The organism is Pseudanabaena sp. PCC 9330, from assembly GCF_055795045.1.
The window spans coordinates 1-87,042 of record NZ_JAYFES010000100.1; the positions used below are offsets into that span (position 1 = coordinate 1).

Sequence of the window (87,042 nt, forward strand, 5' to 3'; positions counted from 1 at the left end):
TGGCGGTGTTAGAGACCGATGAGGCCTCCGGCACCGCTGAAACCGGGCTGTATTTCCGCATGTGCGTTCGCAACCTGTTTGTGGACTTGGGCTGCACCCCCTACTTCATCGGCCCCATTCCCTGGCTGCCGGTGCAGGAAGAGGGCATGATTTTCTTGGGTCAAATCAAGGAAGGCCTTTCGACCACCGATTCAGCCGCAGCCGCTACGGCGAAAGGGATTGACCCGCAGACCGGAGAACCCAAACCCACCCCAGTCCCAGCCCCAGCGACCAGGGCTTCAGGCTCTCCAGGTACTTCCACGGGACGATTCATTTACCCCGCACCTGGCTATGGCATCACCAGCAGTTTTGGCTATCGCACTCACCCAATCCATGGCGATCGCCGTCTCCATAGCGGCACCGATTTTGGCACCCCCACCGGCACCATTATTCGAGCAACTGACGGCGGGCAGGTCACCTTCGCGGGCATCAGCGGCTCCCTCACCAGCGGCTACGGCAGGCTCGTCATCGTCAACCACGGCGGTGGCGTAGAGAGCTACTACGCCCATCTTCAAGGCTTTTTTGTGCAAGCGGGCGACATCATCGCCCAGGGAGATCCGGTCGGTCGTGCCAACAGTAGCGGCTGGTCAACAGGGCCACATTTGCACTTTGAGGTGCGCCAGAACGGTCAGCCCCAGAACCCTATGAACTATCTCAGTTAAGGAGTGTAGCGATGAGACTTAACCGTACTGTCTTCGCTGGTTTAGCAGGCCTCTGCCTCCTGCTTATCGGTCTAATCTCTGTCGTGGGCCTCAATCTGGCTCGGGCGTCAGACCCCATTCCAGAGGCGGTCTACGACTGCCTGCCTCTCCAGACCCAAGCTACAAAACTCTGGGGCCTGGTTGAGACAGCCTCCGGCAGCTACCTCCTGATCGGGGCCGGTGAAGGCGAGACCTACCAGGAAGTACTGATTTACCTGGACGATCAAGCCGCCTGCCGGTCTCTACTGCCGGAGGATGACCCGGTGCTCAGTCACTATATCCCCCTGAACTTGGCCCGTGAGTTAGCCCTCCAGCGCTACACCCAAGTGCTGCAAGAACAGGGCGGACGCGACGCTTACCAGCAGCAGTTGACCGAGTATCTGACGGCGGCACCCGAGGGCACCCGCAGTCAGTTTCCTGAGGAATACCTCTGGGCGCTGGAGCAACTGGGCATTGAGCTACCGCCCAATAGCTATGAGGTGCTGCGCTGATGCGTTACACCACCGAACAATCCTCAATTCTGGGGCAGGCGGATTCCACCTCTACTCAGTCAATCTCTCAGCTGGTGACCTCGCTCCAGTCTCGCCAGGGGCTCACCCTGCTGGGCTGTGCGGTACTGATTGCTGCCTTCTCCCTCATGAGCCAAGGCAAGAAAGGTAAGCTCGCCACCAGTCGCTTTGGTGGCAGCCCAGAAAAATCCGCCGCCCGCAAGCGAGCGGTACGGCAGATTCAGGAGCGCAAACGCAACGCAGTTTCCCTCTACATTGGCAAGCCTACCCGCAAGCAAGATGCCCGATCCCTATACCTGCCTGACCTTCAACGGGGCATCGCCGTTTGTGGTGGGCCAGGCTCCGGCAAAACCTTTAGCGTCATTGACCCACTGATTCGCTCGGCTCTCGACCAGGGTCTACCGGTGGCGATGTACGACTTCAAGTACCCGACTCAAAGTGCTCGCCATGCCGCCTACGCCGCCAAGCTGGGCTACGACGTGCGGGTGCTGGCCCCCGGCTTTCCCGAGTCCGAGGTGTGCAACCCCATCGACTTTCTGCGCAGCGAGTCCGATGCCGAGATGGCGCGGCAAATAGCTACGGTGCTCAACAAAAACTTTCGGCTGATGACCCAGAGCAGCGAAGACGGCTTCTTCGCCGCCGCAGGCGATCAGCTGACAGAGGCCCTGCTGATGCTGGCCAAGTCCACCCCGTACCCCGACATCATGACCGCCCAGGCGGTGCTTGGGCTGACCAACCTGGGCAATCGGGTAGCAGCGGCTCAAGGCATGAACAGCTGGATTCGAGTGTCTTTCAACCAGTTGATTGGGGTGAAAGATGCCGAGAAAACCGCCAGCGGCATTGTTGGCAGCGCCAGCGAGACCTTTACCCGCTTTATGAAAGAAGGGGTGTTGGGGGCCTTCTGTGGTCAAACCTCTATCCCCCTCGATTTAACCGGCAAGCAGCTGCTGATTCTGGGGATGGATCGGGAGCGACGGGATGTGGTGGGGCCGCTGGTAGCAACGGTGCTGCACATGCTGGTCACCCGCAATGTGGCCCAGCGTCGCCAAGATCCGCTGATTGTCGCCATTGACGAGTTGCCCACCCTTTACTTACCCACCCTGGTGCAGTGGCTGAATGAGAACCGGGAGGACGGGCTGGCGGTCATCCTTGGCTTTCAAAACCTGGTGCAGCTAGAGAAAACCTACGGTCGCGAGCTGGCTCGCGCCATCTTGGGAGCCTGTGCCACCAAGGCGGTCTTCAACCCCCAAGAATACGAAGCGGCCCGCATGTTCTCAGACTTTCTGGGGGATGAGGAAATCAAGCACAAGCAAAAGTCGCGCAATCGGGGCGGCGGCAAATCCAGCACCACCATCTCTGACCAGGAGCGCACCCGCAAGCTGTTTGAGCCCAGCCAGTTTCTCCGCCTGCCGCCGGGGAAATGCATCTTGATCAATCCCGGCTTTACCTCCCGAGGGGAAGCCGCGATTCCTATCCAGCAGGCGATCAAGATTCCTAAGGCCGATGTGCAGGCCAGCGAAGGCAGCGAAGCCCTGTGGGCCAAAATTCACGCTCGACTGGTGCGCCGCAGCCCGCAGCGGATGCCCACTGCCGCTGATTTAGAAAAGCGACGACAGATGGTAGAAGCGATGTTGCCGGAGCCCCAGGCCCCGGTCAATTCGGCCTACCCCGACCCCGCTGGCCTAATCGATAAGTACAGCAGTTTGCTCTAGGAGAAACCCGATGACAACAACGATTCAATCCCCCGATCTCATGCTGGCCCAAACTCTGCGAGCCAAGCTGCCCGTGGATACGGTTACCGCCCTACTGGCTTACCCCAACATCGCCGCTGATCTGGCGTTGGTGCTGGATCAGCCGCCTTTGGGTGTGGACTACGTGCCCCGCGAGATTGAGGTGCTGTACGACGATGTGACGGTTTTGCATTGGCGGGATGGCCGGATTCAAGCTCAGTGCGCCGATGTAGAGATCGACTACACGCCAACCCTGGTGGAGTGGCTAATCGATGGCGACACCGCCTACTTTTCGGTTCAAGGGCTGGAGGTGATTAACCGCATCAAAACCCTGCCCCTGATGGAGTTAGAAAGCCTAGACCCCCTCAAGGAGGAATCATGCAAGCTGTAGTGAACCCCGGAGAAGCCAAACAGATCGAGCAGGATTATGCTCACACTACCCTGGCCTCTAGTGAAATGGCAGCGGCCACGGCTCAATCGACCGCCGAGGCCGTACAGGCCTTTATTCAGATGCTGCGCGAGCGACTCCAGGCGGCTCGGCAAAAGGAGCAAGACTCTGAGAGTAATACCCCGGATGCTCAACTCGATGATGTTGTGGATCTGCCCCAATCCGCCGCTGAGCCCATCGAGATTAAGATGGGCCGCGAGATTGTCTACCGTGAGGGCTATGCCGATAAAGACCCCGTCAATAAGCTCAACGCCAATACGCTAAAGCTGCTCCAGGCGGCGGTAGATGCGCCCCCGCAGGCGGGCGCTGAGGCAACAACCGGAGCCAAAGGGACGATCAATATCAAGGCTGGAGATGAACTGGTTTATCGGATGAGCAAGGGGGCGGTTGAGACCAACCGGCTAGAGCCTGAGCCAGTTGATCAAGCGGAAGTGTCTTTCCCTGGGGGCGTCCGGGAGGCGTCAACGGTAGAAGATTCCAAAGCAGAAGCCGCTACAAAACCTGAACCCAAGGAAACCCCGGCCCTTGCCATAGCTGAGGATTCCCGATCAGCAGATGAGACCGTGCCCTCTGTCTCTGTCCCTGTCCCTGTGTCTGTGTCCCTCGCAAAAGCAGCCACGGAACCTGAGTTCGAAGAAACTCCAGCCCTTGTGACGGCTGTAGTGCCAGAGCAACAACCACCCGCTAGCCAGCCTGCACCCACCCGAGTTGCAGCTCATCTGGCCATGGCCTCACCCAAGGTGGTTTCCATCCTCGACGTGATGGAGCGCCAGAACCAGCAGGTGGTGGAAAAAGCCACCCAGAAATGGATGCAGCAGACCACTCGGGTGATGCGGCGCTCGTCTCAGCAGTTGACTGAACGAGTGGTGGCCCTGGCGGCGAATATCCGCAGTCGGCAGGTCGCCTCTACGGCGGTGGATTTGCTTCAGAAGTACGGTACTGCCTACAGCCCTGGTCGAGGCTTCTACGTGGCTGAGAACTACGTGGTCAGCTCTAAGGGCCGCATGGTCAACGTCTCAGACCGCGAAGGCATCGAGTTAATGACGGCTCGAAAAACTCGCTGGGGGTTGGACATCCTCAAAAACGACATGGTGGCCTCCCAAGAGGCCGACTTCATGAAAGCCCGCCAGCAAATTCAGATTCAGGGGGTGGATGGTCTGTCCCCAGAGCCCCCCATGCGGGTACGGCAACTGGGCAACCTCGCGCCAGCGGGCGACATGGGCATAACCCGCGATCTCACTGCCCTGGCCCTGGCGAAAACCGCCCGCAAACTGCTCGATGTCACCGGCAGTCGCCCCAACGTGCAGGGCAAGCGAGTCTTCCAAGGGGGCAGTCAGTATCGGATTGAGGAGACCCCCAACAGCCTGAAAATTCAGGCGGGTGAGAGGGGGCAGATTCTCAGCATTGACAACGGCAAAATCAAGTCTGATCTCACGTCTAAGGATGTGGCCTATTTCCGGTTCATTGACCGGGAACTCAGCCAGGATTTACAGCGGCACCAACCGGCGACAGTGACACCTCTGAACAGCCGACAACGCAGCCGCGCCGTGGGCATGGCCATGGGTGAGTAGGAATGGCAGAAGACGCCCAACAGCAGCTGGTGAACCATTTCACTACCCACTTTCTGGAGGGTGAAGGGTTTACGACGATTACCGCCGCCCGGCAACAGGCGGCGCTGGTGTTGGGCACACCGGTCAACCCCGGCACGGCGCTGGCGAAGCAGGTGGATGAAGCGGTGGAGGGGGCGGTGGTGCGAGCGGCCCAGGGGATCCTCCAAGCCTCGGCGACAACTCACGACACCTATGATCGGCTGATCGATCTACATGATCGCCAGCCAGCCCTGAATGTCCGCTCCTCCACCAGCGTGTTGCAGCAGGCCTACAGCACGCCGATTCCCCTCGCGTTTTTGGCCTCTACCCTGGCGGGCATTACCCCTGACACCACCGTCTACGAACCCTCGGCTGGGCACGGCGCATTGCTGGTGGGAACTGACCCCATCCAGGTCACCGTCAATGAACTCAATCCAGATCGCGCCGCTGACCTGCGGGCTCAGGGGTACCGCGTCACGGAGCATGACGCGGCGGAGTATCAGCCAGAGCGTCTGCATGACGTGGTGATTGCCAACCCACCCTTTGGCGTGGTGCGAGATGCTCAGGGGCAGCGTAAGCGATTCAGGTTGCCCGGCAACCTGCGGGGGACAACCCAGATTGATCAGGCGATCTCGTTCCAAGCTCTAGGGGCGATGAAGGACGATGGTCGCGCCGTGCTAATTCTGGGCGGCAAGCTGGGGGTGGATGAAGAGCTGCGGTCTGAGCGCTACAACACCCTGGAAAGTCGAGGCTTCTTTTATGCCCTGTACCAGCAGTACGCCGTTACCCAACACATTTCCATTTGGGGTGACCTGTACCGCAAACAGGGCGCGGGTTTTCCGATTGATCTGATTGTGATCGAAGGTCGGGGACGGTCTGAACGTCCGTTACCGGCTGCTGATGTCCCGGTTATCTACAAGTCGTTTGCTGAACTTAAGGAGTTGATTCCCCATGAACCTACCCACCACGCCCGTTTCACCCTGGACGTACCCGTTCATGAGCAGCCAGTATCCCAGCTTTCCCAACCTCTGGACGCTGGAGGGCCTGGGAACGCTATTCATCGTCAAAGTGCCACCAGCGCTAGAGCAGCTGAGCAAATCGACTTACCTACAGCTGATTCAAACTCGGTTGGACAGAATGATTCAGACCTCCGTCTCGGAAACCTCCCAAATCGAGACGCAACAAGGGCTGGCCACCACCCTCAGCGAATTGGACTGGGCTCAGGAGATTCCGATACTGGAGCCGGACGACGACCCAGACTTCGCTCTAGAGTATTGGCGGCAGCAGTGGGCAGAGACCTTGATTCGGAGCAACTGGCGGTTTCAGGAACGACTCGGCTATTACGGGGGGATCTTTCCGGTAACGCCCGTCACCCCCAGCTATCCGGACTATCTGGATTGGATCAGCCTCCACGACGAGACCACGCTAGAGGCGTGGCTGGCCGAACTGAGCCTGTAAAACCTCACTCAGAACTCACCATGAATACTCCTCTTTCAACCGGCGAGGCTGTGGCACCGTCGGCAGACACGTATGATGTCCAGCCCCGGCAAGTGGCCTATGTGCCCAAAAGTAACGGCTTTTCAACTCAGACCCTGATTCCCTTCAATATGGCCAGTGCGGCCCAGCAGGCGCTGGAGCACTTCGAGCATCACCACGGCGACATTGATGAGTACCTGTCCACCCGACTGGGCTATGGTTCTGTGTCCGAACTCCACGGCTACTTCAGCGCTGAACAGGTCGATGCCTCGGCCCTGGCGATCAGCAACATTGAGCGGGGGGCGGGGTTCATCACGGGCGACCAGACCGGCATCGGCAAGGGCCGCATCTGTGCCAGCATCATGCGTTACGCCCAGCAGCAGGGCAAGATTGCGCTGTTCATCACCAAGGACAAACCGCTCTATGCCGACATGATGCGGGATGTGGGGGATATCGGGATGCGGCGGTTTACGCCCTTCATTACCGATAGCGGCACCGAGATTCCCTTGGCCAATGGCGCGGCATTGAAGACCGCTGGGGCTGCCAAGCAGCAGGCGGAAATGCAGGGGATGATTCAGCAGGGCAATCTGGGCCGCTACAGTGCCGTGTTTACCACCTACAGCCAGCTTCAGACGGTAGGAAAGAAAGAACCTCTGCGCCGCACCTTCCTGAGGCGGATGGCTCCCAATGCCATCTTGATTCTCGATGAGGCCCACCAGGCGGGGGGCAGCAAGGGCGGATGGAAAGAGGCAGGGCCACCGGATCGGGCGGATTTTGTGCGGGAGTTAATCGATCTGTCGTCCGGGGTGTTCTATTCCTCGGCCACTTACGCTAAACGGGCCGATGTGATGGATCTCTATGCCCGGCGCACCGACCTGAGGCTAGGGGTCAGCAGTATGACGGCGCTGGAGAACATCCTGACGCGGGGTGGGGTGCCACTCCAGCAGATTGTCGCCAGTAAGTTTGTCGCCTCCGGGCAAATGCTGCGGCGGGAGCGCTCCTATGAGGGGATTTCGTTTCAGGCTAAGACTGTGCCGGTAGATCGGATGGTGGCGGACGACTTCTCGGCAGCGATGCGGGCCATTAAGGATTTTGACCGGGCCAAGCAGAAGGCGGTCAAGGCGATCAGTAATGAGGCCAAGGCGGAAGCGAAGGCCCTGAAGCAGGATGGGGCGATTGGCGAGGTGGGAGCCAGGAGTACCAACTTCACCTCGCTGATGCACAACTGCATTGAGCAGGGATTGCTGGCCCAAAAGGCGGATGCGACGGTGGAGGAAGCTATTGCGGCGCTGAACCGAGGTGAAAAGCCCGTAATTACGGTGGCTAACACCATGGGCAGCTTCATCGAGGCCTATGCCGAGTCTCAGGACTTGTCGCCGGGGGATGTGATGAGCCTCTCCTTTGGGGATCTACTGGAACGGTATTTGGAGCGATCCAGGGACGTGGTGGTGACAGACTACCGGGGCCACTCCACTCGGCTACGCCTCAGCGATGATCAACTCGGAGCCGATGCCGTTCTGGCCTACGAGGAAGCCTTGGACTGTATTCGCGAGTCCGACTTCAGCGGCATTCCCATTAGCCCGATTGACTACATTGAGCAGCAGCTAGAGCGGGCAGGCTACCAGGTTACCGAAGTCACTGGGCGGACGGCGGGCATTGAGTATGGGGCTGATGGCACCATGGCCTACAAGGTTCGACTGGGGGAGGAAACCACAGCCAAGGGCAGGATCGATGCGGTGGCCCGCTTCAACGCCGGGGATGCTGATGTTATTCTGCTCAACTGCTCGGGCTCGACCGGCATCTCGCTGCACGCCTCGGAGAAGTTTGCTGACCAGCGGCCTCGCCACATGATTGTGGCCCAGGCGGAGCGGGACATCAATGTGTTCATGCAGATGCTGGGACGGGTGCATCGTACCGGGCAGGTAGCGCTGCCCGCCTACACGCTGTTGATGGGCGACCTTCCAGCTGAAAAACGACCGGGGGCGATCCTCTGTCGCAAGATGGCTAGTCTGAATGCCAACACCACGGCGGCGCGGGAAACCGATATCTCGCTGAACACGGTAGTGGATTTTATGAATCCCTACGGGGAGCAGGTGGTGACGGAGTTGCTGGCCGATGACCCAGAACTCAATGCCAAGCTAGATTTTCCTGCTGCCAAGGCCGAAAACGATGCCTCCGATATTGCCCTAATCAAGAGGGTGACGGGTCGGATTCCGCTGTTGCCCATTGCTGAACAAGAGGCGGTCTACAGCCTGATCGAGTCGGAGTACTGCGACCTGGTGGATCAGGCGCGGGCGATGGGGGAGAACATTCTGGAGGCAGATCAGCTAGATTTGGACGCTCGGCCCTTGGCGCGGATGGAGGTGATGGCCGATGACAGTGAGACCGCGAGCGAGTTCACGGGGCCAGTGTATCTGGAGCTGGTGGAGGCCAAGAGTGAGAGCAAGCCGCTGACCCAGCTCCAGGCGATCAATGTGGTGCGGGAGTCGGTGGGGTTGGCAGAGGTGAATTCGGTAGAAGCCCACGACTCAGATACTCTGGCCACCCAGGCGAGGCAGCAGGTGGCGGTGACCATTACCGAGTTGGAAACGCAGACGAACCAGTATCGGCAGGCGGCAGTGGCCCAAAAGCAAGACAGCAAGGCGATTGAGAAGCTGAATGACCGCATTGAGCAGCAGTTCACGCATGTCTCCAGTGTGCTGGAAACCTTTGTACCAGGGACACCACTGCGGTTGGTGACTCCGGCCAGTAAGACGATTCTCTATGGCGTGGTTGCCGGGGCCGATGCCAAGAAGCGAGCCGGAAGTCCAGCGGCACCGAACCGTTGGAAACTCAGGATTCTGGTTGCCGATTCGGCGCGACAGATTACGGTGCCTTTTTCCAAGTTCAACACGGGGAGAAGCGGATCACTCGATGCCACGGTGCAAACCGAGGACTGGTTCGGCAATAGCGTCTACTCGCTGTTCGACATGCAGCAGGAGGCAGGGCGGGTCAACCGGCAGATTTTCACGGGCAACCTGATCAAGGCGTTTGAGAAATACTCTAACGGCAAGTTGGTGAACTACACCGACTACCGGGGCGAGGTCTGCCAGGGGCTGATCATGCCCAAGGGCTTTGATATTGAGTCGGAGCTGACTAAGGAGCCGGTAGCCTTCAAGGAGCCGCAGCAAGTGTTTAGGTTCCTGACAGATTTGACCAACCGACAGGGGACGGTGAAGACCCTCGATGAGTTGTTGCTGCTGAAGCCTCAGCAGGCGGGGGACGGGTTTATTTTGCAAGCGCCGAAATCGAAAGAGTCGGGCGGGCGGTACTACCTGGATGAGGAACTAATTGCGGCGGCGGGGTCGGATTTTTATTCGGTAGCCGATCGCATGGAAGTCGTCATTCCCCCAGAACGGCTGGAGCGGGTGCTGGGAGTGGTGATGCAGCAGCGGAATTACACGCTGGCGGCGTTTGAGTTTAAGGACGTGGCGCGGCAGTTGATGGGGGTGTCGCTACCAACCTTGGAGAAGGTGGAGGTGGAAGTAGTGAAACCCCCGGTTGTTGCTCAGCCGGTTGCGCCCGCGATCTCAAATCAACCCAGGCCAGAGCCCGCCGTGGAAAGGCCTACGGTTAAAACTTCGGTGTCCCCAACCGTACCCAATCAACCCCCAATGGGCCAACTGGAGAAGCGGATTCTACGCTTTTTGAGGAATGCGGGGATTGAGCAAGAGGTAATGACCTCCCAAGAGTTTCACCTGCGGATCGAGAATGAGCCCTTCATTCCCCTGGTGGTGGAGCGGCAGGGGGATGAGTTGTACCTGACCCACTACTTGATCCAAAACGGGGATATGTTCATCGACTCGGAGATGGTATTTCGGGTGCGGGGCGAGGGGCAGATTGAGTTTAAGGAGACGGCGGTGCAGAGCCTGCGGGGTGGGGAATCGCGGCTGCCCGACCGCGCCTTTGCCCAAGTCTTTTCCAAAAACATTGTGCAGCAGGGATTTGCAGAAGCCGCTAAGGCCCAGCTTCAGGCGCAAGCAGCGCCCGAGGTAGAGGGGGTGTCTCCGCAAGAACCGGAGGATGAGCGATCGCGGATGCCGAGTGATATGAGGCAATATTTGGAGGTAAAAGAGCAGTATCCCGATGCGATCGTGCTGGTGAAGTCGCCAGATGACCGGTTTTATGAGGCGTTTTTTGAGGGGGCTCGGCCCCTGATCGAGCATCTGGAGATGATTGGCACCAGCATGGAGTCTGGGGTGAAGGAACTCGGACGGGTACGAGTGGCAGGGTTCCCGGTCGAGAGTTTGCACAAGTACTTGGACAGGTTGACCCGGCAGGGGGAGGTGGTTATTGCCGAAGGGGAGGGGGCGATCGCCCTTCACCCCCATCAACTCCCCGAACCAACAGCCATAGAAGAACCAGCTCAAGCTCCAGTTGAGCCGATTCCCCAACCCCAGATCCAACCACCAGCGTCTAAGGAGCCTGAATTTCAGATACAAAATCTGTTTGATCTCGACCAGTTCAATGGAGCACACCAAAATGGACATAGGGAGCGGCAGACCACCGATCCAGCCTGGACTGACTCGGCGGAAGAACCTCAACCAACTGCCCCATCATCCGAGGTGAATGTAGATCCGCCGACACAACCCTTGCCTACCCCTACGGTTCAAGAAGTAGCTGACCAGGGGCAACAGGTAAATGAGGTAGTGCCAGAGTCACCCGAACCGTTGCCGCATACCGCTCTAGACACCTTGCGTGACTGGTACCGTGCTGCCCGCGATTTAGGCTATGACCCGCTGCACCTGGAGCAGATCAAGCAACTAGGCCTTTCGGCCAAGCAAGCCAATGGCAACGGTTTTGGCCTCGCGCCAAACCTCCAGCAAAAGATGGCTCAAGATCTAGCCCAATATCAGGCGTTGCAGCAACGGGGAGAATACGTGGCTCAAGCTTCCCAAAAAATCTTGTCGGTGATCGGGCAGACCCGAGGCCCCCATACTCAATTTCGCGGCAAGGTTTATGAATTGAAGCAGACCGCCGACCGACTGACCGTCCGCCGAGTGACTCCTCAGCCCCAGACCATTTTGGAAATCGCCCAGGGGAAAATTCAGCGCACAGTGGTGACGGCTGAAGACTGTCAGCGGTTTCAGCGATTTGTGCAGCGCCTAGAATCAGACCGTGTTCCCACCCCGACCTCAGCAGGACTTGAACGATGATGACCCTGACCCCCTTACCCGCAGACTATCGCCCCCAGTCCATCGTGATTTTGTGCGATGGGCAAAAAGCCGTGCATGTAGAAGGCAATGAAATGCAGCTCGATGTGGAGTGGACGGCGGAGCGCGAACCCGAGCGCCTGGAGATGTTTTGGGATGGGATATTGGTCTACGCCCTGGTGAACCAGCAGCTCACAGTCAACCGTCTGGAACTGGTCACGGGCGCTGTCCACCCCATGGAATGGATCTTTCAAACCCCAGGGGGTCAAGTCGATGAACCCAGCCCTTCGCGCCACACTTGATTGGCTCCAGGGTCTTGGGCTGCCGCCGCTGCCCGTTGCCCCAGCCCAAGACCCGACGCGCTACCCAGCCCGAGATCGCGGTGGTAGTCTGAAGCGCGATAAAGACGGAGTTCTGATGCCTGCCTTCACCGGCAAGAACCCCAGCTATGTGGACAGCCGTGGGATTCCCCATCTGATCCGGCATACCCAGTATCAAAATCGGATGCCGACTCAGGCTGAGCTTCAGACCTGGTTCGCACACCCCGATAACGGTATTGGTACTCTGGGCGGCTGGCACAACATTGTTTGGGTCGATGTGGATGTGAAGCAGTTTGAGTCGCAGCAGGCCTGCGAGCAGCGGATCACCGCTTGGCTGAGCCATTCCCCGCTCTTACAGCAGACCTTTACTGAACGTACCCATAGCGGTGGCTGGCGGCTGGCGGTGCGAGTCCACGAAAAGACATTTACCAATTTCTCGCTGAATGGGGTGGGTGGCCACCACATGGGGGAGGCTCTGGGCCAGGGGCGCTTCACGGTGCTCGCGCCGACGATTGGCCCGAGTGGCAACGCTTACGTCAATTTGCAACGGGTACCGCCGGTTTGGGTGGAGCGGTTGGATTCGATCGGGCTGTATCCGGCGAGTGGTCGAAGAGAGCAGAAGCCATCCAGTCAGGCTCGCCCCCTAATTCAGTCTCAACCTGCTCAACCGGGAGTCTTGCGGCTGGAGAATCTGGCCACAGCAAAGGCTCAGTCGGTGCTGCATGGGGATAGTCCGTTGAAATCGCGATCGCACTCTTTGACCTATGCCCTGCGGGAATTCTATGGCTGGGAGAACTGGGCTGCCCAGAACCGTGTACCTATTAGCGGCAATGCCGAGGAGTTGGCGCGAGCGGCGGGGGCTGCGTTGGGAATTGACGCGGAGCGGGTTGAGCGAATTATGGAGAGCATTCCTGATCCGGGCAGTTGCACCCCGGCGGCGGTTTTTGCTAAGGGCGAAACCAGCGCTTGGAAGCGCGTATGGAAGCTAGACCGGCAGGTATATGAAGAGCTGTGTCCTAGTGGTATCGGTCAGTCTATCCAAGATACCGCTAGGAGGAACCATCACGTTCTGGCAGTTAGCAAACCTCAAAAGAAGCGAAACGCAGTCATCCATAGTTCAGCAGTCCATCATCCTGCAATCTCAGCGACTCAGATTCAAACGTTTGTACACCAGGCCCGAGAAATTCTGGCCTATGCCCATCAGACAGAGCGAGGAAAGGTAACTGGTGAGCGCTCGGCGGTAGATCCCAAAGTTTGGGTGCAGGGGCAAATTTATCGAATAGCTGCCGAGGGGGCGCAGCTGACTATAGAGGCCCGTGACCGGGGCGCTATTTTGCAAGCCCAGGGTGATACTGTCACCTTGGAAAACCTGACTGTAGTTGATCTGAAGCGGTTTCAGGCTGAGATGTTGCGGCTTCAGCAACGCCATCGTCCTTGTGCAACGGCTCCAGCGATTTCTCGTCAAGGTCAGGAGCGTTGAGACTACGTTATTGCTTGGTTAAGCAGGCCATGAACGTCTGTCGTAGGTTGGTCGGGTAGGAGGGCATACGTCGCCGCATCCCTCCCCCCAAAGAACCGGACTTGACAGTTACCCATCATCCGGCTCAAGCCTTCGCCCATGTACATGTCTGTGATTGTGACAGGCTTTGTGAATCAGCTCTAGATTGAGTAGATCATCGCCGCCGCCTTCTTTCACAGGCTGCTTGTGATGCGTTTGCAGCGTTTCGCCATTAAACAGATGCTCACCACACACCTGGCACTTCCATCGCTGGCTCTGAGCTACATGATGGAGTTTCGAGCCACGAGCCAGTAGGACTTTTCCCATTCCGGTGCGGCGCTTGCGCCAGTAATCGGAGAGGGTTGGATCATCGGGGGAGAAGGTGCCCTTGACCCGAATATGGCGGCTAATCGGCGTATCGTAGACCTGGGTAAGCGCGAACGTATGTTCTTTGCCATCTCGGTCTTGTGCCTTGGTTGCAAAGATCCAGCTCCGACCCCGAAGGGTATGGAAGTATTTCTTCGCAATCCACCGCTTGCCCTTATTGCGGTGTCGCTTGTAAGACCATCTCCAGAGTGCTTTCCAGATTTGGTATTCCACATAGCTAAACACCCGCTTACTGGCCACATGACGATAGAAGTTACACCACCCCTTGAGTCTCGGGTTCAGGTACCGAATTACATCCACTTGTTTGATGTCTTTGTGACGTTTCAGCCACGATCTGATGTCATTTAGGAACGCTAGAACCTTATCCTTTTGGGGGCGAATGATGCAGTGTCCGTTAAAGTGGCGAATCGTAAACCCTAAGAAGTTGAACCCTTTGGTCACAGGGACGATTTGGGTCTTCTCAGGGTTGAGTTGGAGTCCTCGTTGCTGTAACCACTCCTGAATCTCAGGGAGGATAGCCTCGAGATCTTCCTGACTCCTAGCGGTCACGACGAAATCATCCGCATAGCGGATGAATCCGTACTTTGGGAGTTTGCGCTGGTACGTGCTACCTTTGGCACTCGGCAAGGGTGTCCTCGGCGATACCTTACGGTGCTTATCCAGCATTGCTCCTAGCCCGTCTAGAGCGATGTTCGCCAAGAGGGGCGAAATCACCCCTCCTTGAGGAACGCCGTTAGGAGTCTCATAGAAGACATCTGACTCAACGTAACCTGCTTTGAGCCACTGCTTAATCAGTTCTCTGCCAGGGATTGCTCCGATAGCGTCAAGGATATAGCGGTGGCTGATATGGTCGAATGCCCCTTTGATATCGGCATCGAGCACCCATAAGTCATGCCCTTTCCGTAGCCGGCTATGGCATTGGGTAATGGCATCATGGACACTTCTGCCAGGACGAAAACCGAAGCTGTTCGCCTCAAAGCGGGCTTCCCAGCTAGGTTCTAGGGCATTCTTGACCACTGCCTGTAACACTCTGTCTTGGACTGTGGGAATGCCCAATGGGCGTTGTTTCCCATTGGCTTTAGGAATATAGACTCGCCGGGCAGGTTTAGCTATCCAGGGAGTATATATCTGCATTGTTCGCCACAGCCACTCCCGCTCTTCCGTGCTGCGGAACGTCAGACCGTCAACGCCTGCCGTCTCTTTGCCACGATTGATTTGGGTGACTCGTTTTATCGACAGCAGCAAGTTAGCTTGACTGCGTAGCATCAGCTTCATCAGGCTTCTCACCCGATTCCACTGGTGTTGTTGGGTCGCACGATAGATGCGTTGTCTCAGGTTCTTAACCCGTTTTTGAATGAGCTTCCAGTTGATGTCTGCCCACTGCTGTCCGGTTCCCTTCGCTCCGATGTCATTTCTGACTCTATCTTTCACGTCGGTTCAGTTCCTTTACATTGGCTCTATTCGTGGAAGACTCGCTGGAAGTCTGCCCGCTTTCACGGTGGGGCAAAGCTTGAACCCCTATCCTGGGCGTTACCCCAGACATTCGCTTTCTCCAGCATCCTTTACCCGCTAGGTAATTCCGCTTCCCTTGCGGTCGGCCTACTGCGGCGGCATTGATGCTCCCGCAGAACCTATCGGGCTTACCGTGTTCCGTCCGTTCGAGATGCGACTCAGTAAGGTTCCGCCTACTACTCCGGTGGGACTTCTGTCCTTCGCTATCAGTCCATACACCCTGATAGCCACCCACGTACCTTTTGGTTAGAGTGTGTCAGCCTGATTTCACTCTCTACAAGTATTACGAAGCTTATAGCGATTCGCTGTCGCTAACCTATCTGAGTCTTCCTCTTGCAGTCTCTACAAAATTGGGCTTTCTGTAGGTACCGCTTTCGTGCCTTGCATTCCAGTGGGTTCATTACTTACTGCCACCGTAGGCGGAGTCAGTGACTCTGTTACGTGAGGACAAAGAGAAGGAGTCTTTGGAGAGGACGGCCTCTCGCTCGGAACGGGCAACTTTCACGTCGCACACATGGATCCTTCAATAGCAGGTCGTTGGGCCAGGTTAACTAAAAGCTTTTCATGCGGGGGTAGGCAGGGTGGGCTAGGGATCAGGTAAAACCATGCAGCACGCTAGGATGAGAACAACGTCTGCGGGGAAAAGGCTATGACCCAGGCTAAGGTAAAGTTCGCTTCCTTTGAGGAGTATCTTGCCTACAGTGATAAGACGCCGCTAGAGGGGCGTTTTGAATTAGTGCGTGGGGAGTTAGTCGAATTGCCACCCGAGTCAGAACCGAATAATTGGTTGGCTAATTACCTGCAATTTCTGCTGGTCGCGGCCAACGTCGCTCCCCTGCGGTTAATCAAAATCCACGCGTTAGAACTGCAAGTGCCGGTCTTGCAACCGAACGATGCGGCCAACCGCTACCCCGACTTGGTGGTGCTCCGTCCTGAGCATCTGGAACTAACCCAGAGGCGGTTAACAATCACCCGCAATATGCCACCCCCTCGGTTGGTGGTTGAGATTGTCAGCCCTGGCAAAACCAATCGAGACCGCGATTATGTCTCTAAACGGGCTCAGTACGCAGGCATTGGAGTGCCGGAGTACTGGCTAGTTGACCCCGCAGCACAAACCGTCATGGTGCTGTCGCTAGCCGGTGAGACCTATCAAGAGGTTGGAGTATTTGGTTTGCAAAGGGCCATTGCTTCAGTCGAGTTTCCAGATCTCACTTTGAAAGCAAGCCAGATTTTTGAGGCTGACCAATAGCTTTGGCCAATCCCCTATCGTTCCAAGCCTGTATCTTGTCTGTTGGAACTGTTGTTATGCATTGTGTGGGCCAGGTTTGCCTGTTGGCTGGCCATAGCAACTAAATTGTCCAAATTGGTCGGTAGTGGCACATCAGTGGGCTGAGATCGGCCACTACTGATACCTGTAACCTCCCCAGGATTTTCCTTCGCCCTAGATCGCTCCACCCGCTCAATCAGCCGATCCAGGTCTTCCGACGCATACAGCCGCAGCTCCCGCTTCACCCGGCTCACCGCCACATAAAAGCTCTCCCGCGCCACGTAGCGATCCAACGCCCCAATTACCCGCTCCGCCGACTTGCCCTGGGCCGCATAGGTAGTGCTGACCAGCGCGTAATCCAGATGCGCCTGCTCCGAACTCTCGAAGCACCCTGCCTCTCTCCGCCCCCAACGAATTAGTACCTGTCCATCCTCCAAGCCCATCACCTCAAATTCCTGACCATTGCGCCGCCCCAGGGCATGGTCATTGCGCGTCCACCGCAGGCGATCGCCCACTGCAATTTCCATCTCCTCCACCTCATACACCGACTTCCGCTTGATCTGAACTGGATCCACCTGCAACGCTGCTCCCGATTGACCCCGCAGCATCAGCCCATTGCTGTGGCTATCCGTCGCCAGCACCTCATAGCGCTGCCCCTTCTCTAACCCCAGCCGCTTGTAGCTGGCCTGGGGAATCAGCAGATTTCCCGGCTGAAAATGGTGGGCATAGCCCGCCTGGGTCTCCGTCAAATCTCTCGCCTTCAGCCGCTTTACCGTTAAGCTTTGGCCCAGGGTGCCTTCTGCCTTCAGGCCCTCTCGCACTAGCTGGGTGATCGATAACCGCTCTTGGTTGGTGCCCGCCAAGAGCAGGGTCTTTCGACGCTCATCTGGAGCCAAGGCCAGATAGTCGCGGGCGATCGCCGCCGCCCTCGCCTCCTGACTACTCACCTGCTGAATGTACGGCTTCAACTGTCGCACCCCCGCCGCAATCTCCCCAGCGGCAATCAGGTCTACCCCCGCCTTGATCTGCTGATTTTTCTGCCGCAAGGACTGGGTGAGGTAGGCCGTCGCCATCCCCGCCTGCTGCAAACTCTTGAACGGGTTGCCCGCCTCCACCGCCGACAGCTGCCGGGTATCTCCCACCAAAACCACTCGCGCCTGTTGCGCCTGGGCTTTGGTCACCAGGGCCAGCGCATCCTTGGCACTCAAGAGCCCCGCCTCATCTACCACCCAGATCTCAGGTTGAGCTGGGTTGGGTCCCACCGGTTGAGCACACAGCAACGCCGCCACCGTTTCCACCGGCTGAATCTGAGCTGAGTCGCCCAACGACTTTGCCGCCTCCGCACTGGGGGCAAAGCCCCGCACGGTGTAGCCCTGGGCCTCCACAATCTGGCGGAAGTGATTTAGGGCATAGCTCTTCCCTGCCCCAGCCACCCCCTGCCAAGCAATGACGCGATCACGAGTCGTGGCTGCCAACATCACCCCCTGCACCTGGCCCTCGGTCAGACCCTGATCGCGCAGGTGCTCTGCCACTAAAACTGGAGAGGCAATACTCCCCACATCTCCCCGGCCATCCAACACTGTGCGAATGGTCTCCAACTCCCGCAGCACCGCCGTCTGAGTGGTCAGCCGCTGGTCGTGGGTGTGAATCACTTCTGGATCGGTATCCAAGGTCTGCTGCACCTCACCAAAGCACTGCTGCCCCAGATGATTCTCCAGGGCAAACCGCTCCACCTGCTCGCGATGGAACACCGCCTCTCGCTCAGCGCAGTGGGTCAGCCCGGCTTGGGTGGCCCGCTTCGGCTGGCTCTGCCAATCCATCGGTTGGGGTTGAGGGTGTTCCAGCTTCAGCACCTGGGCCTGCTGCTGCCAGTAGGTGCGCAGCTCTTCTCTGGGAATTTCCTTTCCCTTTGGGGCTCGGGTCATCAACGTCGCTAGCTCTCGCTCCTGGGCCGTCGCATTCTCCTCAACCGCCGCCAGAATCTGCTCCCGCCGCTTTGAGAATGTTTGGAGGTCTTCGAGCTGATACCCCTTGAGTTCAAACTGACCATTGACCCTGGGCTCAATGCCGTAGCCCAGCCGCTGCACCTCCACCGCTAGCTCGTTCTGGTAAATCATCCCCAATAGCTTTTGCTGTTTGAAGAGAATGTCGTTGTGAAGCGACTGCCAGCGACCATTGTTCAACTGCGTGGCATTGATTACCACACAATGGGTGTGCAGCTGCGGATCCTTCTCGCGGGAGGTGTCGTGATGGAACTGGGCGACGATTAGGTTGCCGGTGCCAATGGCCTGCCGTCCCTCTGGTGTCCGCACCCGTGTTTGGGCATAGCGCTCCTCAATGATGGCCAGGGTGCGAGTGACGGCGGTGCGATGGGCCTGCTCTATCGCGTCATTTCCTCCCACTAAAGCCGCCAGGCTGATGCTTTTGGGCGCACTAAAGGTCAAATCCAGCCCGGCTCGATGGCGCTCTGGGTCAATCTTCCGACCTGATAGGGTTTGGTGTCCTTGAGGATGGGAGCCATGGAGCAGATTCTTGAAGTCGCCTCCCTGCACCTGGCCCGATAGCCCCAGGCTCTTGGCCCCCTGGCCCCACCAACTGGAGTGAGCCTGGTTCTCTTCGCTGGTGTAGTAGTTCTCGGCGGTGTAGTAGGTTTCGCCTTGGTTGGCGCTGATCACTGTCAGGCTGAGCATGGCTGACCTCCTAGCCTTCTACCAGGCCCTGGCGCTTGCGGATTTCCTGAATCAGCGCCTTGCGATTTTCCAGCGCCTGCGGTCCTCGGGCATTGGCCTGCTCTAAGGCAATGGTCTCTAGCAAAATCTGGAGCCCTTGAAACTGCACTTGCAGCAGCTCCATCCGGGCCTTGAGGTCATCCACCTGCCGCTCTAGTTCACGGCGCTGCTGGCCATCGCGCATCATCAGGCGAATGATGCTGGCAGCGGGCAGACCTAGCCGATTGGCCTCTTTTTCGACGATCGCTGCCTCTTCGAGGGGCAGCGAGACGCTAAATCCTTTACCCATGAGCTTTTCCGTGAATTCGTCAGTGATTCGTAAACGACTGGCCATTGGCTCCCATGCCTGGAACCCCTGATACTGCTGGGTTTCAGCAACCCCCTGGCCCAGGGCTGGGCGTGGTGTGTGAAACGCGGAGCTACGAAACGCAGTGGAGTGGCGTAGCCCCCAGGGCAGCCCATCAGGCTTCTGCCGGGGCATTTCTCAAGGGAGTTCATGGAAGCAATAGTCTCTGTTTTAACCCACAGAAAATGTCAGTTCTTTTCAGCTAAGAGAGCTGAAAAGTTTGTTTTTATTCATCAATTCATTGATTGGAATCTGAACCTTAACCAAGGGCAAGTCGTGATTAAGTCGTTATCAAGTCGTGAATGATTGGGTGATTCCAGGTTTGTCTTGGATTCTATCTAGAAAAGTCGTTGTCAAGTCGTGAATAAGTCGTGAATGAAATTCACCAGCCATCAAAACGATGATGAATTTTGCTGAAGATAACAATTCAGTCGTTATTAAGTCGTGAATAAAAACGACAACCCAGAATACAAATATCGATCAACCAGCTTGAAGACATTCTTTGCTTCTCAAGCTGTTGATTAAACGCTGTCATTGGCATTTAAACTATGACCCCAATCATCCAGACCTACATCGACATGGGCAGCTCTGCCACCAAGTGTCTCTACTGGCAGGGCCAGCCCTACCTGCTGCACCTCGACCCCCAGGTGGCTCGACTGAACCCCGCTCGACTCGACCGGCTAATGCTGGGCGGGCTAACCAGCCAAGAACCGGAGGACAGTGCCTATGTGATGGTGGGCAATAGTGCCTATGCCATTGGGGCGTTAGCGATCGCCCAAAAAGGTGACTCGGGTCTGGCTCTGCCAAAGCGCGATCGCGCCGTCTACAAAATCTTGGCTACCCTAGGCGTCATTGCTGAGAAGACTTTGACTCAACAGAATTCCGAGACCTCAGGTTGTGAGTTCACCGCTCAACTGGGTCTGCTGCTGCCGCTGGAAGAATACTGGCAAGACCGCAAGGAGTTGAAAGCCCAGATTCTGGGGGCGATCTCAGACTTCAGCTTTCGAGGACGATCTTTATTTGGGCAACTGGAGCGCATTGAGATGCAGCCAGAGGGGGCCGGTCTCTACCTAGCCAAGGGGTTGCAGCTGGCGAGGGCTGGGGTGGGCATTCGCGACTCCACTGTCGTCGTCTTGATGTTTGGCCACCGCAATCTCTCCATCCTCACCTTTGAGAAGGGCAGCACGCCCCAGGAAACCAACAGCACCTCCCAGGGGCCAGGGTTCGTGGAATACCTGAAGCAGTGTGCCACTGAGCTACCGGGTGTCGCGCCAGATGATCCGGCTCTGCTGGGAGCAATCCTTCAGGGGCACCTCACTTTCCATATCCCAGGCCGCAAGGAAGCCCTGGATCTGACCAGAGCCTGTAGCTATGCCCGAGAGTTTTATCTGGATCGGGTGAATCAGTTTCTGGTGCAGTGGCTGCCCTCGGCTGAAGTAGAGGTAATTGTCGGCGGGGGTGCCGCTTATTTCATTCGGCCAGAGCTGGAGCAGTTTTTTGACCAGCGCGGGCTCGCTCAACAGATCACCTGGGCCGAGGCCCTGCGACAGGAGATGACTGACGTGCTGCGGGGACAGGATGGCACAGCTGAACCCGACTTGATCACCAGCGTCCGTTGGGCCGATGTCTATGGGTTGTTCAAGACGTTCATGTACAGCGCCAAGCCAACCCAGGCTTGTTAGCATTCCGGCCATCCCAAACACAACCGAGACAAGGAATCAGAGGAATGACCCAAACGTCAGAAACAAAGGCCCGGATTCAGTACTCCAGCCGAGATGAGCTGGATGTGGCGGTGATCGGTTATTGCCGTGGGCGATCGCGCCATGACCTCCATGCTCGTATGCGATCGGCATTGAATGGCTGCTATGGGCCATTTGCTATGGCAGCACTTCAGGCCCCCAAGGATGAGATCCAGCGGCAGGCAATGCGATCAATTCAGCAGTTGACGACTCAGATTCTAGAGATCAAGGAGAGGTTCCTGCCGGAGTTGGAAGCCTTCGATGATTTGATTACGCCACCCAAGATAGATCTCCCACTGGTTAAGCCATACCTACGACATCTACCATCGGCCAATGGCTCCATGGCATCTACCCCAGCAGCATCCATCAAAACGGTGACTGATCCAGGGCCGATGGATCAGCCACTGCGAGAGTTCTTGGGTGACGATGCCGCCATCATGGCGGGGCTCAACCCTTTCATCAATGACTTAACGTGACTCCGCCGCGTCCCAGAACACCTATCCCCGTTGACAGACAGACCCAAGAGCAGATTGCGGGGACGGCGGTGCTGCTCCTGGAGCGGTTTTGCCGCGACCAAGCTCGGGGGCAGCGGGTGTTTGAGGGCAAGCAGTTCTACACAGTTGTGGAGCGGGGGCGCGATTTGAATATTGAATTCAAGGGCAATGCTAACCACCTGCCGGAGACCATACTTGTGTTGAAGACGCACCGGCAGGGTGGGCAAACGTTCTACGAAATTGAGTCTTGGTTGACTCAGGCAGATGTGCAGCGGTTTGCCCTCATTCGCCAGGAACTACGCAAGGATTTGCAGGCCCTAGCATCAGAACAGATAACTCAAGGCTAATTACTCGGCATGATGCTAGTCGACAAGAAATAAGCAATTTGGGGTTGGGGTACAGAGGCTTTAATTTTTATATCTTCTAACGCGGAATCTAGCAGTACCTTTGACGGCTACACGATTCCCACTTAGATTCAAGCGGAGTGGTTCTTTGGCACCGATTCCCCACTGGGAACGCTTCGCGATCGCTTTGAGACCGAGGGCGATTTTTTCCGCTGTACCATCGGATGATGGCCCGGTGGGTGTGGCTTACTGCGAACCAGAGCGCTTGGCGGACAACACCTGGAACCTGCAATTAATTGCAATCTACCCCGATCGTCAGGGGCAAGGTCGGGGAACTCAGCTTCTCCACGCTGTAGAACAGGCCCTGAAGCAGCGCGGCGGTCGCCTCCTGCTGGTAGAAACCTCAGGTCTGCCAGAGCTGGCTGGCACCCGAACCTTTTACGAAAAGTATGGCTTTGAGGCCGAGGCCCGCATTCGCGATTTCTATGCCCAGGGCGATGATAAAGTCGTGTTCTGCAAGCAATTGACTGTCAGCTAGGGCTCTACCCCATGCTCACCAACGACGGGCTGCACTGCACCGATCGCGTTCAAGGAACCCTGTCTTGACTCTCCAGTCGTCTGGAGAGTTTAGGATGGATTTAATCCTTACGAGGTCAGCCATGCTCACCGAAGCTCCTCCCAAACTCATTGGTGCTGTCGCTAAGAAAAGCGGCCTACCCGTTAAAACCATCCGCTACTACGATGAGATCGGCCTGCTCAAAACCGCCGGACGCACCGAGGGCGGCTATCGAGTGTTTGCGGAAGATGTCTTTACCCGGTTGGGTTTTATCCGGCGTGCCCAGGGTCTTGGCCTCACCCTGACCGAAATCAAAGAGTTTCTGGAAGTGCATGATCAAGGGGACTTACCCTGCTCCCATATCCAGGTCAAGCTAGAAGACAAGCTGACAGAGATCGAAGACAAAATTCAGCAGCTTCAACTGCTGAAGCATGAGCTATCTGGGCTTCTGTCTGGGTGGCAGAGCACAGCCGCCAAAACAGACGAAGCCATCTGTCCGATTATTGAAAGCTAGTAAATCTATCTTTCCTTCAATAAGTAACTAATGTCGAACTGGGTCTATTGAATAGGCCCAGTTTTTTGTTTAAAGATCTTCTCTTGACACTCCAGCTAGGGGGAAACCCTAGAGTGAGACTATGCCTAGTAAGTCGGGAATGAAAATCCTGCAAAGGGCTATGGAATACACCAGAATTCACGCTTGCAACTAACTGAGAGGAAAATTATGACGACTCAAGTGAATACTGAAATCAGTCTGCCAGTTGTTTTTGAGGATATTTGCCAGCTCGTACTCAAAGGCAGCGCGATGGGAGCCTTTGAGAAATACTATGCTGACACGGTAGTTATGCAGGAAAATGACGAGCCTGCCACCGTAGGCAAAGAGGCTAACCGCCGCCGAGAGGAAGATTTCTTTGCCAAGATTCTTGATATTCATGAGGCCAAGCTCGCGAATGTAGCCTTCACCGAGAACACGATTTTCTCGGAGTGGTATCTGGACTATACCCATGCTGAATGGGGGCGACGCACCTACCATCAGGTTTCGGTACAGCAATGGCAAGATGGCCAGGTTGTTCACGAGCGCTTCTACTATGGGTCTTAGCTAACCTGGGTCTGAAAGGCTATTGAATAGGTCTATTTTTCCAGCATCAGCTGGGTTAAAAGGTCTGCGATTGCAGACCTTTTTTATTGCCAAAAATTTCTTCAAATTAGCTATTGACTGTCCAGCTGACTGGAAACTGTATGGTTTACCCATGATTGATTTGACCGCCTTTGAGGAACTTCTAATGACTACTAACACCAACGACATACAGCCGGATCATGGGTTTTCCCATGACTGGTTCGAAGTGATTGATGAAAGCTCTAGGCGATGGAGCTTCAAACAGGTCATTAACCGGATCTGGAATAGCGTAACTGAGCTATTCGCACCATCCAGTGAGCTGAGAATTTTCACGGGTCGCGATCGCTACGGCAATACCTATTACCGAGTCTATGACGTGTTGACTCAAGGTTTCCATCGATTTGAGTCTGAGGATGAGGTGCGCATTTGGCTAGAGCAACGCTATTACCACTGAATGAGATACCTGATTGATTTTCCAAGTCCGAGCCGATGTCCTATCTAGTATTTCCATTAAAAAAGGAGTCTGTTATGCATGAAATTCCACCTGATAGCCCTAATGCCTATCGTGATCTGGAATGGATTGAGTCATCCCTAGGCAACGGCCCAAAATCACCGATTGGAGCATTATTTAGCTGGCTTTCACGTACATCTAGAGAGTTCTCTTTCGCGCTGTTTGGGGAAATGGAGCCGCGAGTTTGGGAGTACGTCGATCGCACCGGTCAGAGCTGGTGGATGATTCAAGACTCCTTGGCAGACGAGCCATTTCGATCGCTCTCAGTTAACGACGCTCGGGTTTGGCTAGAGCAGCAATATTTGGCTAGCCCCGACGATATTTAGGCGGCTTTGTAACCTGCCCCGACAAAGACCTATTACTCCCCAATTAGCTATGGATGCCTTTGATTTTCCTATTTCTGAAGCCCAGACAGAGCCAGCGACAAGCCCCCCGAAACGATCGCGATGGAAGCGCCTCTGGCTGCTCTTTGCCCTAATCTGGCTCACTGGCGGCAGCTTTGAACTGTGGCGCTGGTGGCACAAGCAGGACGTGGTGCCTGTAGCCCAGGCGCAGCAGCCCGCTATGCCCGTGCAAACCCTGACGGTGCAGGCCGTAAGTCTGGCGGAAACAACGGAGTTTGTGGCCAGTCTGCGATCGCACCAATCCGTCCTCCTGCGACCTCAAGTGCAGGGGCAGATCGCGCAAATTCGGGTGCAGTCGGGCGATCGCGTCACCGCTGGCACGGTGCTGATTGAGATCAACCCGCAGCAACAGCAGGCATTAGTGAGTGGGGCCGCTGCCGCCGCCGAGTCGGCCCAGGCCAGTATTGCCAATGCCAGGGCTGGTCTGCAAGCCCTGCAAGCCCAACGGTTGGCTAAGCTCACCGAAGTGCAGTACGCCCAGCAGGAGTACAACCGCTTTGCCACCCTGGCTGAGGCCGGAGCGGTTTCTCGACAAATGCGCGACCAGTACGCCCAGCAGCTCGAAGTGGCCCGCGCCCTGCTGAACGCCATGGATGAGCAGATCCGCGCCCAGCAGGCCACCATTGCCCAGGCCGAGCAGTCTTGGCAGGCGGCGCAGGCCCAAACCCAGGCTCAGACATCCCAGCTGGCCTATTTTCAAATCACCGCGCCCTTTACCGGGGTGGTGGGCGATATTCCCGTCAAGGTGGGCGAGGTGATAAGTCCGGGCACGGCGCTGATTGGGCTGGCCAAGAACGACTCCCTGGAGGTGAATTTCTCCGTCCCGGCGGAGCGGGCGGCGCTGCTGCAACCCGGTAGCTCCGTGGAGCTGGTGGATGGCCAGGGGCAAACCCTGGGCACCAGTCAGGTTTCCTTCATTGCCCCCAATGCCGACCCCGCGACTCAACTGGTACTGGTAAAGGCGCTATTGCCCAACCCGAAAGGCAAGCTGCGGGCCGACCAGTTTGTGCAGGCGCGGATCACTTGGAGCCAGCGCCAGGGTACCCGAGTGCCCGCCAGTGCTGTAACCCATTTGGGCAGTGAATCCTTTGTGTTTGTGGCGGAGTCTGGGCCAGAGGGCATGGTGGCGCGTCAGCGATCGGTGCAGCTCGGCGAAATCGAAGAGAACCAGTACCAGGTGATCGAAGGGCTACAGCCCGGCGAAGCGGTAATCACCACCGGGGTGCTGATGCTGCGCGACGGTGCGCCCGTCAGCCCCATTGAGAATTGATTGATTTTCCAGAAGGCACTCCACTACACCCAGGGCATTGCCCACCACCCTTAAATCAACGGATTCTTGGGCAAACAGTCTGCTCGTCCCCTCCTGGGAGGGGCAGGGGTGGGTTCATCTGGGATCAGCAGCCCTTTTTCCGTCTTCAGAAGCTTATTTTATGCCGCCATTTTGACCCACCCCGCCCTCCGGGCACCCCTCCCAGGAGGGGATGTGGCCACCTTTCCTGCTGCATAGCAGCCCATCGAGCTGACGTTAAATCAATACTTCTTCGGAAAACCTTACAGGCACACCCCCACTACATCCAGAGGTGACCCCAATGTTTACGGATTTCTTTATCAAAAAGCCCGTGTTTGCCATTGTCTGTGCGCTGGTCACCCTGGTGGTGGGGTTGATCAGCCTGCCGCTGCTGCCCATTGAGCAATACCCCGACATCAGCCCGGTGCAGGTTACCGTCACCGCCAACGCTGTCGGGGCCAATGCCCAGGTGGTGGAAGAAACGGTAACCAACGTGCTGGAGCGCCAGATCAACGGTGTGGCCGGGATGCGCTACATCAGCTCCACCAGCAGCAACGACGGCACCAGCACCATTGTCGTCACCTTTCGCCAGGGGTACAACATTGATGTGGCCGCCTCGGATGTGCAGAACCGGGTGTTGCAGGTGGAACCCCAGCTGCCGGAGGCGGTGCGCCAAACGGGGGTGCAGGTGTCGAAGCAGTCTAGCTCCATTGTGCTGGCGATGGCGCTCTACAGCGAGGACGATCGCTACGACGACACCTTCATCAGCAACTACGCCGATCTCTATGTGCTCGATGCTCTGCGGCGGATTCCTGGCGTGGGTACCCTCGTTCCCTTTGGTGAACGGCGCTATGCCATGCGCCTCTGGCTCGACCCCAATCGCCTCGCTAGCCGCCAGCTCACCGCCCAGGATGTGATGACCGCATTGCAGCAGCAGAATGTGCAGCTGGGGGTAGGCAGCATTGGTCAACCCCCGAATGACGACGGGCAGCTCTACCAGCTCGATCTGCAAACCCTGGGACGGCTGAGCAGCCCAGCGGAGTTTGAGGAAGTGGTTCTCAAGGCAGGGGCAGCGGGCGATCTGGTCAAACTTAAGGATGTGGGGCGGGCAGAACTTGGAGCCGAGCGCTACAGCACCTTTGCCCGTTACAGCGGCCATCCGGCAGTGGGATACCAAATTTTGCAAACCCCCGGCAGCAACTCTCTGGCCATTGCCAAGGCCGTGAAGGCGGAGATGGCGCGGCTGGCAGAACGCTTTCCCCCAGGGCTGATCTATGAGATTCCCTACGACTCGTCGCGGTTTGTGGAGGCGTCGTTTCGAGAAGTGATTATCACGCTGTTGCAGGCGGTGGGGTTGGTGGTGCTGGTGATTTTTGTGTTTCTGCAAGACTGGCGCACCACGGTGATTCCAGCGATCACCATTCCGGTGTCGCTGGTGGGCACCTTCGCCTTTGTCAAACTCTTTGGCTTTTCTCTCAACAGCCTGACGCTGTTTGGCCTGACGCTGGCGACGGGTATGGTGGTGGATGACGCGATTGTGATTGTGGAAGACATCAGCCGCCTGATTCAAAGGGAGGGGCTGTCGCCGATGCAGGCTGCGATCGCATCGATGCGCAACCTGGTGGGTGCGGTGATTGCCACCTCGCTGGTGCTGATGGCGGTGTTTGTGCCGGTGGGCTTTTTCCCCGGTACGGCGGGGCAGCTCTACCAGCAGTTTGCGTTGACGATTGCCTTTGCGATCGCACTTTCTACCTTCAATGCCCTCACCCTTACCCCGGCGCTCTCCGCGCTGCTGCTGCGGGCACAGCCCCGCCAAACCGGCTGGCTGGGCTGGGGGTTCCGCCGCATCAATAGCTTTTTAACCTGGCTAGAGCGCCGCTACTCTTGGAGCCTGGGACGATTGACGCGATGGCAGAGCCTTGTGCTGGTCGGGTTTGTGGGGCTGCTGGTGGCGACGGGGTGGCTCTACACCCAGGTACCCCAGGCGTTTCTGCCAGAAGAAGACCAGGGTTATTTCATCAGCATTTTGCAGGGGCCAGATGGCACCTCCCTCAACTACACCGAGCAGGTGGTGGCCCAGGCCGAGCAGCAGTTGCTGGCAGTGCCCGAGCTAGAGGGCACCTTTGCCATGGGCGGGGTGGGCTTTAACGGCAACACCCCCAACCGGGGCATTCTGTTTGCGCCGCTCAAATCTTGGCAGGAGCGGCGGCAGCCGGAGCAGTCGGTGACGGGCATTCTCAACCGGGTGCGGCTGCCGCTGATGGGCATTCCCCAAGCGCCCGTGATTGCGGTAAACCCGCCCACCATTCCCAGCTTGGGCAGCGTCGGTGGCTTTGTGTTCCAGCTTCAGGATCGGGACAGCAGCACCTCGGATATTAACGCGCTGGATCAGATGAAAGGGGCGATTTTGGCGAAGGCCAACCAGACCCCCGGCTTGCAGGGGGTGTTTAGCCTCTACACGGCCAATGCGCCCCAGCTTCAGGTGGAGGTCAACCGCGATCGCGCTGAAGCTCTGCAAGTCCCCGTCGAGGACATTTTCAGCACCCTGCAAACCTACCTGGGCTCTCGCTACGTCAACGATTTCAACGCCTTTGGCCGCACCTATCGGGTCTATGTGCAGGCCGATGCCGCCTTCCGCGCCGACCCCGACAGCATTGGGCAGCTGTATGTGCGATCGAGATCGGGCGACATGATTCCCCTCAGCGCCCTGGTCACGGTCACCCGCACCACCGGCCCGCAGATCATCAACCACTACAACCTGCACCGCGCCATTGAAATCAACGGTTCAGCGGCTCCCGGCACCAGCTCTGGTGAGGCCATGCAGACCATGGAAGCCTTGGCGAAAGACCTGCTGCCCCCCAACCTGGGCTTTGAGTGGTCGGGCATTTCCCTCGAAGAACTGGAATCAGGCGGCAAAGCGCCGATCATCTTTGGCCTGGGAATTTTCTTTGTGTTTTTGGTGCTGGCGGCGCAGTACAACAGTTTTGTCGATCCGCTGACGATTATGCTGGCGGTGCCCCTGGCGGTGTTGGGGGCGCTGGCGGCCCAGTCGATGCGCGGGCTGTACAACGACGTGTACTGCCAGGTGGGGCTGGTAATGCTGATTGGTTTGGCCAGCAAAAATGCCATTTTGATTGTGGAGTTTGCCAACCAGCTGCGGGACGAAGGGCGATCCCTCACCCAATCGGCGGTGCAGGCTTCCCAAGAACGGCTGCGACCGATTTTGATGACGGCGATTTCGACCCTGCTTGGCATTTATCCGCTGATGGTGGCCACGGGGGCAGGCTCGGCCAGTCGCCAATCGCTGGGGACGGCGATCTTTGGCGGCATGTTAGTGGCGACGGTGCTCTCGCTGTTTGTGGTGCCGGTGCTCTATATTGCGATCGGCAGCGTGCAGCAGCGGGTTATAAAGATATTTCGCTAATTCAAGCCTGGTCGGAAGAACCAATGAGTCTCAGAAGAAATACACCGCCAAAATATTCGCTCCGAGAAACAGGCAATTGTCTATCAGAAATAGTCTTTTTCAATAAGCAATTGTCCTGCTTGAGCAAGAATTCACTCAATAAAACCATGATGATTGAATCTTAAGAATTGTTCTAACGGTGTCCTTTATGGGCAGTAAGTAGCCTTTGGATCACCATTACAATCTCAGACTGCCTGCTGCAAGGAAATTTTTGGAATTTGCTAACTCTGTATTGTTGTCTTGAGTAGCCTCTGGAATCACCTTAAGTAACAGAAACTTCTTCCAATACATCCGATACCCAAGACAAATACATTACGGAAGCTATCTGTTGAGCCGCAGACAAGCGGTCTGCCCAGGCAGTCATCTCTTCAAAATTCATGGATATTTGTTGAATATTACCTCCGTCAGCAAAATTTTCTGTTGGCAGTAATTGCTCACACAAGCCTGAAAAAACTTGCATCGAATTCACTAGATAAGAACGATTCGCCAGTTCTTCTGTGTTTGTTAGGCTGTTATAATATCCCCAAATTTTACCCATGCTATCTATAAGCAATTGGAAAGATTCACTTAAAATTGGTGAGAGTTCCTGAAGATATTGCTGAAATAATTCTTTCCCTTGATCGTCTAACTCAGGCATTCTGTCAAAATCTTTTATGTGTGCGGTTAAAAGCGATAATTGAAAGATCACGCCCATGAACTTATGGATTAACGATAGTCGTGGCTGTTCCCAAGTTTGTAAAGCTAGCTGTGAAAATGTATCAGGCGGAATTGCAACTCGCACAAAGCTAGCTTGATTAAATTCTCGTGTAGGATCAGCAGAAAATAAGATTGAAGATAACTTCCAAGCTGTTGAATCTAAAGACTTGCCTCGAACTAACGGTACAATTACTATGTTTGACCATGTCAGATCAATTGCATAACGCCTCAGTTCATCATTATGCACCGAATTAATTGCTTCTTGAATTGACGCTATGATAGCTTGGATAGCTCCGTAAACCTCAAGTGGATCTTCTCCATCAACACTAATCCAAAGAGACTTATTCCCTTCCCATTCCTCTTTCTCAGAAAGTATTGTGAGTTTTGTGAAGTCTGAGGATATGCGGTCAAGTCCCTGTTGAATACATCTTTTAATTTCTCTTGTTTTCTGACTGAACAATTGTATAAATTCTCGAATAGAATCTTGAACTGTATGTTCTGGTTGAAATGCAAAAAAGTACCATGAACACCACGTCAATTTAAAGATTCTCTTTTCATTTTTTTCCAGCTCTGTGAGTTCTGTCTCATCCACGAATTGTATCAACAATTTTCGAAATTCTATTTGAAAGCTAGGTAATAATTTCCAGGCATCTGCCAAATTAATAACTGAAAGGCGCGATTGATGCGCTACGTCTACTCCAGAGTCTCGAAGAACATTCTCGATTCTAAAATCCAGACCGTTTCTAGTATATGGATGAATATTCAAAGGCCACTCAGCTTGCCTAAAAAAGTTGGCAAGTGTCCGAACGTATTCGCCATACAGATTTAAATATTCACTATATTTGTCAAATGCTAATTTTTGACGTTGAGCTATTCTTTGCTGAGGTTCATACTCGTTTGTCATATCATTAGCATCAGGCTTTTTTATTTTTTCAGTAATAAAACCCCAGTCATCTAAAGTGCATTGAGGTAATGAGGGTGAGAAATCTAAAAGCTGCCGAACATGCCTCCATAGTTCAGGCTCAAGATGATTGCCTAAGATTCGAGTTCTTTCTTGTCTTGTGAAGAAAACTGCCATGCCCTGGCTAATTTTCTCTAGTGCTCTCAAGACAGTTTGACGCAATTGCATGACAGTCTGAGAGTAATCTTCCCAGGTCATGGGTCTCAAGCTCTTTTCTCCCAATGCACGAAAGATAGCATTTAATTTCACTAATTTAGGGAGAGGGAAATTTTGGTGGGCAATATTTTTTTGAGTTTCATCAGGCACTTCAGCATTGAGCCAGACTAAATGGCCATAGCCATTACTACAAAACATTGCGCGATCTGGGAAAAGTCTTCTCAATAGATCTAAACGTTCCATCGAGGCACTTAAATAAGCTTTTGGTGTAAACGAATTCTTCTCTGACGTATTAGAAAAAGACTCACCTGTCTGAAAAAGCTTGATAGCATAGTGTGTATGAATACTCTGATCCCCATCTTCCCATGCAAAAGTTTGTGTTTCCTGCCTAAATCTTTTAATTAAAGTATTGTAATTCGTATTAATAAAAGAACGATAAATAGATTCGCTTGTATAAAACAACCCTAATAGTAGATCAGCTAAAATTCCTAAAGACAAATCATCAACAGTTCTAGAAATATCAATTCGTTCCAACCAATCAGCTATAGGCGAAGCTGCTTGTAATCTGCCTTTCCAAAATAAACTATCGGATAGTCCTGCCCAATCCAGATCAGATTGGGGAGTAGAAGGCTCATGAGCCAAATTAGATATCCATTTAGAGGCACGAGTGAATATTCTTTCTTTAGCTGTTTGACGATTCCGAAAAGAAGTAATACGAGCTAACCCCTCTTCAGACAACAAATTTGATAAACTCGATGCCCAAATATCATTTGCATCTGGATTGACATCAGCAATGTCAAAATCAAGCACAAATGCCCATGCGTGATTAACTTCTTCATAAACTTCTAAAATCAATGAATAATTCTCTTCAATATATTCCTTGATTCCAAGCCAAATTAAGGCACGTACGCTTCCACTAACTGCGACCCAACTATGAGGCTGATACCTGTCAAGTGCAGACAGTAAAGGTTCAAGTTCGTGTGTAGGTCGTAAGAATGAATAAAGTAGAAAGCTACTAACATCTTGCTCGAAAATGAAAGGTAGACAGGTGCTCGCAGTATTAGACAATGGGTAGAACATTTTGTCGGTTAAAATATCAGTCAAAATTGCAGAGCGTATAGGATGCAGACCTTCTACTAAAGTCCCTCCTTCGCTAGTTCTCAGCAAATATTCCTCTTCGAGAAGTCCCAATGTCCGTTGTGGTGATGGTAGTTTAAGAAAGCTTACTAGTTCTCTAAGCTTCAGGCGAGCTTCAAATGAAGAAGCTACAGCAACCAGTCTCAGTAAATGAAGTTCGGCATCAGAAGAGCGACCACTTCTAATCTCATCTTGAATCCTTCTAACCTGTTGATGCAGTCTTTCTCTTAGAGAATTTCCCTGAGTAACGAGGTAGACAAATTCCATGAGTGGCCCGTTACCACCAAATCTACTCCAAGCGTCATCAAAATCTAAAAATCGATTTGGCATTTCCGATTGAGCTAAAAATTGATAAATCTCTTCTGCTTCTTCTTGCTCAAATTTTAATTCAATCTCAGCGAACTGAAGCTCAGCACCAGAAATACTGGCTCTGCGAAAGTCTTCTTCACGAACCGTAACTAGGACGCTAATATTTTTTTGTAGGGTTAGCTGCTTTACAAGTTCATCCCAACCTACATCATTCGGGGATACATCAAGATATACAGCTATTGGAATACCAATTGCTTTTGCTTGTCCCGCAAGTGCAGCGGCAATATTCAAAGCTTGTCGCCTATTTTCAACAAATTTTATCTGGAAACGCCATAGATCAGGGAAAAAATTATGCAAATAGCGATATGCAATCGTTGTTTTACCTTGGCCAGAAGCCCCATGAATAATTACGACTTGTTTTTCCCGAAACTTATTAGAAATCTCATTGAGTTTGTTCAAACGTGGTTTATCAACTTCAGCGACAATATGTTCATATCTTGCCGAAATTCCACGATAGAATTCGTTTTCTAAATGTGCTTGCTCTTGAATATCTATTTCATGATTGACTATTGGAAGGATTGATCTAAACCATTCACTATGAAAAGCCTCTCGCTCGGCAATGAATTGTCCGACATCATTGATGCGTTGGATTAAATCTCCTTGCGTAATCTGAGTCTGATTCTCTGAACAAAGATATAACCAAAAATTGAGCAATTCAAATGCTGAATTTGGATCTACACCAGTACATAGATTCCCAAGAGCAGTAAAAACAGTTTCTTCTAGTGCAGATTCTACAACTGGAACTATTTGCAATCGATCAAGTAGCTGCTCAGCATCTGTTCTAGATATAAACCCGTAATTAGAAATTTTTTGTGCAACCGTTTGTCTTGTGGTTCCATTTTCTTGAATGGCACCGAGTAACTCCGGGCCAATGTTGCCAAAACTAGCTATTGCGACTTCTAGATTAGGGTGCTGAGTAAGCAGGCGATTCACTCTGTAAAAGAAAGAATCTGGCTTGCTTGGCTTGAATATCGAAAGAGATAAATCACTACTATATGCTTTGACTTGTATGATTTCTGTCAAGGTATTACTTGTTTCCCAAATTGCAAGATCCTCTGCGCCTTCAGGACTAAAAATTCGGTTATATCCCCCTTCAGGGTCAAGGATACGAGCAAGAGTGTACAGCGTTTGAAGCCGATAGCCACGATAGGCAGGTGTTGCATCAGACATACAGTAGTAAGTACGTTTATTTAGTACAACTTAGGAGTGAAGGGATTGGATTAGTGCCATTGTACTCGTTTGGCAAATTGAAGAGTTGTGTGTTCTGTTGTAGCTGAAAACGAAGCGCCCCCACTATATATTCAACGTTAGATCCGACTAATAACAAACACCCTGGCACACCGCAGTTATCCGTCAAATATGCTGCATAATATCTTGTTTTCCAGAGTTTAGGGTGTTTCCATCAACTACGATGCTTAATTCTGGAGATACAGGGGATTATCTATTAAAAATGCCGGATAAATTCCCTCTGCCGAACTTATTCGGCACCTAGCGCCCTCTCACAGCCTCATCTCCTTGATTGAGATTGCCTCAAACGGGCAAACGAGTTTTTGTTTGTGAACTTATCAACACCCCCTTGACACTCCAGCACACTGGAATCCCTAGCATAGAGTCATCAAACCTTTTACTCCCTGTCACGCTGCATTGACGGGCATTTCAACCAATCATTACCCTTCCCCAGGGAAAAGGAAAAGACCATGCATCGTCGTCATTTTATCGCCCTCGGAGCCGCTGGCCTCGGCAGTGCGGCCACCCTCCACTGGCTCAGGAATAGATCGCTAGCCCAAGAGCTTGCGTCTACCGCTGTCGCTCCCCTCTACACCAGCCAAAACGGCCTGCTAGAGGTCGATTTGACCGCTACGGTGAGCCCAGTACAGGTTGGCAACCGCACCGCCAACCTGCTCAGCTACAACGGCCAAAGCCCCGGCCCCCGGCTAGAGGCCCGCCCCGGCGATACCGTCCGCATTCGCCTGCACAACCAGCTCGATCAGCCCACCAACTTGCACTACCACGGGCTACACATCACCCCCCAGGGCACGGGCGATAACGTGTTTGTCAGCGTGGCACCGGGCGACACCTTCACCTACGAATTCACCATTCCGGCGGATCATCCAGCGGGGACGTTTTGGTACCATCCTCACCACCATCACCACTCTGCCGTGCAGCTCTTTGGGGGATTAGCGGGGCTATTCGTCATTCGGGGCGAACTGGATGAGATTCCTGAGGTGAAAGCCGCCCAGGAGGAATTTATTGTTCTCAAAGATTATGAAATTGACCGAGCGGGCAACATCCCACCCGCCGATCACATGGCGCTAATGATGGGGCGCGAAGGGTCGCTGGTGACGGTAAATGGTCAGGTCAATCCGGGATTGAGCCTTCCCCAGGGGGGCTTGCTGCGGCTGCGTTTGCTAAATGCGTCGGCCTCGCGGTTCTATAAGTTGCAGCTAGAAGGGCATCCGTTCCAGTTAATTGCTACGGATGGGGGTGCGATCGCATCCCCCGTCCAACTCCAAGAACTTCTCCTCGCCCCCGGCGAACGGGCAGACGTGCTGGTGCAGGGCAACCAAACATCGGGCACCTACCGCCTGCTCAACCTACCCTATAACCGCAACGGCATCGGCATGATGGGCGGCATGATGGGCGGCGGCCACGGCATGGGCGGCATGATGCACGGTGGCAGAGGCTCCTCCGGGGACGCCCAACCCCTCGCCATCCTGACCTATAGTGGCTCCGTTGCGGTGCTACCGCTACCCCGTCAGCTAGGCACCGTGGAAACGCTGCCAGAACCGACTGTCACCCGCCGCATTGAGCTTTCCATGACTATGGGGCACGGCATGGGTCAGGGGATGGGCATGGAATTTTGGTTTAACGGCCAGCCCTACGACGAAAAGCGCATCGACATTGAAGCCCAGCTCGGCACCGTGGAAGAGTGGGAGCTAGCTAACGTCGATCCTGACCTAATGGATCACCCCTTCCATTTACACGTCAACCCGTTCCAGGTGGTAAGCCGCAGTGGGCAGCCTGAACCCTACCGCGCCTGGAAAGATACGGTACTGGTCAAGGGCGGCGAAACCGTGCGCATTCGCGTTCCCTTCCGCACCTTTGCGGGCAAGACGGTCTACCACTGCCACATCCTCGACCACGAAGACCTGGGCATGATGGGCAACCTGCAAATTTTGGTTTAGGGCACCGGTTCAAAACCCCGGCTTCTCGTCCAAAATCCAGGGTACGCCCTGGGTGCAGCGAAGAAACCGGGGGTTTAGCTCTACTGTGGGAGGGCGATCGCCCTACTGGCCGTACCAGTCTTGCCGCCACTGGGTCATCTGGTCGATTTCCACCTGCTGGCTGGCGATGATGGCTTCCGCCAATTCCTGGACTTCAGGACGACTACTCTTGGCTAGCGCCTCTTGCGCCATCGTCAGCGCCCCCTCATGGTGGGGAATCATGGCATTGATGAAGCGCAGGTCATATTCATCGTCAGCGGCACCCAGATCCATATTCATCATCATGGCTGACATCATATCTTCACTCATGGGCATCATGTGGCCCATTTCAGCGTGATACATAACCGGGTCTGCCGGAGCGTCGGGATACCAGGCTTGCCGCCAGGCCTGCATTTCAGCAATTTCGGTCTGTTGAGCCGTAATGATCTCGCTGGCCAGGGTTTGAATTTCGGGACGGGTAGAGGCTTCCTGGGCGTCCTCTGCCATAACCACCGCGCCCTGGTGGTGCATGATCATGGCGTCGATAAAGCGCAAGTCAAAACTTTCATCAGCGGGGCCAAGATCCATGCTGCCGTGATCCATCATGCCACCACCATCCATCTGGCCCATGCCGCCGTAATCCATCTGGGCGGTTTCGGTAGATGGATCAACTGCCGCGTCTCGGGAGTTAGCGCAGGCGGGTAGGCCGACAGCAGCGCTAAGACTGAGCAGGGCGATCGCAGCTAGTTTCAATGTCATCTCAATACCTCAATCATCTGCGCAGTGTATGTTGTGTTCACTTCGGAAGTGTGCCACGCAAAAATGAAATCAGAATGAAATTCGAGCTGCTGACGGTATGAGATATCTAATTTGGCAATCTCTCTCAATAGCTAGATTCGGCGATTTCTAGTCTCTCTTTAAGTTAGAAAAGACCGAAGTGATCAGGATCTTGAACACTTAGAGAGATAAATTATGCCGATTCAAACCCTCAAATTGCACAACGTAAACGACGAGATGCAGCAGTGCATTCAGAACTGCCTCGATTGCCACAGCATGTGCCTCAACACCATCGCCTACTGCCTAGAGCAGGGCGGTCACCACGCCGAACCATCCCACATTCGGCTGATGATGGACTGCGTGGAGAGCTGCCAAACCAGCGCCAACTTTATGCTGCGCGGCTCCGACCTACATGCTCATTTTTGCGGGGCCTGTGCGGAGGTGTGCGATCGCTGCGCCAAGGACTGCGCCAGTATGGGCGACGATGCCCAAATGCAGGCCTGTGCCGAGATGTGCCGCCGCTGTGCAGAAACCTGTCGCCGCATGAGCATGGCAATGGCCTAACCTATGCTGGCTTAGGAGTTTGTCAACGTAGCACAGGGACAAGCTCATAAAATCTGACCGCTAACGTAATGAGGGGCATAGTTTTTATGCCCTTCATTGTTGTTTCAAGACTTAATAAAAAGAATAATCAACCGCTTCACAAATTGTTTGGCTTACCCCCTTGACTCTCCATCGCACTGGAAGCTCCAAGATAGATTCATAGCAATTTTGGAGGTTATCCATGCCCCTTTCTCTCACTGTTCCTAACCTGGCCTGCTCGGCCTGCGTCGAAACTGTTACCCAGGCCATTCACTCCGTTGATGCCGCGGCTCAGGTCAGCGCTGATACCAAAACCAAAGCGGTCACCGTTGCGACCGAAGCCTCCGAAGCCGATATCAAGAAGGCGATCACCGCCGCAGGCTACACCGTGGCTTAGGCCCCAAGTCACCGACTCCCAAACCCAATGCAATTAGGAAACAAACGATGGAAAATCAACTGTTAAAACTGCGGGGTATGAGCTGTGCCGCCTGCGCCAGTAATATCGAAGAGGCCATTCGTGCCGTGCCTGGCGTGGAGGCATGCAGCGTTAACTTTGGCGCTGAGCAAGCCGCCGTTACCTACGACCCTCATCAAACCAACCTTACCCACATTCAGGCGGCGGTAGATGATGCGGGCTACAGAGCTCAGCCGTTGCAAGACGATGTGCTGGCCCCCGAAGACGACGCCGAACGGCGAGAGCGAGAAGCCGAAAACCGCAAACTCACCCGCAAAGCCGTCTTTAGCCTGGTGGTTGGCGGCATTTTAGTGATCGGCTCGCTGCCAATGATGACGGGTTTGCCCATTCCCTTCATTCCCATGTGGCTGCACAACCCCTGGTTGCAGCTGGTGCTGACCACGCCCGTACTGTTCTGGGCCGGCAATTCCTTTTTCATCAACGCCTGGAAAGCTCTCAAGCGCCACTCGGCCAGCATGGATACCCTGGTGGCGGTGGGCACCGGCACCGCGTTTCTCTATTCGCTGTTTCCCACTATCTATCCCCAGTGGTTCATTGACCAGGGGTTGAACCCAGATGTGTATTTTGAGGCCGCCGCCGTGATCGTCGCCCTGATTTTGCTGGGACGACTGCTGGAAAATCGCGCCAAGGGCCAGACCTCTGAAGCGATTCGTAAGCTGATGGGCTTGCAAGCCAAAACCGCGCGGGTGATTCGCGAGGGCCGAGAGTACGACATTCCCATTGCTGAGGTGGTGCTGGGCGACGTGATTTTGGTGAGGCCTGGGGAGAAAATTCCGGTCGATGGCCAAATTGTCGATGGCGCGTCTACCCTGGATGAGGCGATGGTGACGGGCGAAAGCGTGCCCGTGCAGAAAACCGTGGGCGACGAGGTGATTGGGGCGACGCTGAATAAAACCGGCAGCTTCAAATTTCGTGCTACTCGCGTCGGCAAAGATACGTTCCTAGCGCAGATCGTCAAACTGGTGCAGCAGGCCCAGGGGTCAAAGGCTCCGATTCAGAAATTAGCTGACCAGGTGACGGCCTGGTTTGTGCCAGCGGTGATCGCGATCGCGATTCTCACCTTTATCGTTTGGTACAACATCATGGGCAACGTCACCATGGCGCTGATCACCACCGTGGGCGTGCTGATTATTGCCTGCCCCTGTGCCCTGGGTTTGGCCACGCCCACCTCGATTATGGTAGGCACGGGCAAAGGTGCCGAGAACGGCATTTTGATCAAAGGAGCCGACAGCCTGGAGCTGGCCCACAAAATCCAAACCATTGTGCTGGATAAGACCGGCACCATCACCCAGGGCAAACCCACCGTGACGGATTATGTCACCCTCAACGGCACCGCCACCGAACTGCATCTGCTGAAGCTGGCCGGATCGCTGGAACGCAACTCCGAGCATCCCCTGGCCGAGGCCGTGGCCCAGTATGCCCAGGCCCAGGGCGCTACCCTGAGCGATGCCAAACACTTTGAAGCCGTAGCGGGCAGCGGGGTTCAGGGTGTTGTTGCCGGGCAGCGGGTACAGATTGGCACCCACCGCTGGATGGCGGAACTGGGCATCGACACCGATCGCCTCCAGAGCCAATGGGACAGACTAGAATCCCTGGGCCGCACCGTGGTCTGGCTGGCAGTGGATGGTCAGGTCGAAGCGCTGCTGGCGATCGCCGATGCGGTCAAACCCTCCTCTGCCGCCGCCATTGCTACCCTGCAACGCATGGGTCTGGAGGTGGTGATGCTGACCGGAGACAACCGCCGCACCGCCGAGGCGATCGCCCGCGAAGTCGGCATCCGCCGTATCTTTGCCGAAGTGCGCCCCGACCAAAAAGCCGCCCAGGTCGAACGCCTCCAACAGGAAGGCAAAGTCGTGGCGATGGTGGGCGACGGCATTAACGACGCCCCGGCTTTGGCCCAGGCCGATGTCGGTATGGCGATCGGTACCGGGACAGATGTTGCGATCGCCGCCAGCGACATTACCCTGATCTCCGGCGACCTCCACGGCATTGTCACCGCCATCCAGCTCTCCCGCGCCACCATGTCCAACATTCGCCAAAACCTATTCTTCGCCTTCGTCTACAACGTCGCGGGCATCCCGATCGCCGCAGGCATTCTCTACCCCATCTTTGGCTGGCTGCTCAGCCCCATTATTGCCGGAGCGGCCATGGCCTTTAGTTCGGTTTCCGTCGTAACCAATGCCCTGCGGCTGCGGAACTTTCGCCCCAAGCTGGGGTAGATAAATTGACCTCCCCCCTGTACGGGCGCACCGTAGTGCGCCCCAACATCCCCCCAAGGAGAATCGCCATGAACGCCAAACCCCTTTCCCTCACTACTCTTGCCAGTCTCACCCTCGCCCTCAGTTTTGCTACGGGTGCCCCCGCCCAGGAAGACCACAGCACGATGGATCATCCCCCAGAACCTACCGGACAGTTTCAGCGCATTGAGCAGCCCCTCTGGTCTAAGGTGGCTGTGACCAGTGCTGGGTTGGGGCTAATTGGCCTCGAACTCTGGTGGTTCTTGCTCAGCAAGCCCAAGTCACGCAAGGCCACCACTACGGGTGGCGTGCAGGAGGTCACTGTCACCGTCGATGGCGGCTACGACCCCAGCTATATCGTGGTACAGGGGGGGCAGCCCGTGCGGCTCAACTTCTACCGCAAAGACCCCAGTAGCTGCCTCGAAGAGGTGCGCTTCCCCGACTTTCGCATTGCCCAGGCGCTGCCGGTGAATCAGACCACGGCGATTGAGTTCACCCCCACCCAGCCAGGTCGCTACGAGTTTGCCTGCGGCATGAACATGTTTCGCGGCACCGTCGAAGTGGTAGCCGAGGACGGAGACACAATTTCCTCTGAAGCCATAGCCGAACCTACCTCTCCTCAACACTATTCCCCTGTTGCCCCCACGGTAGCCTCCGATCTATTGTCAGAGGCCACGGAGGCGACGCTCACCCCTGAGGGCATTCAAACGGCTACGGTGATAGCAGCGAAGGGCTATCAACCCAATCGCATTATTGTCGAAGCGGGTCGGCCTGTGCGGCTCGACTTTCGGCGCGATACCCCCAGCGGCTGCTACAGCGAACTGCTGATTCCTGACTTTGGCATTGCGGTGGATCTCCCCGAAGGCAAAACGGTGCCAGTGGAATTCACGCCTACCCAACCAGGCGATTACGAGTTTATGTGCGGCATGAAAATGAACTTTGGCACTATTGAGGTGCGCCCTGGGGCAGGCTCCCTCAATGGCAAAACGCCTGTCCATGCTGCTGCCTAATCTAGAGCAATTATTTTAGAGAACCGGGTTTCTTTAATCGTTCCTTCACTTACTGAAGTAGCAGTATCGTGACCCGGCTTCTCTCCAGGTCTAATATCTCTAAGAAACCCAAGGTAATGCTGAGGATATACAGATGAGTGAATCAACTGTCAGGCAGCAATACAACCAATTGGCATCAGTGTACGATCGCCGCTGGCAGCATTACATCACAACAACGTTGCTGTTCCTAAAGCAATGGGCTAAGATTCCAGCGGCAGCCAGGGTGCTTGATCTAGCCTGCGGGACGGGAGAATTTGAGCGATTGTTATTGCAAGACAACCCAGATCAGCTTATTACTGGAATAGACATTTCCGAGCAGATGCTAGCGATCGCCCATCAAAAGCTCAAATCCTATCCAAATGTTTCCCTGCAACTAGCTACTGCTTCAGACCTACCTTTTGCTGACAGCAGCTTTGATGTAATCGTTTCCGCTAACTCGTTTCACTACTTTGATGCTCCCGAACTTGCCTTAAAAGAAATGAAGCGTGTTGTGAGACCAGGTGGCAGGGTAGTTATTTTGGATTGGTGTAAAGATTATTTTGTTTGTCGGGTATGCGATGTCTTGCTTCAGCGCTTCGACCCAGCCCATCAACAGTGTTACACCCAGGCTGAATTTCATCATTTGCTCAATGCCGCAGGCTTTAGGATTCAGCAAGCAACGAAAGTACGCTTTGGACTGATCTGGGGATTGATGGTAGTAACGGCTATGCCGTGATCAATTTCATTGTGGTTTCATGATCAGGTGGTATTTTCTGGTAGCGATGTGGTGCAGCTACTTGCTGCGATCGCGTCTTCCGGTAGCCTGAGCAACTATGAATGCGTATTCTGTTGGTTGAAGATGAGCCAGATCTAGGGCGAGCAATAAAGCGCACGCTGACCCAAGAAGCCTACGTGGTGGACTGGGTGCAGTCCGGGGATGAAGCGCTGACGTATCTGGAGAGCAGCAGTGTCACCTACGTGCTGGGAGTGCTGGACTGGATGCTGCCAGGGCTAACGGGACTGGAGATCTGTCGCTGGCTACGGGCGCGGCAGAATGCTCTCCCGATTCTTATGCTGACCGCGAACGATCGCATTGAAGATCGCATTGCGGGGCTCGATGCCGGAGCCGACGACTACCTTGTCAAACCCTTTAGCATGGATGAGTTGCTGGCCCGATTGCGGGCCTTGAGACGACGCCCTGCCGACTTCAAGCCAGCCCAAATTCAAGTTGGGCCGCTAACGCTAGACTGCGATCGCAGAATTGCCCTGCTGCACAGCGACTCCGCTTCTGAACAGGCGATCGAACTGACCCAGAAAGAGTTTCAGCTGCTGCAATATTTGATGGAGCACCCCGATCAAATTCTCACCCAAGAGCAGGTGCTCAACCAGCTGTGGGAATTTGGCTCGGAGCCCATCAGCAACGTGGTGGCGGCCCAGGTGCGGCTGCTGCGCCGTAAGCTGGGGCATTATGGCTGTGACTATATGATCGAAACCGTCTATGGCATGGGATACCGGTTCAAAGCTGAATAGACTGTTTCGTCGCAGCCGCTGGCAACTCACCGGTTGGTATACCGGTGTCATGGCCGTTGTGCTGGCGATCAGTGCGTTGGGCATGTATGAGGCGATCGCCCATGCCCATCGAGTGGCCGCCGATCGAGAGCTAAAGTCGGTCGCTGAAGCTGTTCACGACAACCTAGAGAAATCTCTCACGTCTAATGGTCAAATTGATCGAGGGTCATCTGACCTGCTGCCGAGCCTTTGCCTCACAGGAGATCCTTGCCTGGCCCCCTTTGAGCACAGCCAGAACCACTATCACCCCGACGACCTCTACTCCGGCAACTACTATATCCGGGTGCTAGGCACTAGTGGGGCGTTAGTTGCGACCGCTGGAGACTACCCTCCAGGACTACCCAACCCTGACATTTCTACCCTTTGGCAAACCCTGCGCGATGGGTCGGGTCAGCCCTACCGCCAGGTTATTCTGCCCCTGTATGCCCTCGATGATCAGCAACTGGTGGGTCGGGTCGTGGTGGGCCGTTCGCTCAATGACTTTGCCGCCTACCTCGCCACGGTTCGCTGGAACATGGCCCTGGGTTTACCCCTGGCGCTGGCGCTGGTGGCGGTCGCTGGGTGGTGGCTGGCGGGGGTGGCGCTAGAGCCGGTACGAATGTCGTACCGCAATATCCAGCAGTTTACGGCGGATGCCGCCCACGAGTTGAGAACCCCGCTGGCTGCTGTTCAGGCCACCACCGAGTCGGTGATTCGGTTACCAGATATTTCCGATGCCGAGGCCCGCGATACGCTCCAGGTGGTTGCTCGCCAAAACCATCGCCTCACCCTCTTAGTCAGCGATCTACTGCTGCTGTCGCGGCTCGATATTCAAACCTCAACGCCCGGCCTAGCCTGCTGCTTACAGGACGTGCTGAGCGATATTGAGGAAGAGATGGCGGCGTTGTCTATGGCAAAGGGCATTGACCTACTGCTCGATCAGCCTGCAACCCCGCCCCTGGTGGTAATTGGTCACGAAGAGCAGCTCTACCGCCTGGTGCTGAATGTGGTCAGCAATGCCCTACAGCACACCCCTGCCAACGGCAAAGTCATCCTCCGCCTTAGATCCCTGGATAAGTACGCCCTGATTACTGTAGAAGATACTGGGGTGGGCATTCACCCCGACGATCAACCCCGAATTTTTGATCGCTTTTACCGCATCGAAAAAGATCGATCGCGCCAGAGCGGTGGAGCGGGTCTGGGGCTGTCGATTGCGCTGGCGATCGCCCAGGCCCATGGCGGCAGCATTCACGTCAAAAGTGCCGTCTCAAAGGGCAGCACCTTTACCATTAAGCTTCCCCTCACCAGTGCGGGCATGCCCCTAGGCCAGCTTCGCTAGGTTAGGCCTCGACCGCATTATTGTGGTGATTTTTCTGCGCTCTCAAGTTAGCCTTCTCTGGCTATTGAGTCGGAGGGATGTTAGGCATCGCCAGGATCTAAAGAAGTAATACTTTTCATCCTGGTTTCATATTCATTCGTCAGGCTATAGCTATACCAAGTTCAGATCGAGATCTGTGGTTTTCCTACAGACAAAGCTTCATTTCTGAGCTGGGCTGAGCTTTGTAAAGGGATTCCATCCTTCTACTCATAAGGGAAAAGGCCTAGGCACTTCTAATCGATGGCGTATCGCACAATCGAGTATAGAGAGACACAAAATGGCCCACGATCATACGCATCACTCTAAAACACATCATGGCCATGTAGGCCACGGCTCTTCTTCTGTCCATGATAAGCATGCTGGTCATAGCCCTGAGATTTTCCGCAGACGGTTTTTTGTCTGCCTGGTGCTGACCCTACCAGTTCTGTATTTTTCGCCTTCTTTTCAGCAGTGGTTTGGCTATCAGGCCATTCGGTTTACTGGCTCTGAATTAGTGAGCCCTCTTTTAAGTGTGGTGATCTATGGCTATGGTGGCTGGGTATTTTTAAAGGGTGCCTGGATTGAGCTACAGAGCAAAATCGGGATGATGACCCTGGTTGCTTTAGCCATTACAGTTGCATTTGTCTACAGTGTGGCTGTTTCTTTTGGGTTAGAGGGTGAGCCATTCTACTGGGAGCTAGCTACCTTAGTCACCATCATGTTGCTAGGCCATTGGATAGAAATGGCCTCGGTGCAAGGAGCTAGCCGCGCCCTAGAGCACCTAGCAAATCTGGTGCCAACAACAGCCCATCGTTTTAGGGCAGGCAAGCTCGAAGAGGTTTCAGTCGAGAGTTTGCAGCCCAGCGATACCATTCTTGTCAGACCCGGCGAACAAATTCCGATCGATGGCGAGGTGGTTGAAGGAGCCTCTAGCGTTAACGAAGCCTTTTTGACTGGCGAGTCTCGTCCTGTCATCAAACAGGTGGGAGATGAGGCCGTAGGTGGCTCTGTTAATGGCGAAGGAGCACTCACCTTAAAAATCATTCGGACAGGCGAGCAGACGACGCTGAGCCAAATCATGCGTCTGGTAGAAGAGGCACAGTCATCGCGCAGCCGATATCAGGCTCTAGCGGATCAACTGGCCTATTGGCTGACCTTGACTGCGATCGCAGTTGGCGTACTGACCTTTGTCGTTTGGCTGTCGGTAGGCCCATCCTTGACCTTTGCGATTAATCGGGCCGTAACCGTACTCGTTATCACCTGTCCCCATGCCTTAGGCTTGGCCATTCCCCTAGTAATTGTCAATGCCACGTCCCTATCGGCAAAGCATGGCATCTTAGTGCGGAACCGTGAAGCGTTTGAACGAGCGCGTAAGATTCAGGTGATCGCCTTCGATAAAACTGGCACCTTAACCGAGGGTGAATTTGGGGTTCGCCATATTTTCACAGACGCTGTGGACGAACCGAATGCGCTGGCGATCGCAGCCTCCCTAGAAACCTTTTCAGAGCATCCGCTAGGAGCAGCCATTGTGCGGGAAGCCGAAACTAGGCAGATTGGTTTACCTGGCGGCACTGACTTTCGAGCGGTGGCTGGCAAAGGGGTCGAGGGTACAGTAAACGGACATCGCTATCGGGTGGGGCGACCTGAGTGGGCCGAAGAGCTGGCGCTATCGGTGGCAGACTCGCTACAGGCCGGGCTAGTGACCATTGAGCAGCGTGGAGAAAGCGCGATCGCGCTGATGGACGACACGCAGCTCCTTGCACTATTTGGGCTAGCTGATAAAGTCCGTGCTCAATCTCGCCGGGCGATCGAGCAGCTACAGTCCATGGGACTGGAGGTCGTCATGATCACGGGCGATGCTGAAGCCGTCGCTAAATCAGTGGCCGATGAGTTGGGCATCGATCGCTACTATGCCCGAGTCTTACCCCAAGATAAGGCATCTCTCATCCGCAAACTGAAATCAGAAAAGCCCGTTGCGTTTGTCGGCGATGGCATCAATGATGCACCAGCAATGCTTGAAGCCAACTTAGCTCTCGCCATTGGGGCTGGCACCAATGTGGCGATTGAATCTGCCGATCTGGTCTTAATCAAGAGCGATCCAATCGATGCAACCTATGCTTTAAAACTGGCCAAAGCAACTTACGGCAAGATGATCCAAAACTTGTTTTGGGCAACCGGCTACAACGTAGTTGGCATTCCGCTGGCAGCTGGGGTTGCCTATCCCTTCGGCATTCTGCTAACCCCAGCCGTAGGGGCAATTTTTATGAGTGTTTCAACTGTTGTAGTGTCTATCAATGCGATGTTGCTGCGCCGAGTCAAACTATAAATGCATTGTTTACTAAGGTGAATCATTATGCAGATGAGCACGCTCAAAATAGACGGAATGATGTGCAGTGGATGTGGCGAAATTATTGAGAGGGCAGCAGAAAAAATTCCTGGCATTGAGAAATGCACAGTCGAGTTTTCCAAAAGTCAGGCTACGGTTGTTTACGATCCTCAATTGGCGACCATAGAAACTGTGCAGAGGGCTCTGGCAGGGGTTGGATATAGCACCCAGATTGTAGAGAATTCTTCTGTCGCTTAAGTCAATTGACATGCCGAACGACTAAAAAGCAAATTAAGTGAGGCAATAATCAACCTATGACTAACGACTCTTCGACAAGCTTTTGGTGGCGATCTCCGTCTGGCATTGCGCTGCTAGTATTCTTAGGAATTGCCGCATTCTTTCTATTCACCGAGCATCTCGCTCACATTATTCCTGTGTTGCCGTGGCTGTTTCTATTGGCCTGCCCCTTAATGCATGTCTTTATGCACGGTAGCCCCGGAGGACATCACGGGCATAGCCGTCATAATTCGCCTCAAGGAGATGAGAAATGAATAACGCTCCTGCCTATGGTCTTTGGTCGTTGGTGATTATTAATTCTCTAGTATTTATCATTTTTGCGTTTAGCTTTACAAAGCCAAAAAGTGCTCGTGATTGGCGATCGTTTGGGGTATTTTCTGCCTTCATCGTCGCGCTTTTCACTGAAATGTACGGTATTCCTGTCACGGTCTATCTGCTTTCAGGCTGGCTACAGAGCCGCTATCCTAGCTTAGACCCTCTATCTCACGATGCCGGACATCTCTGGTGGACAATTTTGGGATTCGGAGGCAATCCTCACTTTAACCCTATTCACCTACTTAGCAATTTAGTAGTTTTGAGCGGTTTCATTCTGTTATCTTCTGCTTGGAGAGTACTGTATGGGTCTCAGCAAAACCATCAGCTTGCGATCTCCGGCCCCTACTCAAGGGTGCGACATCCTCAATATGATGCATTTGTCTTGATCATGTTTGGCTTCTTGCTGCAATGGCCCACTATTCTGACGCTGCCGATGTTTCCCTTTTTAGTCTGGATGTATGTCCGCTTAGCCCATCAAGAAGAGCGTGAAGCCCTGGCAGAATTTGGCGAGGAATATGCCCAGTATGCAGCTAAGGTGCCTGCCTTTTTCCCACACTTTGGTGCTGCTGACAGGCAAGGTGAAGACTTTCCACATGTGTAATTACAGGAGCAAAAATTATGGAAGGCAACAAGATGGATCGTAAGACATGGCTATCTGGTTCAGTGGGCTTTGTTGCGGGTGTTGCCGCAACTCTGTTGACGGGTGCTCTGTTGATGGGTGGCATGATGGCGATGGTGGGTGGCGGTTTCTGCGGCTCGAATTCTCTGCAAAACCCTGCGGCACAGCCAGCCGCCCAGCGTGAGATTTTGAGCTTGCTCAGTTAGCCAGTGCTACCTCTGTCTGTCTTATCTGGAGAGACGCTAAACGAGGACGGGGGCCTTGGGCGCATCCCAGATCTCTGGTAAAAAGCAAAGGCACCCGTCCCCTGGTAGAGAAGCTTACTTCGAGAAGTTAAAGCGGGCGTTGACCTTTTCGCCCTTGATATCGGTCTGAATGACAGTCTTGTAATCCCCCGCTGCCTGGCTGGGCAAAAAGGCAAAGAAATGCTCACCCTCGGCATCGTACTCCAGCGGTAGCGCTTGCTGGGTGCCATCGGGGAGCTGCACCTGGGCGATCGCCGTGGCATCGGCAATGGCCTCATGGGTATCGCCTGTTTGCAGGTACAGGTCGAGGTGAATGCCATCGGCTTCGGGCACAGGAACCAGTTCAAAGTGATAGGGGCCGCTTTCGACCACTTGCCCACCCTTGGTAGCAGCGGCTGGGGCAGCAGCAGTCTCGGCCTCGGCTGGGCTTTCGGCTACGGGAGTTTCAGCAGCGGTGTCAGGGGCTGTTGCGGTTTCAGCGCCACCACAAGCAGATAACGCCAGCACGCCAGTAATCAACAGAGCTTGAGCAAATTGGGAATGCATGGGAAATACCTTAAAAAAGAAAGCAGCTAAAGCAGGATGGTTGGGTGTTGCCCAACCTAGGGTAGTTGAGTAAAAGGTTGACCAGAGTTAAACCATCGGCACCTTAGCGCCGACGGAGGGTGCCATCTCATCGGCATAATCTGTTGGCGTCATCGGCTTAGGCATCAAGCGTTTGCCAAATAACGAGTAGAGCGCTGGCAGCACCAGCAGAGTCAGCGCCGTCGAGGTGAATAGCCCGCCCAAAACGACCACGGCCAGGGGCTGCAAAATTTCTTTGCCCGCCCCGCTGCCAAGTACCAAGGGCACCATGCCCAGGGCCGAGGTGAGGGCCGTCATTAAAATCGCCACCAAACGCTCTGAGGAGCCTTCGACGATCACCTGGCGCAGTGGCATCCCCTGGGCCAGTTTGGTGTTGTAGTTATCGACTAGCAGTAGGCCGTTGCGGGTGGCCACCCCAAACAGGGTGATAAACCCAACCAGCGACGCCACCGACACCACGCCGCCCCCAAGGGCAATGGAGGCAATACCCCCCACCAGGGCCAGGGGTAGGTTGACCATAATCATCACCACCCCCAGCACTGATTTAACCGCGAAGTACATCAGCACAGAGATGACGACGATCGCCAAGCCCCCAAACACCAGCAGGTTGCGGCTGGCCCGTTGTTCTGACTCAAACTGCCCGCCGTACTGAATGTAGTAGCCCGAGGGCAGTAAGACTGTTTCCCCCACCCGGTCTCGAATCGTATCGACCACCGAGCCCAGATCGCGCCCCGCGACGTTGGCTGACACCACAATTAGGCGCGAGACATTTTCGCGGTTGATGGTGTTTGGCCCGGTGCCGTAGTCAATGCGAGCTACCTGGGCTAAGGGAATTTTTTGGCCTACCGGGGTATCGATTAAGAGATTGCCGATCGCCGTCAAATTACTGCGGGCGTCATCTTTGAGCCAAACCAGTAGGTCAAAGAGCTGCTGCTGCTCTAGCACCTGAGACACCACGCGCCCGTTGAGCGCCGTTTCGACCACGCTGGCAATTTGCCCCACGGTCAGGCCGTAGCGGGCCGCAGCAGGTCGATCAAACTGAATCTGTACCTGGCGAATGGGCACCTGGGGCTCCAGTTGTAGATCTACCAGGCCATCGATATCGCGAATCGCTGCTTCGACATCGCTGCCGATAGTGCGCAGCTGGTCAAGGTCGGGGCCAAATATTTTAATGGCGATCGCGCTTCTGACCCCCGAGAGTACCTCATCCATACGGTGGGTGATAAACCCACCCACACTAGGGGCAATGCCGGGAATGCGGGCAAACTCCTCTCGAATGGTTTCAATGGAGGCTTCACGATCGCGCAATCCCTCTTTGCTTAGCTCGATATCGAGGTGTCCCAAATTGACCCCACCGGCATCGGCATCCCCCGGTGCTCGCCCAGCCCGCAACTGCACGGTCGCAAAGCGGGGGTCGTCCTTGAGCGCCTCCTGCATAGCGATTCCGGCCTGGTTGGTGGCACCCAAAGACATGCCTGGGTATAGCAGCATGGCGTTCACCAACGAGGGCTCCTGGAATTCTGGTAAAAACACCCGCCCCAGACTCGAAAACACCACCAACGACGCCACCAACGACGCCACGGCAATAGCCAGCACCAGCTTGGCGCGGGCCATTACAAACCGCAAAGCCGGTTGATACAGCCGTTGAGATGTCCTAGTAACCCAGGTCTCATCGCTGGGCAGCGGGCGGCGAGCTAGCAAGATAGCGCACAGCGCTGGGGAGAGCGTCATGGCCACCAGAGTAGAGGCCACAATCGACACCAGGTAGGCCACCCCCATAGGGGCAAAAATCCGGCCCTCGACCCCCGTCAAACTAAAGATGGGGGCAAACACCACAGCAATAATTACAGTGGAAAAAATAACGCTCACCCGCACCTCTACAGAGGTGTCATAGACCACCTTAAAGGGATGTTCTGGGCTACCTGCCAGCTGGTTTTTGCGCAGCCCGCGATAGGCGTTCTCCATATCCACAATCGAGTCATCGACCACTGAGCCAATGGCCACTGCTAACCCGCCTAGGGTCATGGTGTTAATGCCCTGGCCAAAGGCATTGAGAATGATCATGCCCACTAAAATCGAGAGCGGAATGGCGCTCAGCGTAATCACCGCCGTGCGCCAGTTCATCAAAAACAGCAGGATAATAACTGAGACGATGATGATGCCGTCTCGCAAAGAACCCAGAACGTTTTCGACCGACGCTTCAATAAAGTTTTCTTGGCGAAAGGTTTCGGTGATGACGACATCCTCGGGCAGAGCTGCTTTTAGCTCATCCATTGCGGCTTCCACCGCCCGTGTGACGGTGGGGGTGTCGTTGAGAGGCTGCTTGTTGACCACCATGACTACCGCCCGCTGGCCCCCCACGCTGCCGTCGCCCCGCTGGAGGGCGGCCCCAATTTGAACATCAGCGACATCTTGCAGCTTTACGGGGCGGCCATCTCGGGCGGCTACCACCGATTCTTGCAGTTGCTCAATTGAGTTTAGCCGCCCTACCCCCCGAATGATCAGCTCCTGGTCGGGGGTGTTGAGAAATCCACCTGCGGCATTGACGTTAGCCGCCTCGGTCGCCTCGGCCACCTCTTGCAGCGACACATTAAATGCCACCAGGCGGTCTGGATCCACCAGCACCTGGTACTGCCGCACGTCGCCACCGTAGGCAATCACCTGAGAAATACCTGGCACAGCCAAGAGGCGGTTGGTGACATCGCGATCCACCAACCGCCTCACCTCCATCAGAGGCGTCGTTTCCGCCGTAAAGGCGTACATCAAGATCGTGCCAATCGGTGACGAAATCGGCGAAATCTGGGGAATGCCGACCCCCTCGGGCAGCTTTTCTTGCACCTGCTGGAGTCGCTCGGTGACCAGCTGGCGGGCCTGGTAGACATCGGTACCCCAGCGAAAAATCACCTTGACGACCGAAATACTAACCGCCGAGGATGACCTCACGGTTTCTACCCCAGGGGTGCCATTGACGGCACTCTCAATGGGCAGGGTAATCAGCGCTTCCACCTCTTCGGGGGCCAACCCCGGCGCTTCGGTTTGAATTTCAACCTGGGGGGGCGCAAAGTCTGGAAACACGTCCAGCGGCATTTGGGTGAGGTTATAAATGCCCAAAAACGTCACTACGATCGCCCCGATGACCACCAGCCACCGCTGGGCGATCGACCACTTCAAAATGTTATCTAGCATCGTTGTTGCTCAAAATTTGGCAGGGCAGGTGGCTCACCATAATCGTCGTAGGGTGGGCATTGCCCACCATCTAGAAAGACACTTCCCAGTCATTACCACAGCTACTTACGCGAGGGTTCTCCCTCTTCGACCAGGGGCGCAGCCAGGGTTGGCCCAGTGCCGTAGCGAGGATGCCCTTGGGCTGACGGCGAAACCTCCTCGTCACCGATCGCCAGGGCATAGGTCGGACGCTGTCGCCTGGCCCACCAGATTCCGGCAGCAAAGGTGGTCATGGCGATCGCACCACTGCCCAACCCCATCGCCCACCAGGGAATGCCTGGGGTTGCGACCGCCTCAACGGGTGCGGCAGTTTCCTCTGTTGCCTCAGCACTCCCGCCCCGCAACGACTGGGCATAGAGTTGATTAGCCCGCTGGGTGACCACTTCATCGCCCTCAAACAGACCGCTAAGCACCTCTACCTGATCGCCCGCCGTTCTCCCTAGGGTGACCTCAACCGGTTCAAAGGCGTTGCCATTGCGCACAAACACCAGGGTTTGGCCGCTAGCCTCTACCAACGCCGCCTGGGGAATGGCCATCACGGCCTCGGAAGTACTCTCGGTGAGCACTTCCAGGGCCGCAAACATGCCGGGCTTGAGAGTGCCCTGGGCATTGTCTAGCTCAGCTTGTACGGGCACAACCCGAGTTTCGCCATCGACCACCGAACCTACCGTGGTAATTTGGCCCTCAAAGATTTGATCGGGCAGGCTGGCCACGGTGATCCGCACCCGTTGCCCAGGCGATACCTGGGAGAGATCTTTTTCAAAAATGTTTGCGGTGGCCAATACCGTGCGGTTATCCACGATGGTCATTAACACCGCGCCCGCATCTTCTGAAGATTGCCCCAGGGTGACGTCGCGATCGGCAATGGTACCTGCGATCGGCGCTTTGATGGTGATGGTGCCGTCGGCGTTAGCCGTGGCCCCGAGCTGCTGCAACCGAGTTTGGTAGGTCTGTGAGCTGAGCTGAGAGCGGGAGCGAGCAACGTTGAGGGCGGTCTGGGCCTGCGCCACTCCCGTGCGAGCACTGAGAACCTCCAACTGACTTTCGGCCTCTGCCAAAGCCTGCTTGGCGTCTGCCAAACCCGCTTCAGAGGCCAATAGTTCGCGGCGGGCGATCGCCCCTTCCGCCGCCAGTTCTGAGTCCCGATCGTACTGCTCTTGGGCTACTCGCACATCCGTCCGGGCCGCTTCAATCGCCCTGAGGGCAATCTGCTGCTGTTGCTCGTAAGTCTGCCGGGCGAGCTGCAAATCGGCCTCGGCCTGCTGCACATTTCCCTGGCGCTCAGCGGAGTTTTCCAAGGCGGTCACCCGCAATTCGGCCAATTCCCCGCTGGTGATCACCGCTAGCGCCTGGCCCGATTCCACCTGCTGCCCCGGCTCCACCAGCAGCTTGGTCACCGTACCGCCGACTGGGTTTGTCACCGATACCTGTCGCCCCGGCGAGGCTTCGATTTGCCCCGTTGCCTTCACCCCAAAGGCCAACACCTGTCGCTTTACCGGCTCGACAATTAAACCAATGCGGTCAGCAACCTCTGCATCAACCGCAATCCCTGCTGGGTTAGCCCCGGCACCACCACCCTGAAACTCATCCCCGTGTCCAGCATGGGCAAAGGCTGCGCCAGCAGGGGCTAGCAACAGCATTAGCAAGGCCAGCCGAGGGAGCAACCGCCCTCTGGCTACAACACACAAGCGATCGGAGATAGCTGTCATAGGCGTGCCCTTGATCCACTCAAATACAGTCTTTAGGAGAAAAATGCCCTCAGTCCCCAAACATCCCACAGAAAAATGAAATCAGGATGAAATACCCAACCCCAATCGGGCAATTTTCAGGTTGCACAAGGGATATTTTTCCAGAATGTAAGCTCAATCTATAAAAAAACGTGCTCAAACGAAGGCCCCATCAAGAAAAAATAGATTTCTTTAATCGCCCCAAAAAATGTCTGAAAGGATCAACTTTTGTGAAAATGCAAACGAAAATTGCCCTTTAATTCTTCTAATAAAACGCTCAGCTTTAGCTTAGGTAATTATCAGGAAATGGTTTGATATTCAATCTATAATGAATGGTATAAAGCTTCGCTAGCCAAGCGCAAGCTTTAGCAGTTCTCATTGAGAAGACAAATGAAAAAATACTTTCTTTCCGTACTAACTATCGCATTAGCTACAATGTCCTTTGCCCCTGTGGCCAGTGCTTCTGGCCAAACTAGCCTTCGTGGTTTAGCTGCCGAAAAAGGCAGGCCTGTAACTCTCGGTGAACTTATTCAACACAATCGCGATTACAGAGGTTCATAAAATTTTTGACGAGTGCTATCTTTAGAGTGCTATCGCTTACCCAAGATAGCACTCGTCTCAATAGACTCTAAAGCCACCATTGCCAAAAGCCTGGTGGCTTTTTTTTGAGGAGTATAGAGCGGTTCGCGGTGGTTAATTAAACTCAACAAGTACAATGCCATATGGCTTGACAGTCAGTGAGTTTCGCTCTAATTTTTCTAATAAAACTTTTATTATTAGCTTAGGTAATTATCAGGAATTATCTCGACAACAGATCTACCATGGTATGAGTTTCGTCGATAAACAAAAGACGAAACTCATAAGCTCTCATGGAGAATAAGATGAAAAAATACTTCCTTTCTGTACTGACAATCGCAATGGCTTCAATGGTGCTAGCACCTGTAGCAAGCGCCTCAGGGCAGACAAGTCTTAATGACCTGTCTGCTGATCTAAATGGGGATGGCATTGTCACCCTTGGTGAACTTAGGTTTCACAACTCTGAATACAGAGGAAAATAGTCGGCGATTGTCTCTGGGAAAACAGAAAGAGTAACGACTCTTTAGTGTCTTCAGAGGCGGATTCAAGTTACCTTACTCACTCTAAAAACTGCAAAGCCCACCGTAGACTTAGGCCGCGATGGGCTTTTTATTGGTTTTAATTCACTTCATAATTCAGAAAAAGTCTGATCCGGGTAATTGAGCAAATCTGCAAAATTATTCTGGATAAGGTTGCTCAGTTGCTCTTTGTATTGCAGCCAACGACCGATTGTAGTCTATGATTGCATTCGCTAAGTTGCCTTCTGCCTCAGCTAAATCTCCTATGGCGCTTAGCACATCAAGTTGAGTCCCGACTCCTGCATCAAATCTCAAGTTGGCTAACCTAAGCGCCTCTTGCGCTTGTTCTATAGCTGCATTGGCCGTAGTAATATTTTCCTGATTAGCCGTTAAGTTGAAGTATGCGTCCTCAACCTCCAAGCGAATACTGTTGCGAGTTTGTGAAAACTGGGTTTCTGCAATTTCAGATTCCTTATCTTGCTGAGCCGCCGATGCTGAGGCAGCACCCCCATCAAAGAGTTGCCACTGTAATCTAGCGCCCACGCTGAACCCATCATCCAGTGCCGTTGAATTGCCACTTAAAGCCTGCTGAAGGCCATAGTTGGCAACTAAGCTAAGGTTAGGTCTTACCGCTGCCAGGGCAATTTGTCTCTGGCGTTGGGCAATTGTGCGCTGGGCCAAAACCTGCGATAGCTCAGCGCGACTTTGATAGGCCAGTACAATACTCTCCTCTAAGGTCAGCGGCCAGCCTCCAGCAATTTCGACAGGCAGAGTATCAACATTTACTGAAGCTGCTAAATTTAGCCTGCGTGATAGTTGTCTCTGCGCAATTTGTCGTTGGCTTTGAACCTGCGTCAAGTCTTGGCGGGCATTGGCCACCTGCACCTCTGCCCGGAGCACGTCAAATTGAGTACCTACGCCAGCACGTTCCCTCAAAATTGTGTCCTGTAGATTGCGCTCCGCTTCATCTAAAAAAGCCTGGCTAATCCGAATTTGCTCAATAGTTAGCTGTAAGGCGTAGTAATCATTGGCGGTATCGAGCAGCAGTTGCGCTCTACGACGGTTGACATCTAGTTCAGCGACCCGAATTTGCTCTTCAGCTACTTGTATTCTGGCTTGTCTACCCCCTGACAAGCCCAAGTCATAAAGAGCCTCAAGGTCTCCTCTTAAAGTCGTTTGGTTGTCATTCTCTTCGCTATTACTTTGTAATGTTGATGCCAAGCCAACGGTTGGATACAGTTCTGCTCTAGCTTCTCTAAGCGCAAATTGACTGCGTTCTAGCTCTAGTAAGGCAATCTGAAGATCTTCGTTGTTGCGCAATGCTAGCTCAAAAGCTTCTTCTATAGAAAGAGTCTCTGTCGTAGTAATTTCAACAGCTTCTGGCTGAGTTGGCAAAAATAGCGGATTAGGCTCCGGGGAAAGACGGTCAAGTCGTGAGGTATCTTCTTCTGGCTGAGGCAAAGATTGAGCAAGGGCTCTAGATGCGGTCGGGGGAGCAACATCCAACGCAATCACCATGGCCAAACCGGCTAGGGTAGATGTAGAAAGTCGAAAATTTTGACGCATGTTTAACAGCAAAATGAGTACTCTTGACCGATTAAATCAACAAATAAACTACGCCAAAGCTAGAGACAGGGAATTTCTAGATCGACCCCTAGCAGCAGTCTTGAGAATATATCCAAACCCTCGAATGGTGTGAATTAGCCGTTCTTTTTGACCGTTTTCCATCTTTTTTCGCAGAGAGCAAATGTAAAACTGAAGCACGTTGCTCTCATGGCCAAGATCGCAGTCGTAGCTCCAAACAGCATCAATGATCTGTGTTTTTTTAAGCGCTTCCCTAGGATGCTCAAGAAAGTAAGCCAGTAAATCGAACTCCTTGGCTGTCAGGGTTAATTCATGACCACCGCGATATACCGTCCGGCTGTAGTGGCTGAGTGTCACATCAGAGAAAACTAGTATTCTCGATGCATCTTCGCTATTTATCCTCCTCAAAAAAACTTTAATGTGGGCCAAAATCAAATCTAGACTTATGGGTGTAGTGACATAGGCATCAGCCCCTGCTTCTAGAGCAGCCGCTTGCTTTTGAGGAGTAGTATCTTTATCGATGTAGAGAATGGGGATTGGATTGCCTGTAGTCCTCAGCCTTCTGCATATATCAATAGCTGTTAAATCAGAAATGGACGAGCTAATAATTAGTGCGTCTGGCTCAATTTGGCGAACGTTGACAAGTCCGCTAAAGCCATCTTGATAAACACTGACGAGGTAGCTTTCTTGGATTAGCTCTGACTCAATCAAACGAGAAAAGCTAGATTCATTTTCTATGACAAGAATATGTTTGGCCATATAAACCCACCTCACTCTTTAAATTGAAAGCACCAAAAAGCAGGGCAAAACAAAGCCTATTCTAAGCGCTAGAACATAGGCTCTTCCTTAACACCCTTGGCATTAAGCTTTCTTGGTCTTTCAGTGTTTGTCGCTACAGTATGGCAAGCAAAAATGAAATGAACGTGAAAACTCTATTCGATTTAGAAAGTATTTTTAGGTGTCTCATCCAGTCGTTGAAATCAAGGCGATCGCGGACGAAGCTTAGTACTTTTGGCCAGATGGCATCTAGAAAAGTACTGCGATAGGTTTCCCGCCTCTAATCATTTAGTCACATCGGTAGGCTCTTCTTCTGGTTGAGTTTTACGAATCAAGGCTAGAAAATATTCCACAAAAGACAGGCCCCAGCTCTTGGCGTGAGGCCTGCCGAATTTTATTCGCTAACGAAATTACTGGCCGTACCAGTCTTTTCGCCACTGTTCCATTTGATCAATTTCGACCTGCTGGGTCGATAAAATATCTTGGGCGAGTTGTTGAACGTCTGGTTGGCTGCTTTTCTCTAGGGCATCTTGCGCCATAGCTAATGCCCCCTCATGGTGGGGAATCATGCCATTGATAAAACGTAGGTCGAATTCATCATCGGCAGTACCCAAGTCGCCACTCATCATCATGTTGGCCTGCATATCAGGCGTCATAGCCATGGAATGTCCCATGGCTGAATGATACATGACGGGCTCTTCGCTGGCATTTGGATACCATTCTTGCCGCCACTGCTGCATGCGGTCAATCTCGACCTGCTGGGCAGCAATGATCTCCTCTGCCAACTGCTTGACTTCATCACGCTGCGAATTTTGTAAAGCCGATTCAGCCATCATGACTGCACCCTGGTGATGCAAAATCATGCCGTCAATAAACCGTAAGTCGAACTCCTCATCACTGGGGCCGAGATCCATCATCATCGAATGGTCGGCCATGGGTTCATCTCCCATGGGCATCGCGGCAGAGTCTGACGCTTTAGGTGCCGAGGATGACGTGCCGCACGCGCTCACCATTACAGGTAGAGACACCAGTCCGCCTACTACTATCCACGAAGCTAATAGTCGTCTCAGAGTCATCGGATGTCAAACCTCTTTTCCATCACAAAGGCTGTTGCTCGCTTTCAAGCGCGCTGACGCGCTTTGCACAAGTACCAGCTTTCAGTTTGCTACCCAAAAATGAAATGCGAGTGAAATGGAACAGGTTTGAGCAAAATGAAATGGATTCTGGATAATGACAGAATCCATTTCATTTAATACAGCCATTGTTGATCAAGCAGCAGAGGGCTACCACCACGGTGCCGATTAGACTGGCAATAAACGTGGTTTTAGGCGTCATAGGAGACCTGCTCAATAAACCCGCAGATGGTTCCCTGGCAAAGGGTTGCGGTTGGGGCAGTGGCCTCGTCGGACAACTGTGCCGCCAGGTCAGCTTGGTAAGTGGCCAGTTCTTGGCGGAGGGCTTGCAGCTCAGCAATTTGTTGATCAAGCTGCTGAAGGTGGCTGGACACCATCGCTTTAAGCTGTTGGCAGGGCGCTGTGCCCCCGACGCGCAACGCAATCAACTGACCAATTTCCGTCAGCGACAGCCCCAGCCGCTTGGCTTTTTGGATAAAGCGCAGCCGCTCCACATCGGCAGTGTCGTAGAGGCGATACTGAGCCGCGCTGCGCTGAGGCACTTGCAGCAGCCCCAGCCGCTCGTAGTAGCGAATGGTGGAAGCGGGCACCCCCGTGGCCCGACTCAGATCGCGGATTAACATGACTGTAGTTCTACCCCTGCCCTATCCCTGCCGCCGCCAGAGCGTCGCGGGAAATCGGCTGCTGTTGACGGCAACAGTCCACCAATTCGCCATCAACCACCACGGCGGGAAGCCGATGGATGCCGTAGTCCTCCAGTTTTTGACGAGCGGTGGCCGTGATTTGCTCACTGCGCACATCCCAAACTTGAATCTGGCAGGCTGTACAGCTCATCTCCTGAACCAGGTTGACAGCCTCGTCACACCGAGGGCACCCAGCTACAAAGATTTCAACTTGTCGTTGAGTCATTTCATCACCTTGTAAAGTTGAGTTCACTCTAAACCTTGAACCTAACTTCAATGTCAAGGGGTAAGCCAAACTCCGATTCGGTATAAAAATTTACCAAACACCCTTGACTCTCTAACGACTTTAGGGTTTAGCCTGAAATGGCGGTTAATGCAGTAACTGATGCGAGGCCTCTATTGTGGATCCTTATAGATATAAACCCTTCAGATCTTAGAATCTCAGCAGACCTGGCCCCAGAGGTGTTGGCACTGGCAGCACGACTACAGGCTGAGCAGCAGAACAGCTACTCCCTAGAGGAATTAGTTGACGCAGGAGCCGAGGCTAACATTGGGCCGGAGTATATTTGTCAGGCAACGCAACAGATTCAATCACAACAGATTCAGGCGACATTACGCCCTGCCAGCTTCTCTTGGCTAGCTAAGGGCGGTGCGATGGCGGTGGTAATTGTGGTCGCGCTATTCGCTATGACGCTAATTGTCGGCTCCACCGGTATGGGCTGCCATGCCAGGATGGACGCGGTAGAGAGCGATCGCCGATGACCCAGAGCTACCCTAGCGACTACGGCGTCTCAATTATGAAACAAATATGAAAACACTTCGCTATCCACTATGCTTGTGATTATGAAACAATTATGAAAAGCAATGGATTGGCAGATACAACGGCGATCGCTCCTTGGTGCCGGGCTTCTAGGGGCTGGCACCTGGTTGGGTAGACGGTTTAGTCAACCAGCGCTAGCTCAAGAGCGTGCCCAAACTGCTCCAGATCTTCATCACCAGGGCATGACTACCCTAGGCGAGGTTGATCACCTTAGAAATGGCTTTGACCCTCACGTACTGCTGACCCAGTGGGACGGCGGTACGGTGTCGCAACTCCCCACTGGACAGCGCCTGCGAGAGTACGACATTGCCGCCGTTGAGCGAGAGATTGAAGTGGCTCCGGGGGTGTTCTATCCCGCCTGGACGTACAACGGGCAGGTGCCGGGGCCGACGATTCGGGTCACGGAGGGCGATCGCATTCGTATTCGCTTTACCAATCAGGGCACTCACCTACACACCCTGCACTTTCACGGTATTCACGGAGCCCGGCAGGATGGCATTCCAGGGGTGATGGAGGCTGCACCGGGGCAAACGGTGACCTACGAGTTTGACGCGAAACCCTTTGGCTGCCACCTCTACCACTGTCATTCTGTGCCGTTTAAGCGCCATCTCCACAAAGGGCTCTACGGCGCGTTCATTGTTGATCCTGACCCTCAGCGGCACCCCGACCAGGTAGATGTTGCCCGGTCGCGCCTGCGGGGCTCCTCAGAAAACCAGCGCTGGCAGGAGTTGATGATGGTGATGAATGCTTTTGACACCAACTTTGACGAGGAAAACGAAGTCTACGCAGTTAACTCCATTCCCCATGCCTACATGAAGCAGCCGATTCGCATTGAGCGCGATCGCCCAGTGCGCGTCTATTTAATTAACGTGACCGAGTTTGACCCGATCAACTCCTTCCACCTGCACGCCAATTTCTTCGACTACTACGACCATGGGACGACGTTGACGCCGACTTCACGCACCGTCGATACGGTGATGCTCTGTCAGGCGCAGCGGGGCATCATCGAATGCTCCTTTGCGGACTTTGAGCCAGGTGTGTACATGTTCCACGCCCATCAGGCCGAATTTGCCGAACTGGGCTGGATGAGCGCCTTTGAGGTGGTGGCATGAAGGCTTTGTCCTGGCGCTGGGTGTTGCCGCCCCTCCTGTTGGCAGGGCTGGCAGCCCTGCTGCTGACCCTGAGCCCGGCTCGGTTGCTCAACTTGAATGCACCGCCGCTGGAGTCCCTGATTGTGGAGCGTACCGTGCTAAATGATCAGGGCATCACCCTCAAGGTGCGGGCGGAGGGGTCAGAACCCATGACCATTGCCCAGGTTCAGGTAGATAGTGCCTATTGGGCATTTACCCAGCAGCCCTCCGGGCCAATCCGGCGACTGGCGACGGCAACGGTGCAAATTCCATACCCTTGGGTAGAGGGCGAAGCGCATCACGTTCAGTTCTTGACCAACACAGGTGTTGTCGTTGCCCACCCCATTGACGTTGCTCTACCTACACCCGCTCTGTCTCTGGCAACGCTGCTGGGCTACGGCTGGCTGGGGCTCTATGTAGGCCTGGTGCCGGTGGGGTTAGGCATGTTGTGCTACCCCTACTTAAAGGTGTTGGGCCAGCGGGGGCTGACCTTTGTTTTAACTCTGACGTTGGGGATGCTGGCCTTTTTGCTGGTAGACACCTTGCAGGAAGGGCTGGAGTTGGCTGGAAAGGCGGCGATCGCGTTTCAGGGCCAAGCCCTGGTCTGGTTTGCCGCTACAGTGGCATGTCTGGCCCTTTTTGCCGTGGGCCGACGCCGAGGCAAACCACCCGAAGGCCCTGCGCTCTCTACTTACATGGCCTTGGGCATTGGCCTGCACAATCTGGGCGAAGGGCTAGCAATTGGCACCGCCTTTGCCCTGGGGGAAATTGCCTTGGGCTCATTTCTGGTGATTGGCTTTACCCTCCACAACCTGACTGAAGGGCTGGGCATTGTCGCGCCGCTGCTCAAGCAAAAACTGCGCTGGCAAACCTGTGTAGCACTGGCCGCACTGGCTGGACTCCCCGCTGTGGTAGGGCTGTGGGTGGGGGCTTTTGCTTTTTCTCCCCATTGGGCGGCCCTATTCTTGGGCATTGGTGCAGGGGCGATTTTGCAGGTTATTGTAGAACTCAGCACCTACCTACAGCGGCAACTCCATCAGTCAAAACTCTCTGGCTTGGCAGGGCTGGGTTTAGCTGGCTTTACGACTGGGCTACTTGTGATGTACAGCACTGCGCTGCTGGTGAAATTTTAGCCAGACAACCTAGCCACCACTTGTTTGAGCGCTACAAGCGCGTTAGATCTGGTGTGGGCTAGGTTGCTGGTACAGGTGTGAGTCCGTGTACTGCCCAAGCTTGAAAGACGCTTTTAGCATGGGCACTGCGGGCGGCTTGAGAGGCTATCTGGTCTCTAGAACAGCCCTATCGTCTTTAGCTTAGTCGCAGTTAGAGGGGGGGCAATCAGGGGTGGGGAACAGGCAGGGAGCGGCAGCGGCAACACCAGCCACGGCAGCGGTCAGAACAAGGGCAGAAACAGCCGCCAGGGACAGCTTCTTGATCTGAGGAACTTTGAGCATCGGAATTGACCTCTTTGATAAGGATGGTGAATCAAACGGCCTCTAGACGAGACTTCCCATAAGGTAAACCCTGAGGTTGGCTTGAGAGTCAACCCTCCAAATTTGCACTAAGCTAGCTCTAGTGACAATGGTCGCTCATTTCCAAGGGGTCTTTTTTTAGAAGGATGGCCTGCTCAGACAATGAAGAAACTCCTCAAAATAGGCGAGCTGGCCAAACAGACCTACGTGACGGTAGCCACCATTCGCTACTACGAGTCGCTGCACCTACTAGAGCCAGTGAGCAAAGCTGAGAATGGCTATCGCTATTACGACGACGACGCTGTTAACCGTCTGCTATTCATTAAGCAGGCCCAGACATTGCAGTTTTCCCTGGCAGAAATTCAGCAGGTGTTTGATGTGCGCAAGCAGGGGGAGCCGGTCTGCACCCTGGTTAAAGCGCTAATCGACTGTAAAATTGCGACCCTGGAGCAGGAAATTCAGCAGGCTACTGCCCGTAAAACCATGCTGGAAACCTACCGCACAAGCTGGGCCACCCGCCCCCTAGACAATCCATCCGACGTTAAAGTTTGCAGTCTTATTGAAGAAGTGAGTCTAACTCTGAATCGTCTAGAGGCCATTTGAGAAACTGTCAAATCAGGTCTGATTTATTCTAAATGCGGCTAACACCATGAACCGCCATAGTTTCTTGAATTGGCTAAATTCGCCTGAGCTCAACATAGTTATATTTTCGTTTTTGCTGTCTTTCTTTTGGGAAATTCAGCAAATGTGGTTTTATGAAATTCCAGCTGGATACTCCCACTTCGATATAGTCAGAAATTGCACCCTCGCTACAGTCGGAGATGTCGTAATTATATTGATTGCATTTTGGGCCGTTGCAGCTCTATCGAAGTCTCGTCAATGGTTACGTTACCCAAACCGTAGCCGAATGGGTGTTTTTATCCTTGTAGGAGTGGTAATCACCGTTGTTATCGAAGCCTTGGCTACTGGCCCCCTCAATCGGTGGACTTATGCCGAGTCCATGCCAACAATTCCGATTTTAGGCACTGGGTTAGTGCCATTGTCAATGTGGTTTCTAGTGCCTCCGCTCACCATTTGGTTTGCCAGGCGTCAAATTCCACCTGTAAGGTCATAACATTCAGATCCAATCGTTCGAGACTTGACCAGAGCAAAGGATAACTAATGCTGTCCCAGATTCATGGTGAAGTACATAGTTGCTAACCTTTCTGAAATGGAATCGTTGAGAATATTACAAGGCTAATGATAATGAGGTATATGGGTTTCTTTGCTATGGTGAATCTCACGCATTATGGTGAGACTCCTGTACATGAGATAGTTTGATCTGAGTGTTGCGATAATCTCACGGGAGAAATGCAGTAGTCACTGCGGCATAATCACTAATCGATCGCAAAGTTGCAACCACAGATACCCTAACCATGACCTGGTTTGAGCGATCGCAGCCTCTGCTAATTCTGCTTTCAGTGCTGCTGGGGCTAGGTCTAGCGCTGATTGGCGATGTTGCTGCATTGGCAGGCCATCTCATTACACCGCTGTTGATGGGGATGCTGTACGCGGCGTTTTTGCCTATTCCGCTGCGGCACCTGGGCAGAGCCTTTGGCAACTACCGCGTGACCATTGCCAGCCTGGCGATGAACTTTGTCTGGACACCCCTGCTGGCCTGGGCGTTGGGGGTGCTGTTTCTGCGAGGTGCGCCCGATTTGCGGGTGGGCCTGCTGATGTTGATGGTGACCCCCTGCACCGATTGGTATCTGGTGTTTACCGGCCTTGCCAAGGGCAATGTCAGCCTCGCAACGGCTCTGCTACCGCTGAATTTTGTCTTGCAGATGGTGCTATTGCCTGTTTATCTGGCCCTATTTGCCCAGGCGCTGGTCTCACTCGATCTTGGGGTGTTGGTAGGCAAAATAGCCATCGTTCTGCTGATTCCGCTGGCGTTGGTGCTGCTGTCTCGCTATGGCCTGGCCTGGCTCAAGGGGCCAACCTGGCTCCACCAAAGGCTGCCGCAGGTGGCGATGGTACAGCTCCTCTGTTTGAACTTGGCGATTGTGGCTATCTTTGCCGCCGAGGGCAAGGCGTTACTTCAGCGTCTGGATCTGTTGCTGTGGTTACTGCTGCCTATTGGTTCGTTTTTTGTGATTAATTTTGTGTTGGCTCAGTGGCTGGGGCAGCGGTTGCGGCTGGCGTATCCAGAGGTAGTTTGCCTGACTTGCACGACCCTGGCGCGGAATTCTCCGGTGGCACTGGCGGTGGCAGCAGCGGCCTTTGGCGATCGCCCCCTGATTGCTCTAACTCTGGTGATTGGCCCGCTGCTAGAGCTGCCGATTATGGCGCTGGTGACGCAGATACTCTTGCGACTCCGCCCTCAAACTTCTCGCGATTGTTAAATGAGCCCACAATTATGCTTTTCTGGGTGCTGGTTCCTTTACCCTCTATCTAACTCTCTTGGGCATACACAAATGTGTCTCGGCTAAATTGCCCTCGTTGGAGCCTCCCCTTAAAGAGAGGCATTGAATCCTCTTTTTGGAAAAACTGCCCCCTTTCCTTAAAGGGAACTCTATTGAGATATCCTAATCGATTGACTTTTGGGGGATCTATAGCGGGCATTCGGTTCAAGAAGAGATGTGTATACACAGGAGTCACCTAGCTAGAGAACCTATAATTAAGGTACGCGTTTTAAGGGGGTAACCCTATGCGACTGTTCACTAAATCTTTTGCTGCAATCGCAGGTCTCAGCGTTGCGATCGCAGGCGCTATCGCCATTCCCTACCTCACCTCACCCTCCAGTGCCGATCCCTTACAGCAATCTGGTCGACCCGGCTGGCAGATGCCCATGAATCGAGGCCGCATGCCCATGCAACAGCGTGGCAGGCAAGGGCATCACGGACAAATGATGCATATGATGCAGGCCAATAACGAGTTTGAGTTTTTAAGCCTAATGATTCCCCATCATGAGGAAGCCATTGCCACTGCTCAACGGGTGCTGGAGTACAGCGATCGCCCTGAGATGCAAGAGTTTGCTCAGGACATTATCGACGTGCAAACAGCCGAAGTTGAGCAGATGAAAGCCTGGTTAGGCGAGTGGTATCCCGGTCAGGACACTAACCTCACCTACGCTCCCATGATGCGCGACCTTAGCCAACTCGAAGGGGATGCCCTCGATCAGGCGTTTTTAGAAGACATGATCATGCACCACATGGGGGCTGTGATGATGTCGCAACGCCTAATAAATCTCGGCCTGGTTGAGCACCAGTTAGTCCAGCCCTTTGCTCAAAATATTGCCGATACTCAGTGGCAAGAAATCTGGCAGATGCAAGCCTGGTTGCAAGATTGGTATGGAGTTGCAGGGATGCCAATGGGCAACGGCATGATGCCTTGTGGAATGACTTATTAAAGTGCTTGTTGCGCGTACTGCAAAATGCCTGCGGCGATGCCCTGGGCCATGCGAGTGCGCCAGGCTGGGTCGTTAAAATTACGGGCATCTTGAGCGCCAGTGACAAACCCGGTCTCAACTAAAACCGACGGCATAGAGGTGTTTACGAGAACGTGAAAACGTGCCTGGCGCACCCCGCGATCGCGCATGGTCACCAAACGCAAAATAGATTGATGAATCACCTGGGCGAGACGATTGCCTGAGCTGTGGTGATAGGTCTCTAGCCCATTTACCTCGGGTCTACTTAGACTGATGGAGTTGGCGTGAATGCTGACGAAGAGGTCGGCATTGGCCCGTTCCGCAATTTGCACCCGAGGTGCCAAATCAATCTCCCGATCATCGGAGCGGGTTAGAACCACCTGCGCACCGCTTTGTTCTAAGATTCTGGCGACTTCGTAGGCGATCGCAGAGGTCACATCTTTTTCGCGCAGACCGCCCACGCCGATCGCCCCCGGATCGCGTCCGCCATGGCCTGGGTCAATCACAATAGTAACGGCCTGCCTGGGAATGCCACTATTCGGTGGGGGCACCGCTGGGGTCGCGGGTATGGCGGGCTGGGGCTGGGGTGGCATCACCGGAGCCTGTGGCGGCGGTTGCACGGCAATGGGAGGCGACGCCGCAGCGGGTGCCTGAGCTGGTGCCACGACTGGGCTGGCTGGAACGGCGGCGATATCGATTCCCCTAGGCGGCAAAATTACAATGCCGCTGCCGTTGCTGACCCAGGCTTGCCAGTCGGTGCTGTTGGCGGGCACCGTTAGGGTAATTCGCAGGGTCGGCACCGCCGCACTTACCGGCTGAATATCCCAGGCGGTGACCCCAAACCTATTGTTGGGTAGGGTTTGACCGGTGAGGGCGACTGCCACGGTGGCATTTTCGAGCTGAAGCATCACCTGGGTATCACTGACTCGCTCCACGGTCAGGTTAGGGCTTGCCCCAGAGGTGCGGATGAAAAAGCCATCGGGGGTAGTGCGTACGCCTTCAACCTGGGTGGCGGCTCCAGTGATCGGGGTGGCATTGACCCGATTGGTGCTGGCACTGGGCGCTGTTCCACCCTGCGGTGTGGGCAGTTGCACCACCCACTGCTGTGGCGTTTCTCCCCGTACCACGACTTGATCTGGGTTAAGGGTGTAGCCAGGGGCTAGCTCAATGACCAGCCGGGTGGTTTGGGCATCGAACTGCCCGATGCGAACGGATTGAACAGCGCCACCAACGACCTGGTTAATCGTCCGCTGCTCTAGGGTTGTGCCAGGCAAATCCACCACAATGCGGGTAGGGTTAAACAAAAGCTGTGCCCTGGGCTGCACGGCGGCATCGGTCGAAAACTCTAGCCGATTTTGCTGAGGGTCAAAGCGCCAAGTCCTAAACTGAGCGGCCTCGACTGGAAGCGCCAGCAGTAGCCCACCTACCATGCCAATTAGGCTCATCAGAGGTCGGTATTGTTTCATGCAGCATCTCACAGTGCGCTGGGTCGGCCTTTGATTTTGCCTGATTTTACGGCATCAAGATCGCTCCTTTCATCTTGTTTCCAAGAAAGTTGCCTGCTTAAAACGGTCGCTACACTGGAGGGGAGCAGGCTCTATCTCAAGCGTGAAGGCTCGCCTCAGAAACGCCACAGGCTCGGATTCATGCGGGCTCGGATTCATGGGGTTAGTTCAGCTTGTAAAGCGTCACAAGGCGCTGGTTTGGAGTTGAGCCTGGGCCTTACGGTACAGGCTCACGGTTAAGATCCATAGCTCAGTTATGCGGTTAGGAGAGAAGCCATGCAGGTCCAAAGAATGTTAGCGATCGCTCTAGGAATGGCCGTTGTGGTAGCTCCTGGAAGTGCAGTGGGGATACGGCCTGCCCACGCGGTAGAGCAAGCTGCCGTCAATCTCCTAAATCAAGGTCGCCAGCAGGCGGATCAGGGACAGCTAGAGGCAGCGATCGCCACCTACAGCCAGGCCATTCAAGCCGATGCCACTAATGCCGAGGTCTATTTTCATCGCGGCATTGCTTACCACGACCTGGGCGATTATCAGCTCGCCATCGCTGACTTTTCCAGAGCGCTTCAGCTGCGCCCCGACCATCCAGAAACCTTGTACAACCGGGGAGAGGCCCATGCTCACATGACCAATGCCGAGGCAGCGGTCGCCGATCTGACCCAGGCCATTGAGCTAGCCCCTGAGGTAGTGCAGCCCTATCTAGATCGCGGCCTTGTCTTTGCCGCCACTGGCAACTTACCCCAGGCCCTCAGCGACCTAGATGCTGCCATTACCCTGGCTCCCGACAACGCCGATGCCCACTACAACCGGGGCAAAATCTATACCGAACTGGGCAATACCGAAGCCGCCCTCTCAGACTTCAACACCGCGCTCCGCCTCAATCCTGAGCTGGCTGAAGCCTACGGCAATCGCGGTATTTTGCAGTACCAGCTCGGCGACCCTCAAGCCGCCATGGCTGACTTGCGCCAAGCAGCGGCGCTGTTTCAGGCCCAGGGCGATAGCCAAGGCTATCAGCAAACCCTGTACTTCATGCAGCAGGTGCAGAGGGGGAGCGAGCCCACCCCGTGAGGTCAACGCCCTCAATCCTCTGAACAGATGTTCAATGGTAACGATTCTCAGTATCATAGAGAAAAAGCCAGGGAACCTAATTGATGGCTAATTCTCGTTCTACAGAGAACTCTACAATTCAAGCTGTTGATGCCCCCAGTTGTGACGAGTCGCTGGTGCATTTAGACAATGTCCGCCAGGTGAAACCCGAGGTGCTGAGCACCGAGAAAGCCCAGCGGATGGCGGAGTTTTTTAGTGCTCTCTCTGACCCCCACCGGCTTAAGCTGCTGTCGGCGCTGGCTCGGCAAGAACTCTGTGTGTGCGATCTGGCCGCTGCGGTGAAGATGGGTGAATCAGCGGTGTCGCACCAGCTGCGGGTGCTGCGATCGCAACGTCTAGTCACCTATCGTCGCCAAGGCCGAAATGTCTATTATGGCTTGGCTGACGATCACATCATGTCCCTTTACCGGGAAGTGGCCGAACACCTAGATGAGTGACGTAATCCCTCTTTTGAAGGTTATCTAGTCACGGTGACTTCACTACAATCTGTAGGCAAAAATGTCCACTCTCACCCCCAGACAGATAGTTATGTACTACATAGTCGAAACGACAAAACCCTTTGAACAGGCCGCCACCGATCTTGAATTGGCCGTTAAGCATCATGGCTTTGGCGTTCTCCATATCCATGACTTGGGGGCAACACTGCGTGGTAAAGGCCTTGAGTTTGAAGAGCAGTGCAAAGTGTTTGAGGTTTGTAATCCGCAGCAAGCAGCAGCCGTCATGGCAACGGATATGCGACTGAATATGGCCTTACCCTGTCGGATCTCGGTCTTTACCGAAAAAGGTGCAACGAAGATCGGTCTGATCAAGCCTGCCCAAATGCTTGCAGCTCTGTCTCAAGATTCGGAATTAACTCGAATTGCTGAAGAGGTTGAAGAAAGAACTATCCAGATGGTTGATGAAGCAAAATAAGTAAAAGTTAAAAGTCCTCTTCCATAGTTGTTTGAATGCGGAAGAGGGGTGATGAAAACAGTTTTAGGCAGGCTAGCGAGGTCGGTCAAACCTCAAGTGGTTAACGTTCCAGGGACTGGTCTGCCCACGAAACTGGGTCTTCTAAAGGTTCTAAATGGGTAAACACAAACGTGCCGGGTAGTGATCGGGCGATCGCTAGCTCAATTGCTTCACAGAGGTCATGCCCCTGCTTGACTGTCCAGTTGTCTGGCACCAACACATGTAGCGAGACAAACCGCCGGGCACCAGCCACCCGAGTTCTTAAAGCGTGAAATTGAATTCCCTGAGCCTCAAAAGGCTGCAACGTATCGGCAACAATTTGACGCTCCTCAGCCGGTAAGGCCGTATCTAAAAGGCCCATTCCCGTTTCGCGCAGCAATCTTAACCCTGCCCAAACAATATTTGCCGCAACAACCAAGGCAATAATCGGGTCAAGAATTAGCCAACCCGTAATGGGAATCAGAATTACCCCCACCACGACCCCTACCGATGTCCAGACATCGGTCAGTAGATGGTGTGCATCTGCCCGCAGGGTAATGGAACGCAGCCGCCGACTGGCCCGCAGCATAACGATAGCCAGTGCCCCATTGATCACCGTTGCCGCCAGCGATAGGGCTAACGCAATGCCCACCTGCTCTAGGGGTTGCGGGTCAAACAGACGACCCCAGGCAGCAAAGGCAATGCTGCCCGCCGCCACCAAAATCAACACACTCTCGACGCCGCTAGAAAAATATTCCGCCTTGAAATGCCCAAAGGCATGCTCGTCATCGGGCGGTTTAGCCGCAAACGTCACGGCCCAGGTCGCGACGATCGCAGCCACCAGGTTCACCACCGATTCAGCAGCATCAGACAGTAGCCCCACCGAACCCGTTAACAGGTAGGCCGTTGCTTTCAGCAAAATTGTTAAAACAGCGGCCCCGATGGAGAGCAGCGTGTAAAACCGAGCCGAGCGGTTTCCCATGGTAAAGCTTGAATGCAGCAGAAAGACCAAGCCATACTGCGTAAGACTACAGCAGTTAAACGCTCGTAGAGTGTCGGTGCTGCCGTACATGCTCGACTAGCAACTTTCTAGTACAAAATATTAGCTTTTGCTAGCCAATCGCAGGACTTTGTTAACCAGCTTCTAACTATAACTAGCTCATATCTCGCCATGGGGAAGCACCTGGGATGTATCGAATACCAGCGCTAATCAGAGCAAGAAACAGGACTCCCATTGCTCCGGCTAGCGGGTTTTGGTTCAGACCCGTCACCCATTCCGGTACTCGCCCGGTGTAGATCGCCAAATCGCCCACATCGATCAGGTAATAGCCCGCTACCAGCCCCCCATGTAGCCCAATGGCCAACCCTAGGCGTCCGGCAGTGCGCTGACGTGCCCAGCCCAGAGTCAGCCCCAGCAGCAGCAGGCCCGGAAAGCTGGGCAGCTCCTTCACAATCGCCTCCCAGGGTTTGATAAAGTGCAGCGCCGCGTAGATCGTGCCGCTGGCCCACAGTGCCGGGGTAAAGCCCCAGTCGTAGCGTAGTTCATCCAACAGCCAGCCGCGAAAGAGCAGTTCTTCGGCCAGACCAACACCCAGGCCCACCAGCATCCCCTCCAGAGCAATTCGCCCTAGGGTGGGCGGTGCCGGTTGCCAGGTCAGCCAACCCAACCAGCCCTCCAGGGTAAACAGCAGCCCCAAGCTCACCAGACCTACGACCACCCCAATTGCCAGCTCTCGCCCATAGCGGGCCGATACCCCCAGCCCGTGGGCGCGCAGCGGTTGAGCTTGCCCATGCACGCGGCGACCCCACGGCACCAGCCAAACCATAAACAAGACGTAGAGCAAAACTAAGGGAATAACGCTAAGGGAGCCATCGGTGCCCAACCACGCGTAGAGAGGCAGAGCAATGGGCACCCAAACCAGCGCTAGCAAGAGCAGAAAGCAGAAAATCCTCACTGGGGCAGGATAGCGAACTAGCTTATGCAGTTGAATCATGCCAAAGGTGCCAGTTTAACCCGTACGCTGAGCGTCATACATGGCCCTTAGCACCAACCCAGGGTCAACCCAATTGCCGTCGTATTTCAGCATCCAGTGGAGGTGAGGGCCAGTGGTGCGCCCCGTCATGCCGACGCGGCCCAGTCGTGCCCCAGTAGACAAGTCTTGCCCCTGCTCATAGCGAATGCCCCCGTCTGGATCAACCAAATAGCGCTTGCCGTTTGAGACTTCGACCCGACCGCTCATGTGACAGTAGCGGTGCTCCCACTGGCCCGACCGAATGACGGCAGAGGTGCCACAGGTGGTGTGGTCTGACACCTCGATCACCTTGCCGTTCCACCAGTTGCGCACAAAACTGCCCTGGGGTGCGGCCAGGTCTAGCCCGTAGTGAAACTGAGATCCCCCGCCGCCAGTGGGAGAATTTCTATAGCCAAATGCGGAGGTGTAAGCCTGAAAATTTTCGACGGGGAAGGATGCCTGCCGCCAAAACGCAACCGTGTCTTGGGCAAGGGCAGGAGCTGTTGAACCAGGCCAGTGCAGGGTGAGAAAGAGCCCCAGCCCTAGGCAAAACACTATCCGTAAAAACCTGAGGCGATGCCAAGAATGGCTTAGTTTTCTCGGTGCTGTCACGACATATCTCCTCTGCACAGGTGCAGTCGACGGCCTATTCACCGCCCAATTATGCATCAAGTTGAGTCGCTGCCTCAGCTCCTTCGACTGCTGCAAAAGAATTAAGCATGAGAGGTTCTATCGTGTATCATCTGAATGAAGCTTCAGATGTTCAGTAAGTAGTCCTCGCCAGGTACTCCTATGGCAGATTCTCATTCTCATGCTTGTTGCAATGGTCATGAGCCGCAGACTAAACCGTCTTCTGAAGCTCAGGTGAGCGACCATGATGACTGCTGTGGGTCTGATCATGGCCATAGTCATGACTCGGCAGATTTCAACCTGCGCCAAGAGTTGACGCCGATCGCGATCGCCGCCATTCTCTTCCTCATCGGCCTGATTTTCAACGAGGCGCTGCACAACACCCCCTTCGCCATTGCCGAGTACGCGGTGCTGATTCCGGCTTACCTAATCAGCGGCTGGACTGTGTTGACCACGGCAGGGCGCAACATTTTGCGGGGGCGCATCTTTGACGAAAACTTTCTGATGACGATCGCAACTCTGGGGGCGATCGCCATCCACGAAATTCCCGAAGCCGTGGCGGTAATGCTGTTCTTTCAGGTGGGAGAACTGTTTCAGGGCTACTCAGTGGGGCGATCGCGCCGCTCGATTAAGGCTCTGCTAGAGGTACGGCCCGACACCGCTAACCTCAGCGTCAACGGCGACATTCGTGCCGTTGCCCCCGAGACCGTGCGGGTTGGAGATGTGATTGTGGTGCGCCCCGGCGAAAAGGTGCCCCTAGATGGCGACATTCTAGAGGGCAAATCCCTGGTTGATACCTCTGCCTTAACGGGCGAATCGGTGCCCCGCACCGTTGCCCCCGGTGAAACTGTGCTGGCCGGGATGATCAACCAGTCGGGGCTGTTGACGGTACGGGTGACTAAACCCTTTGGCGAGTCGTCGATCGCCAGAATTTTGGAACTGGTCGAAAACGCCAGCAGCAAAAAAGCCGACACCGAGAAATTCATCACCCGCTTTGCCCGGTACTACACCCCGGTGGTGGTGTTTTTGTCCCTGGCGGTGGCGATTTTGCCGCCCTTGTTCATTGAGGGGGCAACCCAGGCCCAGTGGACCTATCGCGCCCTAGTGCTGCTGGTGATCTCCTGCCCCTGCGGGTTAGTAATCAGCATCCCCCTCGGCTACTTTGGTGGGGTGGGCGGTGCCGCCAAACGCGGTATTTTGGTCAAAGGCTCCACCTATTTAGACACCCTGGCCCAGGTAAAAACGGTTGTATTCGACAAAACCGGCACCCTTACCCAGGGCAACTTTCGCGTGACGAATGTGGTGACTCACAACGGCCTGAAGAAGCACCAACTGCTGGAGTTAGCGGCCCAGGTCGAGTCGCAGTCCAACCATCCGGTGGCGCAGTCGATTCGTCAAGCCTACGGGCAGACCATCGATACCTCTGGTTTGCAAGACTACGAAGAAATTGCCGGTCACGGCATTCGCGCCACGGTGAATGGTCGCGCTGTGTTGGCGGGCAATGATCGGCTGCTGCACCGCGAAGCCATACCCCACGATGTCTGTGTAGTAGATGGCACCGTGGCCCACTTGGCCGTGGATGGCGAATACAGCGGACGCATCATCATTGCCGATGAGCTAAAAGAGGATGCAGCTGAGGCCATTCGGGCGCTTCATGCCCAGGGTATTCAGACTGCGATGCTAACTGGCGATAGTCAGTCGGTAGCCGACAGCATCGCCAAAAAGCTCGGCCTCGATCAGTATCGAGCTGAGCTGCTGCCCGAAGATAAAGTCGATGCATTGGAGGCATTTCTCCATCAAGCCAAGCAAATCAAAGGCAAAGTCGCTTTTGTCGGTGACGGCATTAACGATGCCCCAGTCATTGCTCGGGCCGATGTGGGCATCGCCATGGGCGGGCTGGGCTCTGATGCGGCGATCGAAACCGCTGACGTGGTGATTATGACCGATGCACCCTCAAAGGTGGCCGAAGCCATTCAAATTGCCCACAAAACCCGGCGGGTGGTCTGGCAAAACATCATTTTTGCCATGGTGGCCAAGGCTGTCTTCATTGTGCTGGGCACGTTGGGCATCGCAACCCTTTGGGAAGCCGTGTTTGCCGATGTGGGCGTGGCTCTGCTCGCTATCTTAAATGCGGGTCGAATTATTCGGAACCCTCAATAACGGGTTGCGATGATCATTCTCCGGAGAATTGTAGCTTTACCCCGTTACCAGCACCCACCGTGGTGGTGGCCGCCGTGATGGTTGATCATCACCGTATCAGCAATGTCTGAGTGGTTAACCGCAGCAGGATTAACCTGCCCCCAGGCAACAGCTGGTATAGAAAGTGCGATCGCAGCGGCTACAACTGCACTAACCATTGAATTCCTAGAAGTCCTTGTCATGGCGTCCTCCTTATGTGCTGAGTATTTATACTCTGATCCTAGCTCTCAGGTGAGGGCAAAACCCTTATCCGAGCAATTCGTCATAGGATGTCACCCTAGTTCATATTCTGACCGCGACCCATCTCTAGTCATGTCTGCCTCCCTTCAAATTGCGCTGGGCACCTTAGCCCTTAGCCTGATTCATGCCTTAATTCCGGGGCACTGGCTGCCGTTAGTGACGGTGGGCAAGGCCGAAGGATGGTCGCGGCAAGAAACCCTGTGGGTCACGGCCTTAGCAGGATTTGCCCACACTGTCAGTACCCTCTTGATTGGGGTAGCTGTAGGGCTATTGGGCTACCAGTTCGCTTACAACTACGGGATCGTGACGCATTTAGCCGCTCCGGCTGTGCTTATTGGACTGGGCTTGGCTTACCTAAGTAAACCGTTGCGCCAGAGCATTTCTTCCGGCTCCTCCCAGAGCAAATCTCACCACGCTGTGGCCCCTGTTAGCCGCTCCGGTCGTAGTAAAGCCACGACGGTCATGGCTCTTGCCAGCACTATGTTTTTCTCACCGTGCTTGGAAATTGGTGCATTTTACTTATCCGCAGGAGCGCTGGGATGGCTTGGCATTGCCCTGGTCTCTGGGGTATACCCCGTTGTTACGGTACTGGGCATGGTGTTGGTTGTGAACTGGAGCTGGCAGAGCGCCAAGCCTTTCTCTGCCGCTATCTCTACCTGGAATCTCAGTGGACATGCCCTAACAGGCCTGATTCTCATAGTTCTGGGTTTTTTAACGCTGTTTATTGATATGTAGGAAGATGCCGCGTAAACAATCAACTCCCTGGATTCATCGCTATGCCCGCCCTCTGATGGCGGGGTTAGCGGCGGTTGGCGCTGTCGTCACCGCTTACTTAACGATCAACAAGCTCACGGGTAGCTCTACAGCCTGTCCTACTAAGGGCTGCGACATCGTGCTCTCTAGCCCCTATGCCACTGTGTTTGGCCAGCCGCTGGCCCTGTTTGGGTTTCTGGCCTACGTGGGCATGGCGGTGATGGCAATCGCCCCGCTGCTGGTTAATGGGGCTGAGCAAAAAGACCTCAGAGATAAACTCACCCGATTGACCCAACCCCTGCTGCTGATCGGCGGCACCGCCATGATGGTCTTTAGCGGCTACCTCATGTATCTGCTCACCGCAGAAATCCAGGCGGCCTGTCTTTATTGCATCGGCTCAGCTCTCCTCTCCACCAGCCTGTTTTTGCTTGCCCTCATCGGCCAAAATTGGTCTGATCTATCTCAGCCCTTCTTTATTGGCAGCATTACAGCATTTCTGGTGGTGGTGGGCACCCTGGGCGTCTATGCCAATGTCAACAGCCCAGTTGCCGAGGGCTCGGGCGATCAGCTGGGGCCTGCCATCACCACCCAATCTGGCCCGGCTGAAATGGCTTTAGCCCAGCATTTGAAAGATACTGGCGCTATTTTCTACGGAGCCTGGTGGTGCCCCCACTGCCACGACCAAAAGCAGCTGTTTGGCCAGGAAGCCAGCCAGGTTATGCCCTACGTAGAGTGCGCCACCCCCGAGGGGCAAGAGCAAACCCCCGAGTGCCAGGAAGCTGGCATCACCGGCTATCCCACCTGGGAAATCAATGGTGAACGCCTGTCGGGGACGCAAACCCTGGAGGAACTTGCCCAGCTCTCGGGCTATACCGGCCCCACCACATTTCAAAATGCAATTTAGCGCGAGGAGAATCCCTTGAGAGGTACAGGTAAACTATTGGGCCTGGCGGGTGTGGCGATGGGAGGGCTGTTGACAGTGGCCACTCCGGCGGGTGCCCACAGCCCTGGCCAGGCGTTGAGCGAGCAGGCCCAACGCGATGAACTGATCGACTTGCTAGAGTCGGGGGCAGAGCTAGTTGAAGCCGGTGATCTGGCTGAGGCGCTCTCTCGCTACCAGCACGCGGCTGGTCTAGCTGCGGACAACGCCAAAATCTTCTCGGCCATTGGCTACCTCCAGGCTCGCCAGGGCAATTTTCAAGCTGCGATCGCAGCTTTTCAAACCGCTATTGGGCTAGAGCCTAACAATCTGGCTGTTTACTTTGGTTTGGCCCATGCCCACAGCAACCTGGGGGAGTATGAAGCGGCGGGCAACGCCTACCGGCAAATTCTGCGATTGCAGCCCGATCACCAGGCGGCTCAACTGGGGCTAGGCGCGGCGCTGTTTCAAACCGCAGCCTTTGAAGAGGCTCTGGCGATCTACACCAAGCTTTTGCAGCAAGACCCCAACAACCTACAAGCCGCCGAATCTATCGGCCTGATTTTGCTCCAGCAGGGCAGTACCGATGCGGCGATCGCAGCCTTAGAACGGGCCGCTGCTCTGGCCCCCCAGGCCAGCCAAATTCAAATGAACCTGGCCATTGCCCACCTCAAAGCAGGGGATATGGCCTCGGCGCTCACCGCGTTTAGAACGGCAGCGGCAGAGGAGCCTCGCAACGCCGACATTCGCATGCAGATTGGCTACCTGCTCTGGCAACAGGGAAATCTAGATGCCGCCCTAGAAAGCTATCAGCAGGCGGTTCGGCTTCAGCCCGACTCAGTGATTGCCCACGATGCGATCGCCGATCTCTACTTCGAGCAGCAAGAGGTACTGATGACCATCGTTGCCCATCGCGAGGTACTCGAACTGGCCCCCGATCACGCCCCTGGTTACTACCATCTAGGCGTTGCCCTAGAGGCGCGGGGCCGCCGAGCAGAGGCGATCGAGGCGCTGCAAAGGGCCAAGACGTTACTTCTGGAGCAACAAAACAGTGAAGACGCCCAGATTGTTGATCAGCTGCTGCAAAAACTCCAATCGTCGTAGTCTGCCCAAGCTAAACAGACTGCCCTTTCCACAAACTCCGCCTATAACCACATTGATGCACTACGGAACGTTGAACTATGGCGACTGACAGTAGCAAAAGAGAATTCAACCCGTTCTTGGGGTACAGCTACTCTAGGCGGCTGATAGAGCTAGGGCGTGTCGTCCTGCTTGTGGGTGGGTTGGGCAGCGGGTTGGCGGTTGTACCAGCCCTGGCCACAACTGACATAGACCCATCAACCCCTATTTCAGCAGAGGCGTTGCTCCCGGCAGAAGCTAGTCCGTCCGGAGTCGAAAGTGTACCCCAAGCTCCTGCTCCTGCTTCAATACAGGGTTCGGTAGACGTGTTACCTAGTACGAGCGTTAGCGCACCTGCTCAGACCTCCGAACCGGCTGTACCCAGGCAACTGCCTGCTAGTGCCTCTGTTCCAGCTGGGTACAACAGCGTCTTTATTGACCCAACTGACTACAGCCTTGGGGCGACAGCGGCTCCAGGGGCTTCTCCTAATCTCGTGTTTGCAGAACGAGTAACGGGCTGTCAAATCACCATAGCAGGGTCGCAAACCCCTCCCCAGTCTTCCTGTCAAGCAACCGACCCCGACTCTACCAATTCACCTGCGGATAGTGGCGATGGCATTCAAGTGGGGCCTGTTACTATCAGCTCGCGCGGTGTTAGCTTGGGCGATACCACCATCGTTAGCCGAGCCCAGTTAAATGAAAAGCTGCGGCCCTTAAACATCCTCCGGCGCGGCAATGAGGAATATGTTTTCCCCCTGTCTATTCCAGCCCCAATCACCTCGCTGTTCGGCTGGCGGATGCATCCCGTCCATCAAAACTGGCGGTTTCATGCTGGCACTGACTTGGGGTCTCCTGCTGGCACCCCGGTTTTAGCCACCCGTTCAGGCAAGGTTGCGGTGGCCGATTACCTTGGCGGCTATGGCCTAACGGTAATTCTGCGCCACGATGATGGGGATTTGGAGTCTCGCTATGCCCATTTGTCCAAGCTGGCCGTGCAGGCTGGGGAATGGGTTGAGCAGGGGGAGGTGATTGGTCTGGTGGGCAGCACCGGCACGGCGACCGGCCCAAACCTGCATTTTGAAATCCGCCAGCTAACTAGTCAGGGCTGGGTAGCAGCAGATGCCAGAGATATCTTGGATGACGGCATTGCTGACCTGCTTAACGTTATCAACAACCCCTTGCAGGCATTGGGAACAGGTACCCCTGGTGAAGCCAGTGGCGCAGCGGCTCCCGCTGACTATCCCTTCCGCCCGGCCCAGCCAAACGCCAGCTAGTGCCCTGGCTACAGCATCTGTCATGTCCAAAAGCCCTTTCTCCCTTTTGCAGCGATGGCCACCCCTACTCGTGCTTCTGCTCGGCGCAACCAGAGACTAGCTCAGCAACGTCAACTGTTGGCCGTCAAAATGCAGGTGGTGGCGTGGCGGCGCATCGTTATCGTCTGGCTGCTGTTGGTGCTGGCCTTAGTCGGGATCGGTGGGCGGCTGGTCTACTTACAGCTTCTGCAAGGGGAGACCTTGAGTGCTCTAGCCGAACAGCAGCGATCGCTACCGACACTGATTCGTCAAGCTCGTTATCCAATTGTCGATCGTTTCGGTGGCGTGCTGGCCACCGATCGGGTTGCTTACACCCTCTACATGCATCCCAAGCTCTTTAATCAGTCTGTTGCCGAGGTAACCGAGGCATTGTCCCCCGTGGTGGCTATGCCCCAGAACGAACTTCTGACTTTACTTAACCAGCAACCCACCGGTATTCGGTTTCCGGGTCAACTGTCAGAGGCGGTGGGCGATCGCATTCGAGCGTTACGCCTCGATGGCCTAGAGTTGGTGCCTCAGCAAGAGCGGTTTTACCCCCAGCAGGAACTCTTTGCCCCGATTGTGGGGTTCATCAATCTCGATGGAAAACCCCAGGCCGGATTAGAGATGGCCTACGCCGAACAACTCGCGATCGCCACGCCCCAATCGGTCGATTCATCGGTTCCGTCGTTAGCGAGTGGGTCATCCCCAAACGCAAGCCTGCGCTTGACGCTTGACAGCCGCCTACAGCGCATTGCCCAGCAAGAACTAGAGGCTGTGGTGCAGGCCTATGACGCCCAGCGAGGCACCGTAATGGTGATGGACGCCCCGACTGGAGAAATCTTAACCCTGGCCAGCGTGCCCACCTATGACCCCAATCGCTACTACGAAGCCGACATCAGCGCCTTTCGTACTTGGCCAGTGAGCGACACCTACGAACCTGGCTCGACCTTTAAACCGATCAATGTTGCGATCGCCCTAGAAGATCAAGTAATTTCCCCTGATGACGTCATCAACGACAGCGGGCGCATACAGTTTGGTAAATGGTTGATCAAAAATAGCGACTACAGCGAGGTCGGTGCCCGAGGCCCCATTTCAATTACCGATATCCTCAAATATTCCAGCAATGTAGGCATGGTGCAGATCATGCAAAAAATGGCAGCTTCCAACTACTTTAGCTGGCTAGAACGCCTGACCCTAGGGCAGCCTACAGAGATTGACTTGCCGTCGGAAGCCTCGGGGCAAATGAAACCCCGAGACAAATTCATCAACAGTCAGGTCGAAACGGCTACCACCTCGTTTGGTCAGGGGTTTGCGCTGACACCGGTAAAAATGCTGCAACTGCTGGCCACCTTAGCCAATGGTGGGAACCTGGTAACCCCCCACATTGTCGAGGGTATGGTGGCAGAAGACGGTACCTATCTGTGGCAGACCGAACATGCCGATCCTAAAGCCGTCTTCTCCCCACAAACTACCCAGCAGGTGCTTGCCATGATGGAAGCAGTGGTTTCTGAGGGAACCGGTAAACCCGCCCAAATTGAGGGCTACCGGGTTGCTGGCAAAACGGGTACAGCCCAAAAAGTTAACGACTCAACCGGGTACAGTTCTGCCCGCATCACTAGCTTCGTAGGCATTGCGCCCGTGGAAGCCCCCCGCTATGTGGTGTTAGCGGTCATTGATGAGCCCACTGGCGAGAACGCCTACGGCTCGACGGTAGCAGCTCCTCTGGTTAAACGGGTGATGGAGTCGCTGTTGGTGCTCCAGGGAGTATCTCCGAGTCGCGCTGGAGAAGTGCCGTGAGGCACAAAGATTTTAGGACTCGCTCTCACCACGTTCGCATCATTGACGTGCTGTAATCAACTTCCCAAGGGGGAATTCAACATGTGGCCAGTCAAACACGGGCAACCCTATGCCAACGAAATCGAACGGTGGATGTACGCCAACTTTGTGGCAGCCTTCTTTGAGAAATTCGACGAGCTGCGCGACCTCGACGTTGACGATCCGTTTGAGTGTATCGATGTCGTGTGACCCGTTCGTCCGAAACCGTGAAAACGGGGGATGGACGGCGAGGTTTAGAACCTTGACAACTTGGAGCTTGACGTTGGGTGAAATCCCCAACCTGTAGGGTGAGTACAGATAGCAACATCCCCACTGAGGCGATTGGTTATCAAATTGGTGAAGCGGGATGTAACGGAGGTCACTCAGAGCCTAACTGGGAATCCCTCCAAGCTGGTTTCTATGGACAGCGAAAGCGAACATGTGATGAGATGTCGTGATGCATAACAGCCTACGTAGGCTAAATGGCTGGGCTAAAAAGCATGGTTCATATAGGGCTGGATGAAGGCGTCGCATCCAGACTCACTACCTCGAACCCGGTATCGAACATGGTCCTAAGGAAACGTCAAACAAGCTCCAGGAACGGGATAACTCTGATGAGGCTCTCAATCTAAGGTCGATAGGCTTGAGTAGGTAACCAACTGCAAGCCTCATCAGAGCAGGATGGGTTAAGAAGCAAAGGCTCTGGGGAAAGCCTAGAGATAAGCAGACGTAACCCCGACGTTAGGAAAGATAGAGTTGCCAGTAGCAATTAACACATCATGAGCACGGTTCAGCCAGTGTATGAATGGAATACCGTTCCCTGGAAACAGGTGGAAAAGCGAGTATTCAAGTTGCAAAAACGAATCTATCAAGCTTCTAGTCGAGGAGATGTCAAAACAGTCCGACGACTTCAACGGTTACTAATCAAGTCCCACTCAGCCAAACTGTTAGCCGTGAGGCGAGTGACCCAAGATAACCAGGGAAAACGAACCGCCGGGATTGATGGTGTGAAGTCCCTTCCGCCAAAAGCCCGATTAGCTCTAGTGAACCGATTGTCGTTGCAAGGAAAGGCTAGACCTGTACGCCGGATTTATATTCCAAAGCCAAGAACCCAAGAGCGACGCGCTTTAGGAATTCCAGTGATGGAGGATCGGGCAAAGCAGGCCCTAGTTAAATTAGCGCTAGAACCCGCATGGGAAGCGAAATTCGAACCAAACTCATACGGATTTCGTCCAGGGCGTTCGGCCCATGATGCTATCTCAGCGATTCGTAAGGCTATCGATAAACGAAGTAAATTTGTCCTCGATGCCGACATCGAGAAATGCTTTGATAGGATTGACCATGTGGCACTTCTGAAGAAGCTAGATTGTTCGCCGACTGTCCGCAGGGTGATTAAAGGCTGGCTCAAGAGTGGTGTGCTAGATGGGAATACACTATTTCCAACAGAATCTGGTACCCCACAAGGCGGAGTCATGTCGCCGTTGCTAGCCAATATCACACTACATGGCCTAGAAACTGCCATTCGTCGGGCGTTTCCAGCCACGGGTTATGTAGACGGCAAACGACAAAATCCTTATGCGCCTATCATTGTTCGCTATGCCGATGACCTGGTCATCCTCCATGTTAAGCAGGAGGAAATTGAGAAAGCTCATAAGCTAACAGATCAATGGCTGAATCAATACGGACTTCGACTAAAACCCAGTAAAACGAGGATTACGCATACCTTAGAGACTGAAGAAGGTCCCCCAGGATTTGACTTCTTGGGGTTCAACATTCGACAGTATCGGGTTTCCAATAGACGCAGTGGTAAAACTCCTCACGGGGAACCACTGGGCTACAAAACGCTAATCCAACCCAGTCAGACATCGGTTAAACGGTTCAAGCAACGTCTTAAAGAAGCGGTGGTTAATCACCGTTCAGGGAGACAATCAAGTCTAATCCACTTGCTTAATTCCTTAATCCGAGGATGGTGCTACTACTTCCGAACCGAAAACAGTGCCAAATGCTTTCATCGGCTCAACCAAGATATCTTTGATATGCTTTGGGGCTGGGCAAACAGACGGCACCGAAACAAAGGGAAGACCTGGATTTATGACAAATATTGGCGTAGGGTAGAAGGCTCCATTCGGTTCGCAGATACCCATGACCATGTTCTGCTCAGACCCTCAATGATTCGGGTGATGAGACATGTCAAGGTTCAGGGGACTCGAAGCCCTTATGACGGCGACTGGGTTTACTGGTCTAGGCGCATCACTAAAGCCCCAAAATATGCCAACCGAGAATTTCGCATTCTAGTTCGGCAACGAGGACGGTGCGCCCATTGTAGGCTGTTTTTCAAGGCGGGAGACCTGATTGAATTCGACCACATTCTACCTTCCAGTTTGGGAGGAACGAATGGAATAAACAACCTTCAGGCACTGCACCGACATTGCCACGACAATAAAACTGCACAGGACGGTTCTTGTAGAAGTGCTCATGTCACGAGTCCTAACGTTGAGGAGCCGTGTGAGGCGAAAGTCTCACGCACGGTTCTGAAGCCGAGTCGGGAGGGTGACCTCCCGGCTTAGGTTAACACCGAGCAGTTTGATGCCCTACCTAGCGAAGCAAAGCTAGCGGCGGTCTGTGAATCGGCCATAGCAATTATGGATCCGCTGTCTTCCCTGGGGGGGCAAAATGCTCTGCTTGCTGAAGCGGGGGCGATTCCGTTTGAGTGTATGAAAGGTCTCATTGTCATGGAGATTGAAACCACCCAGGAGCTTGAGTCTATAGAGCCTGGCTTCTCAAAATGGGGCGACTTCTGGCGGCGGCAGGTGCTTCTATTTTTCTATGGCCTCCATGGCTTGTCGTTGGTAGACATGGTTGAGAGCATTCTTTATGAAGAAGCCAGTGAGCCGGGAGAACGGTCTGAAGCCCTGATTCAATCGTGCAGCGCTCGGGCGCAGGAAGCGATTGACCAGAAAACCTATCTCGACTTTCTGCCCTGGATTCCGAAGTCATCCCAAGACAGTGATGTTGAACTATGGAACGCCCTAATCGAAGACTACCTAATGGACGATCGCCTGTTTCGCGATCGCGACTGGTTGATCAGCCTGCCTTCTTCCCATCCTGAATTACCCGATGCAGCGGTACTGGAGTTGCAGTTCAAAAATCAGGAAATTCAAGAAACTGTCGGCATTGCCCCAGCCTACTTTGATATGGGGCTGAGCCAACGACAGCTCAAACCCTGGCCAGATCTCAGGCGAGAGCTGGAGACCTATTGGGTTGCGCCCCACTTACAGACCCCGGTCATTGTCCACAGAATTGTGGAGGCTCTGGGGCAAGAGCATTTACTGGGGGCACATCCAGCCGAGAACAGCGAACTAGAGGCATGGCGTTTGGGTGCGCCTAAACGTGTGCAGGACTTACTGGAGAAAGTTACCTTTCGCGAAGGCTGCCACTTAGCCCTGAATATCTCTCAGCCGGGCGAGGTTGATCAGCTAGTTCCCATTACCCACATCAGCGTGCTGGAAGCGGAGGCGGGCTATGGCGTAGGAGGAAGAATCTGCGAGTTTGAGACTGAAGCTGCTGCTGCTGCGATCGGGGATGCGCTGAATCCTGATGCGATCGAGGAGGTGGTTGCTTTGGCAGTTGAGGGGTTGGGGTCGTTTTTTAGGCCGACCGAGGATGCGGAGGAGTCACCACCGTTTGCTGAACCTGGGTGACCAGGGCGAGAATCGTCGTTTGATGGAAAGGAGTCTTCTGGGAGAAGATATAACTGAAGGGTAGCTTCGGCCCAAGCTAGAGAGGTCGGGCGAGAAGCTGCCGGATAATGCTCTCAAGAGCATAGAGCGTTGATATGCCCCAACGGCTGGATGAACTGCTGCAAGATTGTACGGTCAAGATTACGGTCCCTGGCGGCTGGGGGACGGGGTTCTTTGTTGCGCCGGGGTTGGTTTTGACCTGTGACCATGTGGTCAAGGCGCTGGAGGGTGACGCTCGGGCTCTGATTAATTGGCAGCAGCGGAGTTTTGCTGAGGCGACGGTGGTGGAACGGCGGACTGAGGTTGATTTGGCGCTGTTGCAATGCTCGCCACTGCCGGATGTAGAGGTGCCCTGTGTTTATTTGGGTGAGGCGTTTCAGCCCCAGGATGACCTGTATACCTACGGCTATCCCGATAGTTTTCCTCAGGGGACATCGATGACGGGGGAGTGTGAGGGCTCGGCGATGGAGAAGGGCTCAGAGTTGCTGGTGTTTAAGCTGGCCCAGGTGCGTCCGGGGTTGAGTGGTGCGCCGCTGCTGAACTGGAGGACGGGCCGGATCTGTGGGATGGTCAAGTTTACGCGCGATCGCAGCATCGATCTGGGCGGCGGTGCGATTCCCAGTCGGGTGATTTTGGAGCAGTTTCCGCAGCTGCGAGACCAACAACGGCAGTTTCACCAAACCGATCTCCGCTGGTATGACCTGGTGACCAAGCCAGAGGCTGGGGTTGATTTTGCCCCCTACTTGCAGGCGCTCGCTACGACCTACAAGAAATGGTGGACGCACTACACGCTGACGGATACCACTGGCAAAGCAGAGCAACCCGCACCAGAGCAGCCCCAAATTTTTGACTTTGGCCTGATGGTGCAGACCGTTGAGAAAGAAGCCTCAGAGCGAGAGGTAGATCCATCCCAAGAGCAGCGTAAGAACACCGAAAGGCTGCCGGTTCTGGAGGGAATTCGCAAGTATGCCGACGACCACGTGCTGCTGGTGGGCCGCCCTGGTTCAGGCAAGTCTACCGCATTGATTCGTCTCCTATTAGAGGAAGCTACACAGGCATTGCAGCAGGGCAAGGGACAAGTTCCTGTCCTGATAGAGCTGCGTTACTGGAATGTTTCCATTGAGGGGCTAATTCAGGGATTTCTGCAACGGCATGGGCTGACGGTGAATGGCTCCACCTTGTCCACACTGCTCGGCCAAGGGCAGTTTTTGCTGCTGATCGATGGCTTGAATGAACTGACTTCGGAGAGCGCGAGAACCCAGCTTTCAGCCTTTCGGCGGAACCACCCTAAGGTGCCGATGATCTTCACTACGAGGGATCTAGGCCTAGGGGGTGACTTGGGGATTGAGAAGAAGCTGAAAATGCAGCCGCTGACCGAGCCGCAGATGAAAGCGTTCGTTCGCGCCTATATACCCGACCAGGCGGAGACGATGCTAAGACAGTTGAATGACCGCCTGCGAGAGTTTGGCCAAACGCCGCTGCTGCTGTGGATGCTGTGCGAGGTGTTTCAGCAGTCGCCCCAGCGACAACTGCCCACCAACCTAGCAGAGGTGTTTCGAGCGTTTACGACTATGTATGAAGACAGCAGCGTGCGCAAGCATGAGGTGGCGCTGCTGAAGGGGGATGTGCGGCCTCTGAGCGATCGTCGCCTGTGGAAAGACGCCCTCAAAGCCCTGGCGGCGCTAATGATGGATGGCGAAACCCCGGTGGATTTTCGCGTGGCGATTCACCGCGCCGAAGCCGAACGCGAACTCAGCAAACTCTTTGCCAAGGAGAAATTCCCCGTCCGCGACATCTTGGACGATCTGCTCAAATACCACCTACTGCAAAACCGCACCACCGACCAACTCGAATTTCGCCACCAACTAATCCAGGAATACTACGCCGCAGAACACTTACTGGATCTACTGCCTGATTTACTCAAAGACGAGGAAAAATTCAAGCGAGACTACTTCAACCTGTTGAAGTGGACTCAGCCTACTGCTTTGATGCTGGGATTGATATATAAAGAAGCTCAAGCATTACAAATAATCGAACTCGGGCTTTCAGTGGATTTTTACTTGGCAGTCAATCTTGCAAATGTAGTGAGAAAAGAATGGCACGGGAGCCTAGTCGGTTTATTAATGAAGTCAGATCTTCCAAGAATAATTAAAAATACGGCTATCGTTCTCACCAGCCCTACACCTCAGAATGCCAAGCTAAAAGAATTGTTTCATCAAGAAGAATTTAGGCCCGAAGAAAACGATGAACACTTAGAAATATTGATTTCCTCCTTGGATGACTCCAACCATGAAATACGTGAGTATGCAATACGAAAGCTATCTCAAAATCACGAAGCTGAATCAATCGAAAACCTCAAAAGGGCATTCAGAAAGGAATCTAGCAGTGACTTACGCACCTTAATTATAAATGTTTTAGCAAATACCGAAAAAAGCGCCCCTGCCAGTCTTATAGAAGAAGCCTTAGATGACGAGAACTGGCTTGTCAGGCTATCTGCCGCTCAAGCGGTCAGAAAGCTAAATTATAAGACACTAGCGCCTAAGCTTATTGATATGCTCCAGGATGAAGATTATGATGTTCGTGGTGGAGTCGCTCAATCTCTTGCAGAGTTTGGCGAAGATTTGGAAATTCATGCAGTTCTAACTTCTTTTTCACGAGCTGATGAAGAACACTCTTTTGCAAATGATTTTCACAAATTTCAAATTGAGCACAGATTCATCTCTGAAGCTCTTAAAGGATTTAGAAATTCTTCTTTGAGTATCAGAAAAAAGGCTTTGGATAGTCTAAACAATATCCGTAAGAAGTCCAACTTGATACAGTCAATGAATGGTTTTCAGGTTGCCATCGAAAAGGCTCCATGGCAATGGACTAGTCTCGTTGAGTCTCTGGCTGCAATAGGCTGCCAAATGTCCATTGAAGTGGTTGACGAACTTTTGGAAGGTCAAATAGAAGATGAAAATCTTCAGCTAATTACTGTTCCAAATATCGCGGAAAAATGTCTTTTATACTCTTCCATTCCAGCTCTGAAAAAAATATTTTATAGTCGTCATGTTAACGAGCATATCTGACTGCCTGACACATCTTTATGCGGCCTCCCAAGGCGGTAGTTGGCAGCGCAAGGACTGGATTCTAGAGAACCAGATGCGGTCATAATATCGGGC

The 87,042-nt window shown here is 54.3% G+C and carries 68 protein-coding genes; 51 read left to right on the forward strand and 17 right to left on the reverse strand.

Going from position 1 to position 87,042, the window contains the following annotated elements; genetic code table 11:
* From AC0QKW_RS11140 to AC0QKW_RS11175, 8 genes are all read left to right on the forward strand, one after another.
* A partial coding sequence (locus tag AC0QKW_RS11140; protein WP_473151145.1) for a M23 family metallopeptidase occupies window positions 1–701 on the forward strand: 701 nt, incomplete at its 5' end.
* An 11-nt stretch (window positions 702–712) separates the two neighbouring features.
* The gene (locus AC0QKW_RS11145) at window positions 713–1,231 is read left to right on the forward strand and encodes a hypothetical protein (protein WP_473151146.1); all 519 of its coding nucleotides are present in this window, start codon (window positions 713–715) and stop codon (window positions 1,229–1,231) included.
* Window positions 1,231–2,961 carry a type IV secretory system conjugative DNA transfer family protein gene (locus AC0QKW_RS11150; protein ID WP_473151147.1) on the forward strand — a complete coding sequence of 577 codons (1,731 nt, stop codon included), beginning with the start codon at window positions 1,231–1,233 and terminating at the stop codon, window positions 2,959–2,961. Before AC0QKW_RS11145 ends, AC0QKW_RS11150 begins: the two co-directional genes overlap by 1 nt.
* A gap of 10 nt (window positions 2,962–2,971) precedes the next feature.
* Window positions 2,972–3,370, forward strand: a complete 399-nt coding sequence (locus AC0QKW_RS11155; RefSeq protein WP_473151148.1) for a hypothetical protein — start codon at window positions 2,972–2,974, stop codon at window positions 3,368–3,370.
* On the forward strand, window positions 3,358–4,998 hold the full coding sequence (locus tag AC0QKW_RS11160; protein WP_473151149.1) for a hypothetical protein: 1,641 nt from the start codon (window positions 3,358–3,360) through the stop codon (window positions 4,996–4,998). The genes AC0QKW_RS11155 and AC0QKW_RS11160 overlap by 13 nt, the downstream gene beginning before the upstream one ends.
* A 2-nt stretch (window positions 4,999–5,000) precedes the next feature.
* Window positions 5,001–11,687, forward strand: coding sequence for a strawberry notch C-terminal domain-containing protein (locus tag AC0QKW_RS11165; protein WP_473151150.1), 6,687 nt, complete (start codon window positions 5,001–5,003; stop codon window positions 11,685–11,687).
* Entirely contained in the window at window positions 11,684–11,986 is a 303-nt protein-coding gene (locus AC0QKW_RS11170; protein WP_473151151.1) for a hypothetical protein, read from the forward strand. The genes AC0QKW_RS11165 and AC0QKW_RS11170 overlap by 4 nt, the downstream gene beginning before the upstream one ends.
* Window positions 11,958–13,484, forward strand: coding sequence for a bifunctional DNA primase/polymerase (locus AC0QKW_RS11175; protein WP_473151152.1), 1,527 nt, complete (start codon window positions 11,958–11,960; stop codon window positions 13,482–13,484). The genes AC0QKW_RS11170 and AC0QKW_RS11175 overlap by 29 nt, the downstream gene beginning before the upstream one ends.
* A 108-nt stretch (window positions 13,485–13,592) precedes the next feature.
* On the opposite strand, the gene ltrA (AC0QKW_RS11180) is transcribed toward AC0QKW_RS11175, so the two are convergent.
* A complete protein-coding gene (gene ltrA, locus AC0QKW_RS11180; protein WP_473151153.1) occupies window positions 13,593–15,320 on the reverse strand; it encodes a group II intron reverse transcriptase/maturase in 1,728 nt (575 codons plus the stop codon).
* A gap of 730 nt (window positions 15,321–16,050) precedes the next feature.
* Between ltrA (AC0QKW_RS11180) and AC0QKW_RS11185 the strand changes: the two genes are divergently transcribed.
* Entirely contained in the window at window positions 16,051–16,650 is a 600-nt protein-coding gene (locus AC0QKW_RS11185; RefSeq protein WP_473151154.1) for a Uma2 family endonuclease, read from the forward strand.
* Window positions 16,651–16,664: 14 nt separating this feature from the next.
* Here the strand turns inward: AC0QKW_RS11185 and mobF are convergent, their stop codons facing one another.
* Window positions 16,665–19,358, reverse strand: coding sequence for a MobF family relaxase (gene mobF, locus AC0QKW_RS11190; protein WP_473151155.1), 2,694 nt, complete (start codon window positions 19,356–19,358; stop codon window positions 16,665–16,667).
* 10 nt (window positions 19,359–19,368) lie between these two features.
* Window positions 19,369–19,686 (reverse strand): hypothetical protein, encoded by a 318-nt coding sequence (locus AC0QKW_RS11195; protein WP_035985554.1) that lies wholly within the window; start codon window positions 19,684–19,686, stop codon window positions 19,369–19,371.
* Between the two features lie 605 nt (window positions 19,687–20,291).
* Between AC0QKW_RS11195 and AC0QKW_RS11200 the strand changes: the two genes are divergently transcribed.
* The 10 genes from AC0QKW_RS11200 to AC0QKW_RS11245 all read left to right on the forward strand — a co-directional run bounded on the left by AC0QKW_RS11200 (window position 20,292) and on the right by AC0QKW_RS11245 (window position 29,617).
* A complete protein-coding gene (locus AC0QKW_RS11200; protein ID WP_473151156.1) occupies window positions 20,292–21,425 on the forward strand; it encodes a ParM/StbA family protein in 1,134 nt (377 codons plus the stop codon).
* Between the two features lie 44 nt (window positions 21,426–21,469).
* Entirely contained in the window at window positions 21,470–21,958 is a 489-nt protein-coding gene (locus AC0QKW_RS11205) for a hypothetical protein (protein WP_473151157.1), read from the forward strand.
* Window positions 21,955–22,323, forward strand: a complete 369-nt coding sequence (locus AC0QKW_RS11210; RefSeq protein ID WP_473151158.1) for a hypothetical protein — start codon at window positions 21,955–21,957, stop codon at window positions 22,321–22,323. The genes AC0QKW_RS11205 and AC0QKW_RS11210 overlap by 4 nt, the downstream gene beginning before the upstream one ends.
* Before the next feature lie 145 nt (window positions 22,324–22,468).
* A complete protein-coding gene (locus AC0QKW_RS11215) occupies window positions 22,469–22,858 on the forward strand; it encodes a GNAT family N-acetyltransferase (RefSeq protein ID WP_473151159.1) in 390 nt (129 codons plus the stop codon).
* 121 nt (window positions 22,859–22,979) lie between these two features.
* Window positions 22,980–23,390: a heavy metal-responsive transcriptional regulator gene (locus AC0QKW_RS11220; RefSeq protein ID WP_473151160.1), complete on the forward strand. Its 411-nt coding sequence runs from the start codon at window positions 22,980–22,982 to the stop codon at window positions 23,388–23,390.
* Between the two features lie 207 nt (window positions 23,391–23,597).
* Window positions 23,598–23,972 (forward strand): SnoaL-like domain-containing protein, encoded by a 375-nt coding sequence (locus AC0QKW_RS11225; RefSeq protein WP_473151161.1) that lies wholly within the window; start codon window positions 23,598–23,600, stop codon window positions 23,970–23,972.
* A gap of 184 nt (window positions 23,973–24,156) precedes the next feature.
* Window positions 24,157–24,444: a hypothetical protein gene (locus AC0QKW_RS11230; protein ID WP_473151162.1), complete on the forward strand. Its 288-nt coding sequence runs from the start codon at window positions 24,157–24,159 to the stop codon at window positions 24,442–24,444.
* Between the two features lie 227 nt (window positions 24,445–24,671).
* Window positions 24,672–24,827 (forward strand): hypothetical protein, encoded by a 156-nt coding sequence (locus AC0QKW_RS11235; protein ID WP_473151163.1) that lies wholly within the window; start codon window positions 24,672–24,674, stop codon window positions 24,825–24,827.
* Between the two features lie 49 nt (window positions 24,828–24,876).
* A complete protein-coding gene (locus AC0QKW_RS11240; RefSeq protein WP_473151164.1) occupies window positions 24,877–26,175 on the forward strand; it encodes an efflux RND transporter periplasmic adaptor subunit in 1,299 nt (432 codons plus the stop codon).
* 319 nt (window positions 26,176–26,494) lie between these two features.
* The gene (locus tag AC0QKW_RS11245) at window positions 26,495–29,617 is read left to right on the forward strand and encodes an efflux RND transporter permease subunit (protein ID WP_473151165.1); all 3,123 of its coding nucleotides are present in this window, start codon (window positions 26,495–26,497) and stop codon (window positions 29,615–29,617) included.
* A 301-nt stretch (window positions 29,618–29,918) separates the two neighbouring features.
* Here the strand turns inward: AC0QKW_RS11245 and AC0QKW_RS11250 are convergent, their stop codons facing one another.
* The gene (locus AC0QKW_RS11250) at window positions 29,919–34,145 is read right to left on the reverse strand and encodes a hypothetical protein (protein WP_473151166.1); all 4,227 of its coding nucleotides are present in this window, start codon (window positions 34,143–34,145) and stop codon (window positions 29,919–29,921) included.
* Between the two features lie 527 nt (window positions 34,146–34,672).
* Here AC0QKW_RS11250 and AC0QKW_RS11255 point away from each other — a divergent pair.
* Window positions 34,673–36,160 carry a multicopper oxidase family protein gene (locus AC0QKW_RS11255; protein ID WP_473151167.1) on the forward strand — a complete coding sequence of 496 codons (1,488 nt, stop codon included), beginning with the start codon at window positions 34,673–34,675 and terminating at the stop codon, window positions 36,158–36,160.
* Between the two features lie 102 nt (window positions 36,161–36,262).
* Here the strand turns inward: AC0QKW_RS11255 and AC0QKW_RS11260 are convergent, their stop codons facing one another.
* Window positions 36,263–36,937 (reverse strand): DUF305 domain-containing protein, encoded by a 675-nt coding sequence (locus AC0QKW_RS11260; protein ID WP_473151168.1) that lies wholly within the window; start codon window positions 36,935–36,937, stop codon window positions 36,263–36,265.
* A 213-nt stretch (window positions 36,938–37,150) separates the two neighbouring features.
* Between AC0QKW_RS11260 and AC0QKW_RS11265 the strand changes: the two genes are divergently transcribed.
* The 12 genes from AC0QKW_RS11265 to AC0QKW_RS11320 all read left to right on the forward strand — a co-directional run bounded on the left by AC0QKW_RS11265 (window position 37,151) and on the right by AC0QKW_RS11320 (window position 47,945).
* A complete protein-coding gene (locus AC0QKW_RS11265; RefSeq protein ID WP_473151169.1) occupies window positions 37,151–37,519 on the forward strand; it encodes a four-helix bundle copper-binding protein in 369 nt (122 codons plus the stop codon).
* Window positions 37,520–37,739: 220 nt separating this feature from the next.
* Window positions 37,740–37,934 (forward strand): heavy-metal-associated domain-containing protein, encoded by a 195-nt coding sequence (locus AC0QKW_RS11270; RefSeq protein WP_473151170.1) that lies wholly within the window; start codon window positions 37,740–37,742, stop codon window positions 37,932–37,934.
* A 47-nt stretch (window positions 37,935–37,981) separates the two neighbouring features.
* The gene (locus tag AC0QKW_RS11275; protein ID WP_473151171.1) at window positions 37,982–40,231 is read left to right on the forward strand and encodes a heavy metal translocating P-type ATPase; all 2,250 of its coding nucleotides are present in this window, start codon (window positions 37,982–37,984) and stop codon (window positions 40,229–40,231) included.
* 68 nt (window positions 40,232–40,299) lie between these two features.
* Window positions 40,300–41,259 (forward strand): cupredoxin domain-containing protein, encoded by a 960-nt coding sequence (locus AC0QKW_RS11280; RefSeq protein ID WP_473151172.1) that lies wholly within the window; start codon window positions 40,300–40,302, stop codon window positions 41,257–41,259.
* Between the two features lie 133 nt (window positions 41,260–41,392).
* The gene (locus AC0QKW_RS11285) at window positions 41,393–42,013 is read left to right on the forward strand and encodes a class I SAM-dependent methyltransferase (protein ID WP_473151173.1); all 621 of its coding nucleotides are present in this window, start codon (window positions 41,393–41,395) and stop codon (window positions 42,011–42,013) included.
* A gap of 101 nt (window positions 42,014–42,114) precedes the next feature.
* Window positions 42,115–42,807 carry a two-component system response regulator RppA gene (gene rppA / locus AC0QKW_RS11290; protein ID WP_473151174.1) on the forward strand — a complete coding sequence of 231 codons (693 nt, stop codon included), beginning with the start codon at window positions 42,115–42,117 and terminating at the stop codon, window positions 42,805–42,807.
* Window positions 42,776–44,164 carry a two-component system sensor histidine kinase RppB gene (gene rppB, locus AC0QKW_RS11295; protein ID WP_473151175.1) on the forward strand — a complete coding sequence of 463 codons (1,389 nt, stop codon included), beginning with the start codon at window positions 42,776–42,778 and terminating at the stop codon, window positions 44,162–44,164. The genes rppA and rppB overlap by 32 nt, the downstream gene beginning before the upstream one ends.
* A gap of 316 nt (window positions 44,165–44,480) precedes the next feature.
* Window positions 44,481–46,508: a heavy metal translocating P-type ATPase gene (locus tag AC0QKW_RS11300; protein ID WP_473151176.1), complete on the forward strand. Its 2,028-nt coding sequence runs from the start codon at window positions 44,481–44,483 to the stop codon at window positions 46,506–46,508.
* Between the two features lie 27 nt (window positions 46,509–46,535).
* Window positions 46,536–46,766: a heavy-metal-associated domain-containing protein gene (locus tag AC0QKW_RS11305; RefSeq protein ID WP_473151177.1), complete on the forward strand. Its 231-nt coding sequence runs from the start codon at window positions 46,536–46,538 to the stop codon at window positions 46,764–46,766.
* 56 nt (window positions 46,767–46,822) lie between these two features.
* Entirely contained in the window at window positions 46,823–47,059 is a 237-nt protein-coding gene (locus tag AC0QKW_RS11310; RefSeq protein WP_194021523.1) for a DUF2933 domain-containing protein, read from the forward strand.
* Complete coding sequence (locus AC0QKW_RS11315) at window positions 47,056–47,721, forward strand: methyltransferase family protein (protein ID WP_473151178.1); 666 nt, start codon at window positions 47,056–47,058, stop codon at window positions 47,719–47,721. The genes AC0QKW_RS11310 and AC0QKW_RS11315 overlap by 4 nt, the downstream gene beginning before the upstream one ends.
* 17 nt (window positions 47,722–47,738) lie before the next feature.
* A complete protein-coding gene (locus AC0QKW_RS11320; RefSeq protein WP_473151179.1) occupies window positions 47,739–47,945 on the forward strand; it encodes a hypothetical protein in 207 nt (68 codons plus the stop codon).
* Between the two features lie 114 nt (window positions 47,946–48,059).
* Here the strand turns inward: AC0QKW_RS11320 and AC0QKW_RS11325 are convergent, their stop codons facing one another.
* From AC0QKW_RS11325 to AC0QKW_RS11360, 8 genes are all read right to left on the reverse strand, one after another.
* A complete protein-coding gene (locus AC0QKW_RS11325; protein WP_473151180.1) occupies window positions 48,060–48,530 on the reverse strand; it encodes a hypothetical protein in 471 nt (156 codons plus the stop codon).
* 87 nt (window positions 48,531–48,617) lie between these two features.
* A complete protein-coding gene (locus tag AC0QKW_RS11330; RefSeq protein ID WP_473151181.1) occupies window positions 48,618–51,755 on the reverse strand; it encodes an efflux RND transporter permease subunit in 3,138 nt (1,045 codons plus the stop codon).
* 101 nt (window positions 51,756–51,856) lie between these two features.
* Window positions 51,857–53,503, reverse strand: a complete 1,647-nt coding sequence (locus tag AC0QKW_RS11335) for an efflux RND transporter periplasmic adaptor subunit (RefSeq protein WP_473151182.1) — start codon at window positions 53,501–53,503, stop codon at window positions 51,857–51,859.
* A 1,271-nt stretch (window positions 53,504–54,774) separates the two neighbouring features.
* Window positions 54,775–56,133, reverse strand: a complete 1,359-nt coding sequence (locus AC0QKW_RS11340) for a TolC family protein (protein ID WP_473151183.1) — start codon at window positions 56,131–56,133, stop codon at window positions 54,775–54,777.
* Window positions 56,134–56,229: 96 nt separating this feature from the next.
* Window positions 56,230–56,958: a response regulator transcription factor gene (locus tag AC0QKW_RS11345; RefSeq protein ID WP_473151184.1), complete on the reverse strand. Its 729-nt coding sequence runs from the start codon at window positions 56,956–56,958 to the stop codon at window positions 56,230–56,232.
* A gap of 428 nt (window positions 56,959–57,386) precedes the next feature.
* Window positions 57,387–57,989 carry a DUF305 domain-containing protein gene (locus AC0QKW_RS11350; protein WP_473151185.1) on the reverse strand — a complete coding sequence of 201 codons (603 nt, stop codon included), beginning with the start codon at window positions 57,987–57,989 and terminating at the stop codon, window positions 57,387–57,389.
* A gap of 311 nt (window positions 57,990–58,300) precedes the next feature.
* Window positions 58,301–58,732, reverse strand: a complete 432-nt coding sequence (locus AC0QKW_RS11355; protein ID WP_473151186.1) for a heavy metal-responsive transcriptional regulator — start codon at window positions 58,730–58,732, stop codon at window positions 58,301–58,303.
* A gap of 10 nt (window positions 58,733–58,742) precedes the next feature.
* Window positions 58,743–59,018: a thioredoxin family protein gene (locus tag AC0QKW_RS11360; RefSeq protein WP_473151187.1), complete on the reverse strand. Its 276-nt coding sequence runs from the start codon at window positions 59,016–59,018 to the stop codon at window positions 58,743–58,745.
* A gap of 236 nt (window positions 59,019–59,254) precedes the next feature.
* Between AC0QKW_RS11360 and AC0QKW_RS11365 the strand changes: the two genes are divergently transcribed.
* The 6 genes from AC0QKW_RS11365 to AC0QKW_RS11390 all read left to right on the forward strand — a co-directional run bounded on the left by AC0QKW_RS11365 (window position 59,255) and on the right by AC0QKW_RS11390 (window position 65,602).
* Entirely contained in the window at window positions 59,255–59,554 is a 300-nt protein-coding gene (locus tag AC0QKW_RS11365) for a hypothetical protein (protein WP_473151188.1), read from the forward strand.
* A 102-nt stretch (window positions 59,555–59,656) separates the two neighbouring features.
* Entirely contained in the window at window positions 59,657–60,724 is a 1,068-nt protein-coding gene (locus AC0QKW_RS11370) for a multicopper oxidase domain-containing protein (RefSeq protein ID WP_473151189.1), read from the forward strand.
* A complete protein-coding gene (locus AC0QKW_RS11375) occupies window positions 60,721–61,875 on the forward strand; it encodes a ZIP family metal transporter (RefSeq protein WP_473151190.1) in 1,155 nt (384 codons plus the stop codon). The genes AC0QKW_RS11370 and AC0QKW_RS11375 overlap by 4 nt, the downstream gene beginning before the upstream one ends.
* 501 nt (window positions 61,876–62,376) lie before the next feature.
* Window positions 62,377–62,817 (forward strand): MerR family transcriptional regulator, encoded by a 441-nt coding sequence (locus AC0QKW_RS11380; protein WP_473151191.1) that lies wholly within the window; start codon window positions 62,377–62,379, stop codon window positions 62,815–62,817.
* 812 nt (window positions 62,818–63,629) lie between these two features.
* Window positions 63,630–64,595: an arsenic resistance protein gene (locus AC0QKW_RS11385; protein WP_473151192.1), complete on the forward strand. Its 966-nt coding sequence runs from the start codon at window positions 63,630–63,632 to the stop codon at window positions 64,593–64,595.
* A 305-nt stretch (window positions 64,596–64,900) separates the two neighbouring features.
* Window positions 64,901–65,602, forward strand: coding sequence for a DUF305 domain-containing protein (locus AC0QKW_RS11390; protein WP_473151193.1), 702 nt, complete (start codon window positions 64,901–64,903; stop codon window positions 65,600–65,602).
* Here the strand turns inward: AC0QKW_RS11390 and AC0QKW_RS11395 are convergent.
* Window positions 65,599–67,086: an N-acetylmuramoyl-L-alanine amidase gene (locus AC0QKW_RS11395; RefSeq protein WP_473151194.1), complete on the reverse strand. Its 1,488-nt coding sequence runs from the start codon at window positions 67,084–67,086 to the stop codon at window positions 65,599–65,601. The genes AC0QKW_RS11390 and AC0QKW_RS11395 overlap by 4 nt on opposite strands.
* A gap of 315 nt (window positions 67,087–67,401) precedes the next feature.
* Here AC0QKW_RS11395 and AC0QKW_RS11400 point away from each other — a divergent pair, with 315 nt between their 5' ends.
* The 3 genes from AC0QKW_RS11400 to AC0QKW_RS11410 all read left to right on the forward strand — a co-directional run bounded on the left by AC0QKW_RS11400 (window position 67,402) and on the right by AC0QKW_RS11410 (window position 69,141).
* Window positions 67,402–68,190 carry a tetratricopeptide repeat protein gene (locus tag AC0QKW_RS11400; RefSeq protein WP_473151195.1) on the forward strand — a complete coding sequence of 263 codons (789 nt, stop codon included), beginning with the start codon at window positions 67,402–67,404 and terminating at the stop codon, window positions 68,188–68,190.
* A gap of 83 nt (window positions 68,191–68,273) precedes the next feature.
* On the forward strand, window positions 68,274–68,666 hold the full coding sequence (locus AC0QKW_RS11405) for an ArsR/SmtB family transcription factor (protein WP_473151196.1): 393 nt from the start codon (window positions 68,274–68,276) through the stop codon (window positions 68,664–68,666).
* Window positions 68,667–68,757: 91 nt separating this feature from the next.
* On the forward strand, window positions 68,758–69,141 hold the full coding sequence (locus tag AC0QKW_RS11410; protein ID WP_473151197.1) for a DUF302 domain-containing protein: 384 nt from the start codon (window positions 68,758–68,760) through the stop codon (window positions 69,139–69,141).
* Window positions 69,142–69,241: 100 nt separating this feature from the next.
* Here the strand turns inward: AC0QKW_RS11410 and AC0QKW_RS11415 are convergent, their stop codons facing one another.
* The 3 genes from AC0QKW_RS11415 to AC0QKW_RS11425 form a co-directional block, all read right to left on the reverse strand.
* The gene (locus AC0QKW_RS11415) at window positions 69,242–70,141 is read right to left on the reverse strand and encodes a cation diffusion facilitator family transporter (protein WP_473151198.1); all 900 of its coding nucleotides are present in this window, start codon (window positions 70,139–70,141) and stop codon (window positions 69,242–69,244) included.
* A 172-nt stretch (window positions 70,142–70,313) separates the two neighbouring features.
* Entirely contained in the window at window positions 70,314–71,153 is an 840-nt protein-coding gene (locus AC0QKW_RS11420) for a lysostaphin resistance A-like protein (protein WP_473151199.1), read from the reverse strand.
* 15 nt (window positions 71,154–71,168) lie between these two features.
* Window positions 71,169–71,726 (reverse strand): M23 family metallopeptidase, encoded by a 558-nt coding sequence (locus tag AC0QKW_RS11425; protein ID WP_473151200.1) that lies wholly within the window; start codon window positions 71,724–71,726, stop codon window positions 71,169–71,171.
* 237 nt (window positions 71,727–71,963) lie between these two features.
* Here AC0QKW_RS11425 and AC0QKW_RS11430 point away from each other — a divergent pair, with 237 nt between their 5' ends.
* From AC0QKW_RS11430 to AC0QKW_RS11475, 10 genes are all read left to right on the forward strand, one after another.
* Window positions 71,964–73,961, forward strand: a complete 1,998-nt coding sequence (locus tag AC0QKW_RS11430) for a heavy metal translocating P-type ATPase (RefSeq protein ID WP_473151201.1) — start codon at window positions 71,964–71,966, stop codon at window positions 73,959–73,961.
* A 351-nt stretch (window positions 73,962–74,312) separates the two neighbouring features.
* Window positions 74,313–74,975 carry a hypothetical protein gene (locus AC0QKW_RS11435; protein ID WP_473151202.1) on the forward strand — a complete coding sequence of 221 codons (663 nt, stop codon included), beginning with the start codon at window positions 74,313–74,315 and terminating at the stop codon, window positions 74,973–74,975.
* A 4-nt stretch (window positions 74,976–74,979) separates the two neighbouring features.
* Window positions 74,980–75,897: a vitamin K epoxide reductase family protein gene (locus tag AC0QKW_RS11440; RefSeq protein ID WP_473151203.1), complete on the forward strand. Its 918-nt coding sequence runs from the start codon at window positions 74,980–74,982 to the stop codon at window positions 75,895–75,897.
* A 15-nt stretch (window positions 75,898–75,912) separates the two neighbouring features.
* Window positions 75,913–77,016, forward strand: coding sequence for a tetratricopeptide repeat protein (locus tag AC0QKW_RS11445; protein ID WP_473151204.1), 1,104 nt, complete (start codon window positions 75,913–75,915; stop codon window positions 77,014–77,016).
* Window positions 77,017–77,690: 674 nt separating this feature from the next.
* Window positions 77,691–78,305, forward strand: a complete 615-nt coding sequence (locus tag AC0QKW_RS11450; RefSeq protein WP_473151205.1) for a M23 family metallopeptidase — start codon at window positions 77,691–77,693, stop codon at window positions 78,303–78,305.
* Between the two features lie 54 nt (window positions 78,306–78,359).
* Window positions 78,360–80,123, forward strand: a complete 1,764-nt coding sequence (locus AC0QKW_RS11455) for a peptidoglycan D,D-transpeptidase FtsI family protein (RefSeq protein ID WP_473151206.1) — start codon at window positions 78,360–78,362, stop codon at window positions 80,121–80,123.
* 81 nt (window positions 80,124–80,204) lie between these two features.
* Complete coding sequence (locus AC0QKW_RS11460) at window positions 80,205–80,351, forward strand: hypothetical protein (RefSeq protein WP_473151207.1); 147 nt, start codon at window positions 80,205–80,207, stop codon at window positions 80,349–80,351.
* Window positions 80,352–80,920: 569 nt separating this feature from the next.
* On the forward strand, window positions 80,921–82,708 hold the full coding sequence (gene ltrA / locus AC0QKW_RS11465; RefSeq protein WP_473151208.1) for a group II intron reverse transcriptase/maturase: 1,788 nt from the start codon (window positions 80,921–80,923) through the stop codon (window positions 82,706–82,708).
* Window positions 82,709–82,783: 75 nt separating this feature from the next.
* Entirely contained in the window at window positions 82,784–83,842 is a 1,059-nt protein-coding gene (locus AC0QKW_RS11470; RefSeq protein ID WP_473151209.1) for a hypothetical protein, read from the forward strand.
* A gap of 134 nt (window positions 83,843–83,976) precedes the next feature.
* Window positions 83,977–86,949 carry a HEAT repeat domain-containing protein gene (locus tag AC0QKW_RS11475; RefSeq protein ID WP_473151210.1) on the forward strand — a complete coding sequence of 991 codons (2,973 nt, stop codon included), beginning with the start codon at window positions 83,977–83,979 and terminating at the stop codon, window positions 86,947–86,949.
* Window positions 86,950–87,042: the final 93 nt, after the last annotated feature.

Bases quoted from the DNA above. Each gene is read 5' to 3' on its own strand.
- AC0QKW_RS11145 (WP_473151146.1), top strand. From the start codon at position 713: ATGAGACTTAACCGTACTGTCTTCGCTGGTTTAGCAGGCCTCTGCCTC.
- AC0QKW_RS11150 (WP_473151147.1), top strand. From the start codon at position 1,231: ATGCGTTACACCACCGAACAATCCTCAATTCTGGGGCAGGCGGATTCC.
- AC0QKW_RS11155 (WP_473151148.1), top strand. From the start codon at position 2,972: ATGACAACAACGATTCAATCCCCCGATCTCATGCTGGCCCAAACTCTG.
- AC0QKW_RS11160 (WP_473151149.1), top strand. From the start codon at position 3,358: ATGCAAGCTGTAGTGAACCCCGGAGAAGCCAAACAGATCGAGCAGGAT.
- AC0QKW_RS11165 (WP_473151150.1), top strand. From the start codon at position 5,001: ATGGCAGAAGACGCCCAACAGCAGCTGGTGAACCATTTCACTACCCAC.
- AC0QKW_RS11170 (WP_473151151.1), top strand. From the start codon at position 11,684: ATGATGACCCTGACCCCCTTACCCGCAGACTATCGCCCCCAGTCCATC.
- AC0QKW_RS11175 (WP_473151152.1), top strand. From the start codon at position 11,958: ATGAACCCAGCCCTTCGCGCCACACTTGATTGGCTCCAGGGTCTTGGG.
- AC0QKW_RS11185 (WP_473151154.1), top strand. From the start codon at position 16,051: ATGACCCAGGCTAAGGTAAAGTTCGCTTCCTTTGAGGAGTATCTTGCC.
- mobF (WP_473151155.1), bottom strand. From the start codon at position 19,358: ATGCTCAGCCTGACAGTGATCAGCGCCAACCAAGGCGAAACCTACTAC.
- AC0QKW_RS11195 (WP_035985554.1), bottom strand. From the start codon at position 19,686: ATGGGTAAAGGATTTAGCGTCTCGCTGCCCCTCGAAGAGGCAGCGATC.
- AC0QKW_RS11200 (WP_473151156.1), top strand. From the start codon at position 20,292: ATGACCCCAATCATCCAGACCTACATCGACATGGGCAGCTCTGCCACC.
- AC0QKW_RS11205 (WP_473151157.1), top strand. From the start codon at position 21,470: ATGACCCAAACGTCAGAAACAAAGGCCCGGATTCAGTACTCCAGCCGA.
- AC0QKW_RS11220 (WP_473151160.1), top strand. From the start codon at position 22,980: ATGCTCACCGAAGCTCCTCCCAAACTCATTGGTGCTGTCGCTAAGAAA.
- AC0QKW_RS11225 (WP_473151161.1), top strand. From the start codon at position 23,598: ATGACGACTCAAGTGAATACTGAAATCAGTCTGCCAGTTGTTTTTGAG.
- AC0QKW_RS11230 (WP_473151162.1), top strand. From the start codon at position 24,157: ATGACTACTAACACCAACGACATACAGCCGGATCATGGGTTTTCCCAT.
- AC0QKW_RS11235 (WP_473151163.1), top strand. From the start codon at position 24,672: ATGGAGCCGCGAGTTTGGGAGTACGTCGATCGCACCGGTCAGAGCTGG.
- AC0QKW_RS11240 (WP_473151164.1), top strand. From the start codon at position 24,877: ATGGATGCCTTTGATTTTCCTATTTCTGAAGCCCAGACAGAGCCAGCG.
- AC0QKW_RS11245 (WP_473151165.1), top strand. From the start codon at position 26,495: ATGTTTACGGATTTCTTTATCAAAAAGCCCGTGTTTGCCATTGTCTGT.
- AC0QKW_RS11250 (WP_473151166.1), bottom strand. From the start codon at position 34,145: ATGTCTGATGCAACACCTGCCTATCGTGGCTATCGGCTTCAAACGCTG.
- AC0QKW_RS11255 (WP_473151167.1), top strand. From the start codon at position 34,673: ATGCATCGTCGTCATTTTATCGCCCTCGGAGCCGCTGGCCTCGGCAGT.
- AC0QKW_RS11260 (WP_473151168.1), bottom strand. From the start codon at position 36,937: ATGACATTGAAACTAGCTGCGATCGCCCTGCTCAGTCTTAGCGCTGCT.
- AC0QKW_RS11265 (WP_473151169.1), top strand. From the start codon at position 37,151: ATGCCGATTCAAACCCTCAAATTGCACAACGTAAACGACGAGATGCAG.
- AC0QKW_RS11270 (WP_473151170.1), top strand. From the start codon at position 37,740: ATGCCCCTTTCTCTCACTGTTCCTAACCTGGCCTGCTCGGCCTGCGTC.
- AC0QKW_RS11275 (WP_473151171.1), top strand. From the start codon at position 37,982: ATGGAAAATCAACTGTTAAAACTGCGGGGTATGAGCTGTGCCGCCTGC.
- AC0QKW_RS11280 (WP_473151172.1), top strand. From the start codon at position 40,300: ATGAACGCCAAACCCCTTTCCCTCACTACTCTTGCCAGTCTCACCCTC.
- AC0QKW_RS11285 (WP_473151173.1), top strand. From the start codon at position 41,393: ATGAGTGAATCAACTGTCAGGCAGCAATACAACCAATTGGCATCAGTG.
- rppA (WP_473151174.1), top strand. From the start codon at position 42,115: ATGCGTATTCTGTTGGTTGAAGATGAGCCAGATCTAGGGCGAGCAATA.
- rppB (WP_473151175.1), top strand. From the start codon at position 42,776: ATGGCATGGGATACCGGTTCAAAGCTGAATAGACTGTTTCGTCGCAGC.
- AC0QKW_RS11300 (WP_473151176.1), top strand. From the start codon at position 44,481: ATGGCCCACGATCATACGCATCACTCTAAAACACATCATGGCCATGTA.
- AC0QKW_RS11305 (WP_473151177.1), top strand. From the start codon at position 46,536: ATGCAGATGAGCACGCTCAAAATAGACGGAATGATGTGCAGTGGATGT.
- AC0QKW_RS11310 (WP_194021523.1), top strand. From the start codon at position 46,823: ATGACTAACGACTCTTCGACAAGCTTTTGGTGGCGATCTCCGTCTGGC.
- AC0QKW_RS11315 (WP_473151178.1), top strand. From the start codon at position 47,056: ATGAATAACGCTCCTGCCTATGGTCTTTGGTCGTTGGTGATTATTAAT.
- AC0QKW_RS11320 (WP_473151179.1), top strand. From the start codon at position 47,739: ATGGAAGGCAACAAGATGGATCGTAAGACATGGCTATCTGGTTCAGTG.
- AC0QKW_RS11325 (WP_473151180.1), bottom strand. From the start codon at position 48,530: ATGCATTCCCAATTTGCTCAAGCTCTGTTGATTACTGGCGTGCTGGCG.
- AC0QKW_RS11330 (WP_473151181.1), bottom strand. From the start codon at position 51,755: ATGCTAGATAACATTTTGAAGTGGTCGATCGCCCAGCGGTGGCTGGTG.
- AC0QKW_RS11335 (WP_473151182.1), bottom strand. From the start codon at position 53,503: ATGACAGCTATCTCCGATCGCTTGTGTGTTGTAGCCAGAGGGCGGTTG.
- AC0QKW_RS11340 (WP_473151183.1), bottom strand. From the start codon at position 56,133: ATGGTGATTGCGTTGGATGTTGCTCCCCCGACCGCATCTAGAGCCCTT.
- AC0QKW_RS11345 (WP_473151184.1), bottom strand. From the start codon at position 56,958: ATGGCCAAACATATTCTTGTCATAGAAAATGAATCTAGCTTTTCTCGT.
- AC0QKW_RS11350 (WP_473151185.1), bottom strand. From the start codon at position 57,989: ATGGTGAGCGCGTGCGGCACGTCATCCTCGGCACCTAAAGCGTCAGAC.
- AC0QKW_RS11355 (WP_473151186.1), bottom strand. From the start codon at position 58,732: ATGTTAATCCGCGATCTGAGTCGGGCCACGGGGGTGCCCGCTTCCACC.
- AC0QKW_RS11360 (WP_473151187.1), bottom strand. From the start codon at position 59,018: ATGACTCAACGACAAGTTGAAATCTTTGTAGCTGGGTGCCCTCGGTGT.
- AC0QKW_RS11370 (WP_473151189.1), top strand. From the start codon at position 59,657: ATGGATTGGCAGATACAACGGCGATCGCTCCTTGGTGCCGGGCTTCTA.
- AC0QKW_RS11375 (WP_473151190.1), top strand. From the start codon at position 60,721: ATGAAGGCTTTGTCCTGGCGCTGGGTGTTGCCGCCCCTCCTGTTGGCA.
- AC0QKW_RS11380 (WP_473151191.1), top strand. From the start codon at position 62,377: ATGAAGAAACTCCTCAAAATAGGCGAGCTGGCCAAACAGACCTACGTG.
- AC0QKW_RS11385 (WP_473151192.1), top strand. From the start codon at position 63,630: ATGACCTGGTTTGAGCGATCGCAGCCTCTGCTAATTCTGCTTTCAGTG.
- AC0QKW_RS11390 (WP_473151193.1), top strand. From the start codon at position 64,901: ATGCGACTGTTCACTAAATCTTTTGCTGCAATCGCAGGTCTCAGCGTT.
- AC0QKW_RS11395 (WP_473151194.1), bottom strand. From the start codon at position 67,086: ATGAAACAATACCGACCTCTGATGAGCCTAATTGGCATGGTAGGTGGG.
- AC0QKW_RS11400 (WP_473151195.1), top strand. From the start codon at position 67,402: ATGCAGGTCCAAAGAATGTTAGCGATCGCTCTAGGAATGGCCGTTGTG.
- AC0QKW_RS11405 (WP_473151196.1), top strand. From the start codon at position 68,274: ATGGCTAATTCTCGTTCTACAGAGAACTCTACAATTCAAGCTGTTGAT.
- AC0QKW_RS11410 (WP_473151197.1), top strand. From the start codon at position 68,758: ATGTACTACATAGTCGAAACGACAAAACCCTTTGAACAGGCCGCCACC.
- AC0QKW_RS11415 (WP_473151198.1), bottom strand. From the start codon at position 70,141: ATGGGAAACCGCTCGGCTCGGTTTTACACGCTGCTCTCCATCGGGGCC.
- AC0QKW_RS11420 (WP_473151199.1), bottom strand. From the start codon at position 71,153: ATGATTCAACTGCATAAGCTAGTTCGCTATCCTGCCCCAGTGAGGATT.
- AC0QKW_RS11430 (WP_473151201.1), top strand. From the start codon at position 71,964: ATGGCAGATTCTCATTCTCATGCTTGTTGCAATGGTCATGAGCCGCAG.
- AC0QKW_RS11435 (WP_473151202.1), top strand. From the start codon at position 74,313: ATGTCTGCCTCCCTTCAAATTGCGCTGGGCACCTTAGCCCTTAGCCTG.
- AC0QKW_RS11440 (WP_473151203.1), top strand. From the start codon at position 74,980: ATGCCGCGTAAACAATCAACTCCCTGGATTCATCGCTATGCCCGCCCT.
- AC0QKW_RS11455 (WP_473151206.1), top strand. From the start codon at position 78,360: ATGGCCACCCCTACTCGTGCTTCTGCTCGGCGCAACCAGAGACTAGCT.
- AC0QKW_RS11460 (WP_473151207.1), top strand. From the start codon at position 80,205: ATGTGGCCAGTCAAACACGGGCAACCCTATGCCAACGAAATCGAACGG.
- ltrA (WP_473151208.1), top strand. From the start codon at position 80,921: ATGAGCACGGTTCAGCCAGTGTATGAATGGAATACCGTTCCCTGGAAA.
- AC0QKW_RS11470 (WP_473151209.1), top strand. From the start codon at position 82,784: ATGGATCCGCTGTCTTCCCTGGGGGGGCAAAATGCTCTGCTTGCTGAA.
- AC0QKW_RS11475 (WP_473151210.1), top strand. From the start codon at position 83,977: ATGCCCCAACGGCTGGATGAACTGCTGCAAGATTGTACGGTCAAGATT.